Origin of the sequence: Pseudomonas sp. 7SR1, assembly GCF_900156465.1 — a bacterium.
GTDB lineage: Bacteria > Pseudomonadota > Gammaproteobacteria > Pseudomonadales > Pseudomonadaceae > Aquipseudomonas.
Genome location: NZ_LT707064.1, coordinates 679,766 through 775,000 on the forward strand (window position 1 = coordinate 679,766; position 95,235 = coordinate 775,000).

The following is a 95,235-nucleotide window of genomic DNA, read 5'->3' on the forward strand; positions in this document are numbered from 1 at the left end:
GGCGCCACCCGCTCCAGCTCTTCGACGGGCGAGACGGCTCGTGCGCCCGGCCGGGTCGATTCGCCGCCAACATCGATCAGCGTCGCGCCGGCCGCCACCATGCCTTCGGCATGCCGCAGCGCAGCATCGAGCTGGCTGTATCGGCCACCATCGGAAAAGGAATCGGGGGTGACATTGAGAATGCCCATGACATGCACACGGGCCAAATCAAGAACCCGGTTGCCGCAAAGCAACCGGGTCGAGGACTGTACAGAAGTCATTTCAAGCCTTAGACATCAGCAGCCGGACCACCGATCGGTGTTTCCGGGCGCTCGCCCTGTACCGCTGGAGGAGTACCTGGAGTACCGGTACCACCCGACCAGTCGCGAGGTTCACGAGGAGGACGGCCCGCCATGATGTCGTCGATCTGCTCGGCATCGATGGTTTCATATTTCATCAACGCATCGGCCATGGCATCAAGCTTGTCACGGTTGTCCGTAAGGATCTGCTTGGCGGTGCCGTAGCACTGGTCGATGATGCTGCGTACTTCGGAGTCGATCAGCTTGGCGGTATCACCCGAGAAACTGGCGTGCTGGCCGGTACCACCACGACCGAGGAACACCTCGCCCTCTTCTTCCGCATACATCAGAGGCCCCAGCTTTTCGGACAGGCCCCACTTGGTGACCATGTTCCGGGCAATCTGGCTGGCACGCATGATGTCGTTGGACGCCCCGGTGGTCACACCATCGAAGCCCAGGGTCATTTCCTCGGCGATACGACCGCCGTACAACGAACAGATCTGGCTGATCAAGGCACGCTTGGACAGGCTGTAGCGATCCTCTTCCGGCAGGAACATGGTCACGCCCAGCGCACGACCACGGGGGATGATCGAAACCTTGTAGACGGGATCGTGCTCAGGCACCACCCGGCCCACGATGGCATGCCCCGCCTCGTGATAGGCGGTGTTGCGCTTTTCCTTTTCCGACATGACCATGGTCTTGCGCTCGGCGCCCATCATGATCTTGTCCTTGGCCAGCTCGAATTCCTTCATTTCCACGACGCGCTTGCCGGAGCGGGCGGCGAACAACGACGCCTCGTTCACCAGGTTGGCCAGGTCGGCACCGGAGAAGCCCGGCGTGCCGCGAGCGATGACCGCAGGAGCAACGTCGTCACCCATTGGCACCTTGCGCATGTGAACCTTGAGGATCTGCTCCCGACCACGAATATCCGGCAGCCCTACCACGACCTGGCGGTCGAAGCGGCCTGGACGCAACAGTGCGGGGTCGAGCACGTCAGGACGGTTGGTCGCGGCAATCACGATGATGCCGTCGTTCATTTCGAAGCCATCCATCTCCACCAGCAACTGGTTGAGGGTCTGCTCGCGTTCATCGTGACCGCCACCCATGCCGGCGCCACGGTGGCGACCAACGGCGTCGATTTCGTCGATGAAGATGATGCATGGCGCATGCTTCTTGGCCTGTTCGAACATGTCGCGAACACGGCTGGCACCCACGCCGACGAACATCTCGACGAAGTCGGAGCCGGAAATCGTGAAGAACGGCACCTTGGCTTCGCCGGCAATCGCCTTGGCCAGCAAGGTCTTGCCGGTACCGGGCGGGCCGACCATCAGCACGCCACGAGGGATGCGGCCACCCAGGCGCTGGAACTTGCCCGGATCACGAAGGAATTCCACCAGCTCGCCGACTTCTTCCTTGGCTTCGTCACAACCAGCGACGTCAGCCAGCGTGGTCTTGACCTGGTCTTCGGAAAGCAGGCGCGCCTTGCTCTTGCCAAAGCTCATCGGCCCGCCCTTGCCTCCGGCACCGCCCTGCATCTGGCGCATGAAGAACATGAACACCGCGATGATCACCAGGATCGGGAAGCTGGCTACCAGGAGCTGGGTCCAGATACTTTGCTGCTCAGGCTGCTTGCCTTCGACCACGACATGGTTGTCCACCAGGTCGCCGATCAGGCCATTGTCCTGGATGGCCGGACGAATGGTCTTGAAGCTGTCGCCATCGGTACGCTTGCCGGTGATCACATAGCCATCGACGGCAACGCGCTCGACCTTGCCATCCTTGACCTGCTGAATGAAGTCGGAATAGTTGAGGGTCTGCGGCTCGTTAGGGCTGGAGAAGTTGTTCATCACCGTCACAAGGACAGCGGCGATGATCAACCACAGGATCAGATTCTTTGCCATGTCGTTCAATTAACTACCCTCTGAAGCTGGCTCCGCTGACGGCGCGCGCCTCGCATGATATTCACCGGCCTAACTTACTACATTACCTACGACCCTGGCAGGCGCCGTCTGTAACCCTTTGTGAAACTTTGACCGCATAATTTTCGTTACGCGACGTTTGCAATGCGAAATAAAAAAACCTATCGACCCTTTCAAAGACGCTCATCGCTGGCCGAACCCTCGATCCCGCGGAAGCCACGCGCCAACAGATACTGTTCGCGGGAGCGGTCGCGAGACGACAATGGCTTGCGCATCTGCACCTTGTCGAACAACTTGCGGATGCCCTTGTGGTATTCGTCGAAGCCTTCGCCCTGGAAGACCTTGATCAGAAAATCACCGCCTGGACGCAGAACCCGCCCGGCGAGATCCAGGGCCAGTTCGCTGAGAAACATCGCACGGGGCATGTCGACAGCCGCCAATCCACTCATATTGGGGGCCATATCGGAAATCACAAGGTCCACCTGCGTATTTCCGACGGCCTCCAGGATTTTCGCCAGCACGGCGTCTTCTGTGAAATCGCCCTGGATGAAGGTCACATCGGGGATGCTGTCCATCTCCAGGATGTCGGAAGCGATCAAGCGACCTTGCCCGCCAATCAGACGACTGGTCACCTGGGACCACCCACCAGGCGCCGCGCCGAGGTCGATCACGGTCATGCCGGGACGGATGAGCCGGTCCTTTTCCTGGATTTCCAGCAGCTTGTAGCTGGCACGCGAGCGATAGCCGTCTTTCTGCGCCATCTTGACGTATGGATCGTTGAAATGCTCTTTGAGCCAGTTCTGGCTAGTCTTGGAACGGGCCACAGGCCACCTCTGAATAAAAACGGGTCGTGATTAAGTGGGCGGTCCCGGACGCGCTCGGGTAAACTGGCCGCCGCTTTTTTACAAGATCAGACGCAGGGGTCAGATTATGCCGCTCACTCAAGAGCAGAAGAAACAATACAAATCCATTGGCCACCATCTGAAACCGGTTTTGACTGTGGCTGACAACGGTTTGACTGAAGGTGTACTGGCCGAGCTGGAACGCGCCCTGAGCGATCATGAGCTGATCAAGATCAAGCTCAACATCCTCGATCGCGAAGCCCGCCTGGCTGCCATCGCTGAACTGTGCAAGGCCGGCAAGGCCGACCTGGTGCAGGTCATCGGCAAGATGGCGTTGATTTATCGCAAGAATTTCAGCGTCAACAAGCAACTGTCGAACGTTCACCGCTTCAAGTAACGCCAATCAAAGCTCAAGGGTGCGCTTCGCGTACCCTGCCGCTCCACCCCGGAACCGGCTGCAGCACCAGCACCAAGCCAGAGAAACCCAGCACCAGGTAACTGAATACCTGCCACCGACTCGCATCCGGCCAGCCGAGACGCACCGCGAAGAACATCCCGCACGCATACAGCGCCATGAGCAGCAACTGCCCACGAATGTCGCGCCATAGGCTCGAAAGGCCCTCGACCTGAACCAGTACCAAGGCCTGGAATACGACACACACTGCCGAGAAGATGACCAGCAGCAGCGTCAGCATGCCAGCTATTTCATCGATCAGCAGCGGCGCCAGGCCGATCCGACCCAGCACCGGCAGCATACCGATGTGCAGCAACCAGAGGCCGCCCACCCATAACATCTGGGTCAGCTGCCAAAGCATGGCGCCCGCTTTAAGCAGGCGGCCTCGCTCAGATGTGGCGGACTTCGACAATCTCGTACTCGATGACGCCACCCGGCGTCTTTACCGCGACCACATCCCCTTCCTCCTTGGCAATCAAGGCGCGGGCGATGGGCGAACCAACGGATATCTTGCCGAGCTTGATGTCTGCTTCGTCCTCACCAACGATCTGGTAGGTCACGCTTTCATCGGTTTCGACGTTGGCGATTTCCACGGTGGTACCGAAAATCACCTTGCCCGTATGCTCAATCGTTGTGACGTCGATGATCACGGCGTTCTGCATGCGGCCTTCGATATCCCGGATACGCGCCTCGACCATGCCCTGTTCCTCGCGGGCGGCATGGTATTCGGCGTTTTCCTTGAGATCGCCCAATTCGCGGGCCTCACCGATAGCCTGGCTCAAGCGCGGACGCTCGACCTTGGTCAGGTGGGCCAGCTCGGCTTCCAGGGCGCGAGCGCCCTGAACGGTCATGGGGTACTTGGTTATGCTCATGCCTTCAATCCTGCATGTAGATCCTGCAAGCGGCGCACGGTCTTCTCGGGACCGAACTTGAGCGCTTCGCAGATCGCTTCGCCCGCAGCAATGGTCGTTGTGCAATAGATCTTGTGCTGCAGTGCATTGCGACGAATGGAATAGGAATCGGCGATCGACTGGCGACCCTCAGTGGTGTTGATGATCAGCGTGACTTCGTCATTCTTGATCATGTCGACCACATGCGGACGCCCTTCGGTCACCTTGTTCACGCGGCGCACTTTCAGGCCCGCCGCCTCGATCACTTTGGCGGTACCGGCAGTGGCAACCACTTCGAAGCCCAAGTTGATCAGATCACGGGCCACGCCTGCAACCAGTGGCTTGTCGTCATTACGCACGCTGATGAACGCCGTGCCGCCTGTTGGCAGGACTTCGCTGGCGCCCATCTGGGCCTTGGCGAAAGCCTCGCCGAAGGTGTCGCCCACCCCCATCACTTCACCGGTGGACTTCATTTCCGGGCCGAGGATCGGGTCCACACCAGGGAATTTGGCGAATGGGAACACCGCCTCTTTCACGCTATAGAAGTTCGGAATGATTTCCTTGGTGAAGTTCAGTTCGGCCAGGGTCTTGCCGGCCATGACGCGCGCCGCGATCATCGCCAGGGAAACACCGATGCACTTGGACACGAACGGCACGGTACGGGACGCGCGCGGGTTGACCTCGATGACGTAGATGTCTTCGCCCTGAAGCGCCAGCTGCACGTTCATCAGGCCGACCACACCCAGTTCCAGGGCCATTTTCTTGACCTGCTCGCGCATTTCGTCCTGCAGGTGCGCCGGCAACGAGTACGGCGGCAGCGAACAGGCCGAGTCGCCGGAGTGAACGCCAGCCTGCTCGATGTGCTGCATGATCGCGCCGATCACCACGTCCTTGCCGTCACAGACCGCATCCACGTCCATTTCGATGGCGCAGTTGAGGAAATGGTCCAGCAGCACCGGGCTGTCGTTGGACACCTGGACCGCTTCGCGCAGGTAGCGCTTGAGCTCTTCCTCTTGATAGACGATTTCCATCGCCCGACCGCCCAGTACATAGGATGGACGCACCACCAGCGGATAACCGATCTTGGCGGCAGCACGAATCGCTTCATCTTCGCTGCGCACGGTGGCGTTAGGTGGCTGACGCAGGTTCAGGCGCTCGACCATCTGCTGGAAGCGCTCACGGTCTTCGGCGCGGTCGATCGCATCCGGGCTGGTACCGATGATCGGCACGCCGGCGGCCTCCAGGGCACGGGCCAGTTTCAGCGGCGTCTGGCCGCCATACTGGACGATCACGCCCTTTGGCTTCTCGACGCGAACGATTTCCAGCACGTCTTCCAGGGTCACTGGCTCGAAGTACAGGCGATCGGAGGTGTCGTAGTCGGTGGATACGGTTTCCGGGTTGCAGTTGACCATGATGGTCTCATACCCATCGTCGCGCAGGGCCAGTGCGGCGTGTACGCAGCAATAGTCGAACTCGATACCCTGGCCGATCCGGTTCGGACCGCCGCCCAGGATCATGATCTTGTCACGGCCCGATGGCGCCGCCTCGCACTCTTCCTCGTACGTGGAGTACAGGTAGGCGGTGTCGGTGGCGAATTCGGCGGCGCAAGTGTCGACGCGCTTGTAGACCGGGAACACTTCGAGCTTGTGGCGATGCGCACGCAGGCTCTTCTCGGTCACACCCAGCAGCTTGGCCAGGCGCATGTCGGAGAAACCCTTGCGCTTGAGGCGGAACATGGTATCGCGGTCGATACTGGACATGCCCAGGGTCTTGACCTTCTCCTCTTCCTTGACCAGATCTTCGATCTGCACCAGGAACCATGGATCGATCATGTTCATGCCGAAGATCTGCTCGACGGTCATGCCGGCACGGAAGGCGTCGGCCACGTACCAGATACGCTCGGCACCCGGCACGGTCAGCTCGCGCTTGAGCTCGCTCATGCTTTCCGGGTTGTTCAGGTCGACCTTCGGATCGAGACCGCAAACACCCACTTCCAGGCCACGAAGCGCTTTCTGCAGGGATTCCTGGAACGTCCGGCCGATGGCCATGACTTCACCCACCGACTTCATCTGGGTCGTCAGGCGGGCGTCGGCCTTGGCGAATTTCTCGAAGGCGAAACGTGGCAGCTTGGTAACGACGTAGTCGATGGACGGTTCGAAGGATGCCGGGGTCTTGCCGCCGGTGATGTCGTTCGACAACTCGTCCAGGGTGTAGCCGACGGCCAGCTTGGCGGCGACCTTGGCGATCGGGAAGCCGGTCGCCTTGGAGGCCAGGGCCGACGAACGGGACACCCGCGGGTTCATCTCGATGACCACCATCCGGCCTGTGTTCGGGCAGATGCCGAACTGGACGTTGGAACCGCCGGTTTCCACGCCGATCTCGCGCAGTACCGCCAGGGAGGCGTTACGCAGGATCTGGTATTCTTTGTCGGTCAGGGTCTGGGCCGGCGCGACGGTGATCGAGTCACCGGTGTGCACACCCATCGGGTCGAAGTTTTCGATGGAGCAGACGATGATGCAGTTGTCCTTTTTGTCGCGGACCACTTCCATCTCGTACTCTTTCCAGCCGATCAGCGATTCGTCGATCAGCAGTTCCTTGGTCGGCGACAGGTCCAGGCCACGGGAGCAGATCTCTTCGAATTCTTCACGGTTGTAAGCGATGCCACCACCTGTGCCACCCATGGTGAAGGAGGGACGGATGATGCAAGGGAAACCGAGGCGCTCCAGCACGGCGTTGGCTTCTTCCATGCTGTGGGCGATGCCCGAGCGCGGGCATTCCAGGCCGATGGATTTCATCGCCTTGTCGAAACGCGAGCGGTCTTCGGCCTTGTCGATGGTGTCGGCATTGGCGCCGATCATTTCCACACCGAACTTCTCCAGGACGCCTTCACGCTCGAGGTCCAGGGCGCAGTTCAGCGCGGTCTGGCCACCCATGGTCGGCAACAGCGCGTCCGGGCGCTCCTTTTCGATGATCTTGGCAACGGTCTGCCACTTGATCGGCTCGATATAGGTGGCGTCGGCCATGGCCGGGTCGGTCATGATGGTGGCCGGGTTGGAGTTCACCAGGATGACGCGGTAGCCCTCCTCGCGCAGGGCCTTGCAGGCCTGGGCGCCGGAATAGTCGAACTCGCAGGCCTGGCCGATGACGATCGGGCCAGCGCCGAGAATCAGGATGCTTTTTATGTCTGTACGTTTTGGCATGGGTTTGTCACTCAAATCCGCAGGTCTGTCGGCTAGGCCGTCGAACAATCTTTGAAGCGCCCGCAGGGGCCTCCGCATGCGGGGCCGCCCTCGGGCTTCACGCGGTCAGCGTCGCTTGGCCATTTCATTGATGAAGCGATCGAACAGCGGAGCCACATCGTTCGGGCCCGGGCTGGCTTCAGGGTGGCCCTGGAAGCTGAAGGCGCTCTTGTCGGTTCGCTCGATACCTTGCAGCGTGCCATCGAACAGCGACTTGTGGATTGCCCGCACATTGGCCGGCAGGGTCGCTTCGTCCACGGCGAAGCCGTGGTTCTGGCTGGTGATCATCACGACACCGGTATCCAGGTCCTGGACCGGGTGGTTGGCGCCATGATGGCCGTGGCCCATCTTCAGCGTCTTGGCGCCCGAGGCCAGGGCCAGCAACTGGTGACCGAGGCAGATGCCGAAGACCGGAATCTCGGTTTCCAGCACATCCTTGATCGCCTGGATTGCATAGTCGCAAGGCTCGGGGTCGCCCGGGCCGTTGGACAGGAACACACCGTCGGGCTTGAGGGCCAGGACGTCGGCCGCCGGGGTCTGCGCCGGGACCACGGTCACACGGCAGCCGCGCGCCACGAGCATACGCAGGATGTTCAGCTTGACGCCGTAGTCGTATGCAACGACGTGGTACGGCAATTCGGACGCTTCGATCGTCGGATGGCCGTCGATCTTCAGGTCCCAGACCGAGGAGCGCCACTCGTACTGCTGCTTGGTGCTGACCACCTTGGCCAGGTCCATGCCCTTCAGGCCAGGGAAGCCTTGGGCGGCGGCGATGGCCGCTTCTTCGCAAATGTTGTCTCCGGCCATGATGCAGCCGTCCTGCGCGCCTTTTTCCCGGAGGATGCGAGTCAGGCGACGGGTGTCGATTCCAGCGATCGCCACGACGTTGTTGGCTTTCAGGTAGTCGGACAGGGACATGGTGTTACGCCAGTTGCTCGCTACCAGCGGCAGGTCACGGATGACCAGGCCGGCGGACCAGACACGATCGGACTCGGCGTCTTCCGGCGTGGTGCCGGTGTTGCCGATGTGCGGGTAAGTCAGGGTAACGATCTGCTGGGCGTAGGAAGGATCGGTAAGAATTTCCTGATAGCCGGTCATTGCGGTGTTAAACACCACCTCACCAACGGTCTGACCGTCGGCTCCAATGGCTTCGCCGCGAAAAATGCTGCCATCAGCAAGGGCGAGTATGGCTGGCTTAGTCAAGAAGACCTCCCGTAAATAAAGCCTGAAAGGGCGATCGCAGGTTGTAAAAAAGCGGAGTGACGTATGGACACGTCACCCCGCTTCTTTACACTGAATTATTCTGCGCGCTTTTAGTGGACACACTAAAGCTGTAGCTTACAGAAAAAGGCTTTTTTGGTCCACCGCTAATGAGCCTTAAAGGCAGGGGAATGCGACAGGGCGTCGCGAAGCGGTGCAAAACGGGGCTCAGTGTAACCCGAACCCCGCCTCGAAGACATCAACGCAGGTCGAGGACGTCCTGCATGTCGTACAGCCCAGGCTCGCGCCCATCCAGCCACAGCGCGGCACGCACGGCGCCCTTGGCGAATGTCATCCGACTGGAAGCCTTATGGGTGATTTCCAGGCGCTCGCCTTCGGTGGCGAACAGCACGGTATGGTCACCTACCACATCCCCGCCACGCACGGTCGCGAAACCGATGGTGTCCCGCTCCCGCGCGCCGGTGTGCCCCTGGCGCCCATAGACCGCCACTTCCTGCAGGTCACGCCCCAGCGCATCGGCAATCACTTCCCCCATGCGCAAGGCGGTGCCCGATGGTGCATCGATCTTGTGCCGGTGATGCGCCTCGATGATTTCGATATCCGCATCATCCCCCAGCACGCGAGCGGTCAGGTCAAGCAATTTCAGCGACAGGTTCACGCCGACGCTGAAGTTCGCCGCGAACACGATCGGAATATCCTTGCCAGCATCCGCGAGCAATTGCTTCTGCGCGGCATCCAGGCCAGTGGTACCGATGACCATGGCCTTACCGTGCTTGCGGCAGACGGCGAGGTTCTTCAGCATGACATCCGGCAGCGTGAAATCGATCAGGACATCGAACTCGTCCAGCACCTTTTCCAGGCCACCGGACATCGGGACACCGATACGCCCAAGGGAGGCCAGTTCACCGGCATCAGCCCCCACCAGGGTGCTGTCAGGCCGAACGATGGCCGCCGTCAGCCCCGAGAGCGGCGAACGCTGCTGCACGGCCTCGACCAACGCCTTGCCCATGCGCCCTGCAGCGCCCATCACAGCTATACGTCGCATGCGACCTCCTTACAGATCGCCGAAGAAGCGCTTCACGCCTTCGAACCAACCGGTGGTTTTCGGTGAGTGACTGTTGTCGTCGGCCAGCGAGCTGCGGAACTCTTCCAGCAATTCGCGCTGACGACGACTCAGATTCACCGGCGTCTCTACCGCGACACGACACATCAGGTCACCGGCACCGCCGCCACGCACGGGAGCGACGCCCTTGCCGCGAATCCGGAACTGCTTGCCGGTCTGCGTCCCCTCGGGGATCTTCAGCTTCACCCGGCCATCCAGGGTCGGGATCTCGAGTTCGCCACCCAGCGCTGCGTCGACGAAGCTGATCGGCACCTCACAGAACAGATGCTTGCCGTCGCGCTGGAAGATCGAGTGCTCACGCACGTTGATCACCACATACAGGTCGCCAGTCGGGCCACCCTGGGCACCCGCTTCGCCTTCACCGGACAGGCGGATGCGGTCACCGGTATCGACACCGGCCGGCACCTTGACCGACAGCGTCTTGTATTCTTCGACACGGCCTTCGCCATGGCAGGAATCGCACGGGTCGGAAATGATTCTGCCTTGGCCATGGCAACGCGGGCAGGTCTGCTGCACCGAGAAGAAGCCTTGCTGCATGCGAACCTGACCGATACCGCCGCAGGTCGGGCAGGTAACCGGCGAGGACCCTTTCTTGGCCCCCGAACCGTCGCACGGCTTGCAATTGACCAGCGTCGGCACGCGGATGTTGACGGTGGTGCCGCGCACCGCTTCTTCCAGATTCAATTCCAGCGTGTAGCGCAAGTCGCTGCCACGCTGGGCGCCGCCCCGGGCACCGCCGCGACCGCCACCGAAGAAATCACTGAACACGTCGCCGAAGATATCGGAGAAGTTCTGACCGCCGAACCCGGCACCGCCACCGCCCATGCTCGGATCGATACCGGCATGGCCATACTGGTCGTAAGCCGCACGCTTGCTGGAGTCGGACAGCACTTCGTACGCTTCGTTGGCTTCCTTGAACAGCTCTTCCGACGCTTTATCGCCGGGATTACGGTCCGGGTGATGCTTCATTGCCAGGCGACGATAAGCCTTTTTCAGCTCCGCCTCGCTGGCCCCCCGCTCTACACCCAATACTTCGTAAAAATCACGCTTCGCCATTAGTCTTTGCACTCTTATAGGACGTCCGGCAAAACTCTCCTGAGCCTCGCCCAACTCGTTGAGCCCCCAAAACAGGCTCGGACCCAACGCCGATTCAACGATCCTGGTCTTAAATCTTTCAGCCAGGTACCCGGCCAAAACGCAGCGCCTGTCGTTCGGAAAGCAGGAGCATTCCCGATCACGCCGCCAGCACCCGAACGCTGTCGCATGCTGTAAAAATTCGTTGGCTCCAGACACGCCAACGCGGGAGCAAGCCCCCGCGCGGCGACATCCTACCAGTCACCGCACAAACGCAGTCAACCGGCCGACCAACAAGCAATTACTTGTTTTCTTTCACTTCTTCGAACTCGGCATCGACGACATCGTCAGCCTTGCCAGCCGATTCGCCTTGCTGCGCAGCACCTTCAGCCGGCTGAGCCTGTTCGGCGTACATCTTCTGGGCCACTGGAGCGGAGACTTTGGACAGCTCCTCGATCTTCGCTTCGATGGCAGCCTTGTCGTCGCCTTTGACGGCAGCTTCCAGGGCAACCACGGCCGCTTCGATCGCAGTCTTCTCTTCAGCGGTCACTTTGTCGCCGGCATCCGCCACCATCTTGCGAGTCGAGTGCACCAGCGCATCACCCTGGTTACGGGCACTGGCCAGCTCTTCGAACTTGCGGTCTTCCTCGGCGTTGACCTCGGCATCGCGAACCATCTGCTGGATTTCTTCCTCGGACAGACCGGAGTTGGCCTTGATCACGATCGACTGAGTCTTGCCGGTAGCCTTGTCCTTCGCACCTACGTGCAGAATGCCGTTGGCGTCGATGTCGAAGGTCACTTCGATTTGCGGCACGCCACGTGGAGCCGGTGGAATCTCGGCCAGGTCGAACTTGCCCAGGGACTTGTTCTGGGCAGCCTGCTTGCGCTCACCTTGCAGCACGTGGATGGTCACCGCGCTCTGGTTGTCGTCGGCAGTCGAGAACACCTGGGATTTCTTGGTAGGAATCGTGGTGTTCTTCTCGATCAGCGCAGTCATCACACCGCCCATGGTTTCGATACCCAGGGTCAGCGGGCTGACGTCGAGCAGCAGAACGTCCTTCACGTCACCGGCCAGAACGGCGCCCTGGATGGCAGCACCCATGGCAACGGCTTCGTCCGGGTTAACGTCTTTGCGTGGCTCCTTGCCGAAGAAATCGGTAACCAGCTTCTGGACCAGCGGCATACGGGTCTGACCGCCGACGAGGATCACGTCGTTGATCGCGCCAACGTCGATACCGGCATCCTTCATCGCGATGCGGCAAGGTTCAATGGTGCGCTGAACCAGGTCTTCAACCAGTGCTTCGAGCTTGGCACGGGAGATTTTCACGTTCAGGTGCTTAGGACCGGTGGCGTCTGCGGTGATGTACGGCAGGTTCACGTCGGTCGACTGGCTCGAAGACAGCTCGATCTTGGCTTTCTCGGCAGCTTCCTTCAGACGCTGCATCGCCAGCGGGTCACCCTTGAGGTTCATGCCGGTTTCTTTCTTGAACTCGTCGACCAGGTAGTCGATCAGGCGGATGTCGAAGTCCTCGCCACCGAGGAAGGTGTCACCGTTGGTGGCCAATACTTCGAACTGGTGCTCGCCATCGACTTCCGCGATTTCGATCACGGAAACGTCGAAGGTACCACCACCCAGGTCATACACGATCACGGTGTGATCGCCCTTGGCCTTGTCCATGCCGTACGCCAGGGCGGCGGCAGTCGGTTCGTTGATGATACGTTTTACGTCCAGGCCCGCGATGCGGCCGGCGTCCTTGGTAGCCTGACGCTGGCTGTCGTTGAAGTAGGCCGGTACGGTGATGACCGCCTCGGTCACAGCCTCGCCGAGGTAATCTTCGGCGGTCTTCTTCATTTTCTTCAGGATTTCAGCCGAGATCTGTGGCGGAGCCATTTTCTGGCTGTTCACTTCGACCCAGGCGTCGCCGTTGTCGGCCTTGGCGATCTTGTACGGCACCATCTTGATGTCTTTCTGAACGACTTCTTCGTCGAACTTGCGACCGATCAGACGCTTCACCGCGTACAGGGTGTTGTGCGGATTGGTCACTGCCTGGCGCTTGGCCGACTGGCCCACCAGGATTTCGCCGTCGTTGGCGTACGCGATGATCGACGGCGTGGTACGCGCGCCTTCAGCGTTTTCGATAACCTTGGCCTTGCCGTTTTCCAATACGGAGACGCACGAGTTGGTGGTCCCCAGGTCAATACCGATGATCTTGCCCATGTTAACTCTCCCGGAACTTGGATTTTGTTGCCGCAGCAGTGGTGGCTAACTGCGGTAGCACTTAAACGCTTGACTTCTTAAATGGGGCCACTGCGCCCGATTTCAAGCCTGCTCGTCGATAGAAGGTGAAACCGGTGCCGGCGCCTTGCTGACCACGACCATGGCCGGACGCAACAGGCGGCCGTTGAGCAGGTAGCCTTTCTGGAAAACTTTCAGCACGCTGTTCGGCTCGACGTCGGCACTTTCCTGCATCGCCATGGCCTGGTGGTGCTCGGCGTTGAAGGGTTCGCCGTGAGGATCGATGGCTTCCAGCTGATAACGCTTGAGGGTGTCCTGAAACATCTTCAGGGTCAGCTCGATGCCTTCGCGCATCGGACGAATGTTCTCGTCGTCCGGGCTGGACAGTTCCAGGCCGCGCTCCAGACTGTCGATGATCGGCAGCAGGTCGCCGGCGAACCGCTCCAAGGCGAATTTGTGAGCCTTTTCAACATCCTGCTCGGCGCGACGGCGAACGTTCTGCAGGTCGGCTGCGACACGCAACGCCTGATCCTGCGCACCCGCCAGTTGCTCCTCGAGCACTTGCACACGTGCCGCCAGGTCTTCGCCCGAATCCTGGGGAGCCTGATTGGTGTCTAGATTTTGCGTATCCGGTGTCTGTTCGTCAGCCATAGATTTCTCCTTTCAATTTCGTCCGCGAGGCTCGACTCGCGCTTCTGCCCCCGTATATGGGGCCGGGTTTTCCAGCTTCAAGGGCCGACCGACGAATTGACCTTACAAAAAACAGCTGCATATCTATTACCGGTCGCGCTAAGAAATCCCACTACCCAAGCAAATCGAGCTAAGCGAAGGCATTGTCAGTCGAAAACAAAACACTGTATAAATAACCAGACCTGAAGCCTGGGAGCGGCCTTTATGCTGGTTCACCTGTCCGTACACAATTACGCCATCGTCGAACACCTCGACCTTGAACTCGATCGAGGCATGAGCGTGATCACCGGTGAAACCGGCGCCGGCAAGTCCATCATGCTGGACGCCCTGGGCCTGACCCTGGGCGACCGCGCCGACAGCGGCGTCGTGCGGCCCGGGGCGGACAAGGCCGACATCCTGGCCACCTTCGACCTGGTGGATATCCCCGAGGCCAGCGCCTGGCTGGCCGAGCGCGACCTGGATACCGACGGTCTGTGCATCCTGCGCCGGGTCATCACCGCGGAGGGGCGTTCCCGGGGCTACATCAATGGCACGCCCTGCCCCCTGGGTGATCTCAAGGCCCTTGGCGAGCTGCTGATCGACATTCACAGCCAGCACGAACACCAGTCCCTGCTCAAGACCGATACCCATCGCCGCCTGCTCGATGAATACGCCGGCGCGACCGACCTGGCCCGCCAGGTCCAGCTGGCCGCCCAGCGCTGGCGCCAGACCCGGCAGGAACTGGACCGGCTCTCCAACTCCGGCGACGAACAACGTGCCCGCCATCAATTGCTGAGCTACCAGCTCGAAGAGCTGGAAAACCTGGCGCTGGGTGAAAACGAGCTGGAGGAGCTGGAGCAGGAACACAAGAACCTGACCAATGCCGAAACCCTGCTGGGCATCTGTCGGCAAGTGGTCGAGCAATGCAGCGAAAGCGATTCGGGCAACGTCCTCAGCGCCCTGACCGCCAGCCTGAACCGGCTCACCAGCGTGAACAATTCCGTCGGCTCGCTGAGCGAAGCGACCAACCTGCTGACCAGCGCCCAGATCCAGGTCGAGGAAGCCGTCGGAGAACTGAACCGGTTCCTCGATCACTTCGACGCCGACCCGGCGCGCCTGCAATACCTGGAAGAACGCCTGGACACGATCTATACGCTGGCCCGCAAGCACCGTGTCCAGCCGACCGACGTCATCGAGCTGCAACAGCGCCTGCTCGATGAACTCGAAACCCTGAACGCCAACGATGAATCCATCGAACGCCTGGGCGACGAACTGGCCTCCTATGCCCGCCACTATCAGGAAAAGGCCAAGGAGCTCAGCGAGCTGCGCCACCAGGCCGCGACGAAGCTGGCCAGCGCCGTGGAGCAGGAGATCCAGCGCCTGGGCATGCCAGGCGGCCGTTTCGCCATCGAATTGCACCCCAACGCCGGCGACGAACTGCAGCCCAACGGACTGGAGCAGGTGGAGTTACTGGTCAGCGCCAACCCGGGACAACCGCTCAAGGCGTTGGCAAAAGTCGCATCCGGCGGCGAATTGTCTCGGATCAGCTTGGCCATCCAGGTCATCACCGCGCAGACCTCACGCGTACCGACCCTGGTATTCGACGAGGTGGACGTGGGCATTGGCGGTCCCACGGCGGAAATTGTCGGTCAGCTGCTACGCCGTTTAGGCGAACGCGGCCAGGTCCTGACGGTGACCCACCTGCCCCAGGTTGCCGCACAGGGGCATCAGCACCTGTTTGTCCACAAGGTAAGGGGCGAGGAAGACACTCGTACCGCCGTGTCCAAGCTCAACAAGAGCGAGCGAGTCGAAGAAGTGGCGCGCATGCTCGGGGGCATCGACCTGACCAAGGAGTCCTTGGCTCACGCGAAGAAAATGGTCGTCGCGACAAAAATCTGAAGAGCTGAAATGTAAAAAGGCGACCCCAGGGTCGCCTTTTTACATTTCGAAAGCTTATTTCTTTTTACGTACGTGCAAGACAAGATGGTGATCGATCAGCTCGAAACCATAGTCTTCAGCAATTGCTTTTTGCAGCTTTTCGATTTCAGGACTGACGAATTCGATGACCTCACGGCTTTCCACGTCCACCATGTGATCGTGATGTTCCCCGTCAGCCAGTTCGAAAACCGCATGACCGCCATCGAAATTATGACGAGCCACAAGCCCGGCAGCCTCGAATTGAGTCAGTACACGGTAAACCGTGGCCAGACCGACGTCCTCGCCAGCTTCCATGAGGGCCTTGTAGACGTCTTCGGCACTCATGTGCCGCTGCTCGGCGGAGTCGAGCATTTGCAGAATCTTGACCCTTGGCAAGGTCACCTTGAGGCCTGCTTTGCGTAGTTCGCTATTTTCAACCATGGTCAGCTTTCTCGCGATGCTGCTTCGCAGCTTCTCTTAATGCGGGTATGATCGGCGTTTACGTTGTCCCAGCCAAGATAGTGGAAGTCGCCCACCGATGCAAAACACCAAGCTCTTGCTAACCAGTTTCACCTTCGTGGGACTGCTCGCACTCGCCGGTTGTTCATTCCCCGGGGTTTACAAAATCGACATCCAGCAGGGCAATGTCGTCACGCAGGACATGATAGACCAGTTACGCCCCGGAATGACCCGTCGGCAAGTACGGTTTATCATGGGTAACCCCCTGTTGACCGACACGTTCCACGCCGATCGCTGGGATTATCTCTACAGCTTGCAGCCTGGCGGCGGTGAGCGCCAGCAGGAACGCATCAGCGTTATCTTCAATGCCAATGACCAACTCGTCAGCCTGTCGGGCGATTTCATGCCTGGCGTAAGCCGTGACGAAGCCATCATGGGCAAGGAAAGCGGTACTACCGTCACCGATCCGACCAAGAACACCGAGCAGCAGGAACCGGAAAAACCGGCCAAGCCAGGCTCGTTGCTGGACCAGATCCAGAAGGACGTCGACAGCGTCGAGACCGTACCGGTCCCGACACCGGAGCCACTGGACACGTCGCCGCAATAAACCGCATCTAAATAAAAAACCCGGCATGCCGGGTTTTTTATCGCCTGTAAAACAGCCTTGGCTACTTACTGGACTGACGCGCCTGGGCGGCCTTGGCCGCACGCAAGCGGCGGATCTCTTTCGGATCTGCCAGCAATGGTCGATAGATTTCGAGCCGATCGCCTGCCTGCACCACCTGGCGTTCCGGATCGGCAACCACCTTGCCGAAGATACCGACCGGACAGGTCGCCAGGTCCAGTCCGGCAAACGCCTGGGCCATGCCCGATGTTTCCAGCGCGGTGCGCACCGTGGTCCCCTCCGGCACGGCAAAGCCCCGCAGGACCTGACGCTCGGCGGTGGCATACACCACTTCTATCTCGATCAACGCTTGAGCTCTGCATTCTGCTTGGCGCGCTGGCAGAACGCATCGACCAGGGTGTTGGCCGCCTGATTGAACAACGGCCCCAGCGTGGCCCGCACCAGCGGCCCCGCATAGTCGAACGAGAGATCCAGGCTGATCTTGCAGGCCTTGTCACCCAACGGCTTGAACACCCAGATGCCATGGAGCTGATTGAAAGGCCCCTCTTCCAGGTTCATTTCAATGGATTGTCCCGGCACCAGGGTATTGCGCGTGACGAAATGCTGGCTCAGCCCGCCCTTGGCGACATTGAGGCTGGCGCGCATGTGGGTTTCGGAGCTTTCAAGCACCTCGGCCGATGAGCACCAGGGCAAGAACTGCGGGTAGCTCGCCACATCGTTGACCAGGTCGTACAGCGCCTGCGCCGGGTAGGGCAGCAAGGCCGAGCGTTGAATATGTGTCGTCATGTAAGCGTCACTTCCACAGCTGGGCGGCAAACACTACGAGGATGCCGATGGGCGCCACGTAGCGCATCAGGAACAGGCTCGCGGCGAACAGCACCGGGCTGCGCAGCGACAACTCATCGCGTACGGCTTCACGCCCCATGATCCACCCTGCAAACACTACGAAACACAAGCCTCCCAGTGGCAGCATGATCCGCGAGGTGAAGAAATCAATCACACCGAAGAAATCCAGCCCTCCGGTCGCTCCCCATTGATAGAGGCGGAACAGCCCGTCTTCGTTCACGAAAAACTTGGCCTGCTTCCATATATTGAAGGAAAACACCGTGCCCAGGCCAACGAACCAGCAGGTGAAGGCCAGCCAGAAAGTCACCCAGGCACGACTGAGACGGGTCCGCTCAACCAGATAAGCCACCATCGGTTCCAGCAGGGAAATAGCCGAGCTCCAGGCAGCGATGGCCACCAGGACAAAGAACACCACCCCCATCAACTGGCCGAACGCCATGCTGCCGAAGGCAAAGGGCAGGCTGACAAACATCAGTCCCGGCCCTTCGCTGGGGTTCAGGCCCGCCGCGAACACGATCGGAAACAACGCCACACCGGCCAGCAACGAGACAAAGGTGTCCAGCAGCGCGACCCCGACCACCGTCCTGGTAAGGGAGGCGTTCTTGGGCATGTAGGCGCCATAGATCATGATGGAGCCAACCCCCACGCTCAGAGAGAAAAACGCATGCCCCATGGCTGGCAGCAAGCCGTCCATGACCTTCTCCGGAGAGAAATCGAACATGAAGTGCAGGCCTTCCATGAAGTGCCCGGTGGTCATGCTGTACCCCAGCAGCACCAGGATCATCACGAACAGCAAGGGCATCATGATCCGCAGGCTGCGTTCCAGCCCCGCAACCACGCCCCGGGCGATCACCACCGCCGAGAGGACCATGAAAATCGTGTGCCAGAGGGTCAGTCTCCAGGGATCGGCAATCACATTGCCGAAGTAGGCGCCCACCTGATCGGGCGGCAAGCCCTGGAAGTCACCCCGCCCCATGTTAATGATGTAGTCCAGCGACCAGCCGCCCACCACACTGTAGAACGACAGGATCAGCAGCGCCGTGATCATCCCGGCGAAGGCACCCCAGGACCACTTGGCCGAGTGCCCCGCCGTCACGGCCAACACCTTCAAGGCGTTGGCCGGGCTCTGCCGGGCGCGACGACCGATGAGGGTCTCGGCCAGCATCACCGGCGCGCCGATGAGCGCGATGCAGGCCAGGAACATCAGTACGAAGGCTCCGCCACCGTAGACGCCGACCATGTAGGGGAATTTCCAGATACTACCCAACCCCACGGCCGAACCGGTGGCGGCGAGTATGAAGACCCAGCGGCTAGCCCAACTGCCGTGGACAGAGACCTTGTCTGTCGACATCGTTATCACGCCCAAGCGTTCAAAAAAGAGGCCGCATTGTCCGGGATTCACTCAACGTGCTCAAGCGTGCTGCTTCACCGTAGCCGACACGCACGCAACTGCCTATAATGCCGCCCCTATGGCTAAACAGAAGAAACACCCCACAGGGACCATCGCGCAAAATAAAAAGGCGCGACACGACTACTTCATCGAACAACGTTTCGAGGCCGGCATGGTCCTGGCCGGTTGGGAAGTAAAGAGCCTGCGCGCGGGCAAGGCGCAACTGGTCGACAGCTACGTGCTGCTCAAGGACGGCGAGGCCTGGCTGCTGGGCAGTCATATCACCCCGCTGACCACCGCCAGCACCCACGTGATCGCCGACCCGGTGCGCACCCGCAAATTGCTGCTCAACAAGCGCGAGCTGGAAAAACTCTTCGCTGCCGTACAGCAGAAGGGTTACGCCTGTGTCTGCACGTCGTTCTACTGGAGCAAGCACCTGGTCAAGTGCGAGATCGCACTGGGCAAGGGCAAGAAGGAATACGACAAGCGCGACACCGAGCGCGAGCGCGATGCCGGGCGCGAGCTGCAGCGCGCCGTGCGCAACAAGGGCAAGGAAGACTAGCCTTCGCGAGATTGCATGTGGGAGCGAGTCTGCTCGCGACTGCAGTGGATCAGTAAACATTGCCTTGACTGACACACCGCATTCGCGCGCAGGCTCGCTCCCACAGGTTTCATCGCTATATTCCCTTGCGCCGTTCCGCCCGCGCCACCCGCTGCGCTTCCTGACGCACTTCGTCCAGCACTTCCTGCACATACAGGATATGTCGGCTGGACACTTCTCGCGCCTGCTCGGCGTGCCCGTCCATGATCGCCTGATACAACTCACGATGCTGGCTGATCAGCATGTCGCGGGTTTCGCTGCGCTGCTTGTACATGCCGCCGATGTTGGTCACCACGTTGCGCTTGAGCAGATCGAACAGTCCACGGATGGTGTGCAGCAACACCGCGTTATGACTGGCCTCGGCGATTGCCAGGTGGAAACGCGCATCCGCCGCGCCTTCCTCCGCTCGACTCACTTCGTCGTGGCGAGCATAGCAATCCTGCAACTCACCGAACGCCGCTGTCAGCCGCTCGCGGTCCACCTCAGTGGCCCGCAACGCGGCGTAATAGGCACAGGAGGCCTCCAAGGTGTGACGAAACTCCAGCAGGTCCCGTTGCGCCTCGGGGTTGCTTTCCAACAGCAGCAACAAAGGGTCGCTGAAGGTCGAACCCAGCGACTCCACCACATAATTGCCACCGCCCTGGCGACTGACCAGCAGTCCCTTGGCGACCAGTTTCTGGATCGCCTCGCGCAACGAAGGGCGTGATACGCCGAACTGATCGGCCAGGGTCCGCTCGGCCGGCAGCCGTTCGCCCGCTTTCAGCGTGCCTTCAAGGATCATTCCTTCAAGCCGCTCGACAATATCGTCAGACAAACGGCGCTGACGAATCTGATCAAACCCCATAACTCGATTCTCCACGGTCCCGACGGCTCGCCGGGCTCTCTATTCTGGCCTATCCGGGCCTCGACCACACCCACCAGACGCCATCGGCCCGAGCGGAGCAGATGCGATCTGCACCGCTTATTCGACGAAAGTTTTGTGGGCGGCAAATTGACACACGACAACCAAGGCTTTTACCCTAGCCAACAGCGCTTGTAAATTGGTCTTACCAATTATCCAAAACCGCTGACCAGTGCCTGACCAACAACAATTAGGGGCCCACCCACCATGCAAACCTGGCAACAGCTCTACAGTCCGCTCGGCAGTCTCGGCTTGTCCGCTCTCGCGGCCGTCATCCCCATCGTTTTCTTCTTCCTGGCCCTGGCGGTGTTTCGCCTCAAGGGACATGTGGCCGGCAGCATCACCCTGGCCCTGGCGATTGCCGTAGCGATCCTTGCCTTCCAGATGCCGGTGGACATGGCGCTCGCCGCCGCCGGCTATGGTTTCGCGTACGGCTTGTGGCCGATCGCCTGGATCATCGTCGCCGCCGTGTTCCTCTACAAACTGACGGTCAAGAGCGGCCAGTTCGAAGTCATCCGCAGCTCGGTGCTGTCGATCACCGATGACCAACGCCTTCAAGTGCTGCTGATCGGCTTCTGCTTCGGCGCATTCCTGGAAGGTGCCGCCGGCTTCGGCGCACCGGTCGCCATCACTGCCGCCTTGCTGGTGGGCCTGGGCTTCAACCCGCTGTATGCCGCCGGCCTGTGCCTGATCGCCAACACTGCGCCCGTCGCGTTCGGCGCGCTGGGCATCCCGATCATCGTGGCCGGCCAGGTCACCGGGATCGATGCTTTCAAGATCGGCGCCATGACCGGTCGCCAACTGCCATTGCTGTCGCTGTTCGTGCCGTTCTGGCTGGTGTTCATGATGGATGGCCTGCGCGGCGTCCGGGAAACCTGGCCGGCGGCGCTGGTGGCGGGCTTGAGCTTCGCCATCACCCAGTACTTCACCTCCAACTTCATCGGCCCGGAACTGCCAGACATCACCTCGGCCCTGGCCAGCCTGATTTCCCTGACACTGTTCCTGAAAGTCTGGCAACCCAAGCGCACCGCAGGCGCCCAGATCGCCGGCACCAGCGTCGGTGCGGCCGTTGCCAGCGTCGGCGGCTTCGGCCAGCCTCGCAGCACAGTCACTTCCCCCTACAGTCTGGGCGAAATCATCAAGGCCTGGTCGCCCTTCCTGATCCTCACCGTTCTGGTCACGATCTGGACCCTGAAACCGTTCAAGGCGATGTTCGCCGCGGGCGGCTCGATGTACGGCTGGGTGTTCAACTTCGCCATCCCGCACCTGGACAAGATGGTGGTCAAGGTCGCGCCCATCGTGGTCACCCCCACCGCCATTCCCGCCGTGTTCAAGCTCGATCCGATTTCCGCCACCGGCACCGCGATTTTCTTCTCGGCGCTCATCTCCATGCTGGTGCTGAAAATCAATTTCAAAACTGGTCTGACCACTTTTAAAGAGACGTTCTTCGAGCTGCGCTGGCCGATCCTGTCCATCGGCATGGTGCTGGCGTTCGCCTTCGTCACCAACTACTCGGGCATGTCCTCCACCATGGCCCTGGTGCTGGCCGGTACCGGCGCGGCGTTCCCGTTCTTTTCGCCGTTCCTGGGCTGGCTGGGCGTGTTCCTGACCGGTTCCGATACTTCCTCCAACGCGCTGTTCAGTTCGTTGCAAGCCACCACCGCTCACCAGATCGGCGTCAACGACACCCTGTTGGTGGCGGCCAACACCAGCGGCGGCGTGACCGGCAAGATGATCTCGCCGCAATCGATCGCAGTGGCCTGCGCAGCAACCGGGCTGGTAGGCAAGGAGTCGGACCTGTTCCGTTTCACCCTCAAACACAGCCTATTCTTTGCAACGATCGTCGGCTTGATCACCTTGGCCCAGGCCTACTGGTTCACCGGCATGCTGGTGCACTGATCAAGACAGGCAACACTGAAAGAACCGACGCCGAACCACGATTCGGCGTTTGCTATCGATAACCGGGTCTGCAAGGCTGCTGAAAGATATCCCCTCTATATTCAGCAGCCTCAGCGGACGGATAACCGGGACCACCCGGAGACACGCCTGATGAGCGAGCTTTTTTACAACGCCGTGCCGAACGCGACCCGTGTCGCCCCGCCATTGCCCGAACCCCGGCAGTACCCCAGCGAGAAACCGCAACGGGTCTACCTCTTCGGGACCTGCGTGGTGGACCTGTTCTATCCCGAAGCCGGGATGGACGCGATTCACCTGCTGGAGCGTGAAGGCATCCGGGTGGAGTACCCGCAAGGGCAGACCTGTTGCGGGCAACCGGCCTACACCTCGGGATACACCGAGCAGGCCCGGACGGTGGCGCGAGCGCAGCTGGCCCTGTTTGCCGAAGACTGTCCGGTAGTGGTGCCATCGGGATCCTGCGCCGGCATGATCCGCGAGCACTACGCCGATCTGTTCAAGGACGAGCCCGACACGCTCCGGCAGATCCAGGCCCTGGCCGCACGGACCTATGAGCTGGCGGAGTTCCTGCTGTTCGTCTGCAAGGTGCAGCTCAAGGACAGCGGGCAGCCGACGAAGGTCGCGTTGCACACGTCCTGCTCGGCACGACGGGAAATGAACACCCACCTGCACGGCCGGGCGTTGTTGGCGCAGTTGTGCAACGTGGAACGAGTCGAACACAGCCACGAAAGTGAATGCTGTGGTTTTGGTGGGACCTTCAGCGTTCGCATGCCGGATATTTCCGGAGCGATGGTGGCCGACAAGACCCGGGCGCTGAAGGAATCCGGCGCGCATCAGGTCGTCAGTGCCGACTGCGGTTGCCTGATGAACATCAACGGCGCGTTGGAAAAACAGCAGGAGGCGCTGCGCGGCCAACACTTGGCAAGCTTCCTCTGGCAGCGTACCGGAGGTGTGGCATGAGCACGCCGACGCTGATTCCCACCGTTGAGGTGTCGGAAGATTTTCGCGCCCGGGCCCACAAGGCCCTGGACGACACGCAACTGCGAAACAACTTTCGCAGTGCGATGGATTCACTGATGACCAAGCGGGCGACGTCCTTCAGCGACGCCCACGAAAGGGAACACCTGCGGGTGCTGGGCAATGCGGTCCGCGCCCGTGCGTTATCGAAGCTGCCCGACCTGCTCGAGCAGCTTGAAAGCAACCTGACCCGCAACGGTGTGAAAGTACACTGGGCGGAAACGGTGGACGAAGCCAATGGCATCGTCCTTTCGATCATCCGCGCTCACGAGGCGCGGCAAGTGATCAAGGGCAAATCGATGGTCAGCGAAGAGATGGAGATGAACCATGTCCTCGCGGCTCAAGGCATTGAATGCCTGGAATCGGACATGGGCGAGTTCATCGTCCAACTCGATCACGAGAAGCCTTCACACATCATTATGCCGGCGATCCACAAGAATGCCGGTCAGGTCGCGTCCTTGTTCCACGACAAACTCGGCGTGGAATACACCAAGGACGTCGACCAGCTCATCCAGATCGGCCGCAGGGTCTTGCGGCAGAAATTCTTCGAGGCCGACATCGGCGTCTCGGGCGTCAACTTCGCCGTCGCCGAGACCGGTACGCTGCTGCTGGTGGAAAACGAGGGGAATGGACGGATGTCCACCACCGTGCCACCGGTGCACATTGCCGTAACCGGCATCGAGAAAGTGGTGGAAAACCTGCGGGACGTGGTGCCGCTGCTGTCGCTGCTGACCCGCTCCGCCCTCGGCCAGCCCATCACCACCTACGTCAACATGATCTCCGGCCCGCGCAAGGCCCAGGAGCTGGACGGCCCCCAGGAAGTCCACCTGGTGCTGCTGGACAACGGACGCAGCCAGGCCTTTGCCGACAGCGAACTGCGCCAGACCCTGAACTGCATCCGCTGCGGCGCCTGTATGAACCATTGCCCGGTCTATACCCGAATCGGCGGCCACGCCTATGGCGAGGTTTACCCAGGGCCTATCGGAAAAATCATCACGCCCCACATGGTCGGCCTCGCCAAGGTGCCGGACCACCCGAGCGCCTCCTCGCTGTGCGGCGCCTGTGGCGAAGTGTGCCCGGTGAAGATCCCGATTCCGGCCTTGCTGCGCCGGCTGCGGGAAGAGAACGTCAAGGCACCGGACAGCCCCCACCAGGTGATGCGCGGCCAGGGCAGCAAATATTCGCCCAGGGAACGGTTCATCTGGAATGCCTGGGCCCGGCTCAACAGCTCGCCGCGGCTGTACCGGCTGTTCGCCTACCTCGCCACGCGCCTGCGCGCCCTGACGCCCCGCAACGTCGGCCCATGGACTCAGAACCACAGCGCCCCCAAACCCGCCGCCCGCTCATTGCATGACCTGGCCCGCGAACACCTGAACCCGCAGGGAGACCGTCGATGAGCGCCAAGCAGAATATCCTCGCCAAGCTGCGCAAAAGCCTGACCGGCACCACGCCGGTTGCCGACAACTTCGATGTCGAGCTGGTGACCCAGACCTATCGCTATGCGCCTGAGGAACGCATCCCTCAACTGCGTAAGCTGATGGAGGCTGTGCACACCGAGATCCACCTCACCAGCGGCGAAGGTTGGCCAGCGTTGCTGGCGCAGCTACTGCGCGACCGTCAGTTGCCCAGCCTGCTCATTGCGCCGAGCACACCACACGGGCAAAGAATCACGCAATTCTGGGCGAACAATCCGGACCTGCCACCTCTCAAGGCCTACGACCGGCCGGTGGAGGAATGGAAAGCCGAGCTGTTCAACGACACCCCTGCCAGCCTCACCGGCACCCTCGGTGCCATCGCCGCCACCGGCAGCCTGATTCTCTGGCCAACGCGGGAAGAGCCCCGGTTGATGAGCCTGGTGCCACCGGTGCATTTCGCCCTGCTCAAGGCCAGCGAGATCCGTGACAACTTCTACGAAGTGCAGCAGGAATTCGCCTGGGCCCAAGGCATGCCCACCAACGCCCTGCTGGTGTCGGGCCCCTCGAAAACCGCCGACATCGAACAAGTCCTGGCCTACGGCGCCCACGGCCCGAAGGATCTGGTGGTACTGATTCTGGAGGACCAATGACCCTTCCGGCCCCCTTTCTGCGTGACGTACACCAACTGATCCCACCCAAGCGACGTTTCGACGACCCGCTGTCGACGCTGGCCTTCGGTACCGACGCCAGCTTCTACCGGCTGATTCCCAAACTCGTGGTGCGGGTCGAGAGCGAAGACGAAGTGGTGGCGCTGTTGCAACTGGCCCAGCGCGACCAGGTGCCCGTCACCTTCCGTGCCGCCGGCACCAGCCTGTCCGGACAAGCCATCAGCGACTCGGTGCTGATCGTGCTGGGGGACAACTGGAACGGTCGCGAGATTCGCGAACAAGGCTCCCAGATCCGCTTGCAGCCCGGCGTGATCGGCGCCCAGGCCAACGCCTGGCTGGCCCCGTTCGGGCGCAAGATCGGCCCGGATCCGGCGTCCATCAACGCCTGCAAGATCGGCGGCATCGTCGCCAACAACGCCAGCGGCATGTGCTGCGGCACGGCCCAGAACACCTATCACACCCTGGCCGGCATCCGCCTGGTACTGGCCGATGGCACTCGCCTCGATACCGAAGACGACAGCAGCGTGGCGGCCTTTCGCACAAGCCATGGCGACCTGCTGGAGCAGTTGACGACCCTCGGTCGCGAAACCCGCGCCAACACAGAATTGGCCGCCCGAATTCGCCATAAATATCGTCTGAAAAATACCACCGGCCTGTCACTCAACGCCCTGGTGGATTTCGACGATCCTCTGGACATCCTGAGCCATCTGCTGGTGGGCTCCGAAGGCACCCTGGGCTTTATCAGCGCAGTGACCTACAACACCGTTGTCGACCACCCGCACAAGGCATCGGCGCTGATCGTGTTCCCGGATGTGGAGACCTGCTGCAACGCGGTCACCGTCCTGAAAAGCCAACCCGTATCGGCGGTGGAACTGCTGGATCGTCGCAGCCTGCGTTCAGTGCAGGACAAACCCGGCATGCCCGATTTCGTACAACACCTTTCGCCCCAGGCCTGTGCCCTGCTGATCGAATCCCGCGCGGCTTCGTCACCCCTCCTACAGGAACAGCTCGCCCGGATCATGGCCTCCCTGGCCAGTTTCCCGGTGGAAAAACGCATCGACTTTACCGAAGACCCGAAGGAAAACGCCCGGCTCTGGGCCATCCGCAAGGACACCTTCCCCGCCGTGGGCGCGGTGCGCAAAACCGGCACCACAGTGATCATCGAGGACGTCACGTTCCCGGTGGAACAACTGGCCGTGGGCGTGAATCGCCTGATCGAACTGTTCGATAAACATCACTACGACGAAGCGATCCTGTTCGGACACGCACTGGAAGGCAATCTGCACTTTGTCTTCACTCAAGGCTTCAACAACCCGGAAGAAGTCGCACGCTACCAGGCGTTCATGGATGACGTGGCCCATCTGGTGGCGGTGGAATTCGGCGGCTCGCTGAAGGCCGAACACGGTACCGGACGCAACATGGCACCGTTCGTCGAACTGGAATGGGGCAGCGATGCCTACCAGCTGATGTGGCGCCTCAAGCGTTTGCTCGACCCCAACGGCATCCTCAACCCCGACGTGGTCCTGAGCGAAGACCCGCAGATCCACCTCAAGCACCTCAAGCCGCTGCCGGCCGCCGACGAGATCGTCGACAAGTGCATCGAATGCGGCTTCTGCGAGCCGGTGTGCCCGTCCAAGGACCTGACCTTGAGCCCGCGCCAGCGCATCGTGATATGGCGCGACATCCAGGCGAAAAAAAGCTCCGGCATCGACACTTCGGCGCTGGAAACGGCCTATCAATACCAGGGCATCGACACCTGCGCCGCCACCGGGCTGTGCGCCCAACGTTGTCCGGTGGGCATCAACACCGGCGAGCTGGTGAAAAAACTGCGAGGGCGTACCGCAACCCGTAAGAAAACCGCCGATTGGCTTGCGAGTAATTTCGCCACTGCCTTGCAGGGTGCCCGCTTCACGCTGCACGTCGCCAATGGCGCGCGCATGCTGCTGGGAGCGCCGCGCCTGACCCGTCTGTCCGGTGGGCTGAACCGGTTGTCCAAGGGCCGGGTTCCGCAATGGACCAACGCCATGCCGCAGCCGGAACGCCCCATCCGCTTCAGCCCCGCTGTGGCGGACGAACGCCCGAGAGTGGTGTATCTGGCTGCATGCGTATCCCGCGCCATGGGGCCGGCCGCAGGGGACAAGGAACAGACGTCCCTGTACGAAAAGACTCAACGGCTGCTGGAAAAGGCCGGTTATCAAGTCGTCTTTCCGGACAATGTGGACAACCTTTGCTGCGGCCAGCCATTCGCGTCCAAAGGGTATGCCGAGCAAGCCGAAGACAAACGCCAGGAAATGATCGGCGCACTGCTGCATGCCAGCCGTGGCGGGCTCGACCCGATCTATTGCGACACCAGCCCCTGCACGCTGCGCCTGGTCCAGGACCTCGGCGACGTACGCCTGGACCTGTACGACCCGGTGCGTTTCATCCGCACCCACCTGATGGACCGCCTGGAGTTCACGCCACAGGAAGCCCCGATCGCCGTGCATGTCACCTGCAGCACGCAACACCTGGGCGAAAGCCAGGCCCTGATCGACCTGGCGCGAAAATGCAGCAAGAACGTGGTGATTCCCGAAGGTATCCACTGCTGTGGCTTTGCCGGCGACAAAGGCTTCACCACCCCGGAACTGAACGCCCATTCACTGCGTACCCTCAAGGACGCCGTGCAGCACTGCAGCGAAGGAATTTCCACCAGCCGCACCTGTGAAATCGGCCTTACGCAACACGGCGCCATCGACTACCACGGGCTGGTCTACCTGGTGGACCGAGTCACCCAGGCCAGGGCGAGGTAAAGAAAAATAGAACCCTGGCGAACGCCCGCAGTCCATTGATCAAGTCCCGCAAACGCGGGACCTCCCTCAATTGGTAGTACTGATGGCGTGAGCCTTCGGTTCAAGGAGAGACACATGAAACGCTCTGCACTGCTAGGTCTGTTCGTCACTGCCTCCATCCTCGCCTCCCCCTCGTTCGCCGCCGGCGGCTCGGACGACTTGTGCGAGACCAATATCAAAACCATCGAGAACGCCAAGACCCAGGTCCAGGGCTCCGACCTCGAAGCGCGCGTCGAGGCCAGCCTCCAGCAAGCCAAGGCCCACCAGGCCCAGCACAGTGAGGAAGGCACCAAGAAATGCATCAGCGAGACCACCCAGACCCTTCAGGAAATCCAGAAGGTGAGCAAGGACGGTAAAAGCTCCTGACCGTTGACGGCCAACCTTCGGGTTGGCCTCCGGCCCGGATTGGCGTACACTCTGCACACGCCTGCCGCTCCAATGCTCTACCGGAGTGACAGGTCCGGGGCCGTTCAGGATTCGACGCCGGTTGCGAAACTTTAGGTGCATGCCGAGTTGGTAACAGAACTCGTAAATCCACTGTTGCAACTTCCTATAGTTGCCAATGACGAAACCTACGGGGATTACGCTCTCGCTGCGTAAGCAGCCTTAGCTCTTCCCTTCTGGTACCTTCGGGTCCAGCAATCATCAGGGGATGTCTGTAAACCCAAAATGATTGTCATATAGAACAGAATCGCCGTGCAGTACGTTGTGGACGAAGCGGCTAAAACTTACACAACTCGCCCAAAGCACCCTGCCCGTCGGGTCGCTGAGGGTTAACTCAATAGACACGGCTACGCATGTAGTACCGACAGCGGAGTACTGGCGGACGGGGGTTCAAATCCCCCCGGCTCCACCAATTTAGCTTTATAAATCAGGCACTTAGCGAATAGCTACAGTGCCTTTTTTGTGTCTCTTAGGGCCGTTTTGGTTGGGTAATGCCAGCTTTATGACAGCCTCCCTTCCCGCGAAGCCCATCCGCGACTGCCATCTTTACCTCACATCAGGCAAAGCGCTTTCCGACGCTTTTCCGGTTTGAAATCGCGCCACAGCGGTCTGTCAGGGGTATTAAATCTGTGTCGGCTTACACACAGAGACCCACAAATGCCGACACATGCCCCCAAGAAGTACCTGATCAGCCACATCTCTCTGCAGCACTGCTTTGATAAGAGCCGCTCGGGCCTTGAAAAGCTGCGCGAAACCATTTTTTAATGCATCGGTACAACTGGATTCGGCCTCATCAATTCAACGATGGGTTGGCACCAGCGCGGGCCGAGGAAAAACTTAACGTCGTGTCCGGGATTAGTTGACCACTACAACGTGACGTTCTTGAACATCGTGAAAATTTCGACGGCCTTGGGATGCAATCCGTCGTCGCTGCTGAGCGAGGCGGGTTTGTAGCTTTGAATGAGGTTGAATGAGGCGAGGACTATCCTTGCCTGCTACAATCTATTCAGATTTCCATTACTGCAAAGTTCGGAAGATATCTGTACATCCGGCAAAATTTCTCCGCGTCGGATGCGGGTATTGAGCCCAGGTCCAGCTCTCGGTCTACAGGTTTAGGAAGCTGTTGCTCAATTTTTCGAAGCTCTCGAATTGTCAACTTCGGCATTTCAATTCGAATAGGTTTTTGCGTTGCCGGCATGAAGTCGAGCCGCTCAAAAGCACATGCCTCAAGTCGATGGATTTCGTCCTCGTCGACAAACGCTCCAACGAGGGTGCACATTCGAGCATCGTCTTGATATTCGATCTCGCAAATTGATTCGAATCGGAGGGTCGTGCCAGCACTCAGGTTGCGTTCGGCTAGAGCCAATTCGATCTCAGTTATCAGCATTTTCCGGCTAAGAGTCCCATAGGGCCACCCCGCAAGATCATCGTCTCGTGCGTCATCTGGAACTCGTTCTCGACCAAATGTTTGCCTAAAACGCTCGATCGCGATCATTTTGCCTTCGTCCGTATCCCGCTGATAATCGATTAGAGACGGAGCCTTAACACATTGGACCGATACGGCTAAAACCGAGCCAGAACGGACCCGGTTTGCGACTGACCGAACATCTTGCAGCATTCCTGGCTCTAGAGGATCGTCGTAATCGAGCCACGCAATAACTCGCTCCGACCAATCTAGCCGAGGTAGAACGGTGGATGAATTTCCGAATTCGATATTGATGTTGAACGGCCTATTTTCTTCGAATCGGGCCCGAGCCCCCTCAGCCTGCTCAATAGATATCATTTTATTTATACCAAGCATGCGGTGAAATAAAATGAAATCCGAAAACCAGACCGACCCGAATCCAATATAGCAATAGTCCTCCACTGCTTGGAATGGAGTAAGCCGACGAAGAACGTCAACTAACATTTTTCTCTCGGCGTGTTTAGCTGGCCGTAAAGAATAGTCGATTTTTCGGAAGCTTCCGCTCATCAGTCGCGCTGCCTCGTCAGAACCATGTCGAAGCAAGTCTCACCTACAGCCTTTGCTGATGTTACCCCTAACGCATCTTGTAGGAACTCAACGTCATCAACTGTTCGAGAGAATTGTATTTTGATCAACTTCGGCCCCCTAGCAACTGAGCTTCTGTTGGGTGCGGTGAAGTCCGCTTTTTTCTGGAACGTCTCCGGGCCTTGGGGGGCTGCTTTGGTGATGAGTTCCAAAAGAGGGCTCTTCTCTTTGGTGTTCTCGTCAATATCAGCGTCCAGCTCGTTGAGGAAATCGATTACCGGTCTCATCATTTCCAGCATACGCTGGAATGTTGATCGCCAAACATTACTGTCTACGTCCACATCGGTTTTGGTCGTGTTCCAAGGAATTCGAGATGAGTCATCTGAGTCGAATGAAACTATGCCTCGGAACCTGGCGAACTGGTTGTGGAAGCTGGGGATTATCATCCTCTCTGCATTTTCTTCCAATAAACCCCAGCCGGTTTGCGGCCTGCGGTCTGCTTCCAAGACGACCCGACCATTACATATAACGTTCCAACCAGCCTCCTTCGGAGACGACTTTCCTAAGCCTACGATGATCTTCGCTGTAACGGTAGCGGCGCCATCTTCGCTGAACTCTAAAATGTCGGTTCCAGGCGTAAACCCATCGCTAACAAGTAGATAAATATTCGTTGCGTCGATTCGGGTATCGTTAACCTTGATATCTAGGCCGTCTGAAATAAATTGCCGGTGTTTTGACTTGATTAGACCTATAATTGAGTTGACGAAGTAAGTTGTACCAAATTTTGCTGCAACTTCTCGCCGCAGTTTGGTTACTAAGATGTCAGTCCCAGGCTTGTCTTGTCCAATTTTGTCGGATTGGACTTCGGCCCAAGGGAAACTCCAGCCACCGGTCTCAGCCTCCCACTGTTCAACGTCAACATCTACAGCCCATGTTTCTGCTGAGGTCGATGACTCAACTCTGAAATGGCGTCCGAATTTGAACAGCGCCCGCTTCATGCCCACGCCAAATTGGCCGATAGAGTGTGCAGTTCTAGTGGCAGCCGCGGGCCTACCGAAGCGAAACGCATACTCCTGAGCAGTTTCGACATCGAATCCGCCACAATTGTCGTAAATGCTGAACTGGTGACTGTTAAGCACGATTTCGACCTTACATCCATCGTAAGGGCGAGTAGCGTCGCTTTCCCGGCCTGCGGCTATTCTTTTGGCTCCATCGACGCAGTTGTCGACTAGATCGAGCACAGCCTGTTCAAGTGGAATATCGCGGGTCAGCATGTCTACGAAGAACGCTTTCGTAGGCTCTGCGTTGATTTCCTTGCGTTGTGGGGCGTCCGTTTCAGCCATCATGTACCTCCGGTCTCTTCGGCGATAATGACCGCTTTGCTGGCTTTTCGCTAGCCTTCACGATCGACAAAAAACTTCTGATCACGTATGCTGTGCCAATGCTAATGGACTTCTGATTATGCCTACCCTACTCGACCTTTTTAGTGGATGCGGCGGGCTAGCGCTCGGCTCCCAAAATGCCGGCTTCAAGACCTGCTTGGCTGTGGACATCGACCCGATCCTCTCAAGCTCATTCCCTGTCAATTTTCCTACAACCCCTTTTCTTCACGCCGACGTATCGACGTTGACATGGGAGAATATCCGCCCCTACATGCCCGAGGGTGTTGACGGCATCGTAGGTGGCCCACCCTGTCAAGCCTTCAGTAGCATTGGGAAGCGGCTTCCTGACGACCCTAGGCGATCACTTGTGGGCCATTTTTTCCGCATAGTCGAGGAGGTCCAGCCCAAATTCTTTGTCATGGAGAACGTGCCTGGCTTGGCATTCCCTGAGAATAGGCCTGTTCTAGATGAAGGGCTGAGTCGACTCGGTAGCCACTGGAAAGTCCTTGGCCCGGTCATTCTGGATGCCTCTAATTTTGGGGCCCCGACGAAGCGGAAGAGGGTGTTCGTATTCGGGTTCAACTCACTAAAGCTCAGCCCTCCCGATCTTGGCTACCTTACCGAGTCGGCTTCGTTCTCTACTACGGTCCTTGATGCCATCAACGACTTGAAAAACTCCGTACCTTTGGGAGCTGGTGGAGGGGGCAGTCAGTGGGTGTACGGGAAAAGTCGAAAGCTGTCGGAATACGCAAAGCGCATGCGCGCCAAATCTGGTTCGTTCACTGGCCACCAGCGTACGGTGCACAAGGCAGAGACTAAAATGCGGTTTTCTACGGTTCCCCAAGGGGGCGTGGATACCGTTGGTAAGCACAAGCGGCTTGAGTGGTGTGGCCTTTGTCCTACCCTGCGCGCGGGAACCGGAAGTGATCGTGGCTCCTATCAGGCGGTTCGGCCACTGCACCCGGACGAGGATAGAGTGATCACGCCGAGAGAGGCAGCGCGATTACAAGGTTTTCATGACGACTTTATCTTTCATCCAACGACTTGGCACAGCTTCAGGATGATCGGCAACAGCGTCTCTCCAATAATCGCTGAGGCATTGCTGACCAGGATTAAGCACCTTCTCTAATCAGATGCCGGTCACAGGGCCCGCCTGAACAGGCTCTGGAGAGCAGTCTAGTTTGGTCGCGTGCCTTATTGCCCGGCTAGGCGCAAAAAAACGCCATCCATAGGATGGCGTCTTCAAAAAAGGGGCTCTAATTCCTGCAACGTAGAACCTGCTGACGAAAAGGCAGGGCCCTACGTTGGGAGCGCCTCAGTCGTGGTTTTGGTAATACTCGACGAGAGATTCATAGTCCTCGCTCTCTTCATCAACAAGCGCCGACTCGCCGTCATGTGCTGAACATTCGCCATGCTCGTTGATGTCCGATGCTCTGTAGACCTAGTCATCCCCGCAGTAGCGGCAATGCTCGTACTCCGATTCATATCGGGAAACGCAGCTCGCGCAAACCCAACCGTCAGTTCAGATTCCTCGTAGCCCAGCGGGGTGATGTCGAGGCTCTTATGGCCGGAGTTCTCACATGAGGAAGCTAGGCCCGCACGGATAACGTCATACAGCTCGTGGAGGTCTAGAGTCTGCAATGGAGTTTGGTGCATGCGCGGAATGTGTTCGGCTAGCTTCTCAACACCTGCTTCGCAGTAGTGATCAGATCGGCGTCGAACTGGTCAAAGTACGGGTCGCTCTTTAGTTGGAAGCCATTACGGGCTCTCCCCCCCCCGGCTCCTGATCTTTTGAGATTTTTTGAGTTCCAGTCATTCGGATATCCAAACGGTCCTCCAGCCCCTTTGACACTGACCCTTGGAATACCGAATCAGTGCCTGAGGAAAAATCTTACACCTGCTCAAACCCTATACCTCTCCGAGTGGCAGCTCAAAGGGAGTCAACCCGCGACCAACGATTACGTCCTCCTCGACGGTGACGATGGCAAACGGCTTAGCTACGCAAGACGGGATGCCCGGACGCCTACGGCGTGTTTCAGACACAGCTCCGTTGAGAGGGCGTTAAAGCTAAGCGTGACGGGTACGGCTATCCAGCATATTGCCCAAGGCCTCCGCCCCGGAGCATTTCCATTTGGTCTTGGTCAAGCTGCTTATGAAGAAGTTATCCGTCAGTTATTGCCTCAGAACCGAACTGGCAATTTTCAAAAGCGCTCTAGGCGCAGCCCCCTACAGCCATACACACTCCGTAACACCGAACCCTAGGCCCGAAGCTACGTCGCCTTGCGCCTTTCCCTACAACTAAGACAGAATCCGCCCGCTTGTGCGCCTTGGCCCGCACCGGTAGCTTGGCTCCTATCACTGCTCATCAGTGATCGGGTTTAGCGACCCGAAGGGTATGGACGCATCAGCACTCCTGATCTCGTTGCAGGTATTCATGTCTGCAATGATTGCAATGGTGGCTGTGCGCGGGAGATCTTCGGGTCTGCCGGGCTCCTGTACCCCCGGTTCGCTAACCTGCGTACAGCCGCCACCCTAACTTGCTTAGCGACAAGTCATGGTGGCCCAACCTGGTACAGGAGTTCCATCATGTTCAAGGTCACACCCAATCCTCCGCAAACGGCCCCCAGCTCCGCCGGCCTCGATCCAAAGAAAGTCCAAGAGGCGACCGATCGGGCGCTGGATTTCTATCTGAAACCGAAAGAAACCGACGCCAAAACCGCCCCCCCACCCGGTCAGCTCTTCACCGTCATCGACGGCATCGACACTGAAAGTCTGCTCGCCAACCTCAGCGAAAACCTGGCCTCGGCCAACGCCATGATCAACGACCTGGCGTTCGACCTTGACGGGTCGCGCCGATATGTTGCGCTGGGCATTCAGCAAGTGATTGAGCTGAGCGAGCTGTTGGCAAATCGGGCGTTGGATAACGTCGATCCGCGCTAGCACCCAGCCTATAACGTGAGGCCGAGTCGGACCTTTGTAGCCCCGAGTCTACAGAGCAGCCGACTCGCCGAACCGGCACGGCGAACGTAGTGCCGCTAAGCGCTATACGCAGAATCTGACTTTAGACGCCAGAGCAACCACAACACCCAAGCATCAACTAACCTCACCTCCTCAACCACCCTTCCCCTTCCCCAACTCCGCAATCAAAAAATCCCTGAACGCAGAAACCGCCGCCGGTAAATTACGTCCCGCCATGCTCTGCAGTTCGATGCGCCGTGCCTTCATCCCTTCATCAAGAATCGGCAAGCATTGAAGTGCCTTGTCGGCCACTTGCTTGTGCAAGGTCATTTCACTGGCGAGGCTGATGCCTCCCTCTTCGCGCACGAAGCTATAGAGCGAGGCCACGTAGTTAGTGGTCAATACCGGGTCGAACAACAAGCCCTGCACGCCGCAACAGATGTCGAACAGTTGCCGTATGGTGGTGTCGGCCTTGGGGAGTGCAATGGGCCAGGGTTGCAACTCGGCGAGGTTGACCGCTTCACGCCCGGCCAAGGGATGAGAATTGGAGACCACGGCGAAGATCGCGCCGCTCAGGACATGTTCGACCTTGATTTCCTTTTGTGGCGTCAGGCTGAAGGTCATCGCCAGGTCGGCTTCGCCGGAGCGTACCTTTTCGGTCGCCTGCGCAGGCGCACAGACCTCCAGTGTGAAATGGATGCCCTGATACTCACGCCTGAATGCACTGATGCTCCTGGGCATGTATTCCAGTGCGAATCCTTCCGAGCAGGCCACGTGCACGTGACCTCGTTGCAAGCCGTGCAGCTCGGTAATTTCCAGCACCACCTGCTCGGCCTCCAGTTGTGACTTGCGCGCATAAGCCGCCAGTCGCGCGCCCGCCTCGCTGAGTACCATGCCCCGGGCACGACGCTCGAACAGGCTGGCATCCAGGGCCAATTCAAGCTTGGAAATCTGCCGGCTCACCGCTGACGCCGCGACGTTCAGCCGTACCGAGGCTTCGCTGATCGATCCGCATCGCGCCACTTCCAGAAAATAGCGCAGTGCCGTGGACTGCACACCATACAACTGCATCGGCGCCTCCAGGGTTTGCCTTTTCGGCAAAGGAAGTATCGAAATATTATTCTTGTGGCATTGATAACCTTTCCCTACATTCGAGTCCAGATCAAAAAAAATACAGTCTGATCCTTTTACCCTCCTTTGCGCTTTTGCGATTCGCTGCCCTTTGATTCAACCACTCTCGCCAACGGAGACGACGGCATGGGCATCAAAGGTTTCGCCTGCACTATTGCGCTGATGGGCTTCATCAGCAGTTTTCCGGCTCATGCCGGTAAAGCCAACGACACCCTGGTTTACGCTTCCGACAGCGAGCCTGAAAACATCAGCCCCTATCACAACGATCTACGCGAAGGCGTGATTCTCGGTCGGCTGATCTGGGACAACCTGGTCTACCGCGATCCCAAAAGCGGCGAGTACCAACCCATGTTGGCCACGCGCTGGAAACAGGTCGACGACACCACCATCGACTTCGAACTGCGCAAGGGCGTCAAATTTCACAACGGTGACGACTTCACCGCCGACGATGTGGTGTTCACCCTCAACTACGTGGTGTCGCCCGAAGCGAAAGTCGTGACCGTGCAAAACGTCGACTGGATCAAGAGCGCCGAGAAAACCGGTGACTACAGCGTCCGCCTGTATTTGAAGAAGCCTTTTCCTCCGGCTCTGGAATACCTGTCCAACGCCGTTCCGATGTTTCCCAAGCAGTATTTCGAGAAGGTCGGCCTGGCCGAATTCAGTCGCAAGCCAATCGGTACCGGGCCGTATAAAGCCGTGTCGGTGGTGGCTGGCGAAGGCGTGACCATGGAGATCAACAAGGACTACTTCCCGGACAGCCCACAAGGCAAACCGCATATCGGCCACCTCAAGTTCCGGGTGATCCCGGATGCCGAAACCCGCCTGGCCGAGTTGATGACCGACGGTGTCGACTGGACCTGGCGCGTGACCCCGGATCAGGCGGTCGACCTCAAGGGCATGCAGAACCTGACCGTGACCAGCGGCGAAACCATGCGCATCGGTTTCCTGATTCTCGATGCCCGGGGCACCTCCACCGAAAACTCGCCCATGAAGAACCTCAAGGTGCGCCAGGCCATCAACCATGCGATCAACCGCAGTGCGCTGGCCACGCAATTGGTGGGGGGCGAAGCCAAGCCCTTGCAGGTGGCCTGTTACCCAGGCCAGTTCGGTTGCGATACCTCCGCGGCCACGGTCTACGACTACGACCCGGCCAAGGCCAGGGCGCTGCTTGCCGAAGCCGGTTATCCCAATGGCTTCGAGACCGAAATCTTCGCCTATCGCGACCGTGATTACGTCGAAGCCATCATCGGCAACCTGCGCGCCGTGGGTATCAACGCCAAGCTGCGCTTCTTGAAGTACGCCGCCCTGCGCGATCAGCAACGTGGCGGCAAGGTGCCCATGTCGTTTCAGGCCTGGGGCTCGTTTTCGATCCTCGACACCTCGGCGTCGGCCGGCACCTGGTTCAAGGGCAATCCGGACGACAACATCAAGGATCCACAAGTCCAGGGCTGGCTGCAGACCGCCGACAACGCCCTCGACCCGCAACTGCGCAAGGACAACTACCGCAAGGCGTTGCAGCGTATCAGCGAACAGGCGTACTGGGCGCCGCTGTTCAACTACTCGATGAACTACGCCTACACCTCCGAACTGGCGTTCACGTCATACCCGGATGAGTTGCCGCGTTTCGTTCAGTCCAGCTGGAAGTAATCCGCAACCGGGCGGATTGATCGAGAGGTGCCGTGGCTGCGACTGACTCGCACCACGGACATCTCCTCACACATGCCATCCATTGGATACGAGGAAACTTGCCATGCTTGGATTCCTTCTGCGTCGGCTGGGCATCGCGATTTGCGTGGCCATTACCGTGTCGGTGATCAGTTTTTCCCTGTTGCACCTGTCCGGCGACCTGGCCACGGCCATTGGTGGACCGGAAGCCACCAGCGAACAGATCGAACAGATCCGCGTGCAATACGGCTTGAACAAACCGCTGCCGACCCAGTACTTCAACTGGCTGGGCGATTTGCTGCGGCTGGACCTGGGCAACTCGTTTTTCTTTCAGGAATCGGTCTACAACCTCGTCGTCAGCCGTTTGCCGATTACCCTCGGGTTGGGTGCCATGGCCCTGGGCATCGCCTTGCTGGTGGCGATTCCACTGGGGGTGCTGGCCGCGGTCAAACGCGACACCTGGATTGACCGACTGGCTTTGAGCATCGCGGTGCTGGGCCAGGCGATGCCCAGTTTCTGGTTTGCGCTGATGCTGATCGTGGTGTTCGCGGTGACGCTCAAGTGGTTGCCGGTGTCCGGCAACTCGACCCTGCTGCATTTCGTCATGCCGGCCATTGCCCTGGGCTACTACGCGACGCCGGCCATCATGCGCCTGACCCGCGCCGGCATGCTCGATGTGCTCGGTTCCGATTACATCCGCACCGCCCGCGCCAAGGGCCTGCGCCCTGCCCGCGTGCTGTTCAAGCACGCATTGCGCAACGCCTTGATTCCGGTCGTCGCGCTGGCGGCGGTGGAGTTCGGCTTCATGCTCGGCGGTTCGGTGGTGATCGAAACCGTGTTCTCCCTGCAAGGCATCGGGCAACTCGCCTGGGACGCCATCGCCCGTGACGATTTTCCGGTGGTACAGGCCGTAGTCCTGCTGATTGCGGTGATCTACATCATCCTCACCTTGCTGGCCGATGTGCTCAACGCACTGCTCGACCCGCGCATCCGCGTGCGCTAGGAGGCTTACATGAGCACCCCCACGACCCTCGCGATCAATGACTACCTGCCACCCCCCAGCAGCCTGAGCCGAGTCCTTGGCAAGAGTTTTCGCCATCGTGGCTTTGCCATCGGCGCGGTGTTGTTGCTGATCATCTTCGCCGGTGCACTGTTCGCCCCGTGGCTGGCCCCCCACGACCCTTATGCGCAAGACGTGATGCTGCGCATGAAACCGCCGGTATGGATGGCCAACGGCACCTGGGAGTACGTCCTCGGCACCGACAAGCTGGGCCGTGACTACCTGTCGCGATTGCTCTATGGCGCGCGGATTTCGCTGTTCATCGGCATCGCGGCGGCGTTGATTTCCGGCTTTATCGGCACCGTGATGGGGCTGTTGGCGGGTTACTACGGCGGCAAGCTCGATGCGTTCATCAGCTACCTGATCACCACGCGGCTGGCGATGCCGGTGGTGATGGTCGCGCTGGCCTCGGCCTCGCTGATGGGCGGCTCGCTGAAAGTGGTCATCGTGCTGCTGGGCTGCCTGTTATGGGATCGCTTCGCGGTGGTGGTCAGGGCTTCGGTGCAACAGATTCGCGATGCTGAATATGTGGCCTCTGCCCAGGCCCTTGGCTGCTCGACCCTGCGCATCCTGGTCAGCGAGATCCTGCCCAATCTGGTCGGTGCGCTGATCGTCGTCGCGACCCTGGAGATGGCCCACGCGATCCTGCTGGAGTCGGCCCTGTCGTTCCTCGGGGTTGGCGTGCAGCCGCCGACGCCGTCCTGGGGCCTGATGATCGCCGAAGGCAAGCCCTACATGTTCTTTTCCCCGTGGGTCATCGCCATTCCCGGCGTCGCCCTGATGATTCTGGTGCTGGGCATCAACCTGGTCGGCGACGGCCTGCGCGATCTGATCCTGCCCGACGGCCGCAACTGATTAGAGGAGTCCGGACATGGCACTACTGCATGTTGAAAACCTGCGCGTGGACATCCCCATGGGCAACAGCCCGACACCGGATGACATGCTGCATGCCGTGCGCGGTCTGGATTTCGAAGTCGAGCGCGGTGAAATGCTGTGTATCGTCGGCGAATCCGGCTGCGGTAAATCCCTGACCTCGCTGGCGCTGATGGACCTGCTGCCACGCAAGGCCAGACGCACCGCGTCCCGACTGACGCTGGACGGCATCGACATGCTGGGCCAGAGCGAGCGGCGCATGTGCGATCTGCGCGGCAACCGTCTGGCGATGATCTTCCAGGAACCGATGACCTCGCTGAACCCGGCCTACAGCATTGGCGACCAGCTCAGCGAAGTACTGACCCAGCATCGCAAGGTGTCACACAAGGATGCCCTGGCTCGCGCCGCGCAGATGCTGGAGAAAGTCGGTATCAGCAATGCCACCGAACGCTTGCGCCAGTATCCGCATCAACTGTCTGGCGGTTTGCGCCAGCGGGTGATCATCGCCATGGCATTGATGTGCGAGCCGGACCTGATCATCGCCGATGAACCCACCACGGCACTGGACGTGACCATCCAGGCGCAGATCCTGCGCTTGATCCGCGATATCCAGAAGGAGTTCGGCCTGGCGGTGATTTTCATCACCCATGACCTGGGGCTGGTGGCCCGGATCGCCGATCGGGTCGCAGTGATGTATGCCGGGGAAATCGTCGAAACCGCCCCCGCCCGGCAACTGTTCGAAAACCCACAGCATCCGTACACCCGTGGTCTGCTGACCAGTATTCCAATCCCCGGTCGGACCCGACCGGGCGAGGCCCTGGGTTCGATTCCAGGCCTGGTGCCAAGCCTGGTGGGCGAGCAGCAAGGGTGCGCGTTCCGCAATCGTTGCGCCCAGGCGATAGCGGCCTGCGCGCAAGACATTCCCGAAGTCGAGCAGGACGGCCACATGGCGCGCTGCCTGTTCGCCGCACCGGCCCCGGCGCCGATTCGCCTTCAAGAGAGGGCTCGGTCATGAAAAAAGACATCGCATTGGAGCTGTGCGACATCCGTCGCGAATTCCGGATCAACAAGGGCTTGTTCAAACCCGCCGCCACTCTGAAGGCCGTCGATGGCGTTTCCCTGCGGCTGATGCGAGGCGAGACCCTTGGCCTGGTAGGCGAGTCCGGTTGCGGAAAAAGTACCCTGGCCAAGATGCTGCTGGGTCTGTTGCCACCCACCAGCGGCGATGTGCTGGTGGGTGGCAAGCACCTGGCGGCGACGGATCGCAAGGAAATGTCCCGGCACATCCAGCCGATATTCCAGGACCCATACTCCTCGCTGAACCCTCGCAAGACGCTGCGTGAAATCGTGACCCTGCCGCTGATCGTGCACGACATCGGCAGCCCCGCCGAGCGACGCAAGAAAACCGAAGCGATGCTCGATGTGGTCGGCCTGCCCAAGCGGGTCATCGACAGCTATCCGAGCCAACTGTCCGGCGGCCAACGGCAACGGGTGGCCATTGCCCGGGCATTGATCATGCGCCCTGACGTGTTGATCTGCGACGAACCCACCTCGGCACTGGACGTTTCGGTGCAGGCGCAGATTCTCAACCTGCTGCAAGACCTCAAGCGCGAATTCGGCCTGACCTATCTTTTGATCAGCCATAACCTGGCGGTCATCGAACACCTCGCCGACCGGGTAGCGGTGATGTACCTGGGGCGTATCGTCGAGGAACGCACCCGCGAAGCGTTATTCGCCAAACCCGGCCACCCGTATACCCGCGCCTTGCTGGATTCGGTGCTCACGCCCGATCCGCGCCTGGGCATTCCCGAGATCGGCCTGGGCGGTTCCTTTCCCAATCCGATGTCACCGCCCTCCGGCTGCGCCTTCCATCCGCGCTGTCCGAGCTGCTTCGCCCCCTGCAAGACGGCCTACCCGGCCAATGATCCGATTATCGGCGGCAACGTGCGTTGCCACCTTCACGACAGTCCCGCCCAAACCCTGGAGCTTGTCCACTCATGAGTCGTTCACTGGCCATCAGCAACACCACAGCGCAATTCGATAACGGCGCATTTTTCAACCTGCTCGAACGCAGCGTCGCCTTGCACACTGAAAGCCAGGCAGCGGACAGCCAACCCGAGTTGTATCGCTATCTCCATGAGTTCATCACCCCGCATGTCGAGGCGATGGGCTTCAGCGTCGCCGTCTATGACAACCCGGTGGCAGGGCGCGGCCCGTTCATGATCGCCACGCGCATCGAGCAGCCGCAACTGCCGACCGTGCTCAGCTACGGCCACGGTGATGTGGTACGCGGCTATGAAGCGCAATGGCGTGAAGGCCTGTCGCCGTGGCAGGTCATTGCCGAAGGCGATCGCTGGTACGGCCGCGGCACGGCGGATAACAAAGGCCAGCACCTGATCAACCTGACCGCGCTGGAGCAAACCCTCAAGGCTCGCGACGGCAAGCTGGGGTTCAACGTCAAGCTGCTGCTGGAAATGGGCGAAGAAGAAGGCTCGCCGGGCTTGAATGCATTCTGTGCCGCGCACAGCGAAGAGCTCGCCGCGGATATTTTCATCGCCTCGGACGGCCCGCGCCTGGCGGCGTCACGACCGACGATTTTTCTCGGCTCACGGGGGGTGTTCAACTTCGAGCTGGTGGTCAATCTGCGCGAAGGCGCTCATCACTCTGGCAACTGGGGCGGGTTGCTGGCCAACCCCGGGATCATCCTGGCCAATGCCATCGCGAGCATGGTGGATGAACACGGTCGGGTGAAAGTGGCGGGCCTGATGCCTGAATCACTGCCCGAGCCGGTTCGTCAGGCGCTGGCCGATATTGACGTCGGTGGCGGACCGGGCGATCCGGACATCGACGCCAACTGGGGCAACCCCGAGCTCTCCCTGAGCGAAAAGGTGTTCGGCTGGAACACCCTCGACGTCATCGCCTTCAAGACCGGCAACCCGGACGCCCCCGTACACGCGATCCCCGGCAAGGCCAACGCCCACTGCCACATCCGCTTTGTGGTGGACAGCGACTACACGACCTTCATCCCGGCGGTGCGTGCCCACCTGGATGCCCATGGTTTCAGCAATGTCGAGGTCAAGCAAAGCCACGTCGAGGTGATGCACGCCACTCGGCTGGACCCGCAAAGCCCATGGGTCGATTGGGCGCTGAGCTCCTTGGCCCAGACCACCGGCAAAAAACCCGCGCTGCTGCCCAACCTCGGCGGTTCGCTGCCCAACGATGTGTTCGCCGACGTGCTCGGCCTGCCCACCTTGTGGGTGCCGCATTCGTACCCGGCCTGCTCGCAGCATGCGCCGAACGAGCACTTGCTGGCACCGGTGGTCAAGGAAAGCCTGCAGATCATGGCGGGGTTGTTCTGGGACCTGGGCAACGATGCGGCACGCCTGACCCAGGCGCATCAGTTGCGGGAGCAAATGCAATGAGCGCCACGCCACAACAGGCGCTGGACTGGCTTGCCGACCAGCGCCAAGCCATGGAAACGCTGCTGCAGCGTATCGTCGACACCGACTCCAACAGCTATGACAAGGCGGGGGTCGACGCCGTGGGCGCGCTGCTCGCGGCAGAGCTGGAGGCCGACGGCATCCTGCTCAAGCGCATGCCGGTGGAAGGCTTTGGCGACGTAATGCTCGCCGAAGTGCCAGGCGAACCTGGAAAGCCGGTGTTGCTGCTGGGCCATCGCGACACGGTGTTCCCCAAAGGCACCACCACGGCGCGCGGCTACAGCTGCGATGGCAATCTCGCCTTTGGCCCCGGCGTCGCCGACATGAAAGGTGGCCTGGTGCTCAATTGCTTCGCCCTCAAGGCACTCAAGCGTGCCGGCCCCTTGCCCTATCCGGTGCAGGTCCTGTACACCGGTGACGAAGAAATCGGCTCCGGCAGCGCCAGAACCCATATTGAAAACGCCGCCCGTGCCGCCCGCGCCGTGCTCAATACCGAACCCGGTCGGGCCAGCGGCAACGTGGTCAGCGCACGCAAAGGCGGTGCCACGCTGATCATCGAAGTCAGCGGCCGCGCGGCGCATGCCGGGGTCAACCATGCCGACGGCGCCAGCGCCATCGAGGCCCTGGCACGCAAGCTCGTCAAGCTCCATGCCTTGACCGACTACTCGGCAGGCATCACCACGAACGTCGGCTTGATATCCGGGGGAACGTCCAGCAACACCGTTGCTCCGAGCGCCTCGGCGCGGCTGGATGTGCGCTTCATCGAACTCAAGCACTGGGACCGGATCCTTACCGCGATCCTGGCCATCGTCGCCGAAGAAGAACTGATCGGTACCCACGCCATCCTCAAGGAGGCGACAACCTTTCTGCCGATGGAGGCCCGTCACAGCGAACGGCTGTTGCAGATCTACCAACAAAAAGCCCTGGCGCTGGGTTTCAGCGTCGAAGGCGAATTCACCGGCGGTTGCGCCGACTCCGGATTCACCGCCAGCCTGGGCATCCCAACCCTGTGCGGCCTCGGCCCGGTGGGAGGCAAGGTCCACACCGATCGTGAATACCTGGAGCTGGATACGCTGGTGCCTCGCGCCCAGGCCTTGGTGGCGACCATCCTGGCTGTTGGCCAGAGCAGTTGAAATAACGGGGCGTCGAGATCAAGGTCCAAAGCAACAAGAGCAGGACACACCTCCAACCTCCATATAGCTGAACCACCGCCTTCGCGAGCAACCTCGCTCCCACAAGGGGCAAGCCAGCCTCAAGCGTCCCAAGGGGCCATGGCGTCAACGTCAATGGCGTAGCGCTCAATGGCCTCGGCACAGACGCCGGCCTGCAGCCTCCCCTCTTGCACCAGCGAGGTCAGCGCACTCAGGACGATCTGGTGCCGGTCCACTTCGAAGAACCTGCGCAGTTGGCTGCGGGTATCGCTGCGGCCAAACCCGTCGGTACCGAGCACCGTGTAATGGCCATCGAGATAACTGGCGATCAACTGGGGCAAGGCCCGTACGTAATCGGTACAGGCAATGATGGGCGCCGAGTCGTTAAGGCATTCCTGGACATGACTGCGCTTGGCAGGCTGTCCGGGATGCAGTCGATTCCAGCGCTCCACTTCCCGTGCATCACGTGCCAATTCGGTAAAGCTGGTCACGCTCCAGACCTGACTGTCGATCCCCCAATCGCTGGCCAGCAACTCGGCGGCGGCGATCACTTCGCCCAGGATGGCGCCGGAACCCAGCAACTGGACACGTCCACGCGCCCCCTCGACTTCTTGCCGGGCAAACCGATACATGCCCTGGATAATGGCCTGTTCGACACCTTCGGGAAGGCTGGGCTGCGGGTAGTTCTCGTTCATCAGGGTAACGTAGTAGAACTCGTCCACCTGGAGCTCCAGCATCTGGCGCATGCCGTGATCCAGGATCACCGCGAACTCGCCGGCGAATGCCGGATCGTAAGCCCGACAATTGGGAACCATCGCCGCCATCAGGTGACTGTTGCCGTCCTGGTGCTGCAGGCCTTCGCCACCCAATGTCGTGCGGCCCGCGGTGGCACCGAGCAGGAACCCGCGGGCCCGTTGATCCGCCGCCGCCCAGATCAGGTCGCCGATGCGCTGGAAGCCGAACATCGAGTAGTAGATGTAGAACGGCAGCATTGGCAGGCCATGCACCGAGTAGCTGGTCGCGGCGGCGACCCAGGAGCTGATGGCGCCGGCCTCGCTGATGCCCTCTTCGAGAATCTGCCCGTCCAGGGCTTCTCGATAACTGAGGATCGAACCGATGTCCTCCGGCTCGTAACGTTGCCCCACGCTGGAGTAGATGCCGATCTGCTTGAACAGGCTGGCCATGCCGAAGGTACGCGCTTCATCCGCCACGATCGGTACGATGCGCGGCCCCAGTTGCTTGTCCCGGAGCAAGCCGCTGAGCATCCGCACGAAGGCCATGGTGGTGGACATTTCCTTGCCCTGGGCGGCGATGGCGAACCCGGCGTAATGCTCTACAGCGGGCACGGCCAATGACTCGCAGGCCGAAGGTCGTGCCGGCATGTAGCCGCCCAACGCCCGGCGACGTGCATGCAGGTAGCGCATTTCCGCGCTGTCGTCGCTCGGTTTGAAGAAGCTCAGGGAGGTGGCCTGCTCATCGGTCAATGGCAGGTTGAAACGGTTGCGGAACGCGATCAACGCCTCACTGTCGAGTTTCTTCTGCTGGTGTACGGTCATCTTGCCCTGTCCGGCGTCGCCCATGCCGAAGCCCTTCTTGGTCTGGGCCAGGATGACCGTCGGTTTCTTGCCCTCGAGCATCGCGCTTTGATACGCGGCAAAGATCTTCACCAGGTCATGACCACCGCGCTTGAGGCGGTCGATCTGCTCGTCGGTCAGGCCTTGGGCCAAGTCCGCCAGGGCTTCGTCCTGACCGAAGAAATGCTCACGGTTGAAGCGCCCATCCTTGGCCGCGAACGTCTGGAACTGGCCATCGACCGTGGCCGACAAGGCCCGGACCAACGCGCCGTCCTTGTCCCGGGCAAACAACCTGTCCCAGTCGGAGCCCCAGACCAGTTTGATCACGTTCCAGCCCGCACCGCCGAACAACGCCTCGAGCTCGTCGATGATGCGACCGTTGCCACGCACCGGGCCGTCCAGGCGCTGGAGGTTGCAGTTGACCACCCAGACCAGGTTATCCAGCCCTTCGCGCGCCGCCAGGGTCAGCGCCGACATACTTTCCGGCTCATCCATTTCACCGTCGCCAAACACGCCCCAGACGGTACGCCCCGAGGTCTTTTGCAGGCCGCGGTGCTCCAGGTACCGCATGAAACGCGCCTGGTAGATCGAGCTGATCGGACCGATCCCCATGGAGCCCGTCGGGAACTGCCAGAAGTCCGGCATCAACCAGGGATGCGGATAACTCGACAACCCCCGGGCGCCATTGGCGCGTGCGCCGATCTCTTGTCGATAGTGCTGCAGATCCTTTTCTTCCAGGCGTCCCTCGAGGAACGCCCGGGCATAGACGCCTGGCGCCGAGTGCGGTTGGTAGAAGACCAGGTCACCGCCGTCGGTCGGGGTGCGCGCCTTGAAGAAATGGTTGAAGCCCACTTCGAACAGATCCGCCGCACTGGCATAACTGGCGATGTGTCCACCCAATTCGCCATAGGCGTGATTGGCCCGGGCAACCATCGCCAGGGCATTCCAGCGCATGATGGATGCCAGGCGTTCCTCGATCGCCAGGTCTCCGGGAAACACCGGTTGCCGCTCGACGCCGATGGTATTGATGTAGGCAGTGCCATGGCTGGGCCGCCAGCCGATGTCCGCAGTGCTTGCCACGGCCAGCAGCATGTCGAGGATCTGTTTGGCCCGGTCCGTGCCGCCGTGGGCGGCGACCGACAGCAAGGCCTCGCGCCACTCGGCCATTTCTTCATCCTCGACAGCCCGGGCCGGCCATTGGGCATGGGGATTGGACAGCTTCATGGGCAACTCCTGCTGATGTCGGGTATCGCTTCGAGGTGGCGCGAATGACTGCCTCGGGCGAGGTTTTTGACTTGCTCTACCGCCGCCATGATGGAGCGCTCGCTCGTCTCGTCTGGGGCGACCGGGTAGAGGCATGGCTGAGCGATGGAAAGGTCGTGCAAGACGTGCTCATCGAGTTCACCGAGCACCACGAAACGGTAGTCACGCTTGGCCACGTACCCTTCGACGAGCTTGCCAGGCGCGGTGTTCACCGTATCGACATGGATCAGCGCCACATTGTCGAAACAGCTGAACCCCTGATGGATCAAGTCAATGTGATCGCTATCGAGTCCGCTCACGATGACCACGATACGCGTACGACTGGAAGGCTCGCGCATCCATCTCATTGCGTGGATGCGCGCATGGGCGGTTCGGCTCATAAGCGTTGCCTTACTGGTTTGCACAGGCGAATTGACGAGGGCTGGGTTAAATGACGCCGCGCGCCTGCAGCACGCTTTTGGCCAGACGCCGGGTCGCCGATAACACCTCTTCCACCTGTCGATCCATCGCCGCAGTGGATGAAGCGATTGTTCCAAGTTCGACGACGCGCAGCGGATGGCCGCAGACCGATCCCAGCCAGGTCAGGCCTGGCACCGTGCCGACTTCCAGCAGAAAGCTGTCGTGGGGAACGCCGCGCAACAGTTGGCTGGCATAACACGCGTCGCCTCCGGCAGACGGCTGCGCACTGGACCCGACCCGCAACCAGTCGACCTTCAGCGCCTCCGACTGCTGGACGGCCAGGTAGGCCACCTGGTCCCAGTCATCTATCGTCACGTGCAGCTTGTCGATCATGTACTTGGGCAACGCGGCGCTGGTCACGATGACCACTCCGGCATCCGCCGAAGGTTCCTTGATCCAGACTGCGGATTGCGATATCGCATGCATGGCGGTACTCCCGGCGGTTGGGTTGCAGCGGCTCGCTCCGAGCGACGATCCGGCGATGAGGCCGTGACATTCAACATGCATGCCGACTGCCCCACCGCCTCGTGAGCAAGCGCTCGCCTACAGGTCTGGTGTGAATCAGCCGTTGCGGAACAGGAAGCTGTAGGCGTTCAGGGCAGGCGCTCCGCCCAGGTGCGCGTAGAGCACTTTCGAGCCTTCGGGGAACTCGCCACGGCGGACCATTTCAATCATCCCGTGCATGGATTTACCTTCGTACACCGGATCGGTCAGCACACCTTCCAGGCTGCCGCACAGGCGAATGGCTTCCAGCGTGCCGTCGTTGGGCAAGCCGTATTCCGGATAGGCGAACCGAGTGTCGAGCACCACGTCCTCCTCGGTGATTTCGCGGCCCAGCTCCACCAGTTCCGCGGTATGCCGGGCGATACGCAGGATCTGTGCCTTGGTTTTCTCTGGCTTGGCCGAGGCATCGATGCCGATCACTTGCTTCGAACGGCCGTCCGCGGCGAAACCGACCACCATGCCGGCCTGGGTACTGCCGGTCACGGAACAGACCACGATGTAGTCGAACGTGAAGCCCAGCTGTTTTTCCTGCTCTCGCACTTCTTCGGCAAAGCCGACGAACCCGAGGCCGCCATAGGGATGCTCGGAACAACCCGCCGGGATCGGGAACGGCTTGCCGCCGCGCGACACCACGTCGTCCATGGCCTTCTCCCAGCTTGGCCGGATACCGATGTCGAACCCCGCGGCGTCCAGTCGTACCTCCGCCCCCATGATGCGAGACATCTCGATGTTGCCCACCCGGTCATACACGGCATCGGAGTAGTTGACCCAGTTTTCCTGCACCAGCACGCACTTCATGCCCAGGTGCGCGGCCACCGCCGCCACCTGGCGGGTCTGGTTCGACTGGATGCCACCGATGGAGACCAGGGTATCGCAGCCTTGCTCGATCGCTTCGGGAATCAGGTATTCGAGCTTGCGGGTCTTGTTCCCGCCGAAGGCCAGGCCACTGTTGCAATCTTCACGCTTGGCATACAGCTGGACCTTGCCCCCCAGATGTTCACTCAGGCGCTTCAAGGGCGTGATGGGAGATGGACCGAAGGTCAACGGATAACGTTTAAAACGATTCAGGTTCATGACTCTGCTCCTCGATGATTGAATATCCAAGCGCCAGGCCGAGAAGCAAAGGGCTGCATTCCAGGCTCTTTCACGGGGGCTTCGATGAGTTCAATACTAAGAAGAAATCAAAAAATATGTATTGCAAATTATTAGCAATTAAAGAAACATAATTTTTAGATAAAACCATCAAACACACTTTTACTGCGTATAAACCCATATGAGCGCAACAAATACTCGCAAGAAGCCGAGCGAAACAGCGTCAACGCCACAGCCGCTGGATCGAACCGACCGCGCCATTCTCAAGGCCCTGCAGCGAGATGCCTCCATCTCCAACGTGGCGCTGGCCGAGAAGGTCAAACTGAGCGCGCCGGCCTGCCTGCGACGTGTCGAACGGCTCAAGCAGGCCGGCCTGATCAAGCACATCGTCGCACTGCTGGACAATGAAGCGCTGGAGGCGGGGATGGTGGTCTTGATCGGGGTGGTGCTGGATCGCTCCACGCCGGAGTCCTTCGCCGCATTCGAGGCGGCCGCGCAGAAAGTGTCCGGCTGCATGGAATGCCATGTGGTGACGGGAGAGTTCGACTACTTCATGTTGATACGAACCAAGGACAGCAACAGCTTCAACCGGCTCCACGCGGAGCAACTGCTCTACCTGCCCGGAGTTCGCCAGATTCGCTCGTTCATGGGGTTGCGCCAGGTCTTGTCGACCACTCACATTCCCCTTTGAGGCTCGTTGGCCCCGATCGCCAGATTGGCCAGATTTCCCTTGGGGGTGGCTTCGCGCATGCCCTCGCTTCATTCCACATTTTCAGGGCATGCCTGGACTATCGCCCAAAAAGTGGCGCAACGTCCTTATGCAATGACAGGGGCAGGATTTCCCCACGTCGTCACGTGGCTAATGCGATGACACATAGACAGACGGCGTGGCAGGCGCGGGTAACGCATAAGTCGCCTTCATCCACTCGATCTCGGCCTGGGGGGTGCGGCCGAAGAAGCGTTTGAACTCGCGGCTGAACTGCGAGGCGCTTTCGTAGCCGACGCTGAATGCCGCGGCAGAGATGTTCATGGTGTTGCGCAGCATCAGCAGGCGCGCCTGGTGCAGGCGCGTCGATTTCACGTATTGCATGGGCGAGGTGTCGGTCACGCTGCGAAAGTGCAGGTGGAAGTTGGGTATGCTCATGCCCGCTTCCTGGGCGAGGGATTCGACGTCCAGTCGCTTTTGGTAACCGCTGTGGATCTTGCGGATCGCACGGGTGATCTGGCCGAAATGTCCCTGGCGGCGCAGGGCGGCGCGCATTGAGCCGCCCTGCTCGCCGGTGAGGATGCGGTAGTAGATTTCGCGCCTCAGGGCAGGGCCGAGTATCTGCGCTTCGCCGGGGTCGCTCATGGCTTGGAGAAAGCGCAGGGTCGAGGCGCGCAGTGAGTCGTCCATGGGCGAGGCGTACATGCCTTTGGGCGGGGCATCGCTGGGGCCGAGGACCTCGTCCACCTGCAGCAGCAACTCGCTGGCCACCTGAAAATCCAGGCGCATGTAGATGGCCAGCATGGGCTCTGTCTCGCTGGCGTCGGTCTCCATGGTGAAAGGCACTGGCACGGACACCACCAGATAATGCTGGGCATCGTAGACATAGACGTCTTCGCCCAGGTAGCCGCGCTTGCGGCCCTGGCACAGGATCACGATGCCGGGGTCGTACAGCACCGGCGTGCGGGTCAGGGGGCGGTTCGAACGCAGGAAGCGGATGTCCTCCAGCGCGCTGAGGTTGTAGCCCTCCACCGGGGCAAGTTGTTCCAGCAACTGCACCATGCATGCGGTGCGGGGGTCGGCCTGAGTCATGGGTGTCCTCTTGCTTGGCGCTCAACCGTCGGTGGAACGGCTCAGTGTTTCCCATTGATCGATCTCGCGGGCGGTGCGGCTCAGTTTTTCGCGTACCAGGCTCAGTGCGTCACTGCCCAGCAGCAGGTGGGCCGGTGGCGTCGCGCTGGCGATCAGCTGCAGCATCGCCTGGGCGGCCTTGCGGGGGTCGCCGAGCTGCTTGCCGCTTTTCTCTTCCCGCGCTTTACGAACCGGGTCGAAGCTGGCGTCGTAGTCGGCAATGCTGCGCGGGGTACGTTGCATGGAGCGACCCGCCCAGTCGGTGCGAAACGAGCCGGGAGCCACCGCCGTGACGAAGATCCCGAACGGCAGCAACTCCTTGCTCAGCGTATCGGAGATCCCTTCCAGCGCAAACTTGCTCGCGCAGTAGTAAGAAATGCCCGGCATGGTGATGGTGCCCCCCATGGAGGTGATATTGAGGATATGACCGGCGCGGCGCTCGCGAAAATACGGCACGAACGCCTTGGTCACCGCCACCGCGCCGAACACGTTGACGTCGAACTGGCGGCGCATCTCTTGCAACGGTGACTCTTCGAAGATCCCCTCGTGGCCATAACCGGCATTGTTCACCAGTACGTCCACCGGGCCATGACTGGCTTGTGTGGCGGCGACCACGCTGTCGATCCGGTCGAACTCAGTGACATCCAGGATGACCCCGTGGGCACGATCCGGCGCCAGTGCCTCGAAGGCCTGCAACGCCGCGTCACTGCGCACGGTGCCGATCACCCGGTGGCCCGCCGCAAGTGCCTCCCGCGCCAGGGCATTGCCCAGGCCACTGCTGACGCCGGTGATGAATAGGGTTTTCCTGCTGCTCATGGCGAGCCTCCGATAAGGTGGGGACGAGGCCATGGTATCGATGGGAAACCGCGGCACCTATGCCGGTTTGCCTTGCAGCCTTGCCTATTCCTATCAGGGCCGGACTGGCGTGACGGACGTCAATGCCCGGGCCGTTGACCTGGGCCGCTCGCGCACATTTGCCCTGGCGTGATCTGTCTGAATATAATGCGATTCATTATCAATTATGTCTGTTTCCGGGATGCTGATGCGCAGCAACGACACACTGGGCAATGCCGATCTCGCGCTGCTCTATAGCAGCCACCACTCCTGGTTGCACAGCTGGCTGAGCCGGCGCATCGGTTGCCGCGAAAGCGCTGCGGACCTGGCGCAGGACACCTTCGTACGGCTGCTCAAATCGCGTCAATTGAGTCCTTTGCGCGAACCCCGGGCTTATCTGAGCAGCATCGCACGTGGACTGATGATCGATCGGTATCGCCGTCGCGAACTCGAACGGGCCTACCTCGAAAGCCTTGCGCTGCTCCCTTCCCAGCAAATCCCGTCTGAAGAAGAACGGTTGCTGATTCTCGACAGCCTGGAACGGATAGACCGCCTGCTCGACCTGCTCAAGCCGAGGGTGCGCGAGGCATTCCTGCTGGCCCAGCTCGACGGCCTGACCTGCCAGCAAATAGCTGACAAGTTGTGCGTTTCCCGCTCTACGGTCGAACGCGACCTGGCCAAGGCCCTGCAACACTGCTATCGCTTGCGCTATGCCGAACAGTGAAGCCCGAGTGCCGGATCCGGCCGTGGTCGACCAGGCGATCCACTGGCTGGTGCGCCTGCGCTTCAATCCCGCCGATGAGCAGACCCAGCGCACTTTCGAGCACTGGTTGCAGCGGTGTCCGGAGCATTTGCTCGCGTGGCAGCGTGTGCAAGTCCTGGGCGACGATTTCGCGGGCATTCCCTCCGACCTGGCCCGGCATACCCTCAAGGGCAGCCGCTCGGGCATGCATCGGCGCAAGGCCCTGAAGCTGCTGGGTACCTTGGCCACCGTGGGTGGCGCGGCCTGGCTGGGCCGCGACTACACGCCGCTGCCGGCCATGCTTGCCCAGCAACACAGCAAGACCGGGGAGCGCAAGCGCTTCCAGCTCGATGATGGCAGCCTTGTCCAGCTCAACAGCGACAGCGCGGTCGACAGCTATTTCAACCCACAGCGGCGCCTGCTCGTGCTGCGGCGCGGCGAAATCATCGTGAACACTGGCGCGGACTCAGGCGCGGATTCACCGCGTCCGTTCTGGGTGCAGACACGGGACGGGATGATACGCACCCTGAATGCCCGGTTCCTGACGTACGAGCGTGACGACGGGACGCTCATCGCGGTGCAGAGCGGCACAGTCACCGTGTTTCCCGGGGCCAGCCAACCCGTTGCGGTCAACGACACCGTCCAGGCCGGAAGCCAGCGGCTGTTCACCTCGGATGGCGTTCGTGAGTTCAAGGATGACGGCCTGGATCTATGGAGCTGGAGCGACGGGGTGATCAGCGCACGCAATATGCGCCTCGGTGATTTCATCGGGGCCCTGTCGCGCTATCGCCCCGGCCTGTTGCGCTGCGCCGAAGAGGTCTCGGGCCTGCGCGTTTCCGGGACCTTTCAGCTTGCCGACACCGATCAGGTACTGGCATTGGTGGCGCAGTCACTGCACTTACAAATCGAATATCGAACCCAATACTGGGTGACGTTGAGCGCCGCCAGCTAGGCCCTGTCTGAAAAGACTGAGTGTTTTTTTGTCGCACAAAAATATCAAATAAAAATGAGGTGATTTCTCATTCTCGTTCGGCATGTAAGAAAGGCCGAAATACAGGCCTATCTGCCGATTCCCTTTAACGGAGCGAGTAAATGAGTTCGTCCCCGGTTCCACAGCGTCATCTACTGAATCGTGCCTTACAGGGTGCGGTCCTCGGCGTCATCGTGAGCAGCTACGCGCTACCGTCCATGGCGCAGACTTCGACCGTCGACCAGGCCCAACAGGTTCATCAGTGGAACATCCCGGCCGGCCCGTTGGCACCAGCGCTCGACCGCTTCGCGCGCGAGGCTGGCATCAGCCTTTCCTTCGATGCGTCAAGCGTGGCGAACCGCAATACCCAAGGCGTGAGCGGCACGCTCGATACATCCACGGCCCTATCGTCGTTGTTGCAGGGGAGCGACATCGAGATACAGCAGCAAGGTCCGAACGCCTACTTGCTGACGCCACAAGCCAAGGCGGACGGCGACCTCGAGGCCTTCCGCCTGGCGCCCATCCTCGTCAACGCCAAGGCCAGGGTCGATGGCACCGAAGACGCCAATTCCGTGGTCGCCCAGGAACTCTGGGTTGGCGGCAAGGTGGCCACCAGCATCCTCAACACGCCCGCCTCGGTGTCCGTGGTGACCGACAAGGAAATGAAGCAACGCAGCGTCAGCACCACGGAAGAACTCCTGCAATACACGCCGGGGGTCATTACCGACTATTACGGCACCGACGACCGCAACGATTACTTCCAGATCCGCGGCTTTCAAGCCACGACCTATCGGGACGGCCTGACCCTGGGTTCGATGCGCGGTGTGCGCGAGGAGCCATTCGCCTATGAGCGCGTCGAGGTGATACGCGGGGCCAACTCCACACTGTTCGGCCCGGCCGACCCGGGCGGCTCGGTGAACTTTGTGAGCAAGAAGCCCCGCTTCGACAAGTTCGGCCAGGGCTACGTCACCTACGGTTCTTTCGACCATCTCGAATCCGGCATCGATGTCGGGGACTCGCTGAACGAAGAGCAAACCCTGGCCGGTCGCTTCACGGCAAAGATGCAAGACAGTGACCGCGAGTACGACCATTCGCAGGACGACAACAAGTTCCTGATGGGCGGCCTGACCTGGGCCCCCACGGAGTTCACCTCGGCGTCCGTGATCGTGGACTACCTCAAGACTCAAAGCTCGCCCAACAGCGGCGGTTATCCGCTGGACAAGGAATACGATCGCGACAAGTTCTACGGCGAGCCCAGCTACAACTTCCACGATGTGGAACGCACCAATATCAGCGGCACGTTCAGCCATGATTTCGACAATGGGTTCGTGCTGCGCAGCAACCTGCGCTACAGCGAACTGATCGATGATTTCGGCTATGTGTTCCTCAGCGACTCCCCTACCCGCACCGGCACCACCGTCCCGCGCTATATCTTCGGCACCGACAGCGATGCCGAGCAACTGAACGGCAACCTGATGCTGCAATACGATGCCCGCTTCGAGAATATCGACAGCAGCACGCTGGTGGGTGTGGAGTATGGCGACTCCTCGACCGAGGAACGCTCGGTGTATGCCACGACAGGATCCATCGACCTGGCCAACCCGGTATTCACCGGCGTGCCAGGCGGTGTGGCGCCCTACAGCAATAACAAGCTCGATACTGAAACCAAGGCCGTGTTCCTGCAGCAGAACCTGTCCTTCTATGAGCGCTTTATCGTCACTGCCGGTGTGCGCAACGACTCGCTGGATCTCTCCAATACCGACATCAATAACGTAAAAGAGTCGGATAACTTCTCGGAAACGTCCTATCGCGGCGCACTGACCTATATCGTCAACGACGAAGTGTCCACTTACGTCAGCATGGTGGAATCGGTCTCGCCGCCCACCGTCGGCGTCGTTCCGAAGACGGGCAGGCAATACGAAGTGGGTGTGAAATATGCGCCCATGGGCATGGACGCGCTGTTCTCGGCGGCCGTCTACGACCTGACCCAGGAAAATGTCAGCATCGCCGTCGTACTGCCCAGCGGTGTGATCGAACAACAGACCGTCGGCGAATCGCGCGTGCGCGGCCTGGACCTGGAAGCCAAGGCCGAGTTGACCTCCAACCTGAGCCTGGTGGGTGGCTATTCCTACATGGAGTCCGAAGTCATTCGCGGGACCTTGTACGACGGAAGTTCGCTCAAAGGGAATGAGTTCGCCACGGCGCCGAATCACTCCGCCTCGCTGTGGACCTACTACAACGTACCCAACACCGATGTCAGCGTCGGCCTGGGTGCACGGTATGTCGGTTCCTACTACTTCGATGCGGCCAACACCGGAACCAGCGATGGCACGACGCTCTTCGATGCGGCCTTCAACTACAACCTCTTCAAAGGCACAGACCTGGCGATCAACGTCAGCAACCTGCTGGATGAGCAACATGTGGTTGGCTCAGGTACCGCGAACTACTACAACCCGGGCCGCGAAATCACCGCAAAGCTGAGCTACAACTGGTAAAAAAACTGGCCGTTCATGAGCGCCCCCGGGCTGTGCAAGCAAGCCTGCTCCACAGCCCGGGGGCGATTTCCATCAGGACGAAACTAGCGCGGCGAGCATCAAATGCCCGGGCCGATGACATGAGCCGGCAGCCTGGCCAGGCGGTCCCATCCACCCGCGCAGATCTGCGAGCCATTACGCAACGACAACCTCTCCAGTGGCAAGCGCTCCAGCACCGGCACCATGGCTGACGTGAGCCGCGATTCCCCCGGACCCGCTTCGAGCGTCAGGTCCCGCAATGGCAGCCCGGCAAGGTGGGCGACGCCGGCATCGGTCAGCCAGGGGCTTTCATACAAGCCCAGGCGTTGCAGTGGCAAATCACGCAGACACGCCAGATCACCATCGCGCAGGTCCAGGCCACTGATTTCCAGTTGCTCCAACGGCAGGCCCATTTCGCACAGCTTGCGCAACGTCTTGCCATCAACCCCTTGGCAGAAACTGAGATCCAGCCGCTTCAGCGGCAGACCCGCCAGTTGTTTCAGTTCCTTCCAGGAAACATCGTTCAACGAGAGGTCCAGCGCTTCCAGTTCCAGCCCCTCTAGGTCCCGCAACGTCTGCTTGTCGATACCTTGCACGTCGCTGAGCCCCAACCGCTTCAAGGGGAACGCGTGCAGCACGTCGAGCCGCTCAATGATTTGTCGAGAGGCCTTGAGGTCCAGGTCCGCCAAGGGCATGCCTTCTAGTAGCTCAAGGTCGTCCTCGCACAGATACGAAGACTGCAGCGATAGCCGCTCGATCGGAAGATCCCGAATGGCGTTGAGCGTGGCATCGGATGCATGACAATCATCGAGACTCAGAGAACGCAACGCGGTTAAACCCGAGAGCCAGGCAGGATCCTCCAGGATCTTGCTGTTCCAGCCCAGCGACAGCTGTTCGAGGGGATGGCTGCACAGATGCGCCGCCCCACGGGCGGTCAGTTGCCCGACACGCTCCAACGAAAGCGAGCGCAACTGGAGTGGCGAAAGCCCCAGCAGACCGTCGTCGGTCACTTCATCACAACGGTTCAACGACAACGCTTGCAGCCTGCTTTTGCTGCCCAGTTGCCTGAGGAAACGGTCGTCGAAATCTTCGCCGTAAGTTTCCAGTTCCAGTCGGCGCAAGCGCTCAAGGGAAGGCAGACTGGTGAGCTCATCTTCGCGGGAAAAACCGCTGATCTCCAAAGCCTCGAGGGCGACATCCGGCAGACGTCGCCAAAGTGCCTGATCGCAGCTGAACCTCGGGCTGCCAAGCACCAACGAACGCAGCGGCAACCCGGCCAAGGCGTCGAGCCACTGCGGCTCGGCGTTTTCCAGCGCCAGATGATCGACCGGCAACCCGCGAAGCTGCGGCAACAACGGTGCCGACCGATTCCTGTGTACCTTGACGTCCAACTCGGCTACCACGGCCATGGCGGCCGGATCGTACAGGCCTGCAGCGACGCGCACACCGTCCAGCGAAGCCTCGCCGGTGTGGAGCAGGTCGCGGTAAAGCGAAACCCGCATGGCGATGTCATCCGGTGCGCCAGCGACTCGGGCCATCAGGGCGTTGCGGTTGGAAGTCGGCACGGTCCAGGAATCCGAAGGGAACATGCGGCGTATGCTGCCGCAAAAAAGGGGTTTGATCGACACCCGTCGATCAAACCCGAACACCTTCGTTTTACCTGGGATCGACCACGTCCAGCGCCCGGTTCGCCAGGAGCTGGCCCAGTTCAATCAATTGTTGCAGGCCCAACGCAAAATGCCGCCGGGAACCGTCCAGCTCGAACGCAGGTCACCGGCCATGACATTGGCGCAGGCCAGGGTTTCGCTGAGGTTGGCCAACAGGCTCTCTGCATCCACGCCTTGGACAATAGTGAACAGTTGGCCTGGGGCAGGTTGCTTGTCGGGCGGATTGGGTTTGGGGTTCAGGTAGGAATCGATAACGCGTTCGGCGTTGGCATCGGCGGCGATGTCCAGGTGCAGCGGTGGGACGGGTGGGTCTGGGATGAGTTTGTCCATGGGTACTCCTAACGTAGGTGGGAGCCGCCACGTTCGCTGCTAAACGAGGGGGTGGCAGCCGCGCGCAGGTTAGCAGACCGGTACGTTAGGAAACCGGCGCACCCGAGGATGCCCTGCGCACAGCCGCCATAAGCATTCAGGCAATAGCGATGCCTGCACTCATGGGATTGCCATGCGCCTAACGTGACTTCCGAGCTGCTAAACCCGACCGCTGAATGGGCAGCGGTGGACAGAGACTAGGCACCGGAAACGGCAGGCGCAAGGGGTTGGGATTTTCTAGGAAATGTCCTGCAAGTCAATGGGAAAGGTCCCGGTACAAAGTGTTTCGTCCTGTGTGCTTCCACCATGTGCGCGGTGTATCGAGGTAGACGAAACCACCTGACGCGACGCCGGCACCACATAAACTATTCTTCACCCCAGCCCCCAGGTTTACGAGGTAAAGTCCCTTCGCTCATTCAAGAAACTAAGGTTTTAGCCCGCTCCCCGCGGGCTTTTTTTTGCCTGAAATTCCATTCCTCGACCGCCTCTGTCGCCACGCCGGGACGAGCGGCGAAATGCCGACGCCAAAAAAAGTTTTCAGATCTCGGGGCAGCCGCCGATACAGCCCTGTTCACTTTTTTTGCTGGCTTAACAACAACAATCTTCCAGCCAACCGACGATCAAGCAGCACAACGTTCCTGGAGGAATTTGATGAATAGCTGGTTTGGCAACATTAGCGTCAACATGAAACTGGGCCTGGGGTTCGGCCTGGTATTGGTCCTGACCGGTATCCTGGCCTTGACCAGCTGGACCAGCCTGGGCGGGCTCATCCAGCGCAGCAACTGGATGAGCGACATCACCCAGCTCAATGCCGGGCTGACCAAGCTTCGCGTCACACGCCTGCAGTACATGCTGACCAACGGCGACGAGACCGCCGCCCAGAGCGTACAGACTGCCCTCGATGGGTTCCTGGCACAGCAGAACGCCCTGCTCGCCAGCTTCAAGAGCCCCGAGAACGTCAGGCTGCTCAAGGAGCAGAACGCAACCATCAACGCCTATCAAGGCTCCCTGAACAAGATGCGCAGTGCCTACCGCACCGGTAACACGGCCCGTGAAGTCATGTCGGCCAACGCCGAGACCGCCTACAAACTGATCGAGGCGATCAACACCGACGTCCAGCACATGGCCCTGAGCGACGAGCGCTTCGAGCAGTTCCAGGCCATCACCCAGGCCAAGCAGGCATTCATGCTGGCCCGCTACGAAGTGCGCGGCTATACCGCCAACAGCAACGCCGACACCGAGCAAAAAGCCCTCAACCAACTGGACACGGCCATTGCCGCCCTCAAGCCGCTGAACCTGCATTTCGCCAGCACCCGCCAAGATGAGCTGCGCCAGCTGGAAAGCGCCCTGGCCCAATACCGCGGCGCGGTGCAGGCCTTCAAACTGGCCAACGCCGATGTGGTGCAGGCGCGCAAGGAAATGACCGAGCAAGGCGCCACCATCGTCAGCCTGAGCGAGCAGCTGTACCAGATCCAGCTCGACCGCCGCGACGCCGAAAGCGCCCAGGCCCGCACCCTGCAACTGGTCAGCACCCTGCTGGCCTTGCTGGTGGGCATCATCGCCGCCGTGGTCATCACCCGGCAGATCACCCGCCCACTGAGCGAAACCCTGACGGTGGTCGAGCGCATCGCCAACGGCGACCTGTCCCACACCATCGTCGTCACCCGTCGCGATGAGCTGGGCGTGCTGCAACAAGGCATCGCTCGCATGGGCGTGACATTGCGCGACCTGATCAGCGGCATCCGCGATGGCGTGACCCAGATCGCCAGCGCCGCCGAGCAGTTGTCCGCCGTCACCGAGCAGACCAGCGCCGGGGTCAACAACCAGAAGGTGGAGACCGACCAGGTGGCGACCGCCATGCACGAAATGACCGCCACGGTCCAGGAAGTGGCGCGCAACGCCGAGGAAGCTTCCCAGGCCGCCGCTGCCGCCGACGGCGAAGCCCGTGCCGGCGACCAGGTGGTCAACGAAGCCATCGCCCAGATCGAGCGCCTGGCCAGCGAGGTGGTACGTTCCACCGACGCCATGACCATGCTGCAACAGGAAAGCGACAAGATCGGCAGCGTCATGGACGTGATCAAGTCGGTGGCCGAGCAGACCAACCTGCTGGCCCTCAACGCCGCGATCGAAGCCGCACGGGCCGGTGAAGCCGGTCGCGGCTTCGCGGTGGTGGCCGATGAAGTGCGAGGCCTGGCCCAGCGCACGCAGAAATCCACCGAGGAAATCGAAGGCCTGGTGGCCGGCCTGCAGAACGGCACCCAGCAAGTGGCGGCCGTGATGAACAACAGCCGCAGCCTCACCGACAGCAGCGTGGCCCTGACCCGCAAGGCGGGCGCGTCCCTGGAAAACATCACCCGCACGGTGTCGAACATCCAGTCCATGAACCAGCAGATTGCCGCGGCGGCCGAACAGCAAAGTGCCGTGGCCGAGGAAATCAGCCGCAGCATCATCAACGTGCGCGACGTGTCCGAACAGACCGCCGCCGCCAGCGAGGAAACCGCCGCTTCCAGTGTCGAGCTGGCGCGGTTGGGTAATCAGTTGCAGATGATGGTGAGCCACTTCCGGGTCTGATCCCGGCAAGCGCCCGTCTACCCAAGGGGAACGGGCGCTTCGCTGAAGGAGTGGTTCAGGCGTTCCAGGGATCGATGACCTCAAGACCTGGGAAGTTGAAGTTCCTGGTATGACGAGTGGCTGCGCGCAGGCAACGGCAACTCAACGCCCTCAGCGCACCGAATCCACTACGGATACGGCTGCCCAGCCCACCCGCAGCGCTCACCGGCGCCAGTGCGCCCCAGGATCAAACCGGCCTCTTGCTCCATGGAGCGGCCGTTGTGGGCCGCAGCCAGGCGCAACTGTTCCTTGACCTTGTCATCGAGGTTACGAATCGTGATGCTGGCCATTTCGCCTCGGCAATCAATGAAATCATTGATTGCGGGCCAGGCTATCGCCAGCCGGCTAGTCCAGACCTCTACACACTGATCCCGTTGGTGAAGACCAGCCGGTTGCCGAACGGATCGACCACCGCCATGTCCTGGGTGCCCCACGGCATGGCCTGGATGTGTGGACGGGCGAAAGGGTATTGCTTGGCCAGCAGTTGTGCCTGGAAGGCTTCCAGTTCGTCGGTCTCGATGCGCAGCGCCGAGCCCGGCGTGCAATCGCCGTGGTGTTCGGACAGATGCAGCACGCATTCGCCGCGCGACACTTGCAGGTACAGCGGGAAGTCATCCCCGAAGCGGTGCTGCCAGTCGACGGTAAAGCCCAGGAAGTCGACATAGAATGCCAACGCCTTGGTTTCATCGAAGATCCGCAGGATCGGGGTGGTTTTACCAAAGCTCATGGGGCGCTCCCTGGCTGAAAAGACCCAGTGTAGATGGGTTGACCCTAGTGCTTCGGCCTCGGCCCCGGCTTCTTTAGTGTCGTAGTGCCATTATTGTGACGCCAATCAAACATTATCGGCCGTCTACACGCCATTCCATGGGCCGAAACCCTGGCGCAGATCGCCCTCGCGCGCCAGGAAGCGCCCCTGGCGACGCCCGTTTGCCTGCCCTTGGCGATAACTCAGGACACCGTTGACCCACACGCCATCGATTCCTTGCGCGGCCCGTTGCGGTTCGTTGAAATCGGCGACGTCACGAACGGTTCGTGGATCGAACAACACCAGGTCCGCCCAATATCCCTCGCCAACGACGCCACGCTCCTTCAGGCCGAAGCGCGCCGCTGAAAGGCCGGTCATCTTGTGCACGGCGGTGTGCAGGGGAAACAGCCCGACGTCGCGGCTGAAATGCCCCAATACCCGTGGGAAAGCGCCCCACAGGCGCGGATGAGGAAACGGGTCCTCGGGTAGCCCGTCGGAGCCGATCATGGACAGCGGATGGGCAAGGATGCGGCGCACATCGTCTTCATCCATGCCGTAGTACACCGCGCCGGCCGGTTGCAGGCGACGGGCCGCCTCCAGCAGCGAAACGCTCCATTCGGCGGCGATGCCCGCCAGGTCGCGCCCGCCCATGTGCGGATGGGGCGTCGACCAGGTGATGGTGATGGGGTGGGCATCGGTCACTTGCTTGAGGTCCAGGGTCGAGGAGCTGGCGGCGTAGGGATAACAGTCACACCCGACCGGATGGGCAGCGGCGGCGTTTTCCAGCGCGGTGAGCACCTGCGCACTACGCCCCCAGTTACCGGCGCCGGCACATTTGAGATGGGAAATGATCACCGGACTCTTCGCATGCCGGCCGATCCGGAAAGCTTCGTCCATGGCTTGGAGCACCGGCTCGAATTCGCTGCGCAAGTGCGTGGTGTAGACCGCACCGAACGCGTTCAGCTCTTCGGCCAGTTGCATGACTTCATCGGTGGAGGCGGCGAACGCGTTGGCGTAGGCCAGGCCGGTGGACAAGCCAAGCGCGCCGGCCTGCAGGCTTTCGCGCAATTGCTGGCGCATGGCGGTGATCTCTTGCGCGCTGGCGGTGCGCAACAGGTCGTCCAGATGGTTGCTGCGCAGTGCCGTGTGCCCCACCAGCGCCGCCACGTTGACCGCTGGCATGGCCGATTCCACCGCTGCGCGGTAATCACCGAAGCTCGGATAGCAAAACGCCGCGGCGGTGCCCAGCAGGTTCATCGGGTCCGGCGGGTCGCCGCGCAGGCTGACCGGCGCGGCGCTGATGCCGCAATTGCCGACGATGACCGTGGTCACGCCCTGGCTGAGCTTGGGCAGCATGTGCGGCTGGCGGATGACCACGGTGTCGTCGTGGGTGTGGACATCGATGAACCCCGGCGCCAGCACGCGGCCGGCGGCGTCCAGCTCCTCGATGGCCTGTGCGTCGGACAACGCACCGATGCGTTCGATGCGACCGGCGCGAATCGCCACATCGGCGTGGTAGCCGGGGGTGTCGCTGCCGTCGATGACCAGCGCATCGCGGATGAGTGTGTCGTACAGCATGTCAGTCTCCCAGGGGCAGATCGTCGTCGCCGCCACGGTAATCGTCGAGGGCGAGCTTGACCCGCCGCAAACGCTCTTGATTGTCTTCGGGATGAGCCAGGGCCAACTCGGTGGCGAGCACGTCGATGGCCAGCAGCATGCCGTAGCGTGCGGCCGTGGGTTTGTAGATGAACGAGGTCTCGGCGCTTTGCAGGGGCAGCACCACGTCTGCCAGTTGCGCCAGGGGCGAGTCGGCACGGGTGATGGCCAGGATCGCGGCACCGTAGCTGCGCGCCAGCTCGACGGCCGCCAGCAATTCCGGGGTGATGCCGGTGAGCGAACAGGCGATGACCAGGTGTTCGTCCCCAAGCGAGGTGGCCGTGATGCGCATCATCACCGGGTCGCGACACGCCGCAATCGGGTAGCCGAACCGCACCAGCCGCACCTGCAGTTCTTCGCTGCACAGTGCCGACCAGCCACCGAGCCCGAACGCATGGACCATCCGCGCCTTGCCCAGCAATCGCACGGCATCGGCAAAGCGCGACTCTTCGAAGGCCGACAGGTGCCGACGCAGGGTCGACTCGATATCGCCGACGATCTGCCCATAGAATGCCGACTGTTCGGGGGCGCCGGCCGGGTCGAGAAACCGGCTGCCGACCCCGCTGGCCTGGGCCAGCTGCAGGCGCAGGTCCCGCAGGTCGCGGCAACCGACAGTGCGGGCGAAGCGCGACAGCGTGGCGCTGCTGACCTCGGCGCGCTGGGCCAGTTCTTCCAGGCTGGCGGACGCGGCGAAGCCTACGTCATCGAGCATCAGACGGGCGATTCTTCCTTCGCCGGCGCTGAAGAAATCCTGCCGGGAGCGGATCTGGTAGAGGATGTCCATGACGACTCCTGTGTAGGCTCTGTACGAAAAGCCCTGATACTCATTCATGCTGCGTTGAAAACGGCCTCGCAATGCGCGGCGATCAGAGCAGGCGCGCAAGACCCAGTGTCAGGCCGAACGCGACCAGGGAGATGAGCGTTTCGAGCACCGTCCAGGTCTTGAAGGTCTGGGTGACGGTCATATTGAAGTATTCCTTGATCAGCCAGAAGCCACCGTCATTGACGTGGGAAAAGATCACCGACCCGGCCCCGGTGGCCAGCACCAGCAGCTCGGGATGGGGATAACCCAGCCCGATCGCCACGGGTGCGACGATGCCCGAGGCGGTGGTCATCGCCACCGTGGCCGAACCGGTGGCGACGCGCATCAACGCGGCGAACAGCCAGCCCATCACCAGCGGCGACAACTGGAACGCCTGGGCCAGCCCGACAATCTGTTGAGTGACCCCGGCATCCACCAGGATCCGGTTCAAACCGCCACCGGCGCCCACCAGCAAGGTGATGCTGGCGGTCGGTGCCAGGCACTCATTGGTGAACTTCAGGATCGACTCACGGTTGAAGCCCTGGGCCAGGCCGAGTGTCCAGAAACTCAGTACCGTGGCCAGCAACAGGGCGATCACCGAGTTGCCGATGAACTGCAGGAACTGGTTGAAGCCACTGCCAGGGGTGGAGATCAGGTTGGCCCAACCACCGATCAGCATCAGGATGACCGGCAGCAGGATGGTCCCCAGGGTGATGCCGAACCCCGGCAGGTTGGCGCGCGGCTCACGTTCGAGAAACTGCCGTTGCAGCGGGTTGTCGGCGGGCAACGAAATGCGTGGCACGATAAAGCGGGCATAGACCGGCCCGGCGATGATGGCCGTGGGAATGCCGATCAGGATCGCATACAGCAACGTCTGCCCTACCGAAGCCTGGAACGCCTGCACCGCCAGCATCGCCGCCGGATGGGGCGGGACCAGGGCATGCACCACCGAGAGCCCGGCCACCATCGGCAGGCCCACCATCAGGATCGACACGCCGGCACGACGGGCCACGGTGAAGGCAATGGGCACCAGCAACACGAACCCCACTTCGAAAAACAGCGGCAATCCCACCAGGAAGGCGATGCAGACCATCGCCCAGTGGGCGTTGCGCTCTCCGAACCGCTCGATCAGCGTCTGCGCCATACGCTCAGCGCCACCGGACTCGGCCATCATCTTGCCGAGCATGGTGCCCAGGGCCACCACCAGCGCGATATGTCCCAGTGTCTTGCCGACACCCGCCTCGTAGGCCCCCACTACCGCTGTCGGCGGCATGCCGGCCAATAGCGCCAGGCCGATGGACACCAGGGTAATCACGATGAACGGGTTCAGACGATAACGGGCGATCAGAACGATCAATGCAATGATGGCGATGGCGGCGTAGACCAACAGCCAATAACCGAAAGCAGGTGCCATGCGCTACTCCTCGAATGGGGTCACGTCGATGTGTTGTGAAACTCATAAATCATTTCAACGAGGAGTTTTCAAACTCACTGAAAGTAATTTTCGTGCACAGACAAGAAACGTCGCTGACGGACATCGCAACGCAGTCCTCATGAAAATCCCGCGCCGGACTTTCATGCAGAACCAGCCGTGTGTGGCAAGGGGATTCATCCCCTTGCCACACACGGCTGGCCGCCCCGCCCTCAATTCCGTACCATCCGCATCGGTCGATCGCTCCCACGCTCGCGCGTGGGATGCCGCCAGGGACGCTGCGCGTTCCGCTTCTACTGTTTTGCATCACGCCCGGTAGCCGACGCTCGACCGGCGCCCACTCAGGTAATCCATGAAACCAGCACGTCTTCGCGCCGACATCCTCGCCGGCCTCACCACTTCTTTCGCTCTGCTTCCCGAATGCATCGCCTTCGCCCTGGTGGCTCATCTCAACCCGCTGATGGGGCTGTATGGCGCGTTCATTCTCTGCACGCTGACCGCGCTATTCGGGGGGCGGCCGGGCATGGTGTCGGGGGCGGCGGGGTCGATGGCGGTGGTGATCGTCGCACTGGTGGTCCAGCACGGCGTTCAGTACCTGCTGGCCACGGTGCTGCTGGGCGGCTTGATCATGATGGCGTTCGGGCTGTTGCGGCTGGGCAAACTGGTGCGCATGGTGCCGCATCCGGTGATGCTCGGTTTCGTCAACGGCCTGGCAATCGTCATCGCCCTGGCCCAGCTGGAGCATTTCAAGCGCGGCGAAACCTGGCTCAGCGGCGCCCCGCTGTACTGGATGATCGGCCTGGTGACGCTGACCATGGCGATCGTCTACCTGCTGCCACGCCTGACCCGCAGCGTGCCGCCAGCCCTGGTGGCGATCCTGGGTGTGGGGCTGGCGGTCTACCTGCTGGGCCTGCCCACCCGGACGCTGGGTGACATGGCGCACATCGCCGGCGGGCTGCCGGTCCTTGCGTGGCCGGACATTGCCTGGAACCTGGAAACCCTGCAGATCGTGCTGCCCTATGCGGTGATCATGGCGATGGTCGGCCTGCTGGAAACCCTGCTGACCCTGAACCTGACCGATGAAATCACCGAAAGCCGCGGCTATCCGGACCGCGAATGCGTGGCGCTGGGCGCGGCGAATATCGCGTCCGGCCTGTTTGGCGGCATGGGCGGTTGCGCCATGATCGGCCAGACGGTGATCAACCTCAGCTCTGGCGGTCGCGGCCGCTTGTCCGGGGTGGTGGCCGGGGTGATGGTGCTGCTGTTCGTGTTGTTCCTGTCGCCGTTGATCGAGCGCATTCCCCTGGCCGCACTGGTGGGGGTGATGTTCGTGGTGGCGCAACAGACCTTCGCCTGGGCTTCGCTGCGGGTGATCAACAAGGTGCCGAAGAACGATGTGCTGGTGATCGTCGCGGTGACGGTCATTACGGTCTTCACCGACCTGGCCGTCGCGGTGTTGTGCGGCATCATCATCGCGGCGCTCAATTTCGCCTGGCAACAGGCCCGCGAGCTGTACGCCGACACGTATCTGGAGGCGGACGGCAGCAAGCTCTATCGCCTGCATGGCACGTTGTTCTTCGCTTCGACGACACCGTTCCTCAATCAGTTCGACCCGGCCAACGATCCGGCCCAGGTGACGCTGGACTGCCGCCACTTGAGCTTCGTCGACTACTCGGCCATCGCCGCGCTGAAAACCCTGCGCGAGCGCTACGCCAAGGCCGGCAAGCATTTGCGGGTGTTCCATTTGTCCGAGCGTTGCAAACAGATGCTCAAGCGCGCGGGCGTGCACCACGACTGAGGCGCTGGCAAACCCGCCAAGGGCGCGACCCTGCATTCAACGCCGTGTGGACTGATACGCCGCGATCGCGGGCAGCAACGGTGCCAGGCTAAGGCCGCGAGGCGTAGTCGGCGAGCTTGCCCTGGATGAAATCCAGGAAACACTGGATCCGCAGCGCCAGCTGGGAGTTGCGGTAGTACACCGCGTTGATGGGCTGGCGGTATCCGCTGTTGGCCTGCGCCAGCAGGACTTTCAATCGACCGGCCTGGATATCTTCCCGGGTCATGAAGTCTGACAGGCACGCGATGCCCTGCCCTTGCAGCGCCAGGTGGCGCACCGTCTCGCCGCTGGAGGCGCTGATGCTCGCCTGGATCGGCCAGCGATCACCATGGAGATGGCGCAGGGGCCATTGATTGAGGCCATCGTTCTGGGCGAAGCCCAACAGCGCGTGTTCCGCCAGTTCGGCAACGCTGGCCGGCGTGCCATGCCGCTCCAGATAACCAGGACTGGCGAGAATGTGCAGCGGGCTGCAACCCAGGGGCCGGGCATGCAGGGTCGAATCGGTGAGGGTGCCGATGCGGATGGCGATGTCCGTGCTCTGCTCCAGCAGATCGATGATCAGGTCGTTGCTGTTGAGCTCCAGCTGGATGTCCGGGTAGAGGCCGCGAAACTCCTCGATGTGCGGGACGATGGCGTGGAGCATGAACGGTGAAGCGGCGTTGATGCGCAGCCGTCCGGCCGGTTTTTTCTGGCGGGACGACAATCGCTCCTCCAGCGCCTCCATCTGGTCGAGGATGCCCTTGGCCTGCTCGAAGAAATACTTGCCCTCCTCCGTCAGGTCCATGCGGCGCGTGGTGCGGTTGATCAGGGTGGTGTCGAGCTTGGCCTCCAGGCGCGACAAGGTGCGGCTGACCGCCGAGGGCGTCTGCCCGACCTGCTCGGCGGCGGCGGAAATCGACCCGCATTCGATCACGCAGATGAACACCTGCAACTCATCGGATCTGGCTTTCACATAGGCCCCTGTCGGCTGGTCGGTTCATGGCGAGGACATCGATCCCTCGCCACAGGATAGCAACGGGACACCGGACCAGGGCAAGGTCAGGCCTTCAGGCCGAACACTTCGCTCAGGTGCTGCTCATAACGCGCCATATCGGCTTCGATGTTCGGGCGTTTCATCACGTCCACGCACAGGAAGGTCGGCAGGCCGGTCATGCCCAGGAACTGGTTGGCCTTGTGGAAAGGGAAGTACACCGCGTCCACACCCTTGGCTTCGAAGAAGTCGGTCGGGTCGTCGAAGGCCTGCTGCGGCGCGTTCCAGGTCAGCGACAACATGTACTGCTTGCCGTGCAGCAGGCCACCGCTGCCGTATTTCTGGGAAGCATCGGAGCGAGTACGGCCGTCATTGGCGTAGAGGCTGCCATGGCCTTGGGTGAAGACTTCGTCGACGTACTTCTTGACGGTCCACGGTGCCCCCATCCACCAGCCCGGCATCTGGTAGATGATCACGTCGGCCCAGAGGAATTTGGCAACTTCCTCCTTGATGTCGTAGCCGCCATCGATGAACGTGGTCTTTACATCCAGGCCGCCACGGTCCAGCACGCTGAGCGCTGTCTCGTGGAGCGTCGCGTTGTAGCGACCGTCGGAATGCGCGAACTGTTTACCGCCATTGAGCAGCAGAACTTTTTTCATGGAGTCACCTCATCGGGTTCCACGGCGTACTGATTGGAAGTCGCCGGATGGAGAGTTGAAAAACGATGGCGGCAGAGTACCGATGAGCCTCGCGCGGAATAAGCACCGCAGCGGCAAAACTCATTTGACTTACAAGCACGAATCCGCGAGCGATTGTTGCCTTAAAATCCTGGGCACTGACCCTCCAGGAGCCTTCCATGAGCCAATTGCACGGTTTCATTCTTCACGCCAAGACTCGCCCGGAAAAAGCCGAAGCCTTCGAAGCGCTGTTCCGGGCCTATGTCGAACCAAGCCGCGCCGAGCCCGGCTGCATCGAATACCACATGCTGCGGGATCGGGAAGATCCGACGCTGTTTATCTTCTATGAGATCTGGGAATCCCAGGCCCACCTCGACGTGCACTCGAACCTGCCGCACATGAAGGCGTTTTTCGAGCACCGTATGGATTACCTTGAGCGCGACTTCGAGATCCGCCGGGTCGACATGCTCAGCCCGTCCTCGGCTAGCCGCTGACCAGCAAGTGGACGCCCAGCGCGCCCAGGCCGACGAAAAACACCCGCCGGAACAGCACGGCGCTGATCCGCCGACGCAAGGCCTGGCCCAGCCACATGCCCAACAGCGCCGGGGCCAGCGCCAGCACCGAAGCGCTCAACTCACCGCCGCCCAGGGCGCCGCGCCATAGCAGGCCGGCGGCCAGTGCGAGCGTCGAAACGGTAAAGGACAGCCCCAGCGCCTGCACCAGCTCATCCTTGCTCAAGCCCAGGGCTTGCAGGTAAGGCACCGCCGGAATCACGAACACTCCGGTGGCGCAGGTGATGACACCGGTCAGCAATCCACAGAGCGGGCCAAGCCACGGCTCGATCCGCGGCGCCACCCGCAGTGTCGGCAGCATCAGCCCGCTCAACGCATACAGCAGCAAAGCCCCGCCCAAGGCCCGGACCACCCAGGGCCCGCCCGACATTCCGATCCATAAGGACCCGAGGCCGGTGCCGAGAGAAATCGCCAGCAGTAGCGGCCATAAACGCCCGATCAAGGCGAGCAGATGGCCGCCGGACGCCAGTTGCCAGATATTGGTCAGCGTGGCCGGAATGATCAGCAACGTCGCAGCCTGCACCGGTGCCATAGCCAACCCGAGCAGGCCCATGGAAAGGGTCGGCAGGCCGAGGCCGATCACGCCCTTGACGGTGCCGGCCAGCAGGAAGGTGGCGATGACCAGCAACGACAGCGCCAGGCCCAGGTTCTGATAGAAAACGATGAGAGTGTCCATGACGCTATCCTGGCCTGCGGACGCCGATTTGGAAATCTGCCATATACTGAGGCAGCCTCTTGCAGGACAAGAGGCAGAGAAGTTCACGCATCTGGCATTTTCGCGAGCAGGCTCGCTTCCACAGAGAAAAAGTGGATGCCCCTCACATGAGGCGCGCGCATCCTGCCCGCGAAGGTGTCCCATCGGCCACCGCCGAACCCGGCAGAGAATCAACGCCCATGCATTTCGACTTCACCGACCTGCGCCTCTACCTCAACATTCTCGACACCGGCAACATCACCGCCGGTGCCAGCCGCAGCCATCTGTCCCTGGCGGCGGCCAGTGCCCGGGTCCGCGCCCTGGAGGCCTCCCTGGGGATCGCCCTGTTCGAACGCGGGCGGCGGGGCGTCACACCGACCCCGGCAGGCAAGGCCTTGGCGCAACATGCCAGGGTGTTGCTGCAGCATGCGGAGCACTTGCAGCAAGACCTGGCTGAATACGCCAAGGGGGTCAAAGGCCGCGTGCGGCTGTTGTGCAACACCAGCGCCATGAGCGAATACCTGCCCGAATTGCTGGCGACGTTCCTCAAGGGCCACCCCAATCTGGACATCGACCTGCAGGAACTGCCCAGTACGCGGATCACCCACGCGTTGCGCCAGGGCGCGGCGGACCTGGGCATCGTCTCCGACGCAGTCGACACCGATGGCTTGCAGACCCGTCCCTTTCGACACGATCCACTGACCTTGATCCTGCCTCCCGGGCATCCCTTGGCGGACGGTCGCGTGGTGAGTTTCAGCGAGACCCTGGCCCATGATTACGTCGGCCTGAACGCTTCCAGCGCCCTGGCGGTTTACCTCGAGGAACAGGCCCTGCACAGCGGGCTGCGCATGCAGATCCGTATCCGTGCCGACAGCTTCGACGGGGTGATTCGCATGGTGGCCCACGGCGCAGGCATTGCCATCGTGCCGAGGGCCGCCATCGAGCGCCGCACGCCCGCGCCCTCTTACCGATGCCTGCCACTGCAGGAAGCCTGGGCGCAACGGGCCTTGCTGCTGGCCGCGCGCGACTTCCAGGCATTGCCGGCCTACGCCAGGGCGCTGGCCCTGCACCTGGCCGGCGATTGATTGCGTTTCTGGGTAGCCGGATGTCGAGTACAGACAACTGACCCCACGTCCGGGCCTATAGGGTGCTCTTGAGCTTACCGTCCACTGCCCGGAGTCCCTATGACCGCACCTATCACTGTCCTGCGCGATACCCACCCGCTGCCCGTCCTCGACGCTTGCAAGTGGGAAAAGCTCGAAGGCGACCCGCACACCGTCAACCTCAACGCCTACACCAGCGAAGACGGCAGCAAGATCATGGGGACCTGGATCTGCACGCCGGGCAAATGGCGTGTGGACTATGTGAAGTGGGAATACTGCCACTTCCAGGAAGGCTACTGCATCATCACCCCGGACGGACACGCCCCCATCCATTTGAAGGCCGGCGATATCTTCGTGGTGGAGCCGGGCATGAAAGGCACCTGGGAAGTGGTCGAAACGGTGCGCAAGTACTTCGTCTTCGCCTGATACCGCTCCGACAGATCCGCGCGTTGCGCTGTCCTCGCCCCTGAGCACAGCGCAACAGGACGCCCCCTATCCCGTGACCTGGATGGTCGCGATCTTCCCGCTGCGATAGGCCTCGAGTATCTGATGGATACTGGACCGGGCCTCCCCCCTGGCCGTAAAGATGCCACCACAGCCGCGATTGGCTGCAGCGTAGCTTTCGTCTTCCATCAATATCCGATGCGCGTGCGGCAGGTTCCAGAAAGGAACGCCGGCAAACAGATGATGGGTCAGGTGATAGTTGTCGCCATGCATGCCGATGAACAACCGCTCAATCCGGGTGGGGAAACGATTGCGGGTCAACTGCACCTCATCCTTGTACACGCCGAACATGCCGAAGTGCTCGGAAATCTCTGAGAACCAGCCGATGACCTGGAACACCGTGAAGTACGGAACCAGCCAGAACAGGACATAGCCCCACGGGCCGATGAAATGGCTGAACAGCAGCAGGATGGCGCCATGAACCGCCAGCAGCTTCACGCCCTGCCACGGGCTCGCCAGGATGTCCCCGGCGCGATTCTTCACCAGGTAGAGGAAATACTTGTAGGTGTTGACCAGCGTTACGCTCCTGAACAGGTGACGGGACAGGAAGTCCAGGCGATCCCGAGCCTCGTACAAGCCGGATTCGATATAGAACCGGTGATCGGGATCCTTGTCCTGGTCACCCAGGTGATGATGGTGCATCTGCACATGGGAGCGACGGTACGCTTCGTAGTTCTGGAAGATCGGATAAGCCAGCAGGTACTCGCCGACCCACTTGTTGATCACTTTGTTCCGGGCCATGGTCATGTGCGCCGCCTCGTGCAGAAGCGAAGCCAGGGCCCGCTGCCGCGAGCCGATGAACAGCAGCGCCAGGGGATACAGGACGTTGTAGCGATGGCCCAGCAATACAGCCGAAACAATGACCATGAGGTCCGCACCCAGGGCAACCAGCCAGTGCCAGTTGTCTTTCCTGTACAGCGGACGCAAGCGCTGCCTCAGTTCAGCAGCAGGATTGAACCTGTTTACCTCGTTCATCGGAATTCCCTTTCGTACTCAACGTGATCAATACAGGCGACGCCCGCCTGCACGGCCCTCAATCATTCTTCCAAACAATCAGTGCGGTACTTACCAGGCAGTCCACTGCCATGGTTTCTTGCGTTTCATGCCCTCCGGTCATTCAAAGTTGCGACAGTAATGCGATGACTTCATCGATATCCCGGACGCTGTTACTGGCGTTGACGGACAAGCGTACGAAACGCTCATGCCCCTGCTTCAACATGAAGTACGGCGTATGCGACGCATACCCAGGCCAGCCGTTGACGCCGCGCGAGCGCAGGTAGGCGACCAGCTCCGTGGCCGGGCAGCGGGCATGGGTGAAGGCGATGATGCCCTGGTGCTGCGTGCCTGGGGCAATCAGGTTGATGCCGGGCATCGTCGCCAGCCGCTCGAACAGGTTGCGATAGCGTTCGGATTCCGTGCCGTAGGCCTTCGACAGACGCTCCTTGATCGCTTGGTTCAGCCCCACCACGGCGGCATTGTTGCGTTCGGCGTATTCAAAGCCGCGCGCATCCTCGAGCGTCCGATGGACCGTGCCATGCACATCCACGCTGGCCCGTCCCAGATCGGTGAAACGAGGCCGCGCGGTAGCCAGGAAACGCTCGGAAAGAAAGGCAAAGCCCGTGCCCCGTGGTCCGCAGAGGAATTTCCGGCCAGCGGCGGTCAGCACGTCACAACCGATGGCCTGCACATCCAGCGCCAGCATTCCCGCCGACTGGCAGGCGTCGACGAAATACAGGCAAGGAAAATCCCGCAGCAGGTTTCCCACCGCCGCGATGTCGTTCACGATGCCGCAGCAGGAAGGCACATGGACCACCGAGACCAGCTTGACCTGCGCACTCATGTGCCGGGCCAGCCAGTGCAGGTCCAGGTTGCCATCGGACAGCAACGGCATCACGTCGACCACCACGCCATGCAGGCGCTGCAGCGTAGACAGTGCGATCAGATTGCCCGCGTATTCATAGGGCGTGACCAGAACGCGATCGCCTTCGGACCAGGTCAGCGCCTCCAGCGCGGTCACCCAGGCCTTCGTCGCGCCGTCGAACAGCGCGATGTTGCGTGCAGAAGCCCCCAGCAGGCGGGCGATGTTTTCGTAGACCTCGACGTCCAGGACAGGCGAATGATTCAGCTCGGTCTCATAGGCGCCCGCCTCGACTTCCTCCTGCAAGTAGGCCTGCATCAGACTCAATGTCTCTGGGGACATGATGCCCGACCCCGCAGTGTTGAAATGGATCATCCATTACCCCTTTCGCCTTGAACCCAGGAAATAGAAAACACTGGCCGCGACCACGCACAGCGACAACACATGGAACATCGCCTGGGGCGCATACAGAGACAGCACGAATCCGCACAGCACAGGCCCCAGGGCCGCGCCCAGGTTGGAGAGGTTCTGCGCGCCGTAGTAAACGCCTCGCATGTCCTCCGGCGCGATGTAATCGATGAACAGGTACTCGGCCGGGATGATGATGATTTCACCCACGGTGAAAACGATCATCGCGACCACCCAGGCCATCCAGGCCTGTGCATGAGCGAACCCCATGAGCCCCGCGATGAAGAACGCCATGCCCAGCATCAGCATGCGGAACAGGTTCTTCTGGTGGATCCTGGAGCCGATCAGGTATTGCAAGCCAATCACCACGCAAGCGTTGGTGGTCACCAGGTAATTGATGATCCGGTAGGTGTTCTCGGGGGTGCTGGTGACGATCAGGTATTGCGACAGATAAGCCGTGAACTGTCCGAACACGATGGCACTGAGGACACCTCCGATGGTGAAGCAGACCAGCCGGTAATTGCGCACCAGATGGACCAGCACGCGGGCGAACGGCTGGTTCGTGCGCTCCGTCTGTCCTGCCCGCGGCAGCCGCGCACCCAGGCTGCTGTAGAACGCCACGAACCCCGCGCCGATGATCGCCGAGACCGCGAAGGGCATGCCGGGACTGATCTTGGCGAACAGCACGCCCAGGAACGGACCGATGGCGTAGCCGACGTTGGTCAGGGTGTATTTCATGGAAAACACGCCGCCGCGCTTGTCCGGCGTCACCAGGAAACCAATCCCCGATTTCACCGCGATATCCACCACCGCATAGGACAGGTTCACCACCACAATGGCAATGATGAACGGCACCAGGCTGCCGACCTGGAATGCCACGGCAAAGGCCAGGGCAAACAGGCTCGCGGCGGCCAGCAGGATCCGGTCGTTGGAAAACCTGTCCACCAGGAAGCCGCCATACACTCCCAGAACGGAACTGACGATCAACGCGCCGCCCACCACCAGGCCGATGTCGGTCACGCCCAGGCCGAACGCCTGGGAGAAATAGACCACCAGGTACGGCAAGGCCATGGCCCGGGCAATGGTCAGGACAAATGTTGCCGACAGCAACAACACCACCGGCCTGGTGTAGACCCTGGCTTCCCCCGACACGGTCAGCTCTCCCGACAGGTCCTTCATGCCAGCATGTCCCTGTACACGCCGGGCTCGTCTTCGCGCAGCAGTTCGATGCTGTGCTGAATGGCGGCGCGATCCTTGCCGAGAATGAAGACATGGCCAGGGCAGTTTTCCAGGGAGACGGTTTCCTTGAGCTCACCTTCGTCCTGGATCTTGATGCTGTGCACCCCGGCAATCGCCTTCCACCGCGCCAGCTCCGGCGCCCGCTTGATGAGCCCGGACTGTCGGGCGATCAGGAACACGCAACTGGAGTGGAAATAGAGCCTTTTGCGCGGCCGCTGACGGTAATCGAAGAAGGCCTCGGGATTGACCAACGAATCGATCCACAGGCTCAACTGGTTATGCCCCAGGGCCCGGGTGTAGGCCGACAGGTCGATACCGCCCGGCATGCGTGCGGCCGTTTCCAGCAACACCGGTTCGTCGTCGACGATCATCAGCTCGCTGTGACCGACGCCCTGGCGGATGCCCAGCGCATCGAGCACGGAAAAGATGTACCGCGACAGCCGACTGTAGACATCGGCGTTGTCCACCGGACACATCAGCTGGTTGTAGTCATGCACCGGCGAGTCGCCGATCCGGGTGCGAAAGACGCGGATGATTTCGCTGACATAGTGCTGGCCGTCGACGCTCACGGTATTGACGCAATACTCGATATCCACATCGCTGGACTTGCTCGCCGACAGCTCGGACTTGAAGTCGCAATTGTCCAGGTATTGCTGGACCAGGATTTCATCGTTGTCTTCGAGAAAGAGGTTGCGGCTCGACTTGATGATCTCGAACGCTCGCTCGACTTCGCTTTCCCGCGTGCAGATATGGATGTTGTCCGAGCCGGCGCTCTTGATCGGCTTCAAGACCACGGGCAGGATTTTCTGCTCCTTGATCCAGTCCTGGATCGCCGCCAGCGACCCCGATTTGAAATGCTTGATCGAACGCACCCCGGCCCGTTGCAGGGCCTCATGCATTTCGAACTTGTCGCGCCAGCGAATGGCATGGCTCGGGTCGTTCCGACGCTCGACTTCGAACAGCGCAGCCAGGTGAGCGGCCAGTTCGACACCGAACTCACAACCGGCCAGCACGAACTGCACCGAATATCCGGACAGGGCCTGGCGCAGCTCGGCATCCGAACGGTAGAGAATGTCCTTGATGAAATCGGCGGGACGGAACCAGGGCTTGTAGAACTCGTTGACGTTGGCGGTGGAACGCAGGTGTACGCACTCCAGCCCCCGGGAAATGAAAGCAGGCGCGATCAGGCTGCCGATCGAATAGGCATCGACGATCAGCACGACATTCTTCTTGTAGATCACTTGACCGTCTCCCGGGCCTGGCTCAGGGCTCGCACGGCATCCTTGATAATGCCGGCCGCCTTTTGGATATCGTCACGGGTGATGTTGATATGCGGCATGAAGCGCATCTCCCTGGCGTTGTAGGGCAGCCCGCCAACGCCCTGCTGGCGCAGATAGCCGGCGAACTGCACCGGGGCGGTCCCCAGGGCGGAAATGTCCAGGGTCACCATGTTGGTGCCCTTGTAGCGGGCCGGCGCTTGATCGATGTCGTCGAGCAGTCGATACAGCAACGCCGCGTGCTCGTGGTCTTCGGCCAGGCGTTCGACGTGGTTGTGCATCGCGTAGAGTCCGGCGGCGGCCATCATGCCGGCCTGGTGCAGGTCGCCCCCGAACCATTTGCGGTACTTCTTGGCCCGCTGTATCAGTTCCAGCGAGCCCACCATGATCGAACCGATCGGCGCTCCCAGGCCCTTGGACAGGCACATGGACAGGAGGTCGGCGTTGTCGGTATAGGACGTCACGTCGATGCCGGAGGCGATGGAGGCATGGAGAATCCGCGCTCCATCGAGGTAACGATAGGCCCCGATGCCCTGGGCGTAGGCGAAGACGTCGTTCATCTGTTGCAGGGGAAAGATCGCGCCGCCTTTGCACCCCAGCGTGTTCTCGATGACCACCACCCGGGGCAAGGCATAGTTCTGGCTCCAGCGGCATTTGGAGGCGTAGAGCCTTTCCAGGTCGCTGACATCGAACAGCCCGCTGTCGTGGGTCGATAGCGAGAAGTTGACCCCGGAAAAAGCCGATGTCGAGGCAGATTCATAGAAATTGATGTGGTAGGACGCATCCAGGAAGATCTCATCGCCCGGATTCGTCATGGCCTTGACCGCCAACTGGTTGCTCAACGTACCGCCAGAGGTGAAAAGCGCCGCCTCCTTCTGGAAGTACTGGGCGCAGTATTCTTCCAGGGCTCGTACGGTCGGGTCTTCGCCGAAGCAATCGTCCCCCACTTCCGCCTGATAGATCGCCTTGCGCATGCCTTCCGTTGGCTTGGTGACCGTATCGCTTCTGAGATCGATAAACATGAGGGCTTCCTTAGTAACCTGCGCCAAAGACAATGCGGGAGGGATCGTAGAAATCGGCCAAGGCCTCGAGGACGTTTTCAGGCGACTCCGCCAATCGGTGCAGGAAGTGCAGGTACCAGCTGTCGCCATAAACCGCCGCTATCCGGCAGGCCACCCCCGCCTCCCTGGCTTTGCGCAACGCCTCGGGCTGCACACCGTGGAGCATCTCCAACTCGTGAATCCGGGTGTGCAGGCCCTGGTCGAAGATGCGCTGGATCAGGCCTGGGTCCTGGGTCGCACAACTGACCGGGACCCCGGCATCCAGGATATCGGCGAGCAGTTTCAGATAGCGCTCATCAAGTTCCGCACCGCGAGGAAGAGCAACTTCAGGCGCTTCGTTATAGACACCCTTGACCAACCTGATCTTGCGACCATGACCAATGATGGCCGGCAGATCATTTACCGTCCTATGCAAATGGGCTTGAACAGTAAGGCCGACATTTGAATGGTCGGGGGCCAGTTTGGAATATATCTCCAGGATCTTATCGACCGCGGAGGAATGTTCCATGCTGATCATCACTGGAATATTATGTTCCGCAGCGGCGGACAAGATAGTGGCTGCGTTGCGATAAGCAGTTTCCGCGGATATGAGCATACCCACGGCGCTTAAATCGAAACCTAACTGGGGAGTTAATTTGGCCTTGGCGAAAACCTGAATGGATTTCAAGTATTCATCGACAAAGGCCTGGACCACTCGCGGATCATGGTTTTCTTCGCCGACATATTCGACACCCAGCCTGTAACCCTTGTCCCAGAGCAGTTTCAACTTTTCAGGAAGCCCGTCCAGGCTGGACGAAACGATGTAGCGCTGCGCGGCGCGCTCAAATAACCTGAAGAATAACGAGTCCCTATTGAAGGCATCTCGACATTCCTGATTGAGTGCCAATTTTTTTAGGCCGGCAGCCGTAAGTACGCATGTATCCTGCGAAGGCATGGGTATCGCTCCTTGATATGTAGTGCTCGTCCTGAGCGCCGAGTATTGTGCAACGATTTTTGTCTGTCAACCCTCGAATAATAATGGCCCGCTCCAATTCTCCAAAGTTTCATATATATATGAAACTCGGGAATAACGGAGCGAACCCAACATTAAATATTATTTATTACAGCTTCACGAAACGTCGGACGCTCATATTGTCCCCGCCGCGGTTCAGGCGGGGACAAGCATCAGGCAATGGTTATTGAGGCTTGCGGTAGCTGTTCACGATGGCCGAGAAATCCTTGCCACCCTCGCCGCGCTGGCTCATCGCCTGATACAGCTGTTGTGCCACCGCCCCCAACACCACCGGTTGATGAGCCTGCCGCGCAGCCTCGGTGGCCAGGCCCAGGTCCTTGAGCATGAGGTCGGCCCCGAAACCGCCAGTGTAGCCACGCGAGGCCGGCGCCGTTTCGATCACCCCCGGCCAAGGGTTGTAGGTATCCGAACTCCAGCAACGTCCGGTGGAACTGTTGATGATGCCCGCCAGCACCTGGGTGTCGATGCCCAGGGCATCGCCCAGGGCCATGGCCTCGCTGACCCCCACCATCGAGATGCCCAGCAGCAGGTTGTTGCAGATCTTGGCGATCTGCCCGGTCCCGACCTCGCCACAATGCACGATGTTACGGCCCATCTGAGCCAGCACCGGCTGCAAGGTGGCGAACAGTTCGGCGGTGGCGCCGACCATGAACGTCAGCGTGCCAGCTGCCGCGCCTCCGGTACCACCCGAGACGGGCGCATCGGCCATGGGCACGCCTTGCCTGGCGGCTGCGGCAGCGACATCACGTGCGGTCTGCGGGTCGATGGTGCTGCAATCCACTGCCGGAGTGCCGGTGGCAATCCCCGCCAGCACGCCGTCCTCACCCAGCCAGACACTGCGCACATGGGCGGCGGCCGGCAGCATGGTAATCACCAGCGCAGCGCCCTGGGCCGCATCGCGAGGCGAGGTGCTGATGGTGCCACCCAGCGCCGCCAGTTCAGCCAGCACCGTCTGGTTCAGGTCGAACAGGTTCAGCGAATGGCCAGCCTTGAGCAGGTTGCGCGCCATCGGGGCGCCCATGTTGCCCAGACCGATAAATGCGATGTTCATGTCCGGCTCCTTAACGCAGGTTGATGGTGGTGTTCACACCGTCATTGACGCTGTCGTCGTCGAACCAGCGGGCGGTGACGGTCTTGGTCTGAGTGTAGAACTGCACCACCTGTTTGCCGTACGGACCGAGGTCGCCAAGCTTCGAACCGCGGGAGCCGGTGAAGCTGAAGAACGGCACCGGAACCGGAATCGGGATATTGATCCCCACCTGGCCCACGTCGATTTCGCTCTGGAATTTACGCGCCGCCGCACCGCTCTGGGTGAACAGCCCCGTGCCGTTGCCGAATGGGTTGGCGTTGACCAGGGCAATCGCCTGATCCAGGGTGTCAACTTCCAGCACCACCAGCACCGGACCGAAGATTTCCTCGGTGTAGATACGCATGTCGGTGGTCACGCCGGAAAACAGGGTCGGGCCGACAAAGTTGCCCTGCTCGAAGCCCGGCACGCTGATGTCGCGACCGTCGAGTTCCAGCTTCGCGCCTTCGTTCACGCCGCTCTCGATCAACTCGAGAATCCGCGCCTTGGCCCGCTTGGAAATCACCGGACCGATGTCGGTGCCCGGCTCGCTGCCCGCATTGACCTTGAGCTTCTGTGCCAGGGCCTTGAGTTCTGGCAGCCATTGCCTGGCCGCGCCCACCATCACCACCACGGAAGTGGCCATGCAGCGTTGGCCCGCCGCACCGAAACCGGCACCGACCAGGGCATTGAGGGTTTGTTCGCGATTGGCATCCGGCAGCACCACGGCGTGGTTCTTGGCGCCCATCATCGATTGCACACGCTTGCCATGGCGCCCCGCCAGCTCATACACATGAGTACCGACCGCCGTGGAACCGACGAAGGAAACCGCCTTGATGTCCTTGTGGGTGCACAGCGCATCCACCACGTCCTTGCCACCATGCACCACATTGAGCACGCCGGCCGGCACGCCGGCTTCGATCGCCAGCTCCACCAGCAACATGGTCGACAGTGGATCCTGTTCCGACGGCTTGAGGACGAAGGTGTTGCCGCAGGCAATGGCCATCGGGAACATCCACAGCGGAATCATCGCCGGAAAGTTGAATGGAGTAATCCCGGCACACACGCCGATGGGCTGGCGCAAGGTGTAGGTATCGACGCCGCCGGCGACGTTCTCGGCGAACTCGCCCATCTGCAGGGTGCCGATGGAACAGGCATGCTCGACCACTTCCAGGCCGCGAAAAATATCGCCCTCGGCATCCGCCAGGGTCTTGCCCTGCTCGGCGCTGAGCACCGCGGCAATGCGTTTCGAATGCTCGCGAATCAATGCCTGGAGCTTTAGCATGATGCGCATCCGCGCGCCGATGGGCGTCAGCTTCCAGGTCTGGAACGCGCGCTGGGCCGCGGCAATGGCGGACTCGACCTCCGTCGCGGTGGCGAACGGGACTTTCGCCAGCACCTGCTGGGTGGCCGGGTTGATGATGTCGTGCCATTCATTGGAGCGGGATTCGACCCACTCGCCATCGATCAACAGTTTGACGGTTTGCAGGGTGGTGTCGCTGGGCGTGAGGGAAACGTTCATGCTGGCCTCCGGATTGTTCTTGTAGGGAGCGCTGTTTCGAGCAAAGGCCAAGGTATGCAGAGACCTTGGTGATGAGACGGTTTTTGGAGTATAGATGTGCAAACTTCTAATAAGAACGCACATAAAAACCGGTCCATCATGCAAAAAAACATCACCTCCCTGGGGTCGCTGAATTGGGACGACCTCAAGTTCTTCCTGGAAGTGGCCCGCACCCGCAAGGCCAGCACGGCGGCCAAACGCCTCGCTGTCGACTACACCACGGTGTCGCGTCGCATCAGCTCGCTGGAAACCTCACTGGGAACGCTGCTGTTTGAAAAATCCCGGACCAACGGTTTCGTGCTCACCGCCGAAGGCCTGCGCCTGCTCAGCTACGCCGAGTCCATCGAGAGCACCCTGCACATGGCCTGCGAGCAGGTTTCGGGGTCTGGCGTCGCATTGTCCGGCCACGTGCGCATGGGCTGCACCGAGGGCTTCGGCAGTTTCTTCATCACGCCGCAACTGAGCCACTTCGTCGATGCCTACCCGGCCATTTCGGTGGACATCCTCCCGCTGCCGCACTTCATCAGCCTCTCCAAGCGAGAAGCCGACATCGTCATCGCGCTCGAGCGCCCCGAACACGGCCCGTACGTGTGTTGCAAGTTGTGTGATTACCGCTTGCAGCTCTACGCTACCCAGTCGTATCTCGATAATCACCCACCCATCCAGCGCCCGGCGGATCTGGGCAAGCATTCGTTCATCAGTTACGTCGACGACCTGGCATTCAGTTCCGAGCTGCTCTACCTGGCGAATGTCCTGCCTGGGGCCAATGCCCATCTGCGCAGCACCAGCGTGATCGCGCAGTACGTGGCGGCGCAGCAAGGGCGCTCCTTGGCGATCCTGCCGTGCTTCCTCGCCGCCCAGGATCCAGACCTGCTGCCCGTGCTACCGGAGGAAATCAACGTCACCCGGCAGTTCTGGATGTACTGCCGGGAGGATCTGCGCAAGTTGAAGCGGATCACCTTGTTGTGGGATTACATTCGCGAAGTGACCGAACAGAACCGGTCGCTGCTGATGGGAGACAGCCGGGAGATGGTGTTCGCCGACTAGTCGGCGATGACCACGATGGCGACTCGACGGTTCTCGGTACGCCCGCTGGCCGTGTCATTGGAGGCCACTGGCTTGCTGCTGCCCAGGCCGCGCAGCTGGATATTCTCTTCGCGCATGCCGACACTGGTCAGGACCTTGCCGACGCTGTTGGCGCGCCGTATCGACAATTGTTCGTTATACGCCTGGGAGCCAGATGCGTCGGTGTGGCCATCGACGCGTACCCGTTCGATGCCAGCCCCCAGCAGGGCCTTGCCAATCCGCTCGACGATCTCGGTACTGGCCGGGTTGAGGGTTTCCACGTCGCTGCCGAACAACACCTTGCCCGACAGGCCGAACGCCCAACCCTCATCGGTCAGTTTGAAGCCTTGCTCCTTCAGTACGGTGATTTGCGCCGGAGTCAGCCCTTTCGGCGGTGTGGTCTGGCAACCACCCATGGCCAGGATGGCCATGAACAGAAATACGAAGGACCGTCGCAGGCTGGATTGGAAAAATGAACGCACGGATTGGCTCCTGATTGTGGTTAAGCAACGGGGTGCTCCGCCCCCGACGAATGTCGCCCTCCCCGGGCGAGACGCTTGGCCTGGTACATCGCTGCATCGGCGGCATGCAACAAGGCGCCTGGAGTGGTGCCATGCTCGGGATACACCGCAATGCCGATGCTCAGGGAAGTCAGCACCGAGGCATTGCCGGGCAACTGGATCGGCATTTCCATGCTGGCGATGATTTTCTCAGCGATCATTTCGGCATCCTCCAGCTTGTGCAACGGCGAGAGCAGCACGGCAAATTCATCCCCGCCCAGCCGCGCCACCAGGTCATCCTCACGCAACTGCGCCCGGACCCGGGTTGCCACAGCCGTCAGCACCGCATCTCCCGCAGCGTGACCAAAATTGTCGTTGATCCCCTTGAACCGATCACTGTCCAGGTACAGCACGGCCACTTGCTCGTCGAGCTTGCTGGCGTTACGCAGGGCGCGAATCAGCCGGCCTTCGAAATACGCCCGGTTGGGCAATCCGGTCAGGCTGTCGTGACTGGCCTGGTGGGCCAGGCTTTCGTTTTCGCTTTGCAGGTGGGTCTGCCAGGATTCGAGTTCGGCGAGCAGTGCATTGAAGTCATTGCCCAGGTTATCCAGTTCAGCGATGGCGGCCGGTGGTACCCGCCGGTCCAGGGCCCGCTCGCTGCGCGCGGCGTGGGCCACTTCCGCCAGGCAACGCAAAGGGCCGGTAATCGCCCGCAACTGACGCCGGGCCAGGTACAACGCCATCCATGCACTGACCGCCGTGCAGAGGATGATCCCCGCCAGGCCGCTGAGCAGGAAGCGCAACAGGCTGCCGCCGTGTCCCGCCAGCAGGACGCTGCCGATGGCCTGGCCCTGGTGAACAATAGGCAGGCTGATGGGCTTCTCCAGGAAGGCCTTGGCGATGTGCATTTCCAGATCAGACAACAAGCCGGTTTCCGGTCGTTGCCAGCGCGCCAGCAAGCGACCGTGTTCATTGAACACCTGGGCGTCGGCCACCTCTTCGGTGCTGGCGATCAAGGCCAGCGCTTCGGTGGCGGCAGCCGAGTCATCGAACACCACGGCCGCTTCCACGGTGTAGTTGATCGAACGCGCGATCAGGTGCAGGTTGTGGTCGGCGTATACCCGCAGCGCCAGGACACCGAGCAAGGTCAGGGAAATGCTGGCCATGGCGATCGCCACCAACGCGACGATCAAGTGACCGCGCCCGATGACCGAGCCCAGGGTAGGAAGAATCCTTGGGGTGGACAGGCTCATGGTGCCGCCGGCCTGCGTCGGGAAAGCTGCAAGACACTGGGATGGATACGCACGCCGCTGCGTGCCACGGAATCGAGATTGACCTCGAACGACACCTGCTCGTCACCCACCCGCAGGCAGAAGAGACTGCCCACGGTGCATGGGTCGCCTCCTTCGCTGATGCTCAAGACCGGCTTGCCGATCAAGGAGGCGTACAGACGGGTGCGCTCCTCGCTGGTGAGCCGTCCCACATAGACCGCGTTACAGTCGGTCGCGATGCCGGGATGATCTGCCAACAGACGCTGGACGGTGACCGGTCGGCCCGTGGCCTGGGCGGTCCCCTTGACCAGGTCATCGGTATATTGGGTCGGCCCGACGATGCACAGTTGCAACTGCGTGGGCTCCACCGGCCATCGGGCGTAGCTGAGAATGCCCAATACCACCTGGGTCACCGACTCGGCTCGCTGTTCAGCCCTGGTCGTGGTTGCCTGATCCTGAGCAGCGATCACAGGCGGCAACAGGCCCAGAAGACTGGCAAGCAAGTAATGCTTCCAACCCTTGCTGCGCGCCGCCTCTCGACCAGCCACATCCATGAAGAATCTCTTGTCGGTCCGATAAATGCCGGAACGATAGCACAGTGCCAAAAACCCAGCGAGACAGCGTCCTACGTCTCTTCTGACAGAAGCAGGCAGAATCGCGACCGACCTAAGAAAGCCGAATCATTCAGTCGTCCCGGTCCAGATCCAGCATCAACCCGCTCAGCCGCTTGACCTTGCGCCGAACCGCTTCCTCGAACACGCCCGCCCGGGGTTCGATCAGGCTGAACCACTGCTTGGCACGGGTAATGGCCGTGTATACCAACTCCTTGGTCAACACAGGGTTCAGCGCATCCGGAAGGATCAAGGCCGTATGGGTGAACTCCGAGCCCTGGGACTTGTGCACCGTCATGGCATAGACGGTTTCCACGTCATTCAAGCGGCTGGGCAGGACAAAACGCACACCACCTCGCCCATCGTTACGAGGGAATGCGACCCGCAGGACCTGCTTGCCCGCCTCCGGCCCCTCACGCTCGGGCAACCTGAGGGCAATGCCGATATCACCGTTCATCAGCCCCAGCCCGTAATCGTTGCGAGTCATCAACACCGGGCGCCCTTCGTACCAGTGATGATCGCTGTCGATAAGACGGGCCTTGAGCAACGCGGCAGTGATCCGCTGGTTCAACCCTTCGACACCCCACGGGCCCTTGCGCACGGCACAGAGCAACTGGAAAGCATCGAATGCCGACAGGACTTCCCGAGCCCAGTCGGCCCAGCAATGGTCGTCCAAGGGGCGGGAAGTGTCCGGGCGCCGTTGTCGCAACACATTCAAGTAGTGTCGGTACCCCTGGGGGCCCTCCGTGCGCCCCTCGAGCAGCAAGCGCTCCAGCCCATCATCGTGCTCCCCCTTCAGCGCCAGGGAGAACAGATCGGCATACTGCTTGCCCTGCAGGAGCTGGCGAGCCTTTTCGGCTTGCTGCTGGTTGACCCAGCGAGCCAGTTGGCCGATACCACTGCCCTCGCCGAAGCGTCGTGAATGCCTGAGCATGACCACTTGCTGGGCCAACGGATGGGTGCCGTCGAGGTCCTGCTGCAGATCACTGGTCGCCAGGTTCTCGCCGCTGACCGATTCAAGCCAGGCCCGAGTCCGGGGCGTGTACCAGCCCTCTTCGGCGTCTCGACACAAGTCCCCCAGGACCGCACCGGCCTCCACCGAGGCCAGTTGATCCTTGTCTCCCAACAGCACCAGACGGGCCTGGGCCGGCAATGCATCCAGCAGATTGGCCATCATCTCCAGGTCGATCATGGAGGCCTCATCGACCACCAGCACATCCAATGGCAACCGGTTACCCGCATGGTGGCGGAAATGACGGGTCCCGGGCCGACTGCCCAACAGACGGTGGACGGTGGTCACGTCGCAGGGAATGCGCTCGCGTACGGCGGCGCTCACCTCCAGGCTCAGGACCTGCTGGCTGATGGACTCCGTCAGGCGTGCCGCGGCCTTGCCGGTGGGCGCGGCCAGGCGAATGCGCAGCGGCTTGCCGGCCTCGACGGCGGGTGCCTGGAGTAAGGCCAGCAAGCGCACGACAGTGGTGGTCTTGCCGGTTCCCGGCCCTCCGGTAACGATGCTGAAGGCGCCGCGGGTGGCCAAGGCACAGGCAAGTTTCTGCCAATCGATCGCCCCCGGGCCGGCAGCCGTCCCGAACAAGCCATCCAGACGCTCGCGCAGATCATCGGGCGCCGCGTCCCGCTCGGCAAGCCGTTGCCGCAGCGCCTCGTCGATCCGCCGCTCATAGCTCCAGTAACGACGCAGGTAAAGCCGTTTACCTGACAACACCAGCGGGCGCTGCCTTGCCTCCTCGCTCTGGTCCGCAGCCAGGGCCACCAGACGGCTGGAGGCCAGGGTTCTGCACCATTGAGCCCCGTCCAGGGTTTGCAGTAACTGTGAAGGCAACAGCATTGCCCCGGCCTGCAGGTCGCCCTCGGGGGGTAGCGACAGGGCAAAATCCGGTTCCTTGAGTGTTTCGTACAGGTCCAGGCAGACATGCCCATGCCCCAGCTGATGACTGGTGAGCGCGGCGGCGAGCAGCACCAGTGGATCATCGTCGGGCGCCAGCTCCTGGAGGAACGCGACGAACGCCTTGTCCAAGGCACGCAACCATCCTCGCTCGACCCAACGGGTCAGCAGCCGCAACAGGTCATCGGCACGACTCAGGGGCGACAGCTCTACCGGGCTGTCGTCGTCGGAGGTGCCGGGCAGCAGATCGGCGAAAGAACGACTCATAGCAATTCTCCCTGTACCCATGCCGGCTCGGCCTTGGGCTCGGGTACGCCCTGGAACAGACGATCCAGTTGTTCGATCAAGGCTCGAGCAGGCCTGGTGAAATACACGCCCTGACTGGTGGCGCGGGTGCCACGAAGAAACAGGTACAACGCGCCGCCGACATGGCGGTCGTAGTCATAATCGGGCAGGCGCGCCTTGAGCTGGCGGTGCAGCGCCAGCAGGTACAGCACGTATTGCAGATCGTAGCGATTATCCAGGATCGATTGCTCCATCGCCTGCGAGGTATAGGCCGCGTCATCGGCCCCCAGCCAGTTGGATTTGTAGTCCGCCACGTAATAACAACCGTCGTGCTCGAACGTCAGGTCGATGAACCCCTTGAACATGCCGTTGAGCAGCACGGGTTCCGCGGCGACGCGGGCCACGCCACCGTGGGTGAACTGGCAGACCAGTTGATCCAGCTTGAGAACATCGACCTTGTGGCTGGCGAACCAGAATTCCATTTCGACCTGGAACTGGTCCAGATGCGCGAGCACCACGGGCGCCTGGTTGCTGCCAATCTGCAAAGGCAGGGCCACGAGGTGTTGCAGCCAGTCATTCAGCGTCGTGATCCAGCCTTTCCAGCCTCGACGATTGCAACGCCGGGCAATGACGTCTTCGATGACCGAGGGCGCAGCCGCGAATCCTTCGCCCGCGATCCACTCCAGAAGACCATGAAGGAAGGTGCCCGGGTTGGGGCCACGGGGAAAACGATGGATATCGCCGCCAGCAACGGCAACTGCCCTTGGAGCCTCCGGATCGAGTCGCTCGTCGTCGAACAGTTTCTGGGCTTGTGGGTCCTCCGGCGCGGCGTCACTGCCCGCACTCAGGCTTTCACCGATACGTAGCGCACTGTAGGAGGCAATCCACCAGTTCTCGCTGGCTTTGCGGGCAGGCTTGAGCGGTTCGCGCAATACCGCCTCACTGCGTGGAGGCTGGTAATGCTCGTCGGTCGCCAGGGGCATCTCCTGGCAACTCACGGTCGCGCTGCCTTGTTGCAGGTCTTCCAGCCAGCGCTTCAGCTCCACCGAGTCGGCCAGCGGCGTTCCGCCACCCAGCAGATAGCCCAACGCGGACAAATGCAGGATCGAGGTGTTGTTACTCCCTCGCTTGAGATCGGCGACACCCAGCCAACAGGCATGCTGGGCACGGGTAAGTGCCACGTAGAGAAGACGCAGGTCCTCGGCCAGGCGCTCCTCGTCGGCCCTGGCAATCAACTCGACGGTGGGCCTGAGACTGACCTGCGCCCTTCCCGATTCATCGTGGTAGTGCAGAGGCAAGCGGGTACCATCCACCGGCTTGGTCGAACAGATGAACGGAAGAAACACCAGCGGGTATTCAAGCCCCTTGGACTTGTGGATCGTAACCACCTTGACCAGTTGCTCATCGCTTTCCAGGCGCAGGATCTGCTCCTCTGCGGCCTGTCCGGACAACGCCAGGTGCTCCGACAGGTGTCGAATGAGGGCCTGTTCACCATCCAGCTCTCCGGCGGCCTGCTGCAGCAGTTCGCACAGGTGCAGCAGGTTGGTCAGTACCCGCTCACCGTCGCTGCGCGCCATCAACGCCTGGGGCAGCTCGAAGTCATGCAGCAGCCGCCGGAGCATGGGCAGTACCCCCTGGGTCCGCCAAACCGTGCGATAGCCACGGAATTGCATGACCCGGGCTTCCCATACCAACTCGTCCTGGTTGAGCCGCTCCAGCTCCGTCAACGGCAGGTTCAAGGTAATGCTGGCCAGCGCAGCCCGCAGCGGCCGTTCGACATCGGGCTCGGCGCAGGCTTTGAGCCAGATCAGCAGGTCGCGCGCCTCCTGCGAGGCAAAGACCGAATCCTTGTCCGATAGATAGACACTGCGCACGCCCCGTGCGGACAGCTCATCTCGCACGGCCTGCGCTTCCTTGCCGTCGCGCACCAGGATGGCAATGTCTGCAGGCAACAACCGACGGAGTCCGCTTTCAGGGTCCATGAAGCCATTGCGACCGGCCTGGCCCCCATTGAGCAACCCCGTGATTGCACTGGCACAGGCCGCCGCCATGTTCTGTCGATACACCGCGCCGGAAAGCGGTTGTTCCGATGGCAGGTGCCAGATGTTCATTGCCGTGACGGCCTGGCCCGCAATCTGCAGGAACTCGTTGCGCCCTTGTGACTCGACGGGCAAAAACGGCACCGGATTGTTCCCGGAAGCCTCACGAAACAGGAACGCTCCACGCCCCTGCGGACGAGATTCGGCGTATTGGAAAACATGGTTTACCGCACCCACCATGGCATGGCTGGAACGGAAATTCGTCCCCAGCGTATGCAACCTGCCGGCGGTGGCTACTCGGGCCCGCAGGTAAGTGTGGATATCGGCGCCGCGAAAGGCATAGATGGCCTGTTTCGGGTCACCGATCAGGAACAGGCCGGTTTCAGGGTTGTTGCCTTCGATACGGTAGATGCTTTCGAAGATCCGGTATTGAACCGGGTCGGTATCCTGGAACTCATCGATCAGCGCAACTGGAAACTGTTCACGGATCAGGCTCGCCAGGCGCTCGCCGCCTTCGGCCTGCAGCGCCGCATCCAGACGCAGCAGCATGTCGTCGAACCCCATCTCTGCGCGTCGGCGTTTCTCCGCCTCGAAACGCGCCCCAACCCATTGCGCCGCATGTTGCAACACTGCGGCATCCGGAGTAGGCAAGGCTTCCAGGCTGGCCTTGAGACCGACCATGGCGTCCAGTCCTGGATGACTGGGCACCTCTCCCTTCCAGGCCTGCGCCATGCCCTCGGGCGTCAGCCGGGTGAAGCCGGTGCCGATGTCCAACAACTCGACGCTTTCGTCCTCTACCCAGGCAGAAATCTTCTGGAACCAAGGCTCGAAGTAGCGAGCCTGCATCTTGCGCGCATCGACAAGCTTGTTGGCAACACCTTGCTGGCAGATTTCCAGCAGTTCCACCGCCCATTGCCGCCAGGGTGCCTTGAGATCGAGCAAGGCAGCACTGCGCTCGCGTAGCGATGCGGCGATGAGCTCGGCCGGCTCGGGTCCCTCGCCATTGCCATGCTCGCTGGCGAACAGTCCCTTCACTCGCGGCAACAGGGAAGCCGGTCCACCCCAATGGGCCCGCACCCAGTTCAGCGCCTCGCCTTGCATTGAATAACAGAACATCCGCCAGTAGTCGCGCAACACCTCGCCGAGCAACTCGCTGTGGTCGGTTTCCAGGGTCTGGGTAAACAGGCTGCCGCTGTCGAAAGCATGCTCGCGCAGCATGCGCTGGCACCAGCTGTGAATGGTCGAAACCGCGGCTTCGTCCATCCATTGCGCGGCGATGTCCAGCCGATTGGCGCAGGCAGGCCAATGCTCCTCGGCAAATTCGCCGCGCAACTGGACGATCAGTGAGTCCGGGGCCGGTATCTCGTCACGAAAGAAACGTGCCGCTTCGGCCAGGCGAGTACGGATACGCTCACGCAGCTCCTTGGTAGCGGCGTCTGTAAAGGTCACCACCAGGATCTGTGGAGGAAGCAGCTCGCGACCAAACCCGGTCGCCGGTCCACCATGACCCAGTACCAGGCGCAGGTATAACGCCGAGATGGTAAAGGTCTTGCCAGTACCGGCGCTGGCCTCGATCAACTGGCTTCCATGCAGGGGAAACGCCAGGGCCAACGGTGTCTGCCGGCTCATGAGCGTGCCTCCTCGCCAGCCGCCGAACGCCATGGAGCCTCGAACAGCGGCCGATAAAGCGCATTGCACCAGTCGGGAAACGTTTCCTCAGCCATCAGGGCTTCGAAGTCGGCAAATTGCCGGGCCAGGGCAGGACTCTCCCGTCGCTCGCCTTCAGAGTTCTGCCCATCGCCTTCGTAGGTTTTCCGAGCAGCCGCCATGGCCTTGACCGGCTCGGGCTGGCCAAGCCAGGCAAAGGCAGTCTTCACCGCGACCGGCAACGGTTGGCGCATGCCGGCCTGCCAGGCCTGTAACAGATCTCCAAGCAATCTTTGAGCGACAGTTTCTTCAAAAGGCGGCAATAGCAGGCTGTCATCGCTGGCCACCAGTGCGGTAGTCATCGACAAGCCATTGGCGCATGCCACCAGGTGGTTTACCCAGGGTCGGATGAGACGATGCCATTTACGAGTCTTCGCAGAGCCGATGCTGTTGGGTATTGCAGTAATGGCAAGGACGGCGCCATCGGAACGCTGGTGCAGGCCACTAAGCCATCCTTCGACACTCACTCCCTGCAACTGAAGGCTGACCGGCACGGCGCTGGTCAGTGGTACAGGCCATGACGCGAGGATCTGCTGATAACGCTGGAGCAAGTCAGGCAAGGGCTCGATCAGCTCGCGCTGCAGGCATTCACCAAAACCGGCCATTGGTAACAGGCCGCTGTTCTGAAGCCTCCTGGCGTGGGCCGAAAGGGCGAGATCCGGCTGATCCATACGTGCCAGGGCAGCCTCCAGTAAACTGTCACTCAGGCTGTAGCGTTCAAGGGCATCGAGAACGAAAGGCTCGTCATCGGCCAGCGGAGCCTCGATGGTCTCGAAGAACACCTTGAGTCGTTGGCTGAAGAAATGGCGGACGGGGTTGCGCATGAAATCCTGCAACTGTCCGAGGCTCAGGGGTTCTTCCTGCACATATGGCTCCAGTAAAGGCGGGCTGAGAGCCGTGTTGCGATCGCCGTGCAGCAACCGCCATTCGCTGGCATAACTGAACAACTCATCGCCCTGGAGAAAATAACGGGCACTGAAGGGTTGCAGAGGGTGCTCCAGGGTCAGCGCCTCGAGAAGATCCTCACCAGTACCCCCCAGCCGCCAGCCACTGGCGATGTGATCGCGCAATTGTCCTATCAGCACTGATGCCGGTCGTTCGCTGTTGTCGCGAATACTGCGCCCCACCCAACTGATGTAGAGTTTTTCCCGGGCCGAGAGCAGCGCTTCCAACAACAGGTAACGATCATCCTCACGCCGGGAACGATCGCCCGGACGATAGTCGCTGCCCATGAGATCGAAATCCAACGGCGGCTGGGCCCGTGGATAATCGCCATCGTTCATCCCCAGCAGGCAAACCAGCTTGAAAGGGATTGCCCGCATTGGCATCAGCGTGCAGAAGTTCACCGCTCCGGCGAGAAAACGCTGGGACAGTCGCCCCTGGTCAAGGCCTGCCAGCCAGGCTTCACGCACCACGGTCAGCGGCAGCTCATCCTGCAGACCAACCGACTCGCAGGTTTCCAGCCAGTTTTCGCGCAGGTCTTCGAGCTGGGCCAGCAGATGATCCTCATGCTCGTTACCCGCCAGGAAAAACAGCTGCATCAGGTCGTGCAAACGCGCCCCCCATGTCTGCGGCGCTGCTGGCTGAGTAAGCGCCTGATGAGCGACTTCCAGAGCATCCAGCAAGGCGACCAACGGGCCGATCAACGCCGCATCGAGGCCGCCGATTTCATCGTAAGGTTCAATTCCCTCATAGGCATCCGAACTGCCAACGGCATACCCCAGCAACATACGACGCAGACCAAAACGCCAGCTGTTCTGCTCAAGCTCCGCGGGCAGTCCCAACGCGGCACGATGATCGGCACTCATGCCCCAGCGAATACCCGCGCCCTCGATCCACCGATGCAGGGTCGGCAAATCGGCTTCATCGATACCGAAACGCCCGCGCAGTGCCGGGACATCCAGCAAATCCAGGATCTCACTTACAGGAAAGCGACTATCGGGCAGCTTCAGCAGATGCTCGACAGCAATCAGCAAGGGATCCCTTCCGCGCTGCCCCTGGTCGGTCAGGGTGAACGGAATGAAACGTGGATCCGTCCTGTCGAGCTGGCCGAACACGGCGCGGATATGCGGTGCATAACTGTCGATATCCGGAACCATGACGATGATATCCCGGGGACGCAACGTAGGATCCGCACTGAAATGAGCCAGCAACTGGTCATGAAGAATCTCGACCTCACGCTGGGCACTGTGGGCCACATGAAACCGAATGGACCCGTCTCGCCCTGTATCCACGGCGGGCCACGTTGCGCGGGTTTCATCCAAGGGGCGCAACTCAAGAATGTCATCCTGCAACTGATTGAGGAGCGTCGTGGGATTGCCTTCGCTGAACAGGTCGATTCGTCCATCTCGAAAAACAGAACGATAACTGTTGGGATCGTCGTAACTGTCGAGCAGGTTGATATAGTCGCGCCCTTGCTTGCCCCAGGCTGCCAATAAAGGATGAGCGTGCTGATGCAGAGTTTGCGGATCGAGAACGGCAGGCATACCGGCCCTTCGCGCCTGACGCTTGTATTGATGCCGTAGCAGGTCCTTGTCAGCCACGATATCCGCCCAATGATGGCGGCAGGGATTATGGACACACAGCAGCACCTGGCTGAACCGTGACAGACCGGCGAGCGCCTCGAGGGCCTGGGCGGGTAGCGAAGAAATGCCGAACACGATGACCCGGCTTGGAAGGCCTTTGGGTGGGCTCTCCAAGCTGTTGATCCGTTCGATATATCGTTGATGCACGCCAGCACGGCTTTGAGCCATGCCTTGCTCTCCCACATCCAGTAGCAAGGCTCGCCACAGTTCGGCCTGCCAGCAATTGGCCGGTGCAAGCGCCTTGGCTTCACCACGCACATTTCTCGTTTGATGTCGGCCCTCTGCCCAATCCTCAAGCCAATCGGCACGGTACACCTGGTATTGATCGAACAGGTCGGCAAGGCGCTCGGACAACTGGTAACGCTTGCGCAGGTCGGTGTCGTGGGTCAGAAAACGGCGCAGTGGCTCGAAATGAGGCTGCTCGATCAATTGCGGCAGGAGACGCATTAGTCGCCAGGTCAACGGGGCCTTGTCGAGCAGGGAATTGGCGGGAATTTCGTCACGTCCCAAAACCGTACGATAGAGATGCCACATGAAGCTGCCTGGTAACTGCACATCGATGGCAGCTGCGATACCGCAGCCACCGCTACCATCATCTTCCGGATCCTCAGCCAATGCGAGCTTGAGCCACTGGGCAATGCCGTTGCTTTGTACGAGTGCGATTTCATTTTCAAGAGGGGCCAGCGGATACCGCCGCATCAAGCTGATGACCAGACTGCGCAACTCATCCAGGCGATTTCCGTGAACCACCATGAAAGCAGGGCTGAGGGACGTTGCGTCCGGCATAGAAGGCATCCTTGGAAAGAGCATAAGCTAGGGCCGAACCTTAGCACTGTCGGGCAGTTGTGACAGCCGGGAACGGTCCGCGTCTGTCGTAAGAACTTTCCTGGAGGCAAAACAAAACCCCTACCTGCATCAGCAGATAGGGGTTTCGGAATTTAATCTTGACGATGACCTACTCTCACATGGGGAAACCCCACACTACCATCGGCGATGCATCGTTTCACTTCTGAGTTCGGGATGGGATCAGGTGGTTCCAACGCTCTATGGTCGTCAAGAAATTCGGTAGCCAGCGCGTGCCTTACGGTCACGTTCCAGCGAATGGGTATGCGATAGTTTGTGTGTTGCTTGCAAGCACGTTCGAACTTTCGGTTCGTTTCGTCTTCACAACACCGCAATCTGGTCTCTGTCGAGTCGACAGATTGCTTGGGTGTTATATGGTCAAGCCTCACGGGCAATTAGTACAGGTTAGCTCAACGCCTCACAGCGCTTACACACCCTGCCTATCAACGTCGTAGTCTTCGACGGCCCTTCAGGGAGCTCAAGGCTCCAGTGAGATCTCATCTTGAGGCAAGTTTCCCGCTTAGATGCTTTCAGCGGTTATCTTTTCCGAACATAGCTACCCGGCAATGCCACTGGCGTGACAACCGGAACACCAGAGGTTCGTCCACTCCGGTCCTCTCGTACTAGGAGCAGCCCCTCTCAAATCTCAAACGTCCACGGCAGATAGGGACCGAACTGTCTCACGACGTTCTAAACCCAGCTCGCGTACCACTTTAAATGGCGAACAGCCATACCCTTGGGACCGGCTTCAGCCCCAGGATGTGATGAGCCGACATCGAGGTGCCAAACACCGCCGTCGATATGAACTCTTGGGCGGTATCAGCCTGTTATCCCCGGAGTACCTTTTATCCGTTGAGCGATGGCCCTTCCATACAGAACCACCGGATCACTAAGACCT

Annotated in this window: 77 protein-coding genes, 2 rRNA genes, 1 other RNA gene and 2 pseudogenes (2 of these 82 only partly in view); 31 read left to right on the top strand and 51 right to left on the bottom strand. The window is 60.9% G+C overall.

What is annotated here, in order from left to right; genetic code table 11:
• The 3 genes from folP to rlmE form a co-directional block, all read right to left on the bottom strand.
• Window positions 1–260, bottom strand: the 5' end (the start) of a protein-coding gene (gene folP, locus BW992_RS03270) for a dihydropteroate synthase (RefSeq protein ID WP_072388557.1). Its footprint begins 592 nt before the window's first position; only the first 260 of its 852 coding nucleotides appear in the window; it begins with the start codon at window positions 258–260; its stop codon lies beyond the left edge, outside the window.
• 8 nt (window positions 261–268) lie between these two features.
• Entirely contained in the window at window positions 269–2,179 is a 1,911-nt protein-coding gene (gene ftsH, locus BW992_RS03275) for an ATP-dependent zinc metalloprotease FtsH (RefSeq protein ID WP_072388559.1), read from the bottom strand.
• A 191-nt stretch (window positions 2,180–2,370) separates the two neighbouring features.
• The gene (gene rlmE / locus BW992_RS03280) at window positions 2,371–3,021 is read right to left on the bottom strand and encodes a 23S rRNA (uridine(2552)-2'-O)-methyltransferase RlmE (protein WP_053152126.1); all 651 of its coding nucleotides are present in this window, start codon (window positions 3,019–3,021) and stop codon (window positions 2,371–2,373) included.
• A 106-nt stretch (window positions 3,022–3,127) separates the two neighbouring features.
• Between rlmE and BW992_RS03285 the strand changes: the two genes are divergently transcribed.
• Entirely contained in the window at window positions 3,128–3,436 is a 309-nt protein-coding gene (locus BW992_RS03285) for a YhbY family RNA-binding protein (protein ID WP_072388561.1), read from the top strand.
• A 13-nt stretch (window positions 3,437–3,449) separates the two neighbouring features.
• Here the strand turns inward: BW992_RS03285 and BW992_RS03290 are convergent, their stop codons facing one another.
• The 8 genes from BW992_RS03290 to grpE form a co-directional block, all read right to left on the bottom strand.
• A complete protein-coding gene (locus BW992_RS03290; protein WP_072458704.1) occupies window positions 3,450–3,854 on the bottom strand; it encodes an MFS transporter in 405 nt (134 codons plus the stop codon).
• Window positions 3,855–3,882: 28 nt separating this feature from the next.
• Window positions 3,883–4,359, bottom strand: coding sequence for a transcription elongation factor GreA (greA, locus tag BW992_RS03295; RefSeq protein ID WP_072388757.1), 477 nt, complete (start codon window positions 4,357–4,359; stop codon window positions 3,883–3,885).
• A 2-nt stretch (window positions 4,360–4,361) separates the two neighbouring features.
• Window positions 4,362–7,583: a carbamoyl-phosphate synthase large subunit gene (gene carB / locus BW992_RS03300; RefSeq protein WP_072388565.1), complete on the bottom strand. Its 3,222-nt coding sequence runs from the start codon at window positions 7,581–7,583 to the stop codon at window positions 4,362–4,364.
• Window positions 7,584–7,688: 105 nt separating this feature from the next.
• Window positions 7,689–8,825 carry a glutamine-hydrolyzing carbamoyl-phosphate synthase small subunit gene (gene carA / locus BW992_RS03305; protein WP_072430732.1) on the bottom strand — a complete coding sequence of 379 codons (1,137 nt, stop codon included), beginning with the start codon at window positions 8,823–8,825 and terminating at the stop codon, window positions 7,689–7,691.
• A gap of 256 nt (window positions 8,826–9,081) precedes the next feature.
• Window positions 9,082–9,888 carry a 4-hydroxy-tetrahydrodipicolinate reductase gene (gene dapB / locus BW992_RS03310; RefSeq protein ID WP_072388569.1) on the bottom strand — a complete coding sequence of 269 codons (807 nt, stop codon included), beginning with the start codon at window positions 9,886–9,888 and terminating at the stop codon, window positions 9,082–9,084.
• 9 nt (window positions 9,889–9,897) lie between these two features.
• Entirely contained in the window at window positions 9,898–11,022 is a 1,125-nt protein-coding gene (dnaJ, locus tag BW992_RS03315) for a molecular chaperone DnaJ (RefSeq protein ID WP_072388571.1), read from the bottom strand.
• A 319-nt stretch (window positions 11,023–11,341) separates the two neighbouring features.
• On the bottom strand, window positions 11,342–13,258 hold the full coding sequence (gene dnaK / locus BW992_RS03320) for a molecular chaperone DnaK (RefSeq protein ID WP_072388573.1): 1,917 nt from the start codon (window positions 13,256–13,258) through the stop codon (window positions 11,342–11,344).
• Window positions 13,259–13,360: 102 nt separating this feature from the next.
• Complete coding sequence (gene grpE, locus BW992_RS03325; protein ID WP_076405582.1) at window positions 13,361–13,927, bottom strand: nucleotide exchange factor GrpE; 567 nt, start codon at window positions 13,925–13,927, stop codon at window positions 13,361–13,363.
• A gap of 243 nt (window positions 13,928–14,170) precedes the next feature.
• Between grpE and recN the strand changes: the two genes are divergently transcribed.
• Entirely contained in the window at window positions 14,171–15,844 is a 1,674-nt protein-coding gene (gene recN / locus BW992_RS03330; RefSeq protein ID WP_076405584.1) for a DNA repair protein RecN, read from the top strand.
• A gap of 54 nt (window positions 15,845–15,898) precedes the next feature.
• On the opposite strand, the gene fur is transcribed toward recN, so the two are convergent.
• Window positions 15,899–16,303, bottom strand: coding sequence for a ferric iron uptake transcriptional regulator (gene fur, locus BW992_RS03335; protein WP_072388579.1), 405 nt, complete (start codon window positions 16,301–16,303; stop codon window positions 15,899–15,901).
• Between the two features lie 97 nt (window positions 16,304–16,400).
• Between fur and BW992_RS03340 the strand changes: the two genes are divergently transcribed.
• Window positions 16,401–16,928, top strand: coding sequence for an outer membrane protein assembly factor BamE (locus BW992_RS03340; RefSeq protein WP_072458706.1), 528 nt, complete (start codon window positions 16,401–16,403; stop codon window positions 16,926–16,928).
• Window positions 16,929–16,989: 61 nt separating this feature from the next.
• Here BW992_RS03340 and BW992_RS03345 read toward each other — a convergent pair whose 3' ends face one another.
• The 3 genes from BW992_RS03345 to BW992_RS03355 are packed head-to-tail and all read right to left on the bottom strand — an operon-like array spanning window position 16,990 to window position 19,143.
• A complete protein-coding gene (locus BW992_RS03345; RefSeq protein WP_072388583.1) occupies window positions 16,990–17,292 on the bottom strand; it encodes an RnfH family protein in 303 nt (100 codons plus the stop codon).
• Window positions 17,289–17,732 carry a type II toxin-antitoxin system RatA family toxin gene (locus BW992_RS03350; protein WP_072388585.1) on the bottom strand — a complete coding sequence of 148 codons (444 nt, stop codon included), beginning with the start codon at window positions 17,730–17,732 and terminating at the stop codon, window positions 17,289–17,291. Before BW992_RS03350 ends, BW992_RS03345 begins: the two co-directional genes overlap by 4 nt.
• A 7-nt stretch (window positions 17,733–17,739) precedes the next feature.
• On the bottom strand, window positions 17,740–19,143 hold the full coding sequence (locus tag BW992_RS03355) for a sodium-dependent transporter (protein WP_072388587.1): 1,404 nt from the start codon (window positions 19,141–19,143) through the stop codon (window positions 17,740–17,742).
• Between the two features lie 118 nt (window positions 19,144–19,261).
• Between BW992_RS03355 and smpB the strand changes: the two genes are divergently transcribed.
• Complete coding sequence (gene smpB, locus BW992_RS03360) at window positions 19,262–19,744, top strand: SsrA-binding protein SmpB (RefSeq protein ID WP_072388589.1); 483 nt, start codon at window positions 19,262–19,264, stop codon at window positions 19,742–19,744.
• Between the two features lie 115 nt (window positions 19,745–19,859).
• On the opposite strand, the gene BW992_RS03365 is transcribed toward smpB, so the two are convergent.
• Entirely contained in the window at window positions 19,860–20,627 is a 768-nt protein-coding gene (locus tag BW992_RS03365; protein ID WP_072388591.1) for an FCD domain-containing protein, read from the bottom strand.
• A gap of 264 nt (window positions 20,628–20,891) precedes the next feature.
• Here BW992_RS03365 and BW992_RS03370 point away from each other — a divergent pair, with 264 nt between their 5' ends.
• From BW992_RS03370 to ssrA, 7 genes are all read left to right on the top strand, one after another.
• Window positions 20,892–22,583, top strand: a complete 1,692-nt coding sequence (locus BW992_RS03370; protein ID WP_076405586.1) for a lactate permease LctP family transporter — start codon at window positions 20,892–20,894, stop codon at window positions 22,581–22,583.
• 150 nt (window positions 22,584–22,733) lie between these two features.
• Entirely contained in the window at window positions 22,734–23,558 is an 825-nt protein-coding gene (locus BW992_RS03375) for a (Fe-S)-binding protein (protein ID WP_072388595.1), read from the top strand.
• On the top strand, window positions 23,555–25,012 hold the full coding sequence (locus tag BW992_RS03380) for a LutB/LldF family L-lactate oxidation iron-sulfur protein (RefSeq protein ID WP_072388597.1): 1,458 nt from the start codon (window positions 23,555–23,557) through the stop codon (window positions 25,010–25,012). Before BW992_RS03375 ends, BW992_RS03380 begins: the two co-directional genes overlap by 4 nt.
• Window positions 25,009–25,680, top strand: a complete 672-nt coding sequence (locus BW992_RS03385) for a LutC/YkgG family protein (protein ID WP_072388599.1) — start codon at window positions 25,009–25,011, stop codon at window positions 25,678–25,680. Before BW992_RS03380 ends, BW992_RS03385 begins: the two co-directional genes overlap by 4 nt.
• Window positions 25,677–28,487, top strand: a complete 2,811-nt coding sequence (locus tag BW992_RS03390; RefSeq protein WP_076405588.1) for an FAD-binding and (Fe-S)-binding domain-containing protein — start codon at window positions 25,677–25,679, stop codon at window positions 28,485–28,487. The genes BW992_RS03385 and BW992_RS03390 overlap by 4 nt, the downstream gene beginning before the upstream one ends.
• Before the next feature lie 114 nt (window positions 28,488–28,601).
• A complete protein-coding gene (locus BW992_RS03395; RefSeq protein WP_072388604.1) occupies window positions 28,602–28,892 on the top strand; it encodes a hypothetical protein in 291 nt (96 codons plus the stop codon).
• A gap of 96 nt (window positions 28,893–28,988) precedes the next feature.
• Window positions 28,989–29,382, top strand: a transfer-messenger RNA (tmRNA) gene (gene ssrA / locus BW992_RS03400).
• Between the two features lie 594 nt (window positions 29,383–29,976).
• Here the strand turns inward: ssrA and BW992_RS03405 are convergent.
• Complete coding sequence (locus BW992_RS03405; protein WP_076405591.1) at window positions 29,977–30,942, bottom strand: O-methyltransferase; 966 nt, start codon at window positions 30,940–30,942, stop codon at window positions 29,977–29,979.
• Window positions 30,942–32,303 carry an ATP-binding protein gene (locus BW992_RS03410; RefSeq protein ID WP_076405594.1) on the bottom strand — a complete coding sequence of 454 codons (1,362 nt, stop codon included), beginning with the start codon at window positions 32,301–32,303 and terminating at the stop codon, window positions 30,942–30,944. The genes BW992_RS03405 and BW992_RS03410 overlap by 1 nt, the downstream gene beginning before the upstream one ends.
• Window positions 32,304–32,421: 118 nt before the next feature.
• Between BW992_RS03410 and BW992_RS03415 the strand changes: the two genes are divergently transcribed.
• Together BW992_RS03415 and BW992_RS03425 are read left to right on the top strand one after the other, a co-directional pair.
• Window positions 32,422–33,471, top strand: coding sequence for a DNA cytosine methyltransferase (locus BW992_RS03415; protein WP_076405596.1), 1,050 nt, complete (start codon window positions 32,422–32,424; stop codon window positions 33,469–33,471).
• A gap of 1,457 nt (window positions 33,472–34,928) precedes the next feature.
• Complete coding sequence (locus BW992_RS03425; protein WP_072388627.1) at window positions 34,929–35,282, top strand: DUF6124 family protein; 354 nt, start codon at window positions 34,929–34,931, stop codon at window positions 35,280–35,282.
• Window positions 35,283–35,453: 171 nt separating this feature from the next.
• Here BW992_RS03425 and BW992_RS03430 read toward each other — a convergent pair whose 3' ends face one another.
• Window positions 35,454–36,371 (bottom strand): LysR substrate-binding domain-containing protein, encoded by a 918-nt coding sequence (locus BW992_RS03430; RefSeq protein ID WP_072459559.1) that lies wholly within the window; start codon window positions 36,369–36,371, stop codon window positions 35,454–35,456.
• A gap of 186 nt (window positions 36,372–36,557) precedes the next feature.
• Here BW992_RS03430 and BW992_RS03435 point away from each other — a divergent pair, with 186 nt between their 5' ends.
• From BW992_RS03435 to BW992_RS03465, 7 genes are all read left to right on the top strand, one after another.
• Window positions 36,558–38,078 carry an ABC transporter substrate-binding protein gene (locus BW992_RS03435; RefSeq protein ID WP_072388632.1) on the top strand — a complete coding sequence of 507 codons (1,521 nt, stop codon included), beginning with the start codon at window positions 36,558–36,560 and terminating at the stop codon, window positions 38,076–38,078.
• Window positions 38,079–38,181: 103 nt separating this feature from the next.
• Window positions 38,182–39,099, top strand: a complete 918-nt coding sequence (locus tag BW992_RS03440; protein WP_072388634.1) for an ABC transporter permease — start codon at window positions 38,182–38,184, stop codon at window positions 39,097–39,099.
• 9 nt (window positions 39,100–39,108) lie between these two features.
• The gene (locus BW992_RS03445; RefSeq protein WP_072388636.1) at window positions 39,109–40,011 is read left to right on the top strand and encodes an ABC transporter permease; all 903 of its coding nucleotides are present in this window, start codon (window positions 39,109–39,111) and stop codon (window positions 40,009–40,011) included.
• A gap of 16 nt (window positions 40,012–40,027) precedes the next feature.
• The gene (locus BW992_RS03450) at window positions 40,028–41,044 is read left to right on the top strand and encodes an ABC transporter ATP-binding protein (protein ID WP_076405600.1); all 1,017 of its coding nucleotides are present in this window, start codon (window positions 40,028–40,030) and stop codon (window positions 41,042–41,044) included.
• Window positions 41,041–42,030, top strand: a complete 990-nt coding sequence (locus tag BW992_RS03455; protein WP_072388640.1) for an ABC transporter ATP-binding protein — start codon at window positions 41,041–41,043, stop codon at window positions 42,028–42,030. Before BW992_RS03450 ends, BW992_RS03455 begins: the two co-directional genes overlap by 4 nt.
• Window positions 42,027–43,451 carry a M20 family metallopeptidase gene (locus BW992_RS03460; RefSeq protein ID WP_076405602.1) on the top strand — a complete coding sequence of 475 codons (1,425 nt, stop codon included), beginning with the start codon at window positions 42,027–42,029 and terminating at the stop codon, window positions 43,449–43,451. The genes BW992_RS03455 and BW992_RS03460 overlap by 4 nt, the downstream gene beginning before the upstream one ends.
• Window positions 43,448–44,602: a M20 family metallopeptidase gene (locus BW992_RS03465; RefSeq protein WP_076405604.1), complete on the top strand. Its 1,155-nt coding sequence runs from the start codon at window positions 43,448–43,450 to the stop codon at window positions 44,600–44,602. Before BW992_RS03460 ends, BW992_RS03465 begins: the two co-directional genes overlap by 4 nt.
• A gap of 119 nt (window positions 44,603–44,721) precedes the next feature.
• On the opposite strand, the gene mdeB is transcribed toward BW992_RS03465, so the two are convergent.
• From mdeB to BW992_RS03485, 4 genes are all read right to left on the bottom strand, one after another.
• Window positions 44,722–47,418, bottom strand: a complete 2,697-nt coding sequence (gene mdeB / locus BW992_RS03470) for an alpha-ketoglutarate dehydrogenase (RefSeq protein WP_076405606.1) — start codon at window positions 47,416–47,418, stop codon at window positions 44,722–44,724.
• On the bottom strand, window positions 47,415–47,837 hold the full coding sequence (locus BW992_RS03475; RefSeq protein WP_083714528.1) for a hypothetical protein: 423 nt from the start codon (window positions 47,835–47,837) through the stop codon (window positions 47,415–47,417). Before BW992_RS03475 ends, mdeB begins: the two co-directional genes overlap by 4 nt.
• 46 nt (window positions 47,838–47,883) lie before the next feature.
• Window positions 47,884–48,342, bottom strand: a complete 459-nt coding sequence (locus BW992_RS03480) for a transketolase (protein ID WP_072459565.1) — start codon at window positions 48,340–48,342, stop codon at window positions 47,884–47,886.
• 135 nt (window positions 48,343–48,477) lie between these two features.
• The gene (locus BW992_RS03485) at window positions 48,478–49,494 is read right to left on the bottom strand and encodes a 1-aminocyclopropane-1-carboxylate deaminase (protein WP_076405610.1); all 1,017 of its coding nucleotides are present in this window, start codon (window positions 49,492–49,494) and stop codon (window positions 48,478–48,480) included.
• A 199-nt stretch (window positions 49,495–49,693) separates the two neighbouring features.
• Between BW992_RS03485 and BW992_RS03490 the strand changes: the two genes are divergently transcribed.
• Entirely contained in the window at window positions 49,694–50,203 is a 510-nt protein-coding gene (locus BW992_RS03490; RefSeq protein ID WP_072388653.1) for an Lrp/AsnC family transcriptional regulator, read from the top strand.
• A 168-nt stretch (window positions 50,204–50,371) separates the two neighbouring features.
• On the opposite strand, the gene BW992_RS03495 is transcribed toward BW992_RS03490, so the two are convergent.
• Together BW992_RS03495 and BW992_RS03500 are read right to left on the bottom strand one after the other, a co-directional pair.
• The gene (locus BW992_RS03495; RefSeq protein ID WP_072388655.1) at window positions 50,372–51,310 is read right to left on the bottom strand and encodes an AraC family transcriptional regulator; all 939 of its coding nucleotides are present in this window, start codon (window positions 51,308–51,310) and stop codon (window positions 50,372–50,374) included.
• 21 nt (window positions 51,311–51,331) lie between these two features.
• Complete coding sequence (locus BW992_RS03500) at window positions 51,332–52,165, bottom strand: oxidoreductase (protein ID WP_076405612.1); 834 nt, start codon at window positions 52,163–52,165, stop codon at window positions 51,332–51,334.
• Between the two features lie 31 nt (window positions 52,166–52,196).
• On the opposite strand from BW992_RS03500, the gene BW992_RS26845 reads away from it, so the two are divergent.
• The 4 genes from BW992_RS26845 to BW992_RS03515 all read left to right on the top strand — a co-directional run bounded on the left by BW992_RS26845 (window position 52,197) and on the right by BW992_RS03515 (window position 56,390).
• The gene (locus BW992_RS26845; protein WP_156682187.1) at window positions 52,197–52,337 is read left to right on the top strand and encodes a hypothetical protein; all 141 of its coding nucleotides are present in this window, start codon (window positions 52,197–52,199) and stop codon (window positions 52,335–52,337) included.
• 54 nt (window positions 52,338–52,391) lie between these two features.
• Window positions 52,392–52,907, top strand: coding sequence for a sigma-70 family RNA polymerase sigma factor (locus BW992_RS03505; protein ID WP_072388761.1), 516 nt, complete (start codon window positions 52,392–52,394; stop codon window positions 52,905–52,907).
• Window positions 52,894–53,877 (top strand): DUF4880 domain-containing protein, encoded by a 984-nt coding sequence (locus BW992_RS03510; RefSeq protein WP_072459566.1) that lies wholly within the window; start codon window positions 52,894–52,896, stop codon window positions 53,875–53,877. Before BW992_RS03505 ends, BW992_RS03510 begins: the two co-directional genes overlap by 14 nt.
• A gap of 140 nt (window positions 53,878–54,017) precedes the next feature.
• Window positions 54,018–56,390 (top strand): TonB-dependent siderophore receptor, encoded by a 2,373-nt coding sequence (locus BW992_RS03515; protein ID WP_076405614.1) that lies wholly within the window; start codon window positions 54,018–54,020, stop codon window positions 56,388–56,390.
• 98 nt (window positions 56,391–56,488) lie between these two features.
• Here the strand turns inward: BW992_RS03515 and BW992_RS03520 are convergent, their stop codons facing one another.
• Together BW992_RS03520 and BW992_RS03525 are read right to left on the bottom strand one after the other, a co-directional pair.
• A complete protein-coding gene (locus tag BW992_RS03520; RefSeq protein WP_231991100.1) occupies window positions 56,489–57,997 on the bottom strand; it encodes a leucine-rich repeat domain-containing protein in 1,509 nt (502 codons plus the stop codon).
• Window positions 57,998–58,064: 67 nt separating this feature from the next.
• Window positions 58,065–58,405, bottom strand: a pseudogene (locus BW992_RS03525) (DUF6124 family protein).
• Between the two features lie 690 nt (window positions 58,406–59,095).
• On the opposite strand from BW992_RS03525, the gene BW992_RS03530 reads away from it, so the two are divergent.
• Complete coding sequence (locus BW992_RS03530) at window positions 59,096–61,015, top strand: HAMP domain-containing methyl-accepting chemotaxis protein (RefSeq protein WP_072388665.1); 1,920 nt, start codon at window positions 59,096–59,098, stop codon at window positions 61,013–61,015.
• Window positions 61,016–61,095: 80 nt separating this feature from the next.
• Here the strand turns inward: BW992_RS03530 and BW992_RS03535 are convergent.
• The 5 genes and pseudogenes from BW992_RS03535 to BW992_RS03555 form a co-directional block, all read right to left on the bottom strand.
• A pseudogene (locus BW992_RS03535) lies at window positions 61,096–61,344 on the bottom strand (FitA-like ribbon-helix-helix domain-containing protein).
• Window positions 61,345–61,412: 68 nt separating this feature from the next.
• Complete coding sequence (locus BW992_RS03540; RefSeq protein ID WP_072388667.1) at window positions 61,413–61,781, bottom strand: glyoxalase superfamily protein; 369 nt, start codon at window positions 61,779–61,781, stop codon at window positions 61,413–61,415.
• A gap of 123 nt (window positions 61,782–61,904) precedes the next feature.
• Window positions 61,905–63,377, bottom strand: coding sequence for an N-acyl-D-amino-acid deacylase family protein (locus BW992_RS03545; protein WP_072388669.1), 1,473 nt, complete (start codon window positions 63,375–63,377; stop codon window positions 61,905–61,907).
• 1 nt (window position 63,378) lies between these two features.
• Window positions 63,379–64,239, bottom strand: a complete 861-nt coding sequence (locus BW992_RS03550; RefSeq protein ID WP_072388671.1) for a MurR/RpiR family transcriptional regulator — start codon at window positions 64,237–64,239, stop codon at window positions 63,379–63,381.
• 82 nt (window positions 64,240–64,321) lie between these two features.
• Window positions 64,322–65,671: a GntT/GntP/DsdX family permease gene (locus tag BW992_RS03555; RefSeq protein WP_076405616.1), complete on the bottom strand. Its 1,350-nt coding sequence runs from the start codon at window positions 65,669–65,671 to the stop codon at window positions 64,322–64,324.
• A gap of 370 nt (window positions 65,672–66,041) precedes the next feature.
• Here BW992_RS03555 and BW992_RS03560 point away from each other — a divergent pair, with 370 nt between their 5' ends.
• Window positions 66,042–67,487: a SulP family inorganic anion transporter gene (locus BW992_RS03560; protein WP_072388675.1), complete on the top strand. Its 1,446-nt coding sequence runs from the start codon at window positions 66,042–66,044 to the stop codon at window positions 67,485–67,487.
• Window positions 67,488–67,575: 88 nt separating this feature from the next.
• On the opposite strand, the gene BW992_RS03565 is transcribed toward BW992_RS03560, so the two are convergent.
• Together BW992_RS03565 and BW992_RS03570 are read right to left on the bottom strand one after the other, a co-directional pair.
• On the bottom strand, window positions 67,576–68,478 hold the full coding sequence (locus BW992_RS03565) for a LysR family transcriptional regulator (protein ID WP_072432056.1): 903 nt from the start codon (window positions 68,476–68,478) through the stop codon (window positions 67,576–67,578).
• A gap of 86 nt (window positions 68,479–68,564) precedes the next feature.
• Window positions 68,565–69,155: an NAD(P)H-dependent oxidoreductase gene (locus BW992_RS03570; protein ID WP_072388679.1), complete on the bottom strand. Its 591-nt coding sequence runs from the start codon at window positions 69,153–69,155 to the stop codon at window positions 68,565–68,567.
• A gap of 197 nt (window positions 69,156–69,352) precedes the next feature.
• Here BW992_RS03570 and BW992_RS03575 point away from each other — a divergent pair, with 197 nt between their 5' ends.
• Window positions 69,353–69,667, top strand: coding sequence for a putative quinol monooxygenase (locus BW992_RS03575; RefSeq protein ID WP_072388681.1), 315 nt, complete (start codon window positions 69,353–69,355; stop codon window positions 69,665–69,667).
• Here the strand turns inward: BW992_RS03575 and BW992_RS03580 are convergent.
• A complete protein-coding gene (locus tag BW992_RS03580) occupies window positions 69,657–70,421 on the bottom strand; it encodes a sulfite exporter TauE/SafE family protein (protein WP_072388683.1) in 765 nt (254 codons plus the stop codon). The two genes, BW992_RS03575 and BW992_RS03580, sit on opposite strands and share 11 nt — an antisense overlap.
• 218 nt (window positions 70,422–70,639) lie before the next feature.
• Here BW992_RS03580 and BW992_RS03585 point away from each other — a divergent pair, with 218 nt between their 5' ends.
• Window positions 70,640–71,524, top strand: coding sequence for a LysR substrate-binding domain-containing protein (locus BW992_RS03585; RefSeq protein WP_076405618.1), 885 nt, complete (start codon window positions 70,640–70,642; stop codon window positions 71,522–71,524).
• Between the two features lie 99 nt (window positions 71,525–71,623).
• Window positions 71,624–71,968, top strand: a complete 345-nt coding sequence (locus BW992_RS03590) for a cupin domain-containing protein (RefSeq protein WP_053152030.1) — start codon at window positions 71,624–71,626, stop codon at window positions 71,966–71,968.
• Between the two features lie 66 nt (window positions 71,969–72,034).
• Here the strand turns inward: BW992_RS03590 and gntB are convergent, their stop codons facing one another.
• From gntB to BW992_RS03630, 8 genes are all read right to left on the bottom strand, one after another.
• Window positions 72,035–73,021, bottom strand: coding sequence for a guanitoxin biosynthesis L-arginine gamma (S) hydroxylase (gene gntB, locus BW992_RS03595; protein WP_072388687.1), 987 nt, complete (start codon window positions 73,019–73,021; stop codon window positions 72,035–72,037).
• A 142-nt stretch (window positions 73,022–73,163) separates the two neighbouring features.
• Entirely contained in the window at window positions 73,164–74,279 is a 1,116-nt protein-coding gene (locus tag BW992_RS03600; RefSeq protein WP_072432059.1) for an aminotransferase class V-fold PLP-dependent enzyme, read from the bottom strand.
• 3 nt (window positions 74,280–74,282) lie between these two features.
• Entirely contained in the window at window positions 74,283–75,491 is a 1,209-nt protein-coding gene (locus tag BW992_RS03605; protein ID WP_072388691.1) for an MFS transporter, read from the bottom strand.
• Window positions 75,488–76,792, bottom strand: coding sequence for a hypothetical protein (locus BW992_RS03610; protein WP_072388693.1), 1,305 nt, complete (start codon window positions 76,790–76,792; stop codon window positions 75,488–75,490). Before BW992_RS03610 ends, BW992_RS03605 begins: the two co-directional genes overlap by 4 nt.
• The gene (locus tag BW992_RS03615) at window positions 76,789–77,850 is read right to left on the bottom strand and encodes a threonine aldolase family protein (protein ID WP_076405620.1); all 1,062 of its coding nucleotides are present in this window, start codon (window positions 77,848–77,850) and stop codon (window positions 76,789–76,791) included. Before BW992_RS03615 ends, BW992_RS03610 begins: the two co-directional genes overlap by 4 nt.
• Before the next feature lie 10 nt (window positions 77,851–77,860).
• The gene (locus BW992_RS03620; protein ID WP_076405622.1) at window positions 77,861–78,823 is read right to left on the bottom strand and encodes a proline dehydrogenase family protein; all 963 of its coding nucleotides are present in this window, start codon (window positions 78,821–78,823) and stop codon (window positions 77,861–77,863) included.
• A 241-nt stretch (window positions 78,824–79,064) separates the two neighbouring features.
• Entirely contained in the window at window positions 79,065–79,952 is an 888-nt protein-coding gene (mmsB, locus tag BW992_RS03625) for a 3-hydroxyisobutyrate dehydrogenase (protein ID WP_072388700.1), read from the bottom strand.
• A gap of 10 nt (window positions 79,953–79,962) precedes the next feature.
• Window positions 79,963–81,489, bottom strand: coding sequence for a CoA-acylating methylmalonate-semialdehyde dehydrogenase (locus BW992_RS03630; RefSeq protein ID WP_072388702.1), 1,527 nt, complete (start codon window positions 81,487–81,489; stop codon window positions 79,963–79,965).
• A 138-nt stretch (window positions 81,490–81,627) separates the two neighbouring features.
• Between BW992_RS03630 and BW992_RS03635 the strand changes: the two genes are divergently transcribed.
• Window positions 81,628–82,575 (top strand): LysR family transcriptional regulator, encoded by a 948-nt coding sequence (locus BW992_RS03635; protein ID WP_072388704.1) that lies wholly within the window; start codon window positions 81,628–81,630, stop codon window positions 82,573–82,575.
• Here the strand turns inward: BW992_RS03635 and BW992_RS03640 are convergent.
• The 8 genes from BW992_RS03640 to BW992_RS03675 all read right to left on the bottom strand — a co-directional run.
• Window positions 82,572–83,024, bottom strand: a complete 453-nt coding sequence (locus tag BW992_RS03640; RefSeq protein WP_083568919.1) for an OmpA family protein — start codon at window positions 83,022–83,024, stop codon at window positions 82,572–82,574. The two genes, BW992_RS03635 and BW992_RS03640, sit on opposite strands and share 4 nt — an antisense overlap.
• A 71-nt stretch (window positions 83,025–83,095) precedes the next feature.
• Window positions 83,096–84,346 (bottom strand): diguanylate cyclase domain-containing protein, encoded by a 1,251-nt coding sequence (locus BW992_RS03645; RefSeq protein WP_072388708.1) that lies wholly within the window; start codon window positions 84,344–84,346, stop codon window positions 83,096–83,098.
• Window positions 84,343–84,918: a YfiR family protein gene (locus tag BW992_RS03650; protein ID WP_072388710.1), complete on the bottom strand. Its 576-nt coding sequence runs from the start codon at window positions 84,916–84,918 to the stop codon at window positions 84,343–84,345. Before BW992_RS03650 ends, BW992_RS03645 begins: the two co-directional genes overlap by 4 nt.
• 130 nt (window positions 84,919–85,048) lie before the next feature.
• Complete coding sequence (gene recD / locus BW992_RS03655) at window positions 85,049–87,145, bottom strand: exodeoxyribonuclease V subunit alpha (protein WP_076405624.1); 2,097 nt, start codon at window positions 87,143–87,145, stop codon at window positions 85,049–85,051.
• Complete coding sequence (gene recB, locus BW992_RS03660; RefSeq protein ID WP_076405626.1) at window positions 87,142–90,831, bottom strand: exodeoxyribonuclease V subunit beta; 3,690 nt, start codon at window positions 90,829–90,831, stop codon at window positions 87,142–87,144. The genes recD and recB overlap by 4 nt, the downstream gene beginning before the upstream one ends.
• Window positions 90,828–94,280 carry an exodeoxyribonuclease V subunit gamma gene (recC, locus tag BW992_RS03665; protein ID WP_076405628.1) on the bottom strand — a complete coding sequence of 1,151 codons (3,453 nt, stop codon included), beginning with the start codon at window positions 94,278–94,280 and terminating at the stop codon, window positions 90,828–90,830. The genes recB and recC overlap by 4 nt, the downstream gene beginning before the upstream one ends.
• A gap of 156 nt (window positions 94,281–94,436) precedes the next feature.
• Window positions 94,437–94,552, bottom strand: a 5S ribosomal RNA gene (gene rrf, locus BW992_RS03670).
• A 159-nt stretch (window positions 94,553–94,711) separates the two neighbouring features.
• Window positions 94,712–95,235, bottom strand: a 23S ribosomal RNA gene (locus BW992_RS03675) (it continues 2,368 nt past the right edge of the window).

Bases quoted from the DNA above. Each gene is read 5' to 3' on its own strand.
- recB (WP_076405626.1), bottom strand. From the start codon at position 90,831: ATGAGCCGGCAGACACCGTTGGCCCTGGCGTTTCCCCTGCATGGAAGC.
- BW992_RS03590 (WP_053152030.1), top strand. From the start codon at position 71,624: ATGACCGCACCTATCACTGTCCTGCGCGATACCCACCCGCTGCCCGTC.
- BW992_RS03545 (WP_072388669.1), bottom strand. From the start codon at position 63,377: ATGCTGTACGACACACTCATCCGCGATGCGCTGGTCATCGACGGCAGC.
- BW992_RS03650 (WP_072388710.1), bottom strand. From the start codon at position 84,918: ATGGATGTGGCTGGTCGAGAGGCGGCGCGCAGCAAGGGTTGGAAGCAT.
- recD (WP_076405624.1), bottom strand. From the start codon at position 87,145: ATGAGTCGTTCTTTCGCCGATCTGCTGCCCGGCACCTCCGACGACGAC.
- BW992_RS03450 (WP_076405600.1), top strand. From the start codon at position 40,028: ATGGCACTACTGCATGTTGAAAACCTGCGCGTGGACATCCCCATGGGC.
- carB (WP_072388565.1), bottom strand. From the start codon at position 7,583: ATGCCAAAACGTACAGACATAAAAAGCATCCTGATTCTCGGCGCTGGC.
- BW992_RS03405 (WP_076405591.1), bottom strand. From the start codon at position 30,942: ATGAGCGGAAGCTTCCGAAAAATCGACTATTCTTTACGGCCAGCTAAA.
- BW992_RS03440 (WP_072388634.1), top strand. From the start codon at position 38,182: ATGCTTGGATTCCTTCTGCGTCGGCTGGGCATCGCGATTTGCGTGGCC.
- BW992_RS03435 (WP_072388632.1), top strand. From the start codon at position 36,558: ATGGGCATCAAAGGTTTCGCCTGCACTATTGCGCTGATGGGCTTCATC.
- BW992_RS26845 (WP_156682187.1), top strand. From the start codon at position 52,197: ATGGTATCGATGGGAAACCGCGGCACCTATGCCGGTTTGCCTTGCAGC.
- fur (WP_072388579.1), bottom strand. From the start codon at position 16,303: ATGGTTGAAAATAGCGAACTACGCAAAGCAGGCCTCAAGGTGACCTTG.
- BW992_RS03475 (WP_083714528.1), bottom strand. From the start codon at position 47,837: ATGAGCCGAACCGCCCATGCGCGCATCCACGCAATGAGATGGATGCGC.
- dnaK (WP_072388573.1), bottom strand. From the start codon at position 13,258: ATGGGCAAGATCATCGGTATTGACCTGGGGACCACCAACTCGTGCGTC.
- BW992_RS03555 (WP_076405616.1), bottom strand. From the start codon at position 65,671: ATGGCACCTGCTTTCGGTTATTGGCTGTTGGTCTACGCCGCCATCGCC.
- BW992_RS03390 (WP_076405588.1), top strand. From the start codon at position 25,677: ATGACCCTTCCGGCCCCCTTTCTGCGTGACGTACACCAACTGATCCCA.
- BW992_RS03515 (WP_076405614.1), top strand. From the start codon at position 54,018: ATGAGTTCGTCCCCGGTTCCACAGCGTCATCTACTGAATCGTGCCTTA.
- BW992_RS03415 (WP_076405596.1), top strand. From the start codon at position 32,422: ATGCCTACCCTACTCGACCTTTTTAGTGGATGCGGCGGGCTAGCGCTC.
- BW992_RS03505 (WP_072388761.1), top strand. From the start codon at position 52,392: ATGCGCAGCAACGACACACTGGGCAATGCCGATCTCGCGCTGCTCTAT.
- BW992_RS03385 (WP_072388599.1), top strand. From the start codon at position 25,009: ATGAGCGCCAAGCAGAATATCCTCGCCAAGCTGCGCAAAAGCCTGACC.
- BW992_RS03600 (WP_072432059.1), bottom strand. From the start codon at position 74,279: ATGATCCATTTCAACACTGCGGGGTCGGGCATCATGTCCCCAGAGACA.
- BW992_RS03290 (WP_072458704.1), bottom strand. From the start codon at position 3,854: ATGCTTTGGCAGCTGACCCAGATGTTATGGGTGGGCGGCCTCTGGTTG.
- BW992_RS03370 (WP_076405586.1), top strand. From the start codon at position 20,892: ATGCAAACCTGGCAACAGCTCTACAGTCCGCTCGGCAGTCTCGGCTTG.
- BW992_RS03635 (WP_072388704.1), top strand. From the start codon at position 81,628: ATGCAAAAAAACATCACCTCCCTGGGGTCGCTGAATTGGGACGACCTC.
- BW992_RS03495 (WP_072388655.1), bottom strand. From the start codon at position 51,310: ATGACTCAGGCCGACCCCCGCACCGCATGCATGGTGCAGTTGCTGGAA.
- BW992_RS03425 (WP_072388627.1), top strand. From the start codon at position 34,929: ATGTTCAAGGTCACACCCAATCCTCCGCAAACGGCCCCCAGCTCCGCC.
- BW992_RS03550 (WP_072388671.1), bottom strand. From the start codon at position 64,239: ATGGACATCCTCTACCAGATCCGCTCCCGGCAGGATTTCTTCAGCGCC.
- BW992_RS03380 (WP_072388597.1), top strand. From the start codon at position 23,555: ATGAGCACGCCGACGCTGATTCCCACCGTTGAGGTGTCGGAAGATTTT.
- BW992_RS03340 (WP_072458706.1), top strand. From the start codon at position 16,401: ATGCAAAACACCAAGCTCTTGCTAACCAGTTTCACCTTCGTGGGACTG.
- BW992_RS03560 (WP_072388675.1), top strand. From the start codon at position 66,042: ATGAAACCAGCACGTCTTCGCGCCGACATCCTCGCCGGCCTCACCACT.
- mmsB (WP_072388700.1), bottom strand. From the start codon at position 79,952: ATGAACATCGCATTTATCGGTCTGGGCAACATGGGCGCCCCGATGGCG.
- BW992_RS03480 (WP_072459565.1), bottom strand. From the start codon at position 48,342: ATGCATGCGATATCGCAATCCGCAGTCTGGATCAAGGAACCTTCGGCG.
- BW992_RS03570 (WP_072388679.1), bottom strand. From the start codon at position 69,155: ATGAAAAAAGTTCTGCTGCTCAATGGCGGTAAACAGTTCGCGCATTCC.
- BW992_RS03500 (WP_076405612.1), bottom strand. From the start codon at position 52,165: ATGAGCAGCAGGAAAACCCTATTCATCACCGGCGTCAGCAGTGGCCTG.
- BW992_RS03620 (WP_076405622.1), bottom strand. From the start codon at position 78,823: ATGCCTTCGCAGGATACATGCGTACTTACGGCTGCCGGCCTAAAAAAA.
- BW992_RS03430 (WP_072459559.1), bottom strand. From the start codon at position 36,371: ATGCAGTTGTATGGTGTGCAGTCCACGGCACTGCGCTATTTTCTGGAA.
- BW992_RS03580 (WP_072388683.1), bottom strand. From the start codon at position 70,421: ATGGACACTCTCATCGTTTTCTATCAGAACCTGGGCCTGGCGCTGTCG.
- BW992_RS03445 (WP_072388636.1), top strand. From the start codon at position 39,109: ATGAGCACCCCCACGACCCTCGCGATCAATGACTACCTGCCACCCCCC.
- BW992_RS03585 (WP_076405618.1), top strand. From the start codon at position 70,640: ATGCATTTCGACTTCACCGACCTGCGCCTCTACCTCAACATTCTCGAC.
- BW992_RS03510 (WP_072459566.1), top strand. From the start codon at position 52,894: ATGCCGAACAGTGAAGCCCGAGTGCCGGATCCGGCCGTGGTCGACCAG.
- BW992_RS03350 (WP_072388585.1), bottom strand. From the start codon at position 17,732: ATGACGACACATATTCAACGCTCGGCCTTGCTGCCCTACCCGGCGCAG.
- BW992_RS03355 (WP_072388587.1), bottom strand. From the start codon at position 19,143: ATGTCGACAGACAAGGTCTCTGTCCACGGCAGTTGGGCTAGCCGCTGG.
- smpB (WP_072388589.1), top strand. From the start codon at position 19,262: ATGGCTAAACAGAAGAAACACCCCACAGGGACCATCGCGCAAAATAAA.
- BW992_RS03365 (WP_072388591.1), bottom strand. From the start codon at position 20,627: ATGGGGTTTGATCAGATTCGTCAGCGCCGTTTGTCTGACGATATTGTC.
- mdeB (WP_076405606.1), bottom strand. From the start codon at position 47,418: ATGAAGCTGTCCAATCCCCATGCCCAATGGCCGGCCCGGGCTGTCGAG.
- BW992_RS03605 (WP_072388691.1), bottom strand. From the start codon at position 75,491: ATGAAGGACCTGTCGGGAGAGCTGACCGTGTCGGGGGAAGCCAGGGTC.
- BW992_RS03455 (WP_072388640.1), top strand. From the start codon at position 41,041: ATGAAAAAAGACATCGCATTGGAGCTGTGCGACATCCGTCGCGAATTC.
- BW992_RS03630 (WP_072388702.1), bottom strand. From the start codon at position 81,489: ATGAACGTTTCCCTCACGCCCAGCGACACCACCCTGCAAACCGTCAAA.
- BW992_RS03375 (WP_072388595.1), top strand. From the start codon at position 22,734: ATGAGCGAGCTTTTTTACAACGCCGTGCCGAACGCGACCCGTGTCGCC.
- BW992_RS03540 (WP_072388667.1), bottom strand. From the start codon at position 61,781: ATGAGCTTTGGTAAAACCACCCCGATCCTGCGGATCTTCGATGAAACC.
- BW992_RS03575 (WP_072388681.1), top strand. From the start codon at position 69,353: ATGAGCCAATTGCACGGTTTCATTCTTCACGCCAAGACTCGCCCGGAA.
- recN (WP_076405584.1), top strand. From the start codon at position 14,171: ATGCTGGTTCACCTGTCCGTACACAATTACGCCATCGTCGAACACCTC.
- BW992_RS03460 (WP_076405602.1), top strand. From the start codon at position 42,027: ATGAGTCGTTCACTGGCCATCAGCAACACCACAGCGCAATTCGATAAC.
- gntB (WP_072388687.1), bottom strand. From the start codon at position 73,021: ATGAACGAGGTAAACAGGTTCAATCCTGCTGCTGAACTGAGGCAGCGC.
- BW992_RS03645 (WP_072388708.1), bottom strand. From the start codon at position 84,346: ATGAGCCTGTCCACCCCAAGGATTCTTCCTACCCTGGGCTCGGTCATC.
- BW992_RS03530 (WP_072388665.1), top strand. From the start codon at position 59,096: ATGAATAGCTGGTTTGGCAACATTAGCGTCAACATGAAACTGGGCCTG.
- BW992_RS03395 (WP_072388604.1), top strand. From the start codon at position 28,602: ATGAAACGCTCTGCACTGCTAGGTCTGTTCGTCACTGCCTCCATCCTC.
- BW992_RS03410 (WP_076405594.1), bottom strand. From the start codon at position 32,303: ATGGCTGAAACGGACGCCCCACAACGCAAGGAAATCAACGCAGAGCCT.
- BW992_RS03490 (WP_072388653.1), top strand. From the start codon at position 49,694: ATGAGCGCAACAAATACTCGCAAGAAGCCGAGCGAAACAGCGTCAACG.
- BW992_RS03640 (WP_083568919.1), bottom strand. From the start codon at position 83,024: ATGGCCATCCTGGCCATGGGTGGTTGCCAGACCACACCGCCGAAAGGG.
- BW992_RS03615 (WP_076405620.1), bottom strand. From the start codon at position 77,850: ATGTTTATCGATCTCAGAAGCGATACGGTCACCAAGCCAACGGAAGGC.
- BW992_RS03285 (WP_072388561.1), top strand. From the start codon at position 3,128: ATGCCGCTCACTCAAGAGCAGAAGAAACAATACAAATCCATTGGCCAC.
- BW992_RS03520 (WP_231991100.1), bottom strand. From the start codon at position 57,997: ATGTTCCCTTCGGATTCCTGGACCGTGCCGACTTCCAACCGCAACGCC.
- BW992_RS03465 (WP_076405604.1), top strand. From the start codon at position 43,448: ATGAGCGCCACGCCACAACAGGCGCTGGACTGGCTTGCCGACCAGCGC.
- ftsH (WP_072388559.1), bottom strand. From the start codon at position 2,179: ATGGCAAAGAATCTGATCCTGTGGTTGATCATCGCCGCTGTCCTTGTG.
- dnaJ (WP_072388571.1), bottom strand. From the start codon at position 11,022: ATGGCGAAGCGTGATTTTTACGAAGTATTGGGTGTAGAGCGGGGGGCC.
- dapB (WP_072388569.1), bottom strand. From the start codon at position 9,888: ATGCGACGTATAGCTGTGATGGGCGCTGCAGGGCGCATGGGCAAGGCG.
- recC (WP_076405628.1), bottom strand. From the start codon at position 94,280: ATGCCGGACGCAACGTCCCTCAGCCCTGCTTTCATGGTGGTTCACGGA.
- BW992_RS03485 (WP_076405610.1), bottom strand. From the start codon at position 49,494: ATGAACCTGAATCGTTTTAAACGTTATCCGTTGACCTTCGGTCCATCT.
- grpE (WP_076405582.1), bottom strand. From the start codon at position 13,927: ATGGCTGACGAACAGACACCGGATACGCAAAATCTAGACACCAATCAG.